Here is a 115,343-nt window from a genome sequence, read left to right on the forward strand (position 1 = left end):
GGCCTGATCAACTTCCTCGGCAACTGGGTATTGAAGGTCGCCTGCATGCAGTTGATCCAGTGGGACGCGCAAGGCATCGAGCTGCAATACGTGGCGGTGAACGTATCGCCGCAGCAGTTCCGCGATCCGCGCTTCAAGGACTCCGTGCGCGAGGCGATCGAGCTGACCGGCATCGATCCGCGCCGCGTCGTGTTCGAGATCACCGAAAGCCTGCTGATGCACGACCCGGCGCACGCCAAGGGTCTGCTCGAAGAACTGACGGCGATGGGCATCCGCTTTGCGGTCGACGATTTCGGCACCGGCTATTCGAGTCTGGCTTACCTGCAACGATTTCCGCTGGCCAAGCTCAAGATCGACCGGAGTTTTGTCGAGAATCTGCTAACCTCGCGAAACGATCAGGCAATCGTTAGCGCGGTCGTCGGACTCGCTCAAACGCTCGATCTCGAACTGGTTGCCGAAGGCGTCGAAACGGAAGCGCAACGCACGCTGCTCACCGAGATGGGATGCGATCACATTCAGGGCTGGCTGGTCTGCAAGGCATTGCCCTCCGACGAACTCGCGCGGCGTTTCGAAGCGCGCACGCTTCACTTGCACTCCGCCTAGCAAATGCAGGCACAGCGCTTAGGCAGTGGAACAAGCCGGCCCGAGGCCGGCGTGGCACTCATTGGAACATGTATGGTTTTTGCGGGACTCACATGGTAAAGGCGGCAGTGCTCGACCGGCTCTGGACGCGAATGAGCGAGCGCGGCGATTTCCCCATGCTGTCGCAGTCGCTGCGCACCACCATGGCGGCGATGAACAATGACGACCTCGATTTCAGCGGCCTCGTGCAAGTGGTGCTGTCGGACTTCGCGTTGACTCAAAAGGTGCTGCGCCTCGCCAACTCGGCCATGTATATGGCGTTCGGCGGCAACATCACGACCGTGTCGCGCGCGCTGATGGTGCTCGGCATGGACGCGGTCGGCCATCTCGTCGTCGGTCTGAAGATCGTCGATCACTTTCATCACAGCGCGCCGCGCCGCATCGACGCGAAACTCGAACTGAACCGCACGCTGCTGTCGGGCTGCGTCGCGCGCAAGCTGACCGAGCGCGGCGATCTGCGCGCCGGCGAAGAAGCGGTGGTCTGCACGCTGATGCGGCAGATCGGCAAGCTGCTGGTGGTGTTCTATCTGGACGCCGAGTGGGACCAGATTCGCCGTCATATCGACGACGGCACGCTCGAAGCCGATGCGTGCGTGCTGGTGCTCGGCGTGACGTTCGACGAGATCGGCGCCGAAGCCGCCGTGCGTTGGCGTCTGCCCGACATGATCCGCTCGGGCATGGGCGAGTTCGATCCGCAGGATGTCGAACAGCCGCGCCAGGTGCAGTGGCTGCGCGCGATCACCAATTACTCGACCGCGGTCGCCGACGTGCTCACCCAGCAGAACACGCCGGACTGGGAGCGTGAAGCACGCATCGCCGAACTGGCGCAGGAATACAGCGGTGCGTTGAATACGGACCCCGAAGTGCTGCTCGAGATGAGCGTCGCGCTCGCCCGCGAAGAAGGCGGCGACGGCGTGATGCGCGAAATCGTCGAGCTGCGCGCGAATGCGGATGCGATCGCGCGCGAGGCGCTCAACCCGGAGGCGCGCATCGCGGTGGGGGTCGAAGATCTGCGCGGCCTGCCCGACGGCAGCCCGCTCGCGCCGGCCCTGGCGATAGCGTCGGAAACCGTGTTGGCGGCCCTCGGCTTTGCGCGCACGGTAGTGTTCGTCAAGCACAGCAACGGCACGTTCAAGGCGCGCCTCGGCCTGGGTCCGAAGACCGACGCGGCGCTGCCGAAGCTGACCTTCAGCACGGCGTTCGAGCCCGACGTGTTTCATCTCGCGATCGCGAATTCGGTGGGCATCTTCATCGAGAATGCGCGCGACCCGAAAATGATCGCGCGCTTGCCCGAGTGGTTCCGCCGCTCGTTCGACGACACCCGCGCGTTCGTGCTGTTACCGGTGGTCGATGACAGCGACCAGACCGTGGCGCTGTTATACGGCGACTGGTCTCATACTCAGGAGCCACGCCGCATCTCGCAGAACGAGATGAGCGTGTTGAACGAGTTGGCGAAGGAGTTGGGACGTTTTTTTGGCCTGGGGCAGATGCGGGAAATGGAGACGATGTGAAGACCTGGCGTGATCGTTGATCACGGTGCTTCACTCTCACCGATTCTGTATTTGCCCTGCTTCAACGCTGTTCAACACTGATTCAGTTTGCCGAGGCCCGCGCACGCGCCACCTGCGCCGCATGCCGTGCCTCGGCTTCGGCTCCGCGCTTTACGCTCGCGCCGCCCCGCGCTCAGTCCTCGATCCTTTCCAACCCTTGCGCGCTGCGATCCGCGACGCCGGCCCATGCGCCCGCCTCGAGACCCATCTGCGCGAGCTCTTCCACCGTCAGCGGCTGCAGGCGCTCGCCTAGCGCGGCAACCCGCTCCCAATCGCCGCGCTCCAGCGCTTCGACCGTCCTCAGCAGCACACCCAGCACGCCCTCGCGACGCAGAATCGCCGCTTGAATCGGACGCGACAGCGTCAGCACGTTCAACGTGCTTTCGAGCGAGCCGCCGAACACCGCGTCGACGAACGAGAACACACCGGTCAGAAACGCCGCATCGGCTTCGTCGCGGCCGGCTTCGGGCAAACGCTCGATCGCCAGTTCCATGAAGCGCGCCCGGGTCGCCGCGAGTTGCAGCAACGGGTCGTCTTCGAGTGCGACCTTGCGGCCGTCGGCATAGAGCAGCAACTGCGTCCAGCGCGCGATGCGGTCGGTGCCGGTCGCGTTGATCGCGTCGCGCAGCGTCGTCACTTTATGGCCGACGGCGAGACCGCTCGAGTTCGCGAGCTTCATCAGGTGCATCACCAGCACCGGGTTCAGCTTCAGTTCGGCTTCGAGCTGCGCGACGGTCGGGTCGCCCGCCAGCAATTGCAGCAGATTCAGCAGCGCGTGGCGCGGCGCGCTCACACGCCGGCTCGCCGAGCTTTGCGGCCGCGCGAAGAAATAGCCCTGAAAGCGATCGAAGCCGAGCGCATGCGTCGTTTCGAAATCGGCCTGCACATCGATCCCGGAAGCGACCAGCAGCTTGCCCGCCGACTTCAGCACGCTCGCGAGCTTGGCCAACAACGCACGCGGGGTGCGCGTGACGTCGATCTTGACGACTTCCGCGTAAGGCAGCAGTTTGGCGAACGTCTCGTCGGGCTGGGCCACCTCGTCGAGCACGAAGCGGTAGCGCCGGCCATGCAGTTGCACGATCCGCGCGATCAGTGCGTCGTCGACTTCGAGCGCCGGCGACAGTTCGAACATGACGCGGTCGGCGGGCAGCCGCAGAATGAAATCGTCCAGCAGCATCTCGCGGCTGACGTCGACGTAGGCCGGATGCCCGGTGAGCGCGCCGCGCACGTCGCCTTGAATCAGGCCGCGGATGATGGCTCGCGCCACGCGTTGCGCCGGCTCGGGCGCGCGGCCCGGCAACGCATCGGGGCTCGCGTGCGCCGCCGCTTCGTCTGTGTTTGCGTCTGTGTTTGCGTCTGCGTCGGCCACCGGCAACGCCGGCGCCCGCACCTTGATCTCGTAACCGCACAGCATGCCGTCCCGGTTCAGGATCGGCTGCCGGGCGAAGCTGGCAAGCAGTTGCGCGTCGTCCGTCGCGCCGGTCTGGCTCAGAGTCTCGATTGCGATGCTGGTCATTCCGGTCCCCCGCTCGGCGCCGTCGGCGCCTCCCGCTGTATTCTGGTTTTAGCCGCCCCATGGCGCGCGTTCGTTGACCTGAGTCAGGCCCGTGGCGCCGACGGTATGCCCGGCGATTTTAGCGCAGGCTATCAACCCCGGACATGTCAACGACGCAATATCTCGAAATAATTGGTGAGCAGTCCGACGACGATCGGGCAAGGAATCGACGATACTCTGATGCAGTGCAGAAGCGTTCCAACCGCGTTTAACCACCAAGGACAAACATGGACGTCAAAAGCGTGCTGTCAAATGCCTTCGCGATGCCGATCACGAGCCCGGCATTTCCGATGGGCCCCTATCGTTTCATCGACCGCGAATTCCTGATCATCACTTACCGCACCGACCCGGACAAACTGCGCGCCGTGGTGCCCGAGCCGCTCGAGATCGGCGAACCGCTGGTGCACTACGAGTTCATCCGCATGCCGGATTCGACCGGTTTCGGCGACTACACCGAAAGCGGCCAGGTGATTCCAGTGTCGTTCAACGGCGTCGCGGGCGGCTACACGCTGGCGATGTATCTGGACGACCACCCGCCGATCGCCGGCGGCCGCGAGTTGTGGGGTTTTCCGAAGAAGCTCGCGAACCCGGTGCTCGCGGTCCACACCGACACGCTGGTCGGCACGCTCGACTACGGCCCGGTGCGCATCGCCACCGGCACGATGGGCTACAAGCACCGGCAACTCGATCTCGCGCAACAGAAGAAGCGCCTCGAAACGCCGAACTTTCTGCTCAAGGTGATTCCGCATGTGGACGGCACGCCGCGCATCTGCGAACTGGTGCGCTACTACCTGCAGGATATCGATCTGAAAGGCGCCTGGACCGGGCCGGCCTCGCTCGAACTGGCGCCGCATGCGCTCGCGCCGGTCGCCGAGTTGCCGGTGCTGGAGATCGTCGAGGCGCGCCATCTGCTTGCCGATCTGACGCTCGGCCTCGGCGAAGTGGCGTTCGACTATCTGGACCAGCCTGAGGCGAACGTGCGCTGACCGGCTGTCAAGGCGCGCGACGTGCGTATCGCATCGTTCGTGGTTTGCCGGAGGCCAAATGCAAACGGCCGCATGTAGCGGCCGTTTGCATCAAAACCAGACTTCTACGCGTAAAGCGAAAAGCGCAAAGCGCTCCACGCAACGCCTTACTTCATCACGACCTTCACATCGAAGTACTTCGCGGCGAGGCGATCGATCGTACCGTCCGCCTTCAGTTCCTTCAGCGCCTCGTTCAGCGCATCCTTCAACGCCTTGTCGCCCTTGCGGATGCCGTAGCCCACGCCCGCGCCGAGCAGCTTCTCGTCGGTGACGGCCGGGCCCGCGAAGTCGAAGCCCGCGCCTTGCGGCTTCTTCAGAAAGCCTTTCGATGCCGCTTCCGCGTCCTGGAACGACGCGTCCAGCCGGCCCGACGCCAGGTCGGCGTAGATCTGATCCTGCGTCTGATACGGCACGACGTCGACGCCGGCCGGCGCCCAGCGCGCCTTCGCGTAGGTTTCCTGAATCGTGCCCTGCAGCACGCCGACGTGCTTGCCCTTCAGCGACGCGGCCGTCGGCAGCAGACCGCTGCCCTTCTTCGCGATCATCTGATTCGGGATCGTGTAGATCGGATCGGTGAAGTCGACCGCCTGGCGGCGTTGCTCGGTGATCGTCATGTCCGAGTTGATCGCGTTGAACTTGCGCGCCGCGAGCGCCGGGATCAGTCCGTCGAACGAGTTCTCGACCCACACGCATTTGGCCTTCAGCTTCGCGCACACGGCGTTGCCGACATCGATGTCGAAACCTTGCAGGTCGCCCGACGGCGACTTCGATTCGAACGGCGCATACGACGCCTCGACGCCGAAGCGCACTTCCTTGATATCCGCGGCCGCCGATGCGGTGCCTGCCGTTATGGTCGCCGTCGCGAACAGCGCGAGCGCAGCCATGTTTCGCCAATTCATCTTCATTACGGGTGTTCCTCTACGGTATTGAATAAAACGGAGCCGAATCCGGGCCAGCATGATTGCCGCGCCAAAAATGCGATTCAAACCCGTGCGGCCGCTGTGGTGCAGCGCAACAGCCGCGCGGCCGCGATTGTACAGGCAACGCCGGGCGCGCTCGCCTAGACGAGCTTCGACAGCGTGTCCGCGGTGGTTTCGATCACCAGCAAACCGGCGCGCAAGCCCGGCTTGACCGTCGCATTCGGAAACACGATGCGCTCTTCGTCGTGGCGCACCGTATAGCGATACTCGCCATCGCGCGCGAGCAAGGTGTCTTTGGCGAACGGCGTGAAATTCGGCACGTCCGCCGCCAGCAGCAATTCGAACGCGTCGCTTTGCTTGGTGAGTTGATCGATCACGGTGAACACGCGCGGCATCGACGCGTCCGCATTGCCGTGCGTTCCGGCCAGCAGATGACGCAACGCCAGGTCCGCACCGGCAAAACGCGTCAGATCGTTCTCGCCGAACGGGCGCACCTTGCCCAGTTCCAGGGTGCACGCATCGGCCCCGCACGCTTGCGCGGTGAAGTGCGAATAGGTGTTGCCTTTGGTGGTATGCAGCAGCACTGCGCTGATGCGTGCGTCGCCGAGCCACTCGAACATCGCGCGCGAAAACGGCTTGCCGGTATGCGGCAGCAACGCGAACTGCTCGAACGCGGACGCGCGGATCGCCGTGTGCATGTCGATATGCCAGCGCGCGCCGGGTGCATCGGACGCCGCCGCGAAGAACTGCGTCGCGGCCCGCTCCAGCGCAGCGGCACGCGGCGCTTCATGGCTATCCGGCACCTGCAGATGACGGCCGCCGAAGAGGCGGTTCAGATCGTCGTCGCGATAACGGCACGCTTCACGCATCGCGTCGACGTTGCCGAAAATCACCAGCACGCGGCAGGTCAGCGCGGCGCTGTCATGCGCGATATCGTGCACCAGTTGCGACAGCAGTTCGATCGGCGCCGTCTCGTCGCCGTGTACGCCGGCCGACACCAGCACGCTGCGCACGCCCGCCGGTTGCGCGGCGGGCTCGACCACCAGCACGCCGTCATCCTGCCACGACCAGCGCACGCCGTTCGCGCACACGCCGTGGGTTTCATTCGCGGCAGGCCGCGTCCCCCCGAGCGTATAGGCGAGGAAATCGTTGAGCATCGGAATCGGAACCTGAACCGGCATCGGGTGCTCAGCGCTGGAAGTCATACAGCGAACCCAGCCCGAGAATCTGCGTCAGTTCGTCGAGCGCGGTGCGCGACTCGGCGAGCAATTGCGGATCGGTCAGATCTGCCGGCGCGAGGCGGTCGCGATAGTGCTTTTCGATCCACGCATCCAGGCGGCCGAACAGCTTGTCGTCGATCCATACGCCCGGCGTCACCGCCGCGCGTTCCGCGTCGTCGAGCACCACGCGCAGACGCAGGCACGCCGGACCGCCGCCATTCTTCATGCTCTCGCGCAGATCGAACACGAGCACATCGTCGATCGGGCCCGAGTGCGCGGCGAGGTCGTCGAGGTAGGCCGCCACGCGCGGGTTTTCGCGGCATTCCTGCGGCACCACCAGCACCTGCTTGCCGTCCGGGCGCGTCAGCAACTGACTGTTGAACAGATATGACGTGACGGCGTCGGCCACGCTCACCTGCGAGTCCGGCACTTCGATCACGTCGAAGCCGGCCTTCAGGCCCGCGAGCTTCGAACGCAGTTCGTCGTACACCGCGTGCTGTTCGACGAACGCAAGTTGATGGCAGAACAGCGTGTTGCGATTGCCGACCGCGATCACGTCGTTATGAAACACGCCCGCATCGATCACGTCGGGGTTCTGCTGCGCGAACACCGTCGCCGCGTCGCCCAGGCCATGACGGTGCGCCACCGCGCGGCTCGCCTCGAACGTCTGACGCGCGGGAAAGCGCTTCGGCTCCAGTCCGCGACGGTATTCGCTGCGGCCGTACACGAAGAATTCGACGCCGCGTGCGCCATAGTCCGCGCAAAAGCGCGTGTGATTCGCCGCGCCTTCGTCGCCGAGCGCCGGCGTGCCGGGCAGCGCCTCGTGCACCACGAAGCGGTCGGTATCACTGAAGATCGCGCGCAACGTGCGGCGCGTCGATTGATGCTCGATCGCGCGATGCAGCTTGCTGCACAGATTGGCCGGCGTGAAATGCACACGGCCGTCATGCGTATCGGCCGACGGGCTCACGGTCGCCGCGTTCGCGGTCCACATCGCCGACGCCGAACTCGCCGCGGCCAGCAACTCGGGCGCGTCTTTCGCGACGCGCGCGATCACCGACGCGTCGTCGCCGGAGAAGCCGAGTTCGCGCAACAGGCGCATCGACGGACGCTCCTGCGGCGGCAACACGCCCTGATGAAAACCGAGGTCGGCGAGCTGCTTCATCTTGCGCAGGCCCTGCCTGGCCGCCGCCTTCGGATTCGCAACCGACTTCTCGTTGTTCTGCGACGCGACGTTGCCGAACGAGAGCCCCGCATAGTTGTGGGTCGGGCCGACCAGGCCGTCGAAATTGGCTTCAGTGGCTTGCATCGTCGATCCTTAGAATTGAAGGCCCGGCGAGACGCTCGCGGGCATTTGCAGTTGCGCGCTTTCGACGGATGCCATCGGATACGCGCAGTAATCGGCGGCGTAGAACGCGCTCGGCCGATGATTGCCCGAGCGGCCCGGACCGCCGAACGGCGCGCCCGACGACGCACCGTTGGTCGGCCGGTTCCAGTTGACGATGCCCGCGCGGATGGTGCGCTGGAAATGCGTCCACAACGCCTCGTCGTCGGCGAGCAGGCCGGCGGAGAGGCCGAACTCGGTGTCGTTGGCTTTTTCCAGCGCTTCGTCGAAGCTGCCGTAGCGGACGATCTGCGCGAGCGGTCCGAAGTGCTCCTCGTCGGGCAGGTTCTTCACGTTGGTCACGTCGAGAATCGCCGGCGTGACGAAGCCGAGCTGCGGATCGCGCTGCTCCATCTTCAACAATGCCTGCGCGCCGTCGGCGAGCAGACGCTCCTGTGCGGCGACGAGCCGTGCAGCCGCGCGCGCCGAAATCACGGCGCCCATGAACGGCTGCGGATCGGCGTTATATTCGCCGACGCCGATGCGCGACGTGACCTCGGTGAGGCGCTCCAGGAAGCGGTCGCCGAACGCGTCGTTCGGCACGAAAATACGGCGCGCGCACGTGCAGCGCTGCCCCGCCGACAGAAACGCCGACTGGATCGTGTGATGCACGGCGGCATCGACATCGGCCACCGGGCCGATCACGAGCGGATTGTTGCCGCCCATCTCCAGCGCCAGCACGATCTCCGGCCGGCCGCCGAACTGCTTGTGCAGCAATGTTCCGGTGTCCGAACTACCGGTGAAGAACAGGCCGTCGATCTGCCGGTGATTCGCCAGCGCAATGCCAGTCTCCTTCTCGCCCTGCACGAGATTCAGCACGCCGGCGGGCAAGCCCGCATCGCGCCAGATCTGCACGGTGACGGCGGCCACGCCCGGCGCGAGCTCGGACGGCTTGAACACGACCGCGTTGCCCGCGATCAGCGCCGGCACGATATGCCCGTTCGGCAGGTGGCCAGGGAAGTTATACGGCCCGAACACGGCCACCACGCCGTGCGGACGATGCCGCAACACCGCGCTGCCGTCGGCCATCGCCGAGCGCTTCTCGCCGGTGCGCTCGTTATAGGCCTGAATCGAGATCTCGACCTTCGCGGCCATCGACGCCGCTTCGGTGCGCGCTTCCCACAGCGGCTTGCCGGTTTCGCGGCCGATCGCTTCGGCGAGCGCTTCCTTGCGTTCGGTCACGAGCGCGGCGAAGCGGCGCACCACGCCGCAACGCTCGTCGAGGCTCAACGCCGACCACGTCGCGAACGCGCGGCGCGCGCTGCGCACGGCGCGATCGACATCGTCCGCCGACGCGCTGTTGCCTTCCCATACCGTCGCGCCCGTACCCGGGTTGCGCGACGCGAATGCGGGTCCTGTGCCGGCGGCCCATTCGCCGTCGATGAAAAGCTCGCTCATGATCATCCTTGTTTGTGTTTCTGCAGTTGCACCCGCACCAGGTCGCCGCTCTTGACGCCGAGTGCGGCGGCCTCGAGCGCGCTCAGACGGAACACGCCGTCTTGCGGCACACCCGCCACCACGCCGACGCGAAAATCGCCCAGCGACGTATTCGACACCATCGACTTCGGCCCATCCTGCGGCGCGCCGGCTGGCGCCTCGGCGATCTCGACCGGCGCCAGCACGCTTTCGCGCACCGTGCGCAAGTCGGCGATATGGCATTCGAGCACCGGACCGGCGTCGAAGATATCGACGTGATTCTCGTAACGCAGCCCTTCCGCTTCGAGCATGCGGCGCGCGGGAATCGTGTCGTTATGCGTGAGGCCGACGCATTGCTGCGCCTCCTCCGGCAACAGTTCGACATACACCGGATAGCGCGGCATCAGCTCGGCGAGAAACGCCTTGCGGCCATGCGAGCTCAGATAGTCCGCTGCGTTGAAATCGATCTGGTAGAAATGCGAGCCGACCGCGCGCCAGAACGGCGAAGTGCCTTGCGCGTCGAAATGGCCGCGCAATTCCGCGCACAAACGCTGCGGAAAGCGCTCGCGAAACTGCGCGAGAAACATGAAGCGCGAACGCGACAGCAGACCGCCGACGCCGCTCGCGCGATAGCGCGGGCTCAGGAACAGCGAGCACACTTCGGCATAACCGGTCAGGTCGTGCGAGATGTTCAGCGCGCGCATGCGCGTCCAGATGCCGAGGTCCTGGCTCGCGTGCACCACCGTGCTCACGCGATAGTTGTAGAACGGCTGTTGCAGGCCGACCGCCGTTTCGATGCCGCAGACGCCGGCCACGTCGCCGGTGTCGGTGTCTTCCATCACGAAGAAGTAGCCCTGCTCATGCGGCTCGGCCTTGTCTTCCATCGTGCGGCGCGCACGTTCGACACGCGCAGCCAGTGCATCACGGTCCGGCTTGAAGGTGGTGAGGCCGGGGCCGGTTTCCTGCGCGAGCCGCATCAGCGCGTCCACATCGCCTCGTTGCACAACGCGAACGACGATCATTGCGCGTCTCCCGATTGTTCATCCTGATGCGGCGCATGCAGCGGCACGCACCGCACCGCATCGCCCTCCTCCACGCCGAGCGCGGCGCGGGCCGCGTACGACAGCGACGCGCCGGCCTCCTTGCTCGCGGCCAGTTCGCCGAGCACGCAGCGGAATTCGCCGTCGGCGCCGTTATGCGCGATCAGATACGTCGAGCCACTCGCCGCAGCCGACTCGCGCACCAGACGCGTTTCGTTGCGCGTGACACAGGCGCTACGATCCACCTGCGCGGTCAGCACCGGACCCGCGTCGAAGATGTCGATGAAACGATCCGTCTCGAAGCCTTCCTCGAGGTGAATCTCATAGGCGAGCAAGGCCTTCGAATCCGGCTCGCCGAGCACGCGCTGCGCCGCTTCCGGCAGTAGCGGCACATAGATGGGGTAGGTCGGCATCACTTCGGCGATAAAGGTGCGGCTGCGGCCGCCCGATTCGATTTCGATGTCGGCGAAGTCGCGGCCGAAGAACTTGCGCCCCACCGCTTCCCAGAACGGCGACACGCCGTTCTCGTCGGTGACGCCGAGCAGCAGCGAGAACACCTCGGGCGTGAAGCGCTTGCGATTGGCTGCGACGTACATCATCCGCGCGCGCGACATCAGCTGCGCGGCGGCGTCGCCGCGCAGCGACGGGTCGATGTAGAAGCCCGCGAGCCGGCTCTTGCCGGTCAGTTCGTGCGACATGGTCAGCGCGTGAATCTTGCGGTTCACGTGCAGTTCGCGCGACGCATGAATCAGCGCGTCGTTGCGAAACGCGTAGAACGGGTCCGCATAACCGGCCGCGGCGACGATGCTCGCGGTGCCCATCAGCTTGCCGCTTGCGCCATCCTCGAGCACGAACAGATAGAACTCCTCACCCGGAAAATCGACATCCGCGCGAAACGAGTCTTCCGACAACGCGACGCGCGCTTCGAGCGCGCGCCGGTCGTGCGGCAACGAATGCAGCACCGGTTGCGCGGTGCGCGCCATATGTTCGAGCGCATCGAGATCGGCAAGGCGCCCTGGACGTACGAAGAGCATCATCGTTCCTGTTGAATGTGACGCATGATTCGGTGCGTGAACCCGGTGGGCTGAATCAATTCGACGCCGCTTGCGCATTCGCGCCGACGATTTCCGCGAAGGCCTTGGTCAAGCGCTCAAAGCCTTCGCTCATGTCGTCGAGCGGCATGATCAGCGACGGCACGAAACGCAGCACGTCCGGACCCGCCATCAGCATGATCACGCCGTGCTGACCCGCCGCGGTGACGAAGTCTTTCGCGCGGCCCTTGAACGCGTCGGTCAGCTCGGCGCCGATCAACAGCCCCTTGCCGCGCACTTCCGTGAAGAGGCCAAAGCGCTCGTGGAGCTTCGCGAGGTGTCCCTTCAGCGCTTCACCGCGCGCGCGCACGCCTTCGAGCACCTTCGGGTCGCTGACCAGCTCGACCACTTTCTCCGCGATCGCCGCGCCCAGCGGATTGCCGCCGTAGGTCGTGCCGTGCACGCCGACCTTGAAATGCGCGGCCAGTTCGGTGGTGGTCAGCATCGCGCCGATCGGGAAACCGTTGCCGAGCGCCTTTGCCGTGGTCAGGATGTCCGGCGTGACGCCCGTGTCCTGATACGCATAGAAGTAACCGCTGCGGCCCACGCCCGTTTGCACCTCGTCGAAAATCAGCAGTGCGCCGTGCTGATCGCAGGCCTCGCGCAGCGCTTTCAGGAACGCCGGATCGGCGGGGATCACGCCGCCCTCGCCCTGGATCGGCTCGACGATCACTGCGCAGGTTTGCGAGCCGATGGCTTTCTTCGCCGCTTCGATGTCGTTGTATGGCAAGTGGGTGATGCCGGCCGGCACCGGGCCGAAGCCCTCCGAATACTTCGGCTGGCCGCCGACGCTCACCGTAAAGAACGTGCGGCCATGAAACGACTGCGTGAACGCGATGATTTCGGCCTTGTGGGCGCCATGACGGTCGAACGCGACGCGGCGCGCCAGCTTCAACGCCGCTTCGTTCGCTTCCGCGCCCGAGTTGGCGAAGAACGCGCGCTCGGCGAAGGTCAGGTCTTCGAGACGTTTGGCGAGGCGCAGCACCGGCTCGTTCGTGTAGCCATTGCCGATGTGCCACAGCTTGCCGCCCTGCTCGTGCAGCACCTTCAGCAACTCGGGATGGCCATGGCCGAGCGCGGTGACGGCAATGCCGCCGGCGAAGTCGATATAGTCGCGGCCTTGGGTATCCCAAACGCGTGAGCCGAGACCGCGATCCGGTACGAAGGCGGCGGGCGAAAACACCGGCACCATGACTTCGTCGAAAGTCTGGCGTGTCACAGTCAGGTCGTTCATGGCAAATCCTCGTTACAGGTGAGAGGTAGTACAGGTAGTGTAGGAAACCGCACGCGATACGTCTTGCGCATACGCGACGCTTTCTATGAGGTTCCGCGCGAGCGGCGGGCCCTGGCGTCCAACCGTGCGGCCGGATTCGCTTCAATCCGCCTTCGATTGGGTTTCAATCGGCCCAGGTTCACTTCAATCCGCCAGGTCCGGCCGCTCGATCAGCGCGGCCGGCCGCGGCTCGCTGGCCGCGGCACCGGTCTGCTTGTCGATCCAGTTGCGACGATCCTCGCGCGGTGTGACGCCAAAGCGTTCCCGGTAAGCATTCGAAAAGTGCGCCGCCGACGAAAAACCGCACGCGAGGCTGATCTGCACCACCGACTTGCTGGTGCGCTGCAATTGCGTGCGCGCTTTCGACAGCCGCAGCCCCAGATAGTATTTGGACGGCATCGAGCCGAGATACTGGCGAAACAGGCGCTCCAACTGCCGCCGCGACACGCCCACGAGACTGGCGATTTCATCGGTGGTGAGCGGGTCTTCGATATTCGCTTCCATCAGCAGCAACGCATCGTTCAGGCGCGGATGACGCTCGCCCGGCGCGGTCACGAACGGAATGCGTTGCCGTTCTTCGCCCGCGCGCAACACGCCGACGCCGAGCGCGTCGGCAATCCGGTCGGCCAGCTCGGGACCGTGCTCGCGGCCGATCATCGCCAGCATGAAGTCGACGCTCGCCTGACCGCCCGCGCAGGTGGCGCGATCGCGGTCGATTTCGAAGATCTGCTGGGTGACGATCGAGCGCTCGAACTGCTCGGAGAACTGCTGATAGGTCTCCCAGTTGACGCTCACGCGATAGCCGGACAACTGCCCGGCCATCGCGAGCCACCACACGCCGTGATGGATGCCGGTGACGAGCGGCGTGCGCTGGCCGACGCGCGACAGGCTGGCGAGAAACAGGCGATAGTCGGCGAATTGCTGAAACCGTTCGCTGACGATGATCAGCCAGTCGCACGCGATCGCGTCGCCGAACGCGGCGTCGGCGGGCCACTGCGCGCCGCCCGCGAGCGGCACCGCGCGGCCGTCCCACGAACACACCTGGACGCGGTACAGCGCGCGGCCGTCGATTTCATTGGCGAGATTGAGCGCGTCGACAATCGGCCCGACGCCCGACATCGACACGGGCGGCAACGCGACGATTGCGACCTGCGTGGTGCGAGCCGGGCTGGACGTACGGGCCATCGCTGATCAGTAAAACGCCAACGTGAGCCGCGCGTTACTTCAGGCTGCCGGACAGGAACTGCTTGAGCCGTTCGCTGCGCGGCGTGGTCAGCACTTCGGCGGGCAAGCCCTCTTCTTCGGTGCGGCCCTGATGCAGGAACATCACGTGGTTCGACACGTTGCGCGCGAAACCCATTTCATGGGTGACGACGATCATCGTGCGGCCTTCTTCGGCGAGCTTCTGCATGACCTTCAGCACTTCGCCGACCAGTTCGGGATCGAGCGCCGAGGTCGGCTCGTCGAACAGCATCACGTCGGGGTTCATCGCCAGTGCGCGCGCGATCGCCACGCGCTGCTGCTGGCCGCCCGACAGATGCGACGGATACTGCTTTTCCAGACGCGGCGCGAGACCGACCTTCTCGAGATATTCGCGCGCGCGCTCCTCGGCTTCGCGACGCGGCACGCCGAGCACATGAATCGGCGCTTCGACGATGTTCTCGATCACGTTCATGTGCGCCCACAGGTTGAAGTGCTGGAACACCATCGCGAGCTTCGTGCGGATGCGTTGCAGCTGCTTGTGATCGGCGACTTCGAGATTGCCGGCGCGGTCGGGTTTCGTCTTCACCGCTTCGCCGTCGACGACGATCTGCCCGCCGTTCGGCCGCTCGAGAAAATTGATGCAGCGCAGGAAGGTGCTCTTGCCCGACCCGCTCGCGCCGATGATGCTGATCACGTCGCCCTTGTTCGCGTTGAGCGACACGCCCTTGAGCACTTCGTTGTCGCCGTAGCGCTTGTGGATGTCCTGTACCGCGAGCTTGCAAGCTTCGGTCTGAGTGGTATGGAGCAAGATGCTCTCCCTTTGAAAATACGGATCAATCTGTGACGGCGCCGCTGCACGGCGCCAGCCGAGGCCAACAGCGCGCGCTCAATGCGTGCGCACCGCCAGGTAAGCCAGCCAATGACGCTCGGCGCGGCGGAACAAGGCCACCAGCGCGAACGACACCACCAGGTAAAGCAGCGCCGCGAGGCCGAACGCATTGAACGACTGGTAAGTGGCCGAGTTCACGTCGCGCGCCACCTTCAGGATGTCCGGCACGGTGGCCGTGAATGCAACCGTGGTGGCGTGCAGCATCAGGATCACTTCGTTACTGTACAACGGCAGCGCCCGGCGCAGCGCGGACGGTATCACAATGCGGCGGTACATCGTGAACCAGCTCATGCCATACGCACGGGCCGCCTCCACTTCGCCGTGCGACGTCGAACGGATCGCGCCGGCGAAAATTTCGGTGGTGTACGCGCAGGTGTTCAGCGCGAACGCGAGAATTGCGCAGTTAAAACCGCTGCGGAAGAACGCGTCGAGCACGCTATGCGAGCGCACGAAGGCGAGGCTGTAGATGCCGGTGTAGATCAGCAGCAACTGCACGTAGAGCGGCGTGCCGCGAAACACGTAGGTGTAGAGGCGCACCGGCGTCGACAGCCAGCGCTTTTTCGACACGCGCGCGACCGCCAGCGGAATCGACACGACGAAGCCGATCCCGATCGACGCCACCAGCAGCCACAGCGTGACCGCGAGACCCGAGATGCGCTGACCGTCCCAGAACAGGAACGCGCGCCAGAATTGATTGAGAATGTCGATCATGGTCGCTCAGAGCTCCGCGTGCCGCACGCCGATCGAATAGCGCCGGCCCAGCCAGATCAGCACGAAATTCGATACCGTGGTGATCGCCAGATAGATCAGCGCGGCGATCAGAATGAAGAAGAACATGTTGAAGGTGCTCTTGCCCGCGTCCTGCGCGGCCTTGACGACGTCGGCGAGACCGATGATCGACACCAGCGCCGTCGCCTTGACCAGCACCTGCCAGTTGTTGCCGATGCCGGGCAGCGCGAAGCGCATCATCTGCGGAAACAGGATGCGCGTGAACACGCGCGCGCCGCTCATCCCGTATGCGCTGCCTGCTTCGAGCTGGCCGCGCGGCACCGCCAGAAACGCGCCGCGGAAGGTCTCGGTGAAATACGCGCCGTAGATGAAGCCGAGCGTCAGCACGCCGGCCACGAACGGATCGATATCGAACTGCTGCAGATTCAGCGCGTCGGTGAGATCGTTGACCGCGATCTGGATGCTGTAGAACAGCAGAAGCATCAGCACGAGGTCGGGCACCGAGCGGATCAGCGTCGTATAGCCGGTCGCGATGGCCCGCAGCGGGCGGTTGAACGAGAGTTTCGCCGCCGCGCCCGCGAGGCCGAGCAGCACGGCGGCCGCCAGCGACAGGACGGACAGCTCGATCGTCTGGATCGTACCGGCCAGCAACACCGGACCAAAGCCGTATAGGAACACGCGTGTCTCCATCCAGGTTTATTGAGGTTGTCACGGACGGCGTCGGCTTGGGACTGCCCGACTCATCCGGCATGGCGCGGAGTCTCGCAAGCGAAAATCAATTTCTCAAATAGAGGGCACCGGCTCTGTTGCAACGCAACATAACGCGCTTTGGCGCGGCGGGCCGCCGGTAGCGCTTGGTTTTGCGGGGGATATGTTTTTGTAATGTGAGGCGCGGGCGGCGGGCGCTGCCGCGATTTAGCAAGTTTCGGGTCGCTTTTTCGATAGGCCGCGCAAGCCTCCCGATGCGTGAATTGCGCGCGGCACAGGCGGCAATGACTCATATATGAGTCATGAAGGCCTCTCGTGACTCATATATGAGTCAAATGTTGTTTTTTCGCCGTCTCGCACCCATAATGATTCACAAACGAGTCACGAAGGCCCTTCGTGACTCATATATGAATCAATCGGCTTTTACATGCCCACCATCGCCACTCGTCCCGCGTCGCGCTACAGTCTGGACGCCGCATTCCTGCTCGGGCAATTGATCCGTCGCGCGCGGCTTGAACGGAAGATCACGATGGCGCAGTTGGCCGAACGCGCCGGTCTGTCCCGCAGTCTCGTTCAGCGGATTGAGAAAGGCGATCCATCCTGTTCGATCGGAGCGGTTTTCGAAGCCGCCGCCGTCGTCGGCGTACGCCTTTTCGATGCCGACTCGTCGACCCTCGCAGCGGTCCTCCAGGCTAACGCGGAGAGACTGACGCTGCTGCCGCGTGCGGTGCGCGCCCCTCGCATTGAAACGAAAGATGATTTCTGACTCCGCCTACCACGAAGCTTTTGTCTGGGTCTGGCTGCCCGGCGCGACCGAGCCCGTGGTTGCCGGCCGGCTGGCCGCCATGGGCGAGCAGATCCTGTTCAACTACGGCCAAAGCTACCTGGCGCGCGACAACGCGATCCCGCTCTATGCGCCCGAACTGCCGCTGCAGCGCGGCACCATCGCGCTGGCCAACGGCCTGTCGATGCCCGGCAGCATCCGCGACGCCGCGCCGGACGCATGGGGCCGGCGCGTCATCATCAATCGCAAGCTTGGCGCGCGGGGAGCCCAGATCGACACGACCGACCTGGACGAGCTGACCTATCTGCTGGAGTCCGGCTCGGATCGCATCGGCGCGCTCGACTTCCAGTTGTCGCCGACCGAATACGTGCCGCGCGAAACCGCCACCGCGTCTTTCAGCGATCTGCTGAATGCGGTCGAGAGCGTCGAGCGGGGGGTGCCGCTGAGTCCCGATCTGGAGCGTGCGCTGTTTCATGGCAGCTCGATTGGCGGCGCGCGCCCCAAAGCGATGATCACCACGCACAACCGCAAATTCATCGCGAAGTTTTCTTCGCAGAGCGACGTCTACAGCGTCGTGAAAGCCGAATACATTGCGATGCGCCTCGCGTCCAAAGTGGGTGTTCATGCCGCGCCGGTGACACTCAAGCACGTCGGCGGCAAGGACGTGCTGCTCATCGAACGGTTCGACCGCGTGCGCGCCACGAAGGGCTGGCAGCGCCGCGCGATGGTGTCCGCGCTGACGCTGTTCGGACTCGACGAAATGATGGCGCGCTATGCGAGCTACGAGGACTTCGCCACGCTGATCCGCCATCGCTTCAGCGATCCGAAAGCCACGCTCAAAGAACTGTTTGCCCGCCTGCTGTTCAACGTGCTGTGCGGCAACACCGACGACCACGCGCGCAATCACGCGGCCTACTGGAACGGCCGCGAGCTGACGCTGACCCCAGCCTACGACATCTGTCCGCAAGCGCGGGCGGGCAACGAAGCCACCCAGGCCATGCTGATCGCCGGCAATCAGCGCTTCAGCCGGATCGACACCTGTTTGAAGGCGGCGCCGCTCTTCCTGCTGTCGAACGACGACGCCATGGCGCTGGCCCAGCACCAGATCGAGGTGATCTGCGATAACTGGAACCCGATCTGCACCGACGCGCAACTGAGCGAGGTCGACAGGAATCTGATGTGGCGCCGCCAGTTTCTCAATCCGTTTGCGTTTGAAGGCGCGCCGCCGGCGCTCGCGGCGCTGCTTCAATAGCGTCGACGGCGGGCTCGCGCGGGGCCGGCCTTAGTCGATCCCCAGCCGCGCGCGAATCGCCGGCAGCATGTGTTCGACCGCCGCGCGCCCTTCCTCGATCGCCGGCGCCGCGCGGTGAAAATCGAAGATCCCCATCCCGCCCAGCCGCGGCTGAATCAGGATGTCCGCCGGCTCCCCTGCGAGGCGGCTGCGCGAAATCCGCACCTGCATGATGTCGATGCTTTGCGCGATCGAGCTCAGCATCGACGGCACGCGGGCACTCGGCGCGGGCGCCACGCGCACGTCGCCGGTGACGCTCGCGTCGGCCGGCGCGAGCCAGCGCGGCCAGGGCTTGCCGTTGCGGCGCAGCGCAACCGGCGGCGGCGCGCCCGGATCGAGCGCGGGCGTTTCTACGACTGCGCCGCCGAAGTCACGGCCGTTCAGAATATCGTTGTTCAGGTCGATCGCGATCACGCAGTCCGCGCGCATGCCGCGCGCCACCGAGACCGGCACCGGATTGCACAGGCCGCCGTCCACCAGCCACATGCCGTTGTGCCACACCGGCGTGAAAATGCCGGGAATCGCAATCGACGCGCGCACCGAGTCGATCGTGCTGCCGTCCTGCAACCAGATTTCGCGGCCGGTATCGAGTTCGGTGGCGACTGCCGCGAACGGCATGTTCAACTGCGCAATCGAGTGGCCGTTGAACCTGTCCGCGAATAGCTGGATCACCTTGCGTCCGCCGAGCAGGCCGCCCGAGATGCGCAGATCGAGCAGACGCACCACCGTCTGCCACGTGAGCCGCGAGACCCACTCTTCGAGCCAGTCGAGGTCGCCATTCGCGTACACCGCGCCCACCAGCGCGCCGATCGACGTGCCGCACACCACATCGGGCTTGATGCCCGCGTCATGCAGCGCGCGAATCGCGCCGATATGCGCCCAACCGCGCGCGGCGCCGCCCCCCAACACCAGCCCGATACGGCTGTACCGACGTCGACGTATCATTGTTACCCCGCTTTCTTCTATCGCCCTCGTATCACGTCCGAACGCGATGTTGTGTAGACCTTCAGATTCTGGTCGAAGTGCACGTTGAAAATACCTTCCTCGGTCACGCCGCGTTCGCGCCACTTCCAGCTCCACACGGTTTCCGGCTTGAGCGGAAACACCGCGATCTCACCGGGCTTGCCGAGCAGCCGGCGCACTTCGTCCTCGCTCATGCCCATGCGGATCTTCGCGAAGTTGGCGGCCGTCAGCACCTGCGTGATGGCTTGCAGTTTGCCGTCACGGTCGATGTCGACCATGTAGGTGTTCAGCCCTTGCGGGCCGCGCGGATATTCGAAGCGCTTCGAGCCATCGGTGAACGTGCGCTCGGTTTCCGGCTTGCCCATCTGGTCGCGGATCTGCGCTTCGGTCGTGACGCCCGGCGTCATGTCCTTGAGTAACAACGCATCCGGCTTGATGGCGTTGAAGAAGTCCTTGAGTTTTTGCACGGCGCGGTCGCTCTGTTGATCGTCGCAGCCGGTGAGCGCGACGCACGCGGCCAGCATCACGACGGTAAGCAGTTTGAGGCTCACAGCGAGTTCCCTGTCTGGATGCGCCGCAAACGCGCGCATTCTGGTGTGTAGTGTGTGCCCTCGAGGGCACTTCCTTCAGTACGTTTCCCAACGGGACTTCCTTCGGGGCGTGCTACAGGATAACCGCGCACGGAGAAAACCGCGAGCGAGGCCGGCACGGCGGCGCGCAGAGCGCGCCGTGCGAGTTGGCTGAGCGAAACACGTGGGGATCGGGAAGGCTGCGCGGCATACGGCGAAGCCGCGGTGAAAAGCGTTGCCACAAGCAAAAAGGCGACGCTGTACAGCAGCGTCGCCAGGTCGGTCGATACAGTCAACCGGAACGTGAAAGCGGCCCTCAAGCCGCCAGCTACGAAGCACCGCGGACGACGCGCAGCGGTCTGGTTCCGGACGAAGCGGTGAGCAACCTTGGCTGCTCACCTTGCGCCATCGCCGGAATGGCAAACCGCTGCTTGTTTGGCCGCCCTGGTCCCTCGATAAGCCTTCCAAGTGCAGATAATCTAATCGCATTGGACGATTTAGACGAGAGCGCGTTTACACCGAATTGGCAGATGATTTGCGTCGTGCGGGAAGCTATCCGAACCGTGCGCGATACGGCCGCGCGTCTGCTCGAACCCCGGCCAGGCTCGCGAGCGGTGGCACCGCCGGGAAGTTGAACCATTCGATCCGGTACGGCAGGTCTTCCAACTGGCCGGACGCTTCGAGAATGCCGCGCGTTTGCAAAGCCTGATCGCCGACCTTCAGCACCGGCAGACCGGCCGCGCGGGCAAGCGCGGCGCACAGCATTGCCGATATCGCCGGCGCAACGGCGCCGAGCGGCCTCGCCCACGCGCGTGGTGAAACAGAGAGGATCGCGAAGGAAAAACGGAAAGTCGTCATGGCGGCGCTTGCCTGATGGCATGAGGTGAATTGCCATCGACGATAAGGTACGCATCTGTATAAGACAAACGCATTATTCTTCCAAGCAAATATGCGAATTTTATTCAGAGGCAATGCGTGCGTGCGCAGCACCGCGGGTATCATCGAACGCATTCTTTGGCGCCCTCACCCCGTCACATTTCATCATGAAGATCGACGAAATCGACGCATACGTCACCGTGATTCGCTGCCAATCGCTGCAACAGGCGGCGCTCGCGCTCGGCCTCACGCAACCGGCGATCACGCGCCGTCTGCAAAATTTCGAAGAGGCGCTCGGCGTCGAACTGCTCGACCGCAATACACGTCCGCTCAAGGCGACGGCTGCGGGCCGCATCGTCTATGAACAATGCCGCGTGATCCAGCGCGAACTCGACGTGCTGCGCGAGATCGTCGCCACCGACACGCCACCGGTCGGCACGCTGCGCGTGGGCGTCGCGCAGACCATTGCCGACATTGCGCTCACTGGCGCGATGCGCGATCTGAAAGCGGCCTACCCCGATCTGCAGGCGCGCGCGTCGACCGGTTGGGGCAGCCAGTTGCTGCAACGGCTCGAACAGGGCGAACTCGACGCCGCCGCGATCCTGCTGCCCAGCAACAAGACCTTCGACGACACGCTGTCGGCACGCTCGCTCGGCCGCATCAAGCTCGCGGTGGTCGCGCAGAAAGGCATGCTGAGAAAGCGCGCGCATACGCTCGCCGAATGCCAGTCGATTGGCTGGGTGTTGAATCCGGATGGCTGCGGCTTTCGCGACGGGCTGCAACGCGCGCTGACCGGTTTTGGGGCTCGCGCTCAAGCTCAATCTGGAAACGCCCGGCACCGGGTTGCAACTGCAACTGGTCGCGGCCGGCAACGGACTCGGTCTCGTGCCATTGCCGCTGCTGCGTGCCAGCGCACACGCCGACGCGCTCGACATCGTCTCGCTCAGCGACTTCAAGCCGCTCATCGATATCTGGCTCGTGCGGCCGCGCGTGCTCGGCAAGCTGCAACAGCCGGTCGAGCGATTCGGCGCGGCGATCGAACGGCAATTCAAGGACACACGCAGGCAGCGCGCCGCGTGAGTTGCACGCTGCCCCTGCCTGCTCAACGGCTCAATGGCTCATCCGCATCTGCCCATCCGCCTCGCCCGGACGAACGGCTCAGATCACGCGAAATCCATGCGTGCCATCGCGTCCAAGCTGCGCGACGAGCCCATACTCCCACTCCAGATACGCGTTCATCGCTTCGCGCGCGTTATCGGTGCCCTCGTACGGACGCCGGTAACGATCGATGCGCGGCGACGCCATCCGCGTCTCGCCGCTCTCGAGCGGCAAGCCCGCTTCGATCCAGGCCGCCGTGCCGCCGCTGAGCACCTGCACCGGCCGCCCGCTCGACGCGGCCAGCTCAGGCGCGGCAAAGCGCGCGAGCTCGCTGCTGCCGCAGGTCACCACATAGCGCCGGGCATCCGGCAACTTGCGCAACGCAGCGTCGAGCTGGCCGCGAATCACGAACCACGCGCCCGGAATGTGCCGCTTCACATAGTTCGCGCTGCTCGTGAAATCGAGCACGACCGTGCCCGGCGATTGCAGCAGCGTGACCAGTTCGGCCGGCGCGATCTCGTCGACGGCGGGCGGCGTGGGCGCATGACGCGCGGGTGGCGCCGCGCCTTTTTCACCGAAGTCCGCGGCCGTCAGACCATCGACCACGTACACCTCGACGTTCATCTGCGCGAGCCACGATGCGCTCATGTTCGCGCGCACGCCGTCGTTGTCCGCGAGGATCACGCGCGCGCCGCGCACCGGCGCGAACATGTCGGTTTCCTGCACCAGCTGGCCGCCCGGCGCGCTGCGAAAACCAGGCACGTGGCCCGCTTCGTATTCCTCCGGCGTGCGCACGTCGAAGCGATACACAGTGCGTACCGCTTCGTTGGCCCAGCGGCGCGCTTCGTCGCGCGACGTGCGGCCCACCTTCGCGCGATCCGCGACCGCGCGGGCGCCGTCCGCGGTTGCGAGACGAAGCGCGTCGTCGACGATCGGCTCGAAGCGGCGCGAACTGCCGTGCGCGAGCGCCTGACCCGCCAGCGTCCAGCCGATCGTGCCGTTGCGCAGCGCCGCGACCGGATTCGGCACGCCCGCATTGATCAGCGACTGCGCGCCGATGATGCTGCGCGTGCGCCCCGCGCAATTGACGATGATCCGCGTGGCCGGGTTCGGCGCCAGCTGCCGCGCGCGCAGCACCAGTTCGGCGCCCGGCACGCTGATGCTGCCGGGAATGTTCATGTTCTGGTATTCGTCGAAGCGGCGCGCGTCGAGCACGACCACGTCGGCTTCGCGATCGAGCAACGCCTGCACCTGCGGCGCGGTGAGCGACGGCGTATGGCGCACGCTGTCCACCAGTTCACCGAACGCCTTGCTCGGCACGTTGACGTCCTGGAACAGCTCGCCGCCGGCCTCGCGCCAACCTTGCAGACCGCCTTCGAGCAACGCGACGTCGGTGTAGCCCAGTTCGGTCAGACGTTGCGCGGCGCGTTGGGCGAGACCTTCGCCGGCGTCGAACACGACAATCGGCACCGCCACGCGCGGCAAGCGTACTGGCGCGTCCAGTTCGAGCCGCGACAACGGCAGATTGGCGGCAAAAAGCGGATGACTGCGAGCGTGCGGATCTTCCTCGCGCACATCGACGAGCGCGATTTCGTCACGTTCGATCAGCGTGAAGCGCACGTCTTCGAATGATCGGGTACGGAATTCGTTATTGACGCTCATGAGATCAGAGACTCCCTCGAAACATCCCGGATATTCGGCAACAGCTCGTTCGAATAGCCTGAGATAAAAGCCTTGCGGCCCGCGCCGCCGGTATGGACCGAGCGCGTCACCGCACCGATGTTTCCACCGTACACGTGAATGCTGATCGACGTACGGTCACCAAAAGCATTGCTCACGCGATGGAGGTCGCCGATACGCGGCGACACCGCGTAGCCAGCGCGCCGTCCCGGTGGACACGGTAAGCCTGTGCAATTTCCGCGCCACGCAGCACGCCGATCAAACCCCACACGGTGTGATCGTGTACCGGCGTCGACTGCCCGGGGCCCCACACGAAACTGACGATTGAAAAACGCTGCCGCGAGTCCGCGTGCAACAGGAACTGTTGATACCGCTCGGGATCGGGCCGCGCGAACGCGTCGGGCAACCAGTCGTCGTGGGCGATCAGTTCGCGTAATGCGGCGGCGCCGGCCTCGAGCAGATGCGCTTCCTTGCGTGTCTCGCTATGTGGGTCGGTATGTGCGTCGTTATGTGCTGCGTCGTTTGCTTCATCATGCGCCGTTTCATCGACGAGCGACGCGATCCGGCTGACGAACGCGCGCAGCCGGTCCGGCCTGAAAACTTTGGTCATGGACGAGGATGCGGTCGAAGCCCGCGGCTTCGTGTGCGGGGGCGAATTGCTCCGCATAGCCGATGTCGATCACGGGATTTTGCGGCGCGTGGGTTTCAGAGACCTTGCGGGTCTGGATCATGCCGATGAATTCGATGGACACGTCGATGTCTCCGTGCATGGTTTCCGCCCGGCGGGGCGGTGGCGTGTTTCGCTGGCTGCATGACGCTGTTCGAGGGGTTTGAGGTAGCAGTGCACCATGCGCCTGTTAAATATTGATCGGCCATATCTATACCGGCTTTGCATGTAACGGCCAGGCGCTGCGGGGCTGCAACTGAAGTGTTTTGCCCGCCGTGTTTGCACGAAGGCAAACAAACCCCCTTCGAAGAACGTGGGCATCCGCTCACCGTCAGCAGAAAAACCAAACCTTTGCCACAATGCCCCATCGCGCGAAAGCGCCGCAAACAGCAAGTAAACAGACAATGATCCCCTTCTCGGTCCTCGACCTCTCGCCAGTCATCGCGGGCGCCACGCCGGCGGACGCATTCAGGAACACGCTCGACCTCGCCCAGCAAGCGGAACGCTGGAACTACCGGCGCTTCTGGCTGGCGGAACATCACAACATGACGGGTATCGCCAGCGCGGCCACGTCGGTGGTGATCGGCCACGTGGCCGGCGGCACGAAGACGATCCGCGTCGGCTCCGGCGGCATCATGCTGCCGAACCACGCGCCGCTCGTCATCGCCGAACAGTTCGGCACGCTCGCGTCGCTGTATCCCGGCCGGATCGATCTCGGCCTCGGCCGCGCGCCGGGCACCGATCAGAGCACCGCCCGCGCGCTGCGCCGCGACCTGCAAAACAGCGCCGATTCGTTCCCCGACGACGTCGTCGAGCTGCAACGCTATTTCGCCGATCCCGTGCCCGGCCAGCGCATTCGCGCGGTGCCGGGCGCGGGGCTGCATGTGCCGCTGTGGCTGCTCGGCTCGTCGCTGTTCAGCGCGCAGTTGGCTGCGGCGCTCGGCCTGCCGTTCGCGTTCGCATCGCACTTCGCGCCCGATTACATGCTCACCGCGTTGCAGGTCTATCGCTCGCAATTCAGGCCGTCTGCGACACTCGACAAACCGTATGCGATGGTCGGCGTCAATCTGTTCGCCGCCGACACCAACGAAGAAGCGCAGCGTCTGTTCACCTCGCTGCAGCAGCAGTTCATCAACTTGCGACGCGGCACGCCGGGTCAATTGCAGCCGCCGGTCGAGCGGCTCGAAGCGTCGGAGATGGAGTTGAACGGCGTCGCGCACTCGCTCGCCTGCACCGTGCTCGGCGATCGTGATGCGGTACGCGCAGGACTGCTGTCGATCATCGACCAGACCGGCGCCGACGAATTGATGCTCACCGCGCAGATCTACGATCACAACGCGCGGCTGCGCTCGTTCGAGATCGGCGCGCAAGTGCGCGAAGAGTTGATGGCCAGCAAGTAACAGCGCGGGCAAACGAAAGAAGGGCGGCCGATGGCCGCCCTTCTTTATTCGTTCGAATCAGTTGCTGACTCAGTCGCTCAGATTCAGTGGCTCGGATTCGGTGGCTCAAACTCAGCGGCTCATTCAGCAGCGAATTCAGTGATTCGCCGACACCGCCGCCATCCCTTCCAGCAGCGCCTGATGAAACGCCTGCGGATCCTGCATCTGCGGCGCGTGCCCCAGCCCCGCGAATTCGACGAGCGTGGCATGCGGGATCGCCTTCGCGGCCGCCTTGCCCAATTCCGGGTAATGGCCGATCTTCGCGCGCACCGCCGCAGGCGCGGCATCCTTGCCGATCGCGGTGACGTCCTTCTGCCCGATCAGCAACAGCGTCGGCATGCTCAACTGACCAAGTTCGTAAACCACCGGCTGCGTGTAAATCATGTCGTACAGCAGCGCCGAATTCCACGCGACAATCTGTTTGCCCGGGCCACGGTACATCCCCGCCAGCATCTGCACCCACGGCTCATAGTCCGCGCGCCACTGGCCCGCGTAATAGGTGGATTGCTCGTAGCGGCGGATGCCGTCGGCGCTCGTCTTCAACTCGCGCTCATACCACTGGTCGACCGACAGCGACGGCACGCCCTTCGCCTTCCAGTCCTCGAGACCGATCGGGTTCACCAGTACCAGTTGCTGCGTCGCGTGCGGATACGTCAGCGCGTAACGGATCGCCAGCATGCCGCCGGTCGAATGGCCGATCATCGTGACGTCGCTCACACCCAGCGATTCGAGCAGCGCATGCGTGTTGCGCGCGAGCTGTTGAAAACTGTACTGATAGTGCTCGGGCTTGCTCGATTTGCAAAAGCCGATCTGGTCCGGTGCGATCACGCGATAACCGGCGTCGCTCAGCCGATGAATGGTGGCGTCCCACGTCGCCCCGCAGAAGTTCTTGCCGTGCAGCAACACCGCCGTGCGGCCGTTCGGATGCGCCGGTTTGACGTCCATGTACGCCATCTGCAGCGGCAGGCCTTGCGACGTGAAGTCGAACCGCTCGACCGGCGCGGGATAGTTGAAGCCCTGCAGTTCGGGACCGTAGGCCGGACCGGCATGGTCGGCGGCGGCGCCGGCGGCGACCGGGCTGGCCTGGCTCGACGCCGCCGCGCCGTTCGCCGGCGTGGCGGCTGTAGCAGAGGAAACGGCGGGCGCAACGACCCACGCGCAGACGCTCAACAGGGCAAGCAGGGTATAGCGGCGAAAACTCATTGATATTTTTTGCAAGAAAGACGCAGCGGAGGACATGCCGGGTTCGGGCGGCGTACGCGCCTGAACCTCCGGCCAGCAGCGCACGATTCTACGACGCGCCGCCCGACCCTGCTGCCGCTCGCGCAGGCCGGCCGCCGTATCGGCCGGTTTGGCATACATATTGCGACGCCTCACCTTGCGCTCTATGTGTCGTGCCGCGCGGATGCCCGCCATGCAAGAGCCGATCGTGCGCAAGATGGGCGCGCGGGCGGCGTCCGCACAATTCACAGTACGCGCTTGCGGCCAATCGGTGTAGAACTAGCGGACGCGTCCGCAAAGACGGAGCGCCTGGCAGGACGAATCATCAGCGCAGAGCAAGCGACCAGATCATCCGGGGCATACTAATCAGGAGACAGACATGGACACTCCGGCACGGCTGAACGACATCCAGCGCTCCACTCTCGCCATCGTCCTCGCGGGCGGACGAGGCACGCGGCTCGGACCCCTCACCAACAAGCGCGTCAAGCCGGCGGTGCATTTCGGCGGTAAATACCGGATCATCGACTTCGCGCTCTCCAACTGTCTGAACTCCGGCATTCGCCGCATCGCCGTGGTCACACAGTACAAGGCGCATTCGCTATTGCGCCATCTGCAGCGCGGCTGGGGCTTCCTGCGCGGCGAGTTCGGCGAATTCATCGACCTGTGGCCGGCGCAACAGCGCGTGGAAGGCGCGCACTGGTATCGCGGCACCGCGGACGCGGTGTTCCAGAACCTCGACATCATCCGCTCGATCCGGCCGAAATACGTGGTGGTGCTGGCGGGCGACCACATCTACAAGATGGACTACACGCGGATGATCGCCGATCACGCGGAAAGCGGCGCGGACTGCACGGTCGGATGCATCGAGGTGCCGCGCATGGACGCCGTCGCGTTCGGCGTGATGGCGGTGGATGAAAACCGCCGCGTGACCGGCTTCGTCGAAAAGCCCGCCGACCCGCCGGCGATGCCCGGCCGCCCGGATACGGCGCTCGCCAGCATGGGCATCTACGTGTTCAGCGCCGACTATCTGTATGCGCTGCTCGAAGAGAACATCTCCAGCATCGATACCGATCACGACTTCGGCAAGGACATCCTGCCGCGCGTCGTCACGCAAGGCTCGGCGATCGCGCATCCGTTCAGCATGTCGTGCGTGTCGTCGGACCCGAACGTGGAGCCGTACTGGCGCGACGTCGGCACGATCGACGCGTACTGGGCCGCCAACCTCGATCTCGCGTCCACCATCCCGACGCTCGACCTGTACGACCGCAACTGGCCGATCTGGACATACCAGGAACAGTTGCCGCCCGCGAAGTTCGTGCGCGACATGAAGGGGTTGCAAGGCACGGGCAACAACCTGATCGTGTGCGGCGGCTGCGTGATCTCGGGCTCGCAGATTTCGCGCTCGGTGCTGTCGTCGAATGTGAAAGTGAGTTCGTTCTGTAATATCAATGAGGCAGTCTTGTTGCCGCAAGTCACCGTCGGCGCGAGTTGCCGGCTGCAGAAAGTGGTGATAGACCGCGGCTGCGCGATACCGGACGGCACGGTGATCGGCGAAGATCCGGTAGCGGATGCCGAACGCTTTTATCGGACCGACGACGGCGTCGTGCTGGTCACGCCCGAGGCGTTGCGGCAGAAGCAGACGATGGAGTAAGGCCGGCCGGCTGCCGCCGCTCGCCGCGCGTGGCCCGGCGCCGACCGTAATAACTAGCCGGAATAACCCACAGGAACGAGACCTGGCCTATGACGATTCGCGCCCTGCACGTCGCAAGCGAGCTGTATCCCCTCCTCAAAACGGGCGGTCTCGCCGACGTCGCGGGCGCGCTGCCGCCCGCGCTGATCGAGCGCGGCGCCGATGTGCGGGTGCTGCTGCCGGGCTTTCCGGCGGTGCTCGCCGGTGTGGCCGACTTGCATCCGGTCGCGCAACTGGGGCGCCGTTTCGACACGCCGGGCGTGACGCTCGAACGGGGCACGCTGCCGTCGAACGGTCTGATCGTCTATGTGATCCGCGCCGATACGCTGTACGACCGGCCCGGCAATCCCTATCTGAACGACGAGCATGTGCCTTACGGCGACAACGCGCAGCGGTTCGCGCTGCTCGGCTGGGTCGCCGCGCAACTGGCACAGCAACTGGACCCGGCGTGGTCGCCGCAGATCGTCCACGCGCACGACTGGCACGCGGGGCTCGCGCCCGCCTACCTGAAAGCGGCCGAACGCCAGCATGGCCGCACGCTCGCGCGCAGCGTGTTCACGGTGCACAACCTCGCTTATCAGGGCGTTTTCCCCGCGCATCAGTTCGGCCAGTTCGCGCTGCCCGACGATTTTTTCAGCGTGTACGGCATCGAGTTTTACGGACAACTGTCGTTTCTCAAGGCGGGGCTCTACTACAGCGACCGCATCACGACCGTCAGTCCCACCTACGCCCGCGAAATCCAGACGCTCGCCCAGGGCGGCGGGCTCGACGGGCTGCTGCGTCAGCGCGCGCATGATCTGAGCGGCATCCTGAACGGCGTCGACTATGCGGTCTGGAATCCCGCCGACGACGCGCTGCTCGACAGCCACTACAACGCCACCCGCCTCGCCGGCAAAGTGGCGTGCAAGGAGGCGCTGCAAAAGCGCTTCGGCCTCGCGCAGAAAAGCGATGCGCTGCTGTTCGGCGTGGTGAGCCGCCTGACCGAACAGAAAGGCCTCGATCTGCTGCTCGGCGCGGTGCCCGAAATCGTCAAGCGCGGCGGGCAGCTGGTGGTGTTCGGCACCGGTGATCCGACGCTCGAGACCGGTTTGAAACGCGTGGCGCACGCGCATCCGGAGTCGGTGGGGGTGGAACTCGGCTTCGACGAAACGCTCGCGCATACGATCGTCGCGGGCAGCGACGTGATCGCGGTGCCGTCGCGCTTCGAGCCGTGCGGGCTCACGCAGCTGTATGCGCTCGCTTATGGCTCGCTGCCGCTCGTGCATTGCGTCGGCGGCCTGGCGGATACGGTGGCGGACGCATCGCTCGAAAATCTCGCCGACGATCTCGCCACCGGGTTTGTGTTCGAACGGTTCGAACCGAAGGGGCTGGCCGCCGCGATTCGGCGCGCGTTCGCTCTTTATGACCGGCACAGCGAGTGGAAAGCGACGCAACGGCGCGCGATGCGCCAGGACTTCGGCTGGGGGGCGTCGGCTGAGCGTTATCTGGCGTTGTATCGGGAGTTGGTTTGAGCGGCTAAAGCGGCTAAAGCGGCTTGCTCGCCGCGCGCCGCGGGAAGTACGCGAACGGCCCGAGCCGCGCTCCCTCGTCGCCGCATCGCCGCATCGCCGCCGCGGCCAGCGGCACTAAAGCCTCCCTCACCGCCCACGCTCCCCGCCGTTTTGATGATTCGGCACAACAACGCGGGGGACGGATCGACTCGCGCGAGGCAAACTCATGTATTGTTTCCTCACAATGCAAAGCGCGCATTTTTCTTGCACTATCTGAAGCAGTCCTGCCGCACGAGGCGACCGGCCACTCTCGGAAACGCCAGCGCGGCGCACCCTTCCGGCTTCCTTTGATCGCGCATCACCGCTTGCGCGGGCCATACCATGACGAAAAACGTTCTGAGCATCCAGTCACATGTCGTCTTCGGACACGCCGGCAACAGCGCGGCCGTGTTTCCGATGCGCCGGCTCGGCGTCAACGTCTGGCCGCTCAATACCGTGCAGTTCTCCAATCACACGCAATACGGCCATTGGACCGGCAGCGCGATCGATTCGTCGCAAATGGAAGACCTGGTCGAAGGCATCGGCGCGATCGGCATGCTGCCGCGTTGCGACGCCGTGCTCTCCGGCTATCTGGGCACGCCCGAGCAAGCGCAGTCGGTGCTGGAGATCGTCAGGGCGGTGAAGGCCGCCAATCCGCGCGCATGGTACTTCTGCGATCCGGTGATGGGCGCCGCGAGCGGCTGCAAGGTCGAGCCGGGCATCCAGGAATTTCTGGTGCGCACCATGCCGGAAGCGGCCGACGCGATGGCGCCGAATCACACCGAATTGCAGCGGCTGGTGGGCCGCGAGATCGAGACGCTCGAAGAAGCCGTGACGGCGTGCCGTGAAGTCATCGCGCGCGGGCCGAAGCTCGTGCTGGTCAAGCATCTGCTCGACCGCAACAGTCCCGCCGACCGCTTCAACATGCTGGTCGTCACCGAGCGCGAGGCATGGATGGGGCAACGCCCGCTCTATCCGTTCGCGCGGCAGCCGGTGGGGGTCGGCGATCTGACGAGCGCGGTGTTCGTCGCGCGCACGCTGCTCGGCGATTCGATTCGCGCGGCCTTCGAGCACACACTGGCCGCCGTGAACGCGGTGGTCAGGGCGACCTGGCAGGCTGGACGTTATGAACTGGAACTGGTCGCCGCGCAGAACGAAATCGCCCAGCCGCGCGAGTGGTTCGATGCGTGGGTGGCGGAGACGGCTTAGGTGGTAGGCATCGCGCACTCCGCCCCACGCCTGCACTCACTGACGGCACCCGGCAATCAATCGCCTTCCACCCGCGCCGCACGCCGCGTCTGTCAGCCAGCCGTCCTATAATGCGTGCCGCGTGGACGAGGCAATCGCCGTCCACATGGCATTTTCCAGGCATCCGCATTCAGCAGACGAGGCATCGATGGACGGTTATATCCGCAGCGAGCGGGAAGAATTTTTTGAGCAGTTGTGCATCAGCGTCGACGCCGACGAAGCGCACGAGCAGGAAGCGATCGAGTACTTCGAGAACCAGTTCGACCAGGCTGACTTCGATCCGGCGCAATGGCTCGACATCGCGCTCTACTACTCGCCGGCCGTCGCGCTCGGCATCGTCGACATGGTGACGGCCGACGACAAGGCGCGCAGCAACATCGCCGAAGTGATCGCCGACAACCTCGACATCTCGTACGGCGAGGACGAATGCCAGCAGTTCGCGCAGACCATCGAATTCGCGCTGAACAACGGCGTGCCGGTGGACCTCGACCTCGTGCTCGACGGCTGCCAGCGCGCGATCGACGATCTCGACAGCTGGGCCGACGACGACACCAAGGCGCCGCTGCTGCGTCTGCGTGAAGAGTTGTTGCGCCAGCAAGGCGAGCATTGAGGGCCCTCAGCCAACCCGAGTGACCGACCCAGGTGACACAGCCGGCGCGCTCGCGCCGGCTTTTTAAGCATGTGCCGCAATCCGCACCCCACGCGCCGGCACTGACGGCCCGCCAGCTGGCGCGCCGCGCGGCCTATGCCGAAATGCTCATTCAAAACGGCTCGAACTGCCAAGACGGCGGCAAATTGGCTTTCTATATTCGCGCCAGATGACCGCGCGTAAACGCTACTGAGCGTATTCCAGCATTGTTTATCGCGACCGATCATTCGTAGTCTCTCGGTGCGCGCGAGGCGAAGCCTCGGCCCGCGTGCCGATCCAGCGTTACTGCCTTGCCGCTTTCACACCCTGAACTGTCGATGGAAGGAGAGACCATGAGTCTTCGCTACACGCTGAAACCGCTTGCCCTGTTCGTTGGCGCCATCTTCGCAATCGCGCCGCCGGCCAGCTTCGCCGACGACCTGCCGGTCAAGATTGGTTTTGCGGCGCCGCTGACCGGCGCCAATGCCGGCTACGGCAAGGATCTGGAGAGCGGGGTCCGGCTCGCGATCGAGGAAGCCAATGCGCAGAAGATCAAGATCGGCGACAAGGTGGCGCAATTCACGCTCGTCTCGCAGGACGACCAGGCCGACCCGCGCATCGGCGTGCAGGCCGCACAGAAACTGGTCGACTCGGGCGTGGCGGTGGTGGTGGGCCACTTCAACTCGGGCACGACGATTCCGGCGTCGCAGGTGTACGAACAGGCCGGCATTCCGGTGATCGACCCGGCCGCTACCAATCCGGTCATCACGGGCCGCGGCTTCGCGAACACCTTCATGGTGATTTCCACCGACGGGCAAAACGCCGGCAACGCGGGCGCCTATGCGGTGGACGTGACCAAGGCCAAACGCATCGCGATTATCGACGACCGCACCGCGTTCGGCCAGGGCGAAGCCGACGAGTTCGAGAAGGCGGTGAAGGCGCACGGCGGCACCATCGTGGCGCGCGAATACACCGACAATCACGCGGTGGACTTCAGCACGCAGATCACCAAGATCAAGGGGACCAATGCGGACCTGGTGTTCTTCGGCGGACTGGACAACCAGGCGGCCGGCTTTGCGAGGCGGATGAAGCAGTTGGGCCTGAACGCGCAACTGGTGGGCGGCGGCGGCGTGATGGACCCGGACTTCATCAAGCTCGCCGGCGAGGCGGCCGATGGCGTGATGGCGTGGGAGTACGGACGCCCGCTCGCGCAGTTGCCCGGCGGCAAGGACTTCTCCGCGAAGTTCAAGAAGCGCTACGGCGAGGACATCCTGTCGTATGCGCCGTTCGGCTACGACGGCGCATGGGCCGCGATCAAGGCGATGCAGCAGGCCAGGTCCAGTGCGCCGACGGCGTATCGGCCGGCGCTGAAGGCGATCGATTTCGAAGGCGTGACCGGAAAGATTTCGTTCGACAGCACGGGCGCGTTGAAGAGCGGCGCATCCACGCTGTATCAGGTGAAGAACGGCGCCTGGGTTCCCATTGTGACGAAGAGCGGGACATAAGCCGCGTCCGGCGCTCGCCAGCTGCAGGTCCGGGCCGGCCCGGACCTGCAGCGGCGCCGCTACTTCGAGTTCACCACCTTGACCACCAGTTCGGCATCGAGATCGCGCGCGATCCGCACGAGGTCGTCCTTCATCCCGGCGAATTCATTAGCGGAACACATCTGATGTCCGAAGGCGGCATGCAGGTGCCGGCTGACCTGCAACATCCTCGTCGCCGGATCGAATACGTAGCGCGATGAAAACGCCAGGAAGCGATCCTGCACCGCCGTATCGGCGGGCAAATCCGTCACGCGGACAAAGCGCGGCAGCGTCATTGCCAGCGTCTCGTCGAACTCTCCGCCGACGCACGCCCACGGCTGGGTCCGCGCCGGCTCGGCGAGCCATGTCTGCACCTGCGAACCCATTCCGCCGGACAGACTGGTGAGCGCCGGCACCGCCGTCGTGCCGTCCTTCCAGACGAAGTGCTCGAGGCTGCCCTGCATCGACGTGGCGAAGGGTCCGCTGGTCGCAGCTACGTCGTCGGTGCTCATCTGCGCCGTGCCGTGCAAGCCCGTCAGCAATAGACGGTTCGCCGCGATCTGTTGCGCGCGCTGCCGCGTCGCGCGGCGAAACGTATTGCGCTCGATCTCCGCGGTGAAGCCGGTATCCTCGACGCGGTACGCGTAATTCGCCGCGCCGCTTTCATCGATGTCGATCTGCAGGCGCACCGTGCGCTCGCGCAATTGCGTGGCCGGCGTGCGCGACAACACCCCTTCGCCGACCAGCAGCACCGGCCGGTCCATCACGCCCAGCGGCAGATAGCCGAAGCTCGTGCCGCCCGCCGTCGTATCCGCGAACAACGACAACTCAGGAATCCAGATAATCGCGTGATTGATCGCGCTCGTGCCGTAGCCCGGCACGTCCGGCAGGCTGTAGTACGGCCCGAGATTGAGCAGCACCGCCTCGCTGCGGATGCCGACCGCCGCCAGCAGCGCGCTGTACAACGCGACGTAATCCTTGCAGTCGCCATAGCGGTTGTGCAGGATGTCGATCGCCTTGTGCGGGATCGCTGCCGTCTCGCCGAGAAACAGCGCGACATAGCGGATGTTCAGGCGCATCCAGTCGTACAGCGTCTGCGCCTTCGCGCGCGCATCGGCGGCCCCGGCCGTCAGACCCTGCGCGAGGCGGACGATCGCGGGATCGTTCATGGTCTCGTCGATGGCCGGCCCGCGATAACGCGCGGCGAAGCCCGCGAAGTCCGGCACCGTCGACACCATCAAACGGTCGCCCCAGTTCGCGTAGCCGACCGCGCCCGCTTCGAGCCGCGCATACGGACCGTGCCGGTAGTCGAACTCGTAGCGGGTCCGGCCATTGGCGGTCACCGGCGGCACGGCCGCGTAGCCGCGCGCGTCGGCATACAGCGGCACGTCGGCCGGCAGATCGAAGATCAGCCGTTGCAGTTCGACGGGCTCGCGCGTCAGCTCGACCAGATACGCGAAGGTGCCCGCCTGCAACGGCTGCGTGCGGGTCTTGCGAAACGCCAGATGCACGCGCGAGCCGGGCTCGACGCCGGGGAAGATGACCGTGCGCAACACGCCGTCCTCGAAACTCGGCGCGCCGGCCGAGCGCGGCTCCTGCACGTCGCGGATCGCCTCGGGGCCGACCGGATGCGCGACACCGTTCGGATCGATCGTTTCCGCGGCCTGCAGTTGCACCTGTTCGATGCCCTTGTTGAACCACACGTAGCGTTGCGCGATATCGTCGACGCCGCTCGTCGTGTTGGCCCGCACGATGGTGTCGTCGTGTTCCTCGATCGAGCCGTCCTTCTGGATCACGAACAGGTGCACGTCGCTCTCCGTAACGGACGGCGCGCGGTCGTCGCTGGCGGTGGCCGGTGCGTTGTCGTCGGCGAAAGCGAAGGCGGCGTATGCGCCCAGCGTCAATGCGGCGGCCAGTCCGATGAACGCGGCCTTCCCTGTCATGAGCGACGCGCCCTGCCCCACGCGCGCCACGCACGCGGGCTCGCGGCAAACTCCGCGCGAAACGCGTGATTGAAATTCGACAGATCGTTGAAGCCGCAATCGAGCGCGATATCGACGATCTTCGCGCCGCCGTCCTGAAGGCGCAGCGCCGCTGCCCGCAAACGCGCCCGCAACAGGTACTGATGCGGCGTCACGCCGGTCACGCGCTGGAACGTGCGCAGGAAGTAGAACTCGCTCAAGCCCGCAGCGGCGGCGAGGCTCGTCAGCGAGTGCGGCTCGCCCGGGCTCTCGTCGATCAGGCGTACGATCTGCGCGACGCGCGAGCTGGCCATCGCGCCGGCCGTGCCGCTGGCGGGCGCTTCGGCGCGCGTCAGCGCGCCGGCCGCAGCCAGCGTCGCGGCAGCCAGTTCGACGGCCAACTCGTCCCATACGGCTTCGTTGGCCCCGCCGGACTCCGCGCTCGCGCCTGCACAGGCCCGCGCAATCAGCGGCGAGAACGCACGCTGCGACGGGATGCGCGCACGCCTGAAGTTCAATTGGCCGCTCGCGACGCCCGCATCCGCGGCGAGCCGCTCGAAGTACGCCGGCGCATAACGAAACGCGACGCAGCGATCGCCGGCCCCGTGCCGATGCCCGCACTCGAAGCACTCGCCCATGTTGCCGAGCAGCAACGCGCCGGGCGTGAGCAATTCGCGGCCAGGAGCCGCGCGGTAGTCGAACGAGCCGGCCACCACCATCGCGATGCACACGCCGGCGTGCCGTTCCTCGAACGGCTGGTCGCCCGGGCCGAAGGTGCAAAGCAGATCCGCGACGTCCCAGCCTGCGCCCTGGGCGAGCGCGCGCGCGGCCATGCCGCCGCGCACGCCGTTCTGTGCGCGCGAGCCGAGCGCCTGCTGCAACGTGACGGCAATTTTCCCCAAGATGCACCTCGGCAGAGTCCGTATCGTGGTTTTAGCACATCGGCGGCCGGTGCGGTTCGGCCGGTTGCGGCGATGTCGGTCCGACTATGAGCCCATGGAGCACCCACGATGAACAGACTGGAGAACGACCTCGGAGGCGGCTTCCTCGCCGCGTTGAGCGCGCCCGCGCGCGCCGCCGACATCGACGCCGCCGACGATCTGTACGGCTGGCTGATCGGCAGTTGGGAGATGGACGTGGTGCATTACCGCGTCGACCTTCGCGATGCGCCGCGGCGCGGCGAGATTCATTTCGGCTGGGTGCTGGAAGGCCGCGCGGTGCAGGACGTGTGGATCATGCCGCCGCGTCGCGAGCGCGACCATGGACTCGCTGCCGGCGATGCGAGCGATGCAGGCGACGCGGACTACACGATGTACGGCACCACGCTGCGCATCTGGGATCCCGCGCTGCGGGTGTGGCGCGTGACCTACGTCAATCCGCGAACCGGCCAGCGCGACGAGTTGACCGGCCGGCGCATCGGCGACGATCTCGTGCAGATCGGCACGCATGCCAACGGCACGCCGATTCGCTGGAATTTCACCGACATCACGCGGGATTCGTTCCGCTGGACCGGCGTCGTGCTCGCGCCGGACGGCGTGACGTGGACGCTCGAAGCCGAGTTTCACGCGCGGCGCAAAAGCTCGTTCGCGGCCCGATAGCGGCGGCCCGATGAGCGTAGCCGAGCGAGCCACTGAACCCACTGAGCCACCGGCTGCGCCCGGCAACGCCCGCTGCGCCGCCGGCCTCAATCGCCGTCGCCGAGTTGCCCGAGTAGCGCCTGCAAGCTCTCCACATGCCTGAGCAGCAAATGGCGATGCTTCTCGATCTGCTCCAGCCGGCCCGCAAGGTCGGCCTGGATCGGGTCGTCGAGATCGGCGGCGGCGATCACCTCCTCCACCTTCGCGCGTACCGACGACAACTCCACCGGCGCGTGACTCAGATGCCGCTCGAAACGCCGCACGTCCTGGATGGCCAGATCGCGGACCTTGCGAAAGTGCGCATGACGCCGATGCGCTTCGGCGTCGAGCGTTTCTTCTTCGACGCGTCTGGCCGGTCCCGGCTGGCCGAAAATCGGCTCCGGCGGCCGCAGCACGGTCTTCTTTCGCACCGGATGCGCGGTGCCGCGAAAGCGCGCAAGCGGCTGTTCGTTGTCGATCGCCTCGCGGGCGTTGGGCGGTATCTCGTGCCCGGTATGCGGCACGTTCATCCAGCCATGCGGCAAACCGGTGACCGCCTCAATGCCGCGCACGAATTCCTCGCTGAATTCGCGCTGACCGGACAGCATCAATTTCAGGTAGCTCGCGGAGAAGGTCATCATGCGCGCGAGGCGGGTCGCCGCGCCGACCTCGCGGGTCAGCAGCACCAGGTTCGCCCGCCAGACCGGGAGCAGCAATTCGTCGGAATCTTCCATCGCTGGGTCTTCCATCTTGTTGCCCGATGTAGCGATGACACGCTCACGCGCGTCATCGCTTTGAAAGGGTAGCCGCTTCACTGCGTCGCGCGCAATCCCGACCCGCGCATTTGCGCAACCCTCGGCCGATATTTCGAAAATACACGCTACCGCGCGTCGCCGCGCGGCTGCAAGCGCTTGCGACGTGCCACCTGTTGCATTGACGCACGTATTCGCGCAGCGTTCCTGCGCGTGACGCGCGCAATGTGGCATGCTTGCGTGCCGATGCGACACGTCCCGTGCTGTATCGGTCGCTCCACAACATTGACTTAAGGGTTTTGTAATGAAGAAAATCGTTCTCGCCATTGCCGCAGCTGTCGTCACCTTGAGCGCGATCGCTCCCGCACAAGCTAATGAGCATCATCACGAATGCCACAAGGTGCGTATCCATCATCACTGGGAAAAACGCTGCCACTAATGGTGGTGATGCTGTGCCCAACGGGCACGGCACGCATCGCAAAGCCCCGCCGAAGCGGGGCTTTTTTGTAGCAAGCCGGGTTTGACGCGGCACGGCGCAGATAGAGGTACGACGCTCTATACGTTCCGCGCGAAAATGGCGGCACGCAATCACGGACACATGCTGTTACACCTTCGCGGTGTGAGCCGACGCGGACACGGTTCCATGCAACCGCGCAGCACCGTGAACCGCGTGGTGAAGAGATGAATTCAATCGCAGCGGCGACGCTGGCTTCATGCCACTTCCAGGTTGCGTCTCAAGCCGCCTTGACGCGCTCCAATGCCATCGTCACGAGGGCTTCCAGCAACGGCTCGACCTTCGCGGCCAGCGTTTCGTCATACGCATACGGCATTCGTTCCTCCATATACGTGATTTGCGACAACTCGAGCTGCATGGCGTGTACGCCTTGCGCCGGCTGCCCGTACTGCCGCGTGATGTAGCCGCCCTTGAAGCGGCCATTGGCGACCGCCGTATAGCCGCCATGCCGCTCGACCATAGCGGCCAATTCCTCGGCCACTCCCGCCACCGCGCTCGCGCCATTCGACGTGCCGAAGTTGAAATCCGGCAGACGTCCTTCGAAGAAGCGCGGCACATGCGAGCGGATCGAGTGCGCTTCCCACAGCAGCACCTTGCCGTGCTTCGACTTGAGCGCGGCGAGCTCGCCGGTCAGCGCGTCGTGATACGGCTGCCAGTATGCGTCGCGGCGGCGCGCGACTTCGGCCTCGTCCGGCAGATGCCCGTCGAGATACAAGGGCTCCTTGTCGAACGTATCGACTGGCAACAGACCGGTCGTGTCCTGCCCCGGATAGAGGTTCGCGCCATCGGGCGCGCGGTTCAGATCGATTACGTAGCGCGCGTACGTCGGCGCGAGAATCGATGCGCCCATCCGTTTGGCGAACGCATAGAGACGGTCCAGATGCCAGTCGCAATCGTCAGTGCGTTGCGCGGCCGGGGTCATCGTCGCGGCGATGTCGGCGGGGATCTGCGTGCCCAGATGCGGGATCGAGATCAGGAATGGCAGGCTTCCCTGATGCAGCGAGAAAACCGGCGGAGTGTTCAATGCAGTCATGTCAGTCCGGAATCGAGGGGGATCGAAGGATCGCTTCAGCAAGTCATTTGCGCAGGTGAGGCGGGCAACCGATGCGCACGGCTCATTGGAGCCGTTCATTGGAGCCGTTCACCTGAACCATTCATTTGAGCAGCTCCGCGAGCGCCGTGCGATAGCGCGCGTAAGCGCCCTCTTCGTCGCGATGCCTGCGGTTGTCGACAACCTTGTCACCGCCCGCGTAGACGTCACGAATCGGCGTCTCGCCGTGCTCACAGAATACAACGCCCGAGAGCCACGCGTCGCGCGCGTGCTCGGCGATGCTCGCGTGATCGGCGTCGAGCACGAGCCAGTCCGCGCGGCGGCCGGCCTGCAACGCGCCGACCGCGCGGCCCGTGGCGTGCGCGCCACCGTCGAGCGCGGCGTCGAACAGACGGTCCGCGACATGCGTGGCTTGCGCCGACGCCAGCACGTTGCGCTGCCGGCGCGTCAGACGCTGGCCGTATTCGAGCAGCCGCAATTCCGCGCGCCAGTCGACGCCGATATGGCTATCCGAGCCCACGCCGATGCGCCCGTGCGCGTCGAGGTATTCCTGTGCCGGGAAAATGCCGTCGCCGAGATTGGCTTCGGTGGTCAGGCACAAACCGGCCACCGCCCCGCTCTTCGCGAGCGCCAGCGTTTCGTTCGCGTCGACATGGGTTGCGTGCACGAGGCACCAGCGGCTGTCGACGTCGAAACGATCCAGCAGCCATTGCACCGGACGCGCGCCTTCGGATTCGACGCACGCGTCGACCTCGGCAGTCTGTTCGGCGATATGGATATGCACGGGCGCGTCGGCATCGATCGCGCCGAGCAGCGCACGCAACGACTCCGCCGACACCGCGCGCAGCGAATGCGGCGCCACGCCGTAACGCAGCGCGGCGCTCTCAGGACGCGCCGCGCGCAACGTGCCGAGCAGATCGAGCAGGCTTTCCGGCGTGTTGATGAAGCGCCGCTGATCGTCACGCGGCGCGCGCGCGCCGAAGCCGCTGTACTGATACAGCACCGGCAGCATCGTCATGCCGATGCCGCTCACCGACGCGGCATCCACCACGCGTTGGGCGAGTTCCGCCTGATTCGCGTAGCGGTTGCCGTCCGGCGTGTGATGCACGTAGTGGAACTCGCACACCGACGTATAGCCCGCCTTCAGCATTTCGATGTACAGCCATTGCGCGACGCTCGCGAGGCCCTCCGGCGTGATGCGCGCGGCGAAGCGATACATCAGGTCGCGCCAGCTCCAGAAGTTGTCGGTGGCGCCTGTGCCAGACGCGGCGCGATACTCGGTGAGGCCGGCCATCGCGCGTTGAAACGCGTGCGAATGAAGGTTCGGCATGCCAGGCAATACCGGGCCAGCGGCTTTGGGTACACCCGCAGGCGCAGCGGACGTATCCGGCGTGACCGCCGTCAGCGTGCCGTGCGCGTCCCATTCCAGCAGCACGTTGCGGCGCCAGCCATCCGGCAGGTACGCGTAGTCGGCGAACAGCGATTGATTCGATTGGGTCATCGGTTAAGTTGTCTCTCAGGTCTTAGCTCAATTCACGCCGCGTATAAACCGTCTCGCCCGCGCGCACGACTCGCGCGCACAACGGACGCCCAATCCAGTAAGCCAGCTCCGCCAGCGAGTCGACCGACCACACCGCGAAATCGGCCGCCCGCCCGGCTTCCAGCGCGCCATGCGTGTCCGCTTTGCCGAGTGCGCGCGCCGCGTGCGCCGTCACGCCTTGCAGCACTTCGGGCACGGTCATGCGGAACAGCGTGGTCGCCATGTTCATCATCAGCAGCAGCGACGTGGCCGGCGACGTACCGGGATTGCTGTCGGTCGAAATCGCGATCGGCACCTGATAGCGCCGCAGCAATTCGAGCGGCGGCAATTGCGTCTCGCGAATGAAGTAGTACGCGCCCGGCAGCAGCACGGCCACCGTGCCCGCCGCTTTCATTGCGGCGACGCCGGCTTCGTCGAGGAATTCGAGGTGATCGGCGGACAGCGCATGATGACGCGCCGCGAGTGCGGTGCCGCCGCCGTTCGACAACTGCTCGGCGTGCATTTTCACCGGCAGCTTGTAGCGTTGCGCGGCGTTGAACACACGCTCGCTTTGCTCGAGCGAAAATCCGATGCGCTCGCAAAACACGTCGACCGCGTCGACCAGGCCTTCGTCGGCGAGCGCGGGCAGCATCGTGTTGCAGACTTCGTCGATATACGCATCCGCGCGGCCGGCGAATTCCGGCGGCAATGCGTGCGCGCCGAGGAATGTCGTATAGACCGTCACCGGATAGCGCTCGCCCAACTGCCGCGCGACACGCAGCATCTTGCGCTCGCTGACGAGATCGAGGCCGTAGCCGGATTTGATTTCGATTGCGCTCACGCCTTCGGCCAGCAATGGTTCGAGCCGCGCGGCGGACTGGCGGAACAGCGAGGCTTCATCCGCGGCGCGCGTGGCGCGCACCGTCGAGACGATCCCGCCGCCCTGCCGCGCGATTTCTTCATAGCTGACGCCCGCGAGACGCTGCGCGAATTCGTCCGCGCGCTGCCCGCCGTACACCAGATGCGTATGGCAATCGACGAGGCCCGGCGTCACCCACGCGCCGTGCAGATCTGCGCGCGGCCATGCGGCGTAGTGAGCGGGTAATTCGGAGGCTGCGCCGAGCCATGCAATGCGGCCGTCTTCGACGGCGATCGCGGCATCGGCGAGCGTGTGCTGAGGGTCGCCCTGCGGGCAAAGTTTCAGGTGATGCCAGACGGTTTGCTTCATCGCGTGCTCGTTGCAGCTCGTTGCGTGTCTGTGGTGGTTCGCGTGCGGCCGCCGTGCAGCGGCTGGGCGGGCACGCGAAACGTCGTCATCGTTGCGTATAGCGGATGCTGATCGCGAGCACCGCGCCCGCGCCTTCGAGCGCGCAGGGCAACGCGTTCGGCGTGTCGATGCGCAGCGTGTCGCCGGCGTCGAGCGGCTGGGGTTCTGTGTCGCCTAGCGTGACCGTGACCGAACCGCTCGCGCAGAACAACAGCACCACGTCGGCCGACAAGGTGCGCTGCGTGCTTTGCTGCGTGCTTTGCTGCGATTGGCCGCGCCACACTTCGACTTCGCCCTGCGCCGCGTCACGCCGCACCATCAGGTTGAAGTCGCGCGTCGCGCCGTCGACCAGACGCGCGTCGATGTGCGCCTCGCCGTCGAAGCGCGCGATGTCGAGCGCTTGCGTCAGCGTATGCGACTTCACCACGTTCAGGGCGTCCACTTCATCGAGCACCATCCCCGCGCCGGACAACAACGCCAGCGTGCGATCGACGCCCGCAAAGCGCGAGAACGGCCCGGCTTGCGCGACATCCGCGATGCTCACGCGCCACACGAAAGCATCGAGCCCCGCGTGCGCGGGACACGCGGCCACTTCGCGCGTGACGCCGCCGCCGTTCTTCCACGGCGCCGCCACGAGGTCGGCGCCGCGAATCAGCGTGAGGGTTGCCATGCTGCCGACCACCGTCACGATCAACGGCCCAGCATCGGCAGCTTGAGGCCCGCCTCGCGCGCGGTTTGCTGCGCGAGTTCATAGCCGGCATCCGCGTGACGCATCACGCCGGTGGCCGGATCGTTGAACAGCACGCGGCCGAGGCGCTCCTTCGCGGCAGCGGTACCGTCCGCGACGATCACGACGCCCGAGTGCTGGCTGAAGCCCATGCCGACCCCGCCGCCGTGATGCAGCGACACCCACGACGCGCCACCCGCCGTATTCAGCAGCGCGTTGAGCAGCGGCCAGTCGCTGACCGCGTCCGAGCCGTCCTTCATCGATTCGGTTTCGCGATTCGGGCTCGCCACCGAACCGGTGTCGAGGTGATCGCGGCCGATCACGATCGGCGCCTTCAGTTCGCCCTTCTTCACCATCTCGTTGAACGCCTGGCCCAGACGATAGCGATCCTTCACGCCGACCCAGCAGATCCGCGCCGGCAGACCCTGAAACGCGATCCGTTCGCGCGCCATGTCGAGCCAGTTGTGCAGATGCGGATCGTCGGGGATCAGTTCCTTGACCTTCGCATCGGTCTTGTAGATGTCTTCCGGATCGCCCGACAGCGCGACCCAGCGGAACGGGCCCTTGCCTTCGCAGAACAGCGGGCGGATATACGCCGGCACGAAGCCCGGGAAATCGAACGCGTTCTCTACGCCCATTTCCAGCGCCATCTGACGGATGTTGTTGCCGTAGTCGAGCGTGGCCGCGCCGCGCTCCTGCAGCGTCAGCATCGCCTGCACCTGCCTGGCCATCGACTGCTTGGCCGGCTTGACGATGCTGTCCGGCACGGTCTTCTGACGCTCGCGCCAGTCTTCCACGCTCCAGCCTTGCGGCAGGTAGCCGTGAATCGGATCGTGCGCGCTGGTCTGGTCGGTCACGCAGTCCGGCGTGATGCCGCGTGCCACGCACTCGGCGAACACGTCGGCGGCATTGCCCAACAGACCGATCGACACCGGCTTGCCGGCCTGCTTCGCCGCGTCGAGCATTGCGAGCGCTTCGTCGAGCGAGGTCGCTTTCTTGTCGACGTAGCGCGTCTTCAGTCGGAAGTCGATGCGAGTCTCATCGCATTCGACCGCGATCATCGAGAAGCCCGCCATCGTGGCCGCCAGCGGCTGCGCGCCGCCCATCCCGCCGAGACCACCGGTCAGAATCCAGCGGCCCTTCGGATCGCCGTTGAAATGCTGGTTCGCCACCGAGAAGAAGGTCTCGTAGGTGCCCTGCACGATGCCCTGGCTGCCGATGTAGATCCAGCTGCCCGCGGTCATCTGACCGTACATCATCAGACCCTTGCGATCGAGTTCGTGGAAGTGTTCCCACGTCGCCCAATGCGGCACCAGGTTCGAATTGGCGAGCAGCACGCGCGGTGCGTCCGCATGCGTGCGGAACACGCCGACCGGCTTGCCCGACTGGATCAGCAGCGTTTCGTCTTCGTTCAGGTCTTTCAGCGACGCGAGAATCTGATCGAAGCAATCCCAGTTACGCGCGGCACGGCCAATGCCGCCGTACACGACCAGTGCGTGCGGATGCTCGGCCACTTCGGGGTCCAGATTGTTCTGGATCATCCGGTACGCGGCTTCCGCGATCCACGTCTTGCAGGTCTTTTCCGAGCCGTGCGGTGCGCGGATCGTGCGGGTCGGGTCGAGTCGCGGGTCGATGTGTTTCGGGTTGTTCATGATGGCCCTCGGAATGCTTGGAGATGTTCGGGAGAGGTTCGAAAATGCGTCGAAAATGCGTCGAAAAAGATTCGGGAAAAGCGAAATCAGAAATGACCGGTGAAGCGGTAACGGCTGCCCGGATGCCACAAATTCGCGATCGACGCGACCTGGCTTTGCGACCACGTGCGTCGATGCAGCACGAGGCAAGGCTCGAGTTCGTCCATCGTCAGCAACTCGCGCGTGTCGGCGTCCGCCGCCAACGCTTCGATCCGGTACTCGACCCGCTGCAACGGCGCCACACGCACGAGATACTGGTTCGGCGTGGTGTTCGTGAAGTCCTGCAGCGCGTACTCGGGCGCGACTGCCGGATTGACCCAGCGCTCTTCGAGTTGCACCGGCTCGTCGTTTTCGAAATGCAGCACGCGCGAACGAAACACCGGGCTGCCCGCGCTCACCTGCATCTCTTCGGCGAGCGCTTCGTCGGCGATGCTCGCGCCGATGTGCAGCACCTTCGCCTGATAGCGATGAGCGCGCGCGACGATTTCGTCGGAGATGCTGCGGATCGCCACCAGCGTCGATTCGTACTTGGGACGCGCCACGAACGTGCCCGAGCCCTGCACGCGCGTGAGCACCTGCTCCGAGGTCAGCTCGCGCAACGCGCGGTTGACCGTCATGCGCGCGACGTTGAATTCGCGTGCGAGCTCGTTTTCGGAGGGCACCTGGTCGCCTTCGGCCCACTCGCCCGCGTGAATGCGCGCGAGGATGAAGTCCTTGATGCCCTGATAGGCCGGTGCGTTCATGGCTGGGTCCGCGTGCGCAAAAACTTACTGTTCAGACACGAACGAGAACGGGCTCAGCTTCGCGATCGTGCCGTTCTGCACGAGCTGCGTGACCGCCGCGATATCCGGCGCGAAGTAATGATCGAGTTCGTAATGCGCGACGTCCTTGCGTACCGTGTCCATTGCCTTCTGCAGGCTCGGGCTGGTCTTGTGCGGCGCGCGCAGATCGACGCCTTGTGCGGCGGCGAGCAGTTCGATCGACAGAATGTTCGCGGTGTTCTCGGCGATGTCGCCGAGCTTGCGCGCGGCGAACGTCGCCATCGACACGTGGTCTTCCTGGTTCGCGGAGGTCGGCAGCGAATCGACCGAGGCCGGATGCGCGAGCGTCTTGTTTTCCGACGCGAGCGCGGCCGCCGTCACGTGAGCGATCATGAAGCCGGAGTTCACTCCGCCATCACGCACGAGGAACGGCGGCAGGCCCGACAGCGTCGCGTCGATCAAGAGCGCGATGCGGCGCTCGGCCAGCGCGCCGATTTCGGCAGCGGCCAGCGCGAGGTTGTCGGCGGCGAACGCGACCGGCTCGGCGTGGAAATTGCCGCCCGACAGCACTTCGCCGGTGTCCGGGAAAATCAGCGGATTGTCGGAGACCGCGTTGGCTTCCAGCAGCAGCACGTCGGCGGCGTGGCGCATCTGGTCCAGGCACGCGCCCATCACTTGCGGCTGGCAGCGCAGGCTATATGGGTCCTGCACCTTGTCGCAATCGGCGTGCGAAACGTTGATGCCCGAGCCTTGCAGCAGCGAGCGGTAAGCCGCGGCGGCGTCGATCTGGCCTTGATGGCCGCGCAGTTCGTGAATGCGCGCGTCGAACGGCTTGACCGAGCCCATTGCCGCATCCACCGACAACGCGCCGGCCACCAGCGCGGTGCGGTACAGGTCTTCGATCGCGAACATGTTGTAGAGCGCGAGCGCGGTCGATGCCTGGGTGCCGTTCAGCAGCGCCAGACCTTCCTTCGCTTGCAGCGTGAGCGGCTTCAGGCCGACCAGCGCGAGGCCTTCGGTGGCGGGCATGCGCTCGCCCTTCGCGAACACTTCGCCGACGCCGAGCAGCGTCGCCGACATATGCGCGAGCGGCGCGAGGTCGCCCGATGCGCCGACCGAACCCTTGACCGGGATCACCGGCAGCACGTCGGCGTTGAACAGCGTGATCAGCGCTTCCATCACTTCGCGGCGGATGCCCGAGTGGCCGCGGCCGAGGCTCGACAGCTTCAGCGCGATCAACAGACGCACGACCGGACGCGACATCGGCTCACCCACGCCGACCGCGTGCGACAGCACCAGATTGCGTTGCAGCAGTTCGAGCTGGTCGCGCGGGATATGCGTGCTGGCGAGCCGCCCGAAGCCGGTGTTGATGCCGTAGGCCGGCTCGCCCTTCGCGGCGATGTCGGCGACGGCTTGCGCGCAGGCGTCGATGGCGGCGTGGCTGGCGGGATCGAGTTGCAGCGTGACGTGGTCGCGCGCGATCTTGCGCAGTTGCGGGAGAGTCAGAAAACCGGGCTTCAGAATCATGATGTCGTCCTGTCTATACAAGTTCAGTGAAGTCTAGCTGTGCGGCCTTGTATATACAACTTGTTTTTAATTCTTTTGGCCTAGGGACTTTCCATTAGATAGGGGCTTTCATGCCAGGCTCGTGACCCTGCCCGGGCCGTTGGATGGCAACTCGATTGACATCGCTTACCGCGTTTTGGCGCCGAACTTGTATATACACGCCCAAATAGCACGCGTGCTCACACAGGCAGCGGACTCATCCTAAGCGTGCCGCTAGAGCTTCACGCGCGCCGCGATGAAATCCAGAAAGCACTGCACGCGCCCGGCCAGCGACGCGCTCTGGTAATACACCGCGTTCACCGGCTGCCGCTCGTCCACCAGCACGCCGCCGAGAATCGGCACGAGGCGCTGGTCGCGCACGTCGGCCGCGGTCATGAAGTCGGCGAGACAGGCGATGCCCCATCCCGACAGCGCCAGTTGCCGCAGCGCCTCGCCGCTCGACGCGGTGATCGCCGGCTCGATCTTCAACGACCCGGCGCGGCCCTTGCGCCTTTCCCGCACCCGCCAGCGGTTCAGGTGCTCCGGCGCCGTGAAGCCGATCAGCCTGTGGGCGCGCAACGCTTCCACCGTTCTGGGCTCGCCATATTCGGCCAAATACGCCGGGCTCGCGAGCACCCGCAGCTTGCTGCTGCCCAACGCGCGCGCGTGCAGCGTCGAGTCCTGCAACGCGCCGATCCGGATCGCACGTTCTACTTCGTCGAAAGCGGCGAAGCGTCGTTCCGCGACATGAGCGCCGCGATCGCGCGCGTGATGAAACTCGGCGCGCCGCAAGACTGGCCGCTCGCGTAAGCGCAGGAAGAATGGGGTTACGAAATGGCCTCGTATGGGCTCGGCTCGAATAGCCGTGTGCGTGGCGAGCGCGCGCGCAAGCTGCCTGGATGGCAACCGAAGCGTACATCCGTGATCGACTGGATCGAGCACGACATGCTGGCGCCAGAGGGGGTTTCCTTCGGGGCGTGATCCGAGGGACTTCCTTCAGGGCGCCCCCCAAAGGTGGCCTCCCTCGGGCGTAATCCGTGTAAGCCCGGCCGTTGCGAATCCGTAAGCTCTTCTCGATAAAATCGCACTCACCTGACCGTGCGATTCGTTCATCCGAGTCGCCCATGAGCCCGGATTTGATCGATGACCTTCGCGCTGAACTTCGAATGGCTGACCAACCTGCTGGCGATTCTATTCGTCGTAGCGTGCCTGTACGACTCACGCTACGACGAATATGGCGTGTTGACGCTGGCCGCGGCCGCGATGGGCCTCGCCGTGATGGCGATGGAATTTTTCCTCAAGCCCGCTTTCGATATGGCGCTTTGATGCGCCCGATGCGCCCGATGCGCCGCACCGTATCGCTCAGGAACCGCACGCCGCTCAACCGCCGCGCGTCTCGTCTTCATACCGGTCGTGATGCCTGACCCAGTCGGTCAGATTGCTGGCCTCATTGCGTCCTTTCGGCGTCACGTCCAGATGCGCGTACGTGTTGATGAACCGTTCGTCGCCGCGTCCGTAGCAGGAATACGTGTGATACACGTCGCCTTTGTCGTCCTTGTAGAACACGCTGTGGCCGTGTTGCTCGTCGATGCCGACGTCCTGCTCGGTGAAGTTGTAGAAAGCCTTTTTGCTGGCTAGCTCCTCGGGCGTGAACGACACGTGATAGTCGAAATTGAAATCGCTGCCGCTCGACGACACCCACGGAAAGGTCCACCCCATGCGCTTTTTGAAAGCCTCGATCTTCGCGAGCGGCGCGTACGATACCGTCACGTACGACACATCGTGATGCTCCAGATGCGTCACGATCCCGGTCATGTGATCCGACAGGAACGAGCAGCCGACACAGCCCTCTTGCCAATCCGGGCCCATCATGAAGTGATACACGATCAGCTGGCTGCGGCCGTCGAACAGATCGGCGAGCGTCTTGCGGCCCTGCGGCGTATCGAACGAATAAGCCTTGTCGACCTTGACCCACGGCAGCGCGCGGCGTTTGCGGGCGAGCTCGTCGCCGGCGCGCATATGCGCTTTCTCTTCGGCCAGCAGCGCCCTGCTCGCGGCCAGCCATTCCTGTCTCGTGCCAATGCTGTGTTGCAGTTCCATCTGCGTCTCCTTCCCTGCGTCAGGCAGGCTAGTCAGGCACACTCAAACGAATCCAGAGCGAATCCCAAGCAGTTCGAACGGATTCAGCCGACATAGCGTTCCAGCGAATCGAGCCCATCGGTCCAGCCGCGGCGATGGTCTTCGCACTGCGCGTCGTCGGCGAAACGTTCGTGCGTGAGCGTCAGCCACGTGCCGTCGCCCGTCGGCTCCAGCAACAGTGTGACCTGCGATTCCGGTTCCGGGCGATGACGCCACTTCCACGTGAAGACCAGCTTGCGCTCGGACACCACCTCCAGATACTGGCCGCCGACTTCGACCTCGCTGCCGTCCGGCTTGCGATACAGAACCGTGTAGCGCCCGTCGATCCGCACATCCAGTTGCGCGCGGACCACGTCGGCGCCGCCCGGATGCATCCACGTCATGAATTGCGCCGGTTCCGTCCACGCGCGGAAGACTTTGGCGGGCGTGGCGTTGAGTCGCCGCTGGAGGGTGAGGCTGGGCTGGGCGGACATGGAGCGGGCTCCTCTTCGACGAAAGCGGCAAGACGGTCGAGCGACTCGGACCAGAAGCGCTGATAGCGGCCGAGCCACTCCATGGCTTCCTCCATCGGCCCGGCACGCAGACGGCACGCGACCGTGCGGCCGGTTTTGCTGCGCGTGATAAGACCGGCCCCGGACAGCACGTCGAGGTGTTTCATCACCGCGGGCAACGACATCGCAAACGGCTCGGCGAGTTCGCTGATCGACAGATCGTGTTCCGACAGACGCGCGAGCAACGCACGCCGCGTCGGGTCCGACAGCGCGGCGAAGGTGCGATCGAGTAAGGCTTCATAAAACTTAACCATGAGGTTAAGTATAGAAACGGGTGCGTCAATGTCAAGGACAGGTACGCACTTTCTCGAAGGGCGCGGAAACAGCGGCGCAGCGGGACGGCCCAAAAAGATACGCGGCACGCAGCAGATAAAACCCTGCAACGCGCCGCGTCAAGGAGGAGAACAACCGACTACATGTCCAGGCGAAGCGGCCAACATTCGATCGCCCCGCCCTCGCATTCCAGCAAAGATGCAGCAGACTTCGGGCAAGACCCGGGCAAGCCCAGGCGAGGCCAACCCCGCTCAGATCGCCCAGCCGCCGAGATAAAACCCGACCAGCACGACAGCGATGACGACCGTGCCCACGTTCAGCTTGCGATACTCGCCGCTCACCACGCGGCCGATCACGAGCGTCGCGAAGCCGAGCATGATGCCCGTCACGATGTTCGCGGTCAGCACGATGAACACCGCGCACATCAGCCCCGCCATCGAGTCGACCATATCGTCCATATGCAGCTTGCTGACGTTCGACAGCATCAGGAGCCCCACGTACATCAGCGCCGGCGCCGTCGCATACGAAGGCACGAGACCGGCCAGCGGCGAGAAGAACATCACCACCAGGAACAGCAGGCCGACCACCGCCGCGGCCATCCCCGTCTTCGCGCCGGCCGCCACACCGACCGTCGATTCGATGTACGCCGCCGCCGGCGCGCCGCCGAGCAGGCCCGAGAAAACCGAGCTCAGCGAATCGGCCGTCAACGCGCGTCCGCCGTTGATGATGCGGCCGTTCTCATCGAGCTGGCCCGCCTGTCCCGCGACCGCGCGAATCGTGCCGGTGGCGTCGAACACGGCAGTCATCACGAGCGCGAGCACGCTGGGCAGCACGGCCATCGACAGCGCGCCCTTGATGTCCATCGCACCGATCAGCGACGCATGGCCCGGCGCACTGAGCGACGGCACCGCGAACACGCCATGGAACGACACGGCCGGATCGATCGCGAGCGCAAGCGCCGAAATCGCGACGATCACGATCAGGATCGAGCCCGGCACGCGGCGGCGCACCAGACCGAAAATCGCCGCCAGCCCCGCCACCGACATCAGCGCCGGCAGCGCCGTGATATGGCCGAGCGACACCGGCAGACCGGCGCCCGGATTCTTCACGACCAGACCCACGTCGTTCGCGGCGATCAGCAGCAGGAACAGGCCAATGCCGATGCCCGTGCCGTGCGCGATGCCGGTCGGCAGATTGCGCAGAATCCACGAACGCACGCCCGTCACCGAGATCGCGGTGAACACCACGCCCATCAGGAACACCGCGCCGAGCGCGACGTTCGGCTGCAGCCCCTTGCCGAGCACGAGGCCGAACGCGGTGAACGCCGTCAGCGAAATGGCGCAGCCGATGGCGATCGGCAGACGCGCCCACACGCCCATCAGCAGCGAACCGAACGCGGTGGTCAGACACACGGCGACAAACACCGCGCTGGTGTCGAAGCCCGCTTTGCCGAACATGCCCGGCACGACGAACACGGAATAGACCATCGCGAGGAAGGTCGTGATGCCCGCGACGATCTCCCGACGCTGCGTGCTGCCGCGCGACGCGATTTCGAAATAGCGGTCGAGAAAGCCCTTTCCGTCGAATGATTCGGTCGCGACTTCGGAAATCGCCTGGGCGTGGGGTTCCATCATGATGAGTGTCTCCTTTATCAGCGTGCTGAAGCGGCCGTCGATACGGCCGCCGTCAGGTTCGTCTCGTAGCGTTGGTTTAATGTGGGACGTCGTCTCGTTTGCTGTCTCGAAATGTAGGACAACACAAATATATCTCCCATCGCATGGATGGCATGCCGGTCATGTCGCGCTGCTTATATCGTTTAAGGGACGGCAAACCCGCCGACGCGGCGCGCGTTTACACCTACGGTTTGTCATCAAGGTGTGAAAGGGTTCTGATGGTTTCGCGGGCTGCGCCCCTTTGCCGGAATCGCCTGCAAAATCGGGGCCGCCCGACGTCGCGGGTTAAACTCTGGCCCGTACCTGTGATAACCGCGGCGGCCCACTGCGCCCGTCCGCACCGGCCCATGGAGTTGTTCCTGATGACTGGCGGCTTTTCGCGTCCTGCCTGGCGCGTGCTGATTCTCGCTGTGTTCGCGCTCTTCGCGCTGTCCGGTTGCAGCCTGTTATGGGGCCCGCAGCAGGCGCCGATCGTCGATGCGACGGTCATGCCCGTCGAGCCGGCCAGCGCGCCGGTGGCGGCCTCCGCGCCCGAACCGGTCGAGACCGAGGCGAACGAACCCGAGCAGCCGCACAAGCCGAAGAAGCCGGTCGTCAAACCGCACAAGGTCGAGCCGCCGCCGCCCGTCGCCACGCCCGCGCCGCCGCCTCCTCCCGCGCCGGCGCCGCTGATCGTGTTGCGCACGATCGAGCGCAACGAGGCGCGCACGCTGCTCGACAGCGAAGTGCAGAAGCCCGACGGCAAAGTGGTCGGACGCGCGGTCGACATGATCGCCGACGCGCTCGGCAAGCCGCGCGAGATGGTCGTCAATCTGCAGGGCTTCCTCGGCGTCGGCGACCGCAAGGTGAACTTCCCGTGGGGCGCGTTCCGCTTCACGCCGACCGCGAAGGCCGCGCCGATCACGCTGAACGCGGCGGCCGTACCGGCCAGCGCGGCCAAAACCACCGTCGTCCAAGTGCCGCTGATCGACGCCACCGTCGAGCGTTCGAACGGCGCCAAGGTCGGCCGCGTGATCGACGTGCTGATCGACGGCAATGCGCAACCGCAGGCCGTCGTGCTCGACGTCAACGGCATGGTCAGCACCGAGCGGCGCACGATCGCCGCGAACTGGTCGGCACTGCGCTTCGTCACGCGAGACAAGGAACTGCATCCGCAACTCGAACTGAGCGACGCGCAGATCAACGCGACGCCGCCCTACGCCAGCGACAAACCGATCCGCGCGGTGTCGCCGGCGCCGCCGCCCGCTCCCGCCGCCGCTTCGGCGCCTGCCGCCGCCTCCACGGCCATCGCGGTTTCCAACGCACGGGCGGCCCGATGATCGGCCGCACTCTCGTCACGGCGCGCAGTCTGCGGGCGCTCGATTGGCTGAATTTTTTCGTCGCCAACGTGCAGACAGGTTTCGGGCCGTTCATCGCGTCGTATCTCGCGTCGCACAAGTGGACCCAGGGAGAAATCGGCATGGCGCTGTCGGTCGGCACTATCAGCGCGATGGTGAGCCAGGTGCCGGGCGGCGCCGCGGTCGACGCGCTGCGCAACAAGAAAGCCGCGGCCGCGTGGGCGATCATCGCGATCATCCTGAGCGCGGTGCTGCTGGCGGTCAGTCCGACCGTGCTGCCGGTGATCGCCGCCGAGGTCTTCCACGGCTTCGCCAGCTGCATGCTGACGCCGGCGCTCGCCGCAATTTCGTTCGCGCTGGTGGGGCGCGCGAATCTCGGCGACCGGCTGGGGCGCAATGCGCGCTGGGCGTCGATCGGCAGCGCGGTGGCGGCCGGCCTGATGGGCGTGTTCGGCGAGTACTATTCGCCGCGCGCCGTGTTCTGGCTGACCGCCGCGCTCGCGGTGCCCGCGCTGATCGCGCTGTCGATGATCCAGCGCACCGATACCGTCGCTCTGCCGAAGGCCGCGCCGACGCCGCAGCAAATCGAACGGCGCGAGAGCTTGCGCGAGTTGCTGCGCGACAAGCGGATGCTGCTGTTCGCGGCGTGCATCGTGCTGTTCCATTTGTCGAATGCGGCGATGCTGAACCTGGCCGCGGGCGAAGTAACGGCCGGCATGGGCGACAACGTTCAACTGGTGATCGCGGCGTGCATCATCGTGCCGCAAGCGATCGTCGCGATGATGTCGCCGTGGGTCGGACGCTCCGCCGAGCGTTGGGGGCGCAGGCCGATTCTGCTGCTGGGGTTTTCGGCGCTGCCGATCCGGGCGTTGCTGTTTGCCGGGATCAGCAGCCCGTATCTGCTGGTGCCGGTGCAGATGCTGGACGGTTTGAGCGCCGCGGTGTTCGGCGTGATGCTGCCGCTGATTGCCGCCGACGTGGCCGGCGACAAGGGGCGCTATAACCTGTGTATCGGGCTGTTCGGGTTGGCGGCGGGGATCGGAGCGACGTTGAGTACGACGGCCGCCGGGTTCGTGGCGGATCATTTTGGCAATGCGGCCAGCTTCTTCGGTTTGGCTGCCGCGGGTGCGCTGGCGGTGCTGCTGGTGTGGGCGGCAATGCCCGAAACGCGCGATGCGGCGGCTGCCGGGAATGGCGCGCCGGTGGAGGATGGGGGAAAGTCGGCGGTCAGGTGATGAGAGGCCGTTGACAGGCGAACCCGGGAGCAGAGCAGGTTGGTCACTGTTACGCACTAAACCGGCACGGCGACTCGCCGTACATTGAAAGAGGCGCGATGATTTTTCATCGCGCCTCTTTTTCTTTTCGGCGGGCGATTCGGCACTGCAATTCGGAAACGTTCGGAAAATACTTTGCGGCGCTGTTGCATAACCCTACGAATTCGCTACTACCTCCGGCAAACAAACAGAGCCTCTCTACACTCGAATCAGATTTTTCAGGCTTTTTCATTAGCGTTGGTTACAAGAAGATAAGCGCTGCCAATCTCAGAGTTCGCACGTCGGCCATCGTCGATAAAGAAGTCCGCCCGCCGTCCGCACCCTCTTCAACCGGCCGCCACAGACCGGCTACGGCACAGCGGTCGCTAACAAAAAAATCTGCTGTAGAAACTCGCCATGCCCCTCATGAATGACGACCGAGCGAACGTGGACGCTCTTGTGATGCACGCCGATACGCATTTTTCCGCGCGGCGCATGGCCGAGGCGGCGGCCTGTTACCGTCAGGTTCTGTCGATGCGTCCACGCGACGCGCACGCGTTGCACCGCATGAGCCTCGTCAGTGTTCATCTGGACGAGCTTGAACAGGCTCGCGCCTATGCGACGCAAGCGCTGCAAGTCGCGCCTCAGCGCGCCGATTGGTGGGAAATCGCGGGGCTGCTCGCATCGTTGAAACGAGACTATGAGTCCGCTGAAGCGTTCTATCGTCAGGCGATCATCATGGCCGGCCACACCGCCAGCCTGCACAGGAACCTGGCCGACTGCCTGCGCGCGTCCGGACGTGTCGGTGAGGCAATCGGCCATTACGAACAGTCGCTCAGAATCGAGCCGCAGTCGCAGCATGCCAATCGGGCGCTGGCGCGGATCAATGCCGAACTGGGCCATATCGATCAAGCGGTGGACTTCTGGATGCGCGCGTGGATGCTCCAGCCGGCGGGATCGCAGGAAGACCTCGACGAGATTGTTGCGATCACGGCAACGGGTCACGCCGCGTCGCTCGACGAAGCCATCCATTGGATCAGAACACATTTTGCTGCCGATACAGCGGCCTTGAAAGCAGTCACGTATGTCCTGAACAGACATCATCGTTATGAGGACGCGGTCGCAGTGGCCCGGCAAGCGCTGGCTATCGACCCGCACGACGCGATCCTGTGTCACAACGCGGCATGGGCGCTCAGGAAGCTGGGGCGAGTCGCCGAATGCCGACCATACAGCGAGAAGGCGGCGCGAATGGCGCCTGACGATCCGACATTGCAATATCACTTCGCAGGCGTGCTTCTTTGTCTCGGCGAATTTGAAGAAGGCTGGAAACGCAACAAGTCGTTCTATGAAGTCCCCGCGAACCGGGCGCTGATGGCCTGGCCCGACTTCCCCGCGTGGCATGGCGAACCGGTTCGCGGTCGTCAGTTCCTGCTCATCGGCGAACAGGGACTCGGCGATCAGATACAGTTCCTTCGGTTTGCGACGTGGCTTCACCAGCAAGGGGCGAGCGTCGACGTTCTGGTGGACATGCCGATCGCGGTGCTTGCGGCAACCATGACCGGCGTGCGAGCCGTCTTCACCACCATGCCGCCCGGCCCTTACGACTACTGGTGTCATATGTTCAGTGTGCCCGAGCCTATGAAACTCGATTTGCCGATGCTTCCCGTCGCGATGCCGTATCTCGCCGCCGCGCCGGAGAAGGTGCGCTACTGGCGGGCTCGCATCGACACCGTCTCGGTGAAGCGCAAGTCCTCAAGGAACCGGCGTATCGGCATCGTGTATGCGGGCAGCCCTACCCAGTATCTCGACCGCTTCCGCTCCGTCCAGCTCGATACATTGCAAGCGTTGTTCGCTATACCGGACATCAGCTGGTATTCGGTCCAGAAAGGCGCCAGGGAACGTGAACCCGAAGCGCTGGCGCAGCAGTTCGACATCCACACACTGGGACCAGCCATTCATGACTTCACCGATACCCTCGCGATACTCGACTCGCTCGACCTGTTGATCACTGTCGATACGTCGGTTGCGCATCTGGCCGGAGCGGCGGGCTTGCCGGTGTGGGCTCTCATCCCCGCCTACACGGACTGGCGATGGATGATCGAAAGAACGGACAGCCCCTGGTATCCGTCGATGCGGTTGTTCCGCCAGCGCGAGTTAGGTGAATGGGGCCCGGTTATCGATCAAGTGCGGGACGCGTTACGCGTACCCATGCACGCCTTTAACAGCACAAACAATTAACCCGAGCAAACAGACCTGTGTCAGATTCCCGCCTATCCGTCGCCGAGATCGCTGCTGCGCATATCGCGCGCGCCGATGCCTGTTTCGACAAGAACCTCCTGCCGGACGCCATCGAAAACTACCGGCGCGCATTAGACCTGATGCCGCGCAATGCCCATGCTCTGCATCGTTTGGGGCTGGCGTGTTTTCGTAACGACCAGATGGAACTGGCGCGCGTGTTCCTGAACCAGGCATTGCACGCGGCCCCCGAACGGGCCGACATTGGCGAGCACTGCGGGTTGACGGCCGCATTGGCGGGCGACCTGGTTGCGGCCGAGGCTTTTTATCGTCGTGCAATCACGCTGGCCGACGGCACCGCTACGCTGCATCGCAATCTTGCCGATTGTCTGCGCCTGTCCAGACGCTTGGACGAGGCGATGATTCACTACGCGAAGGCGCTGGAGCTCGATCCAACCCTGCATCACGCGGCGTATGCGCTAGCCGGGATCAGCACGGAGTGCGGCCGATTCTCAGACGCCGCGGACCACTGGCAACGTGCATGGTCGCTCGATCGCACACAACTGCGCAGCGGCCTCGGCCTGATATCGGCGTTAAACAAAGCGAAGCGCGATAGCGAGATCGACGCCGTCGTCGCGCAGATGCGCTCCGACTTTGCCGCCGACGCGATAGCGCTCAAAGAACTCTCGTATGCACTGAACTGCATCGACCGCTTTCGGGAAGCAATCAGTATTGTCGAACAGGGCTTGGCCATCGACCCGAACAATGCGTGGCTGCATCACAACGCGGCGTACGGGTTTAGCATGCTGGGCGAATTTCCAGCATTCAAGGCGCACAGCATCGAAGCTGCGCGCCTGATGCCGGACGATGCGGTCATGCAGTCCAACCTGGCGAATGCGCACCTTCTTTTCGGTGAATTCGAACAGGGTTGGGCGAAAGACAGATGGCGCGAAAAAATGCCGATGAACCAGACTCTGGTGCGTCCGAACTTCCCTGAGTGGCAAGGCGAGCCGCTCTCGGGAAAAAGGTTTCTACTACTCGGTGAACAAGGGCTGGGCGATCAGATTCAGTTTCTGCGCATGGCCGCGTGGCTGCATCGGCAAGGAGCGACTGTCGACGTGTGGGTCGACGTTCCGTTGGGTGAACTGGCGCGTGGCGCACATGGCGTCAACGCAGCATGGGTCACGCTGCCTGCCGGTCCTTACGACTACTGGAGCCGCATGCTGCGCATGCCCGAATATGCAAAGCTCGATTTCGCGATGCTTCCCGTCGCGATGCCCTATCTCACCGTCACGCCTGAAAAGCGGCATCAATGGCAAACATACCTCGACGGCATTTCACGAGCCGGGCACGAGGAGAACCAACGCATCGGCCTGGTATGGGCAGGCAACCCGGATTACGCAAATGACCGCTACCGGTCAATCAAACTGGACGCGCTGCAATCGGTGTTGGCGCAACCCGGCGTCACCTGGTATTCGGTGCAAAAAGGCGCCGGGGAGCGTGACACCGAACCACTCGCGCAACAGTTCGAGATGCACACGCTCGGGCCCATCATCCGCGACTTCACCGACACCCTCGCGATACTCCACTCGCTCGATCTGCTGATCACGATCGATTCATCGGTCGCGCATCTCGCCGGCGCGGCCGGTTTGCCGGTGTGGGTGCTGATCCCCGCCTACGCGAACTGGCGGTGGCTGACCGACGGCACGCACAGTCCGTGGTATCCGTCGATGCGGCTGTTCCGCCAGCGCGAACTAGGTGAATGGGGTCCGCTTATCGAAGAAGTGCGGGACGCGTTGCGCGAATGGTGCGCCACGCACGCCAGCCCGCACGTCAATCAATCGGCCTGCCCGCCGTCTCGCGCATGAACGGCAACGGCAGCAACGACACCAGACCACAGCCGATCAGATACCAGGCCGGCGCGAGATTGTTGCCGGACAGCTGGATCAACCAGGTCGCGAAGAACTGCGCAAACCCGCCGAAAATAGATACCCCGAGGCAATAGACAATCGACATCCCGGTCGCACGAATCGCGCGCGGAAACATTTCCGGCAGCATGACGATGTTGGGCACGGCGGAAAACGCAACCAGCACCGCGAGCCCCGCCACCACCGACAACAACACCGGCACTGTCGGCGCGGCGTTGATCATCATGAATGCCGGATATACCGCGACGATCAGCAACACGCGCGACACCCACAACACGCGCTTACGGCCGACACCCGCTCCCTGGGGCTCTCGCCGGCCGCCGTGACCAAGGCGATGCGCGAACTGGAAGCCGATCTGCACGCTCCGCTGGTGGTGCGCAGCGCGAGCGGCGTCGCGTTCACCGAGTTCGGCCGCGCGCTGGTCGTGCACGCGCGGCGCTTGCGATAAACGTCGAGAATCACCTGCAACAGATCGATGCGCTGTTCGATCGTGGTCTCGCTGTACGCGGCAAACGCGCGCTTCGCGGCGGCGACCGCGCGATCGACATCGGCTGCGCTGCCGAGCGAAATTTTCGCGAACGCGTTGGCGGTCGACGGATCGATCACGTCGAGCGTCGCGGGTTGCGTCTGGTCAGCCGGAGCGACAGGGTCAACCCACTGGCCGTCGATATAAAACTGTGTGGCGTGCTGCATGGCCTTGTCCTCAACATGAAACGTTTCAGGTCAGATGCGGGGCGGTCCATCGCACCCGTTGCGGCGTCGCGCGTCGCGGCTTCACCGCTTCAAGCTTAGTCGCCGGCACCACCGGATGCACGGTCACATTACGCCGCGATCCGCTGCGCAGCCAGCGGCGGCCGCGCGGTCCCTACACGTGGCGAGATCGAAGAAGAACGGGGGCCTGCTGCAATACGCTACCCGCGAGGCCCGCGCCGCCCGCACGGCCCGCACCCGCGCGCGTCAAGCGCGTCAATCGAGAAACTCCGCCGCCCGCTTGCGCAGCTCCGCGCCGAAGTCGTCGAGCCAGCCGATCGACAGACGCCAGCTCTGCCAGTACAGATCGACATCGATCGGCTTGCCCGGCGCCATCTCCACCAGCTCGCCGCTCGCCAGATGCGCGGCGATCATCCGCTCCGGGCACATGCCCCAGCCGAGCCCCGTCACGCAGGCCCGCAAAAAGCCGGCGACGTGCGGAATCCAGTGCAACGGCGGGTCGAGTTCCGCGCGCGTGATGCGGCGCATGAAGCGCTTTTGCAACTGGTCCTTCGGATTGAAATCGACGCACGGCGTGCGCCGCAGACTTTCGCGCGTGACGCCGGCGGCAAAGTAGCGCGCGAGAAATGCCGGCGAGCAGACCGCCAGATAGCGCATCCGCCCGAGCCGCGTCGAGCGGCAGCCCTGCACCGGCTCGGCCTGCGTGGTGAGCGCGCCTTGCACACTGCCGTCGCGAATCCGCTCGGCGGTGTGGTCCTGATCGTCGATCACCAGATCGAGCAGCATCTCCCGCTCGACGCAGAACGGCGCCACCGCGTCGATGAACCACGTGCCGACGCTGTCGTCGTTGACGGCCACGCGCAGCGCCGGCCACGGCTCCACCAGCGCGCCGGGCAGCGCCGGCAGGCGGCCGTTGAGCTCCGCTTCGAGCAATTGCACGCGTTCGGTATGGCGGCACAGCAGCGCGCCCGAGGTGGTCGCGACGCACGGCTGGCCGCGCTTTACGAGCACGCTGCCGACCCGCTCCTCCAGCAGCTTGACCCGCTGCGACACCGCCGACGGCGTGACATTCAGTTCGCCGGCCGCGCGATCGAACGAGCCGTGGCGCACCACGGCGGCCAGTGCATCGAGCAACGCATAGTCGAGCATTAGCGCTCCTTAATTGGCATTAAATTTATTAGCTTCTCTTATGAGACGCAAAACCGCAGACTAGCGCCTTTCGCTTGCCTCCGTCTACTGGATCGTTTATGAACTGGCTGTCTTTCTCCCACGGCGCCGCCCTGTGCGCATCGCTGATCGTGACGATCGGCGCGCAGAACGCCTTCGTGCTGCGTCAGGGCATCATGCGCTCGCATGTCGGCAAGATCATCGCGCTGTGCGCGCTGTCGGACTTCATTCTGATCGGAGCGGGCGTCGGTGGCGCATCGGTGCTGGTGCAACGCTACCCGGTGTTCGTCCATACGATGCTGTATGTCGGGCTCGCCTATCTCGTGTGGTTCGGCATCAACGCGCTGCGCCGCGCGGTGCGGCCGGAGAATGCGGTGCTGGACACCAATGCGAGCGGCGCGGCGCCCACGCAACGCGCGATGCCGATCATCCTGATGACGCTCGCCCTCACCTGGCTCAACCCGCACGTGTATCTCGACACGTTCCTGCTGATCGGCACGGCCGGCGCGCGTGAGCCGGAAGGCGCACGGGTCGCGTTCGCGCTCGGGGCGATGGTGGTCAGCGGGATCTGGTTTATCGGCCTCGGTTACGGCGCGCGCGCGCTGGCGCCGCTGTTTCGCCGAGCCACTGCGTGGCGCGTGCTGGATGGCGCGATCGGCAGCATGGTGTTGCTGCTCGCGGTCACGCAGTTGCGCTGAATGCGGCGTTGCATGAAGGCGCGCGTGAGACCGCCGCCTTCGTCAAACAGCCGTCATTCGACTTCGAGCACCCGTGCCGGGTTGTGCCCAGCAGGCGCGATGGTGTGATCGCCCGGCACGAGGTTCATCAGCCGTGCGAACACCGGCCATTTGACCAGCGACTGCTGATACGACTCCTTCGCCTGCCCATCGAAATAGTTGGCCGGATCGACTTCGGGCAATCGACGCGCGAGGCCCGTGATGTCGTCCACCGGCCAGCCTCCGGCGTTTGCATCAGCATTCGCGACAGCTTTCACACCCACCCCCGTCATTTGCCATCCACCCATACGCCGTCCGGCGTCTTCACCACGTAACCGGACGCCGTCTTCATCGTCACCGTCCCTTCGTTTTCGCCGATCATCTGCGTTTGCGGCAGATTCGCCGCGTACTGCGACAAGGTCACGCCCGGCTTGAACGGACTGTTCGACACGAGGTTCGACAATAGTTGCGCAAGCGCGAGGAAACTCGTCGGATTGTCGATCACGGTGGTCGCCCCATGATTGCCCTGGAAGCCGACCAGGCGCACGCCCGCGGGTCCGTGCACGACGCGCGGCGTCGGAATTTCACGCAAGCCGGCCACCTGGTTCGCGTCGCCACGCAGTGCCGCGCCGTGTTCCGGCACGAACACGATCACCGCACGCCGGCCCGACGCCGCGATCAGATCCGCGAAGCGGTCGAAATCGCTCATCAGTTTGTTCACACGCTGCGGGTACGAATCGATGCTCGACAGACTGCTGTTCGGCAGCCGGTTGCCGTCGTGCAGACTGATCGTGTTGTAGTACAGCGCGACCGGCCCCGGCGTGCTGGCGCGCTGCGCGTACCAGTTGGCGAGCGTCGCATAATCGTCGCGAATCGGCGAGCCGTCGAACGCATGCATCGCGACCGGCACACTGGTATTCGAAATCATCGGCACGTTCGGCACGCCGGCGTTGTCGTGCACCAGTTGCAGGAAGTTATCGAAGTGGCCGTCGTGATTCAGCATCGTCTGCGGCGTGTAGCCCGCTTGCGCGAGATCGGCCAGCAGATGGCACTGTTGCGGCGCGTCCTTGTAGAGGTCCGCGTGCGCCTGCTGGCCGCAGCTCGCGCGCAGCACACGAATCGCCGCCGGTCCGCTATAGCTCGCCGCCGTGCTGAAGTTCGTGAACAGATAGTCGAAGTGGCTCAGCATCGGATGATTGCGCGCCTTCACGGCGTCGAGATCGTCCCACGACAGCGAACAGATATGCAGCACGATCACGTCGAACTGCGTGCTCACGTCGGCGCCGAGATGGCCGAATGTCACCTGCCGCTGCGACTCCTGCGTGCGGAACGCGGCCAGCGCCGCGTTATGGTCGAGCGGCTGCGCGGCCAACGCATTGCTTGATGCGGCCACCGCCGGCGCGCTGCGCCATTGCGCGAGCACCGTGCTGCCCTCCTGCCATAGCGGAATCGCGACCAGCGCGATCAGCACGAACGTCGCGACGCGCAGCCAGCGGTTCACGATCAGATAACCGATCAATCCGCCGACGGCGGCAAGCAGCAGCATCGGCGGCAGGAAACGCTGCGCGAGTTCGAGCCAGTAGCCGAAGCTGAACGTCGTGAGGTTGCCGAACTCCTCGGTCAGACGCGAGAACGGCGGCACGTTCGCCTCGTGATACATCAGCGGCACGCCGATCGCGAGTCCGAGCAGGTTGCGCAACACGCGCAGCCCGCGATGCCGCAGCGTCGCGCTCGCGGCAAGCACCAGCGCGAAGCCGATATTGGCGAGCCACAGCGGCTGCAGATGCCCGCCGGTGAACAGGTACAGCTTGATGATGAAATACAGGTTCCACAGAGTCATGAACAGGTTTCTCTTATTGGCCGGGCGCGCACGCCAGCGGCATTAATAGCGTGTACGGTCCAGCGCGAGCAGCGACTGGCACGCGCGCAGCACGCCGGCCAGCAGCCTCGAATAGCCTTCGATCCCCATCGTCAGAACGTCCTTCAGGCCGCGCAGCGGCGTGTCCTCGACGGTTTGCTCGTCCCAGTCGAGCCACGCGTCGGCGCGGCCGAACGTGCATTGCACCATCTGCCGTTCCTGTTCGAGCGTCAGTCCGTCGAAGCGCACGCCCAGGTTGCCGCCGACAAACCGGCTCACATACACCGGGAAATGGAATTGCCGGTCGCCGCGGCTAAGGCACACGCCAAGGCTGTCGCCAGGCGCGAGTTGCAGAGCCGGATCGACCTCCAGACCGAGGCCGCCGGTCGAATAGTCGCTGGTAGTGCACGCCACCGTCGTGCCGTCCGCGAGCAGCAACGTGGCGGCCGCGCGCATCGCGATGCGATGGGTGACGCGCACCTGCTTCGCCTCGCGCGCCACGCTCGCCGCCGCGCCGAGCATCACGAGGTTGTAGAGCGTCCAGAACACGTTCATCAGGATCGTCGGGGTCTCGCCGCCCTGCCCGAACATCAGCCGGTACACGCCGGCCAGCAGCGCGCATGCGTTCAATCCGAGCAGCACCAGATACGGCTTCGACACGGCCCAGTCGAAGTAGCCTTCGTCGATCCGGCCGCCCTTGTCGGTCACGTTGAACTTGCCGTGCTTCGGGCTGAAGAAGGCGATGGTGGTCGGCAGCGCGATGTACCACGCGAGCACTGACTCATACACTTCGGCCCAGAACGAGTGGCGGAATTTGCCCTGCATCCGCGAGTTCGCGAGGTTGGCGAGCACGATGTACGGCAGCACGAATCCCGCAATGGTGGTCGCCGACGCGTTGATGAAGTACATCTGGAAGAACAGGTACGCCATCGGCATGGTCAGGAAGATGAGCCGTGGCACGCCGTAGAAGAAATGCAGCATCGCGTTGCCGTAGCACAGCCGCTGGAAGAAGCTCAGGCCGCGGCCGAGAAACGGATTGTCGATGCGGAAAATCTGCGCCATGCCGCGCGCCCAGCGCGTGCGCTGCTTGATGTGGCTCGCGAGACTTTCGGTGGCGAGACCGGCGGCCTGCACGGTCGGCAGATAGGCGGTCGTGTAGCCGCGCCGGTGCAGCTTGAGCGCGGTGTGCGCGTCCTCCGTGACGGTCTCCACCGCGACGCCGCCCACTTCCTCGAGCGCCGTGCGCTTGATGACCGCGCACGATCCGCAGAAGAACGACGCGTTCCACAGATCGTTGCCGGACTGCACGAGTCCGTAAAACAGGTTGCCTTCGTTCGGCACGCGGCGGAACGTGCCGAGGTTGCGCTCGAACGGATCGGGCGAGAAGAAGTGATGCGGGGTCTGCACCATCGCGCAGCGGGCGTCGCGCAGAAAGGTGCCCATCGTGGTTTGCAGGAACGAGCGCGTTGGCACGTGATCGCAATCGAAGATCGCGATGTACTCGCCGTGCGTCTTCTCCAGCGCCCGGTTGATGTTGCCGGCCTTCGCGTGACGATTGTCGTCGCGCGTGAGATAGCCGATGCCGCTGTCGCGCGCGAATCTCCTGAATTCTTCGCGATGGCCGTCGTCGAGCAGATACACGCGCAGCTTGTCGGCCGGCCAGTCGATGCCTTGCGCGGCGAACACGGTCGGCCGCACCACCGACAGCGGCTCGTTATAGGTCGGAATGTAAATATCGACGCTCGGCCAACGGGTGGTGTCGGCGGGCAGTTCGGCGACCGCGCGGTCCAGCGGCCACGCGGTCTGCACGAAGCCGAGCAGCAGAATGATCCACGTATAGGCTTCGGCGCCAAACAGCAGATAGCCGAGGATCGCCTCGCCCGGCGTCTGGAACGACAGCGTCTGCGTCACGCGCCACCAGACGTAGCGCACCATCGCGAGCAGCGCGAGCGTCGTGAGGATCAGCACCGGCATGCGGCCAGGGAAGCGGCGCAAGATCAGCGCGACGATCACCAGCACCGCGAAGAACTCGAACTCCCCGCCCGACGACAACGGTGACGTGCCGATCAGGGTCCACAAGCCCGCGCCCGCCAGCACGATGAGCGGCAGTAGCCAGCGAATGTGGCCGATGCGCTGCGTGCCGGCTTCGAGTTGCTCGCCCCAGCGCTGCCACGGCAGGCTCGGCAGCATCGCTTCGAGACGGCGGCGCAGGCGGCGCCAGCGCAGCAACACCGGCACCAGCCAGCGATCGATCCAGTCGAGCGCGGCGCGCACTTTTGCCGCGCCGCTCTGCTCGGGCAATCGCGGCGCGCGCACGAAAGCGCGCCACAGCCATGCGCGCAGACGATGCGGTTCGAGCACGCCCCATTGCAGCGCCAGATGCAGCACGGCGGTTCTGATCCAGCGGCGCGCGTAGTCAGGCTTGCCCGGCGCCGGCGGCTGGAAGAACAGGCGCACGAACCAGTCGAGCGGCGTGCGGCCGGCGGGTACGCCGAGGCCGCGCGCGAGCCAGTCGAGCATGCGTTGGCGCCGCGTGCGCGGCGGGCGGCCAGCGTTGATGGGCTCGCCAATGGGTTCGATTGCGGGCGCTTCGCCAGGCTCGCTGCCAGGGCTGCTCATTGGCCTGTTGATCGGCCCGTTCTTCGGTCCGCTCATACCCGCTCACCGTGACCGCGTGCGGCCGTCGCCGGTGTGCCGGCGACCCACGCGTCGAGCCAGTTGGCCAGACCATGTAGATCGTGCGATGCCTGCGAATGCGGGGCGTCGTCGAAGAGCCACGTGCCGCGCGCGAACGACTCGGGCAACGCCACGTCTAGATGCACGCGCTGCGCGAGCGGCAGACCGTTGCCGAGCGCTGCCGCGAGCATCGCGAGCACATCGCGCTGCATGTCGCGCGCCGGATTCAGCCGGTTCACGATGATCCTGAGATTCGCGCCGTCGCGCCGCAGTGCATCGAGCTGCGCGACCAGCGTCGCGCAGGCAGCCGGTTCGGGCGGCGTCACGCATAACACGAGGTCGGCGCAACGCACGGCCTGATCGGCTTGCTGCGACGGATAACGGGCGGTGTCGATCAGCACGACGCCGTCGCGCGGCAGAACAAGTTGCGCGAGCGCGTTCGCGAGCCATTGCGGCTCGGCGGCAAGCCGCGCATCGCAGCGCGCGCTGTGCGCGAGCGATACCGCGCCGTACGGCACGAACAGCACGCCCTCGGCGTTGCGCCACGTATGCGTATGCCACGCGCCGGCCTCGTCGAGCAACGCTTGCGCGATGCCGGCCGGCGCAAAACCGTCGATCCCGAGATGCGCGCCGAGCATGTTCTGCGGATCGAAGTCGAGCGCGACCACCTGGCGGCCGCGCCGCGCGAGCAACACCGCAAGTGCGGCGCTCAGCGTCGTGCGGCCCGTGCCGCCTGCGGTCGAAACGACGGCGATCGTTTTCATCGGGTGGCCTCGTCGACGCTCTGTGAGTCCGGCAACAGCCTGGCGCGCAACGCGACCGGTTCGATGTCGCAATGCACCGCGTCGCGCGGATCGAAGCCCCGCATTGCCGCGAGCCCCCGGCGCGCACTGCCGCGCTGCCAGACGATCCACACCGGGACCGCGAGGATCAGACCGGCGGCGAAACAGGTCAGTAGAAATTCCATCACTCGCTCTCCTTGTTGCGCACCGGCATGACGCAGGGTTCGGCGCGGCGGCGTGGCGGTGTCGCGCGTGAGGTGGCCGGGCGTAGCGCGGCTTGAGCTTGCTGCGGCGTCAAGCCCTTGAGCGTTTCGTTGCGCGGCATCGCTTCGGTGGTATTAGCGGCTTCGGTATTAGCGGCGTCGTCGGCTGCGAGCGCTTCGTCAGCTTCAGCACGCGCGTGACTCAGCGCCTCCTCCACCATCGCGAGTTGCTCAGCCGCCGCCAGCGCCCCCTCTCGCGACCTCTCCCCTTGAACGCCCGCAGCCTGCGTCTGCGCATCGGGCTGCTCATCCCGCCGCGGCGGCGCAAACAGATCGCTGTAGTCAGCAATCCGCGCGCGCCGGTTCGCCGCGTCCAGCGCGTTCAGTTCATCGCCGATGCTCTGCTCCGCCAGATGCAGCAGCGCGTCCGCGAGCCGTTCGACCGGCACGTCGAAGATTCGCGCGAGCGCGGCATCCGCATCGGCCAGTCGGCAGGCGAACAGGAACACGTACAGATGCGACGCGTCGGCCGTGAAAACATCGCCCGCGCGACGCGGCACGCAATGCCTCAGCGCGTCGACATGCGCGCACTGCGGCAGCAGCGTCAATTTGACGAGCACATGCGGCAAGTGCAAAACCGCGCTGCGATCGAGCACGGTCCGCACCCGCTCGCAGAACGCGCCTGGCGGCAGATAGCCGAGCACGGCGTCGCTCAGCGCGGCGCTGAGCGCGCTTCGATAATCGGCCGCAACCGGACGCGTGTGGAGCTGCCCTTGCATCGATTGCAGCAGCGACTGCATCCGCGAGAACGGCAGGTCGCGGCCCAGCACGAGGTTGGCGCCGAGCGTCAGCACCAGCAGTTCGTATTGATGGCGCAGCACTTCCCCGCGTTCGACGATCACGATCTTCAGCGCGCGGCCCGCCTGACGGCGCAGCGCATGGACCGCCGCGCACAGCGCGTCGAGCTGCGCGCCGCCCGCATAGTCGAGCACCACGGTCGCCGCCTGGGCATCGGCGCAGGCGGCCAGCACCGCCGCCTGATCGGCCAGCACTTCCCAGTGCGGCGGCACCCACGCTTCATGGCCGCGCACCACCGCGCGGCTGACCACGACCCGCTGTTCATCGCGCGCGAGCAGCCCGTCGCCGCGCGCCATCACGCCGCCGCCTGGCGCATCCGGCGCGACGCTCAGGCGGCCGTTTTCGGTGAAACGCAGCGCGCGGACTTCGCCGGTCACGAGCGAGCGGTTCGAGCGCCAGAAGTCGACATGCCACAACAACTCACCGTGCGTGCGCTCCATTCGCGCGACGCCCGAGCACGCAGCATGGAATTCATTGCGGCCGGCCTGCGCACCTGCGTTTTCCGCCGGGATCCCGGCGTCAAGCCAACCAGCGTCCTCGAGCTCGGCCGCGCTCGACGGCGAACCTAGCAGCAACACCAGCGTGATGTTGCGTGCCGCGCACCAGTTCGCCAGCATCCGGCCTTCGCGCGCGAGCGCGGCGGCGTCGACCCAGTTGAACCAGCGCTCGGCGCCTTCGACGAAATACAACGAACGCGAGCGAAACCCGAAGCGCTTGAGCGCGCGCAGACCGCCGAACACTTTGCCGAGCACGACCGGCGCGGCCGCCGGCGCCGCTGCCGCCGCTGCATCGGCTGCGCGGCTGACGGCCGGCGGCATCGCCAGCACGCTCAGGTTGCGCGGCCAGCCCGAGGCCGGCGCGTTGGCGTTGAAACCAAGTTCGCGCAGACGCTGCGCAACGTCGGCGCGCTCGCGCGCGAGCACGACCGTGACGTCGCGCGTTTGTGCGTCGCGCGCGCTCTCCCAGATCAGCGCATCGACGCCCGGCGCATCGGCGCCCGACGCATCGGCGCCCGGTGTGCGTGGCGCCGCATAGATCGCGTAGAGCTTGCCGGTTTCAAGCGCGGCCCATTCGTCGGGCAACGCGTCGACGGCGAGCCGCCCGAGCCGTCGCGCATGCGCCTGCGAGCCCGTCCGGCCGAACGCTTGCAGCCAGCGTCGCACGAAGCTGCCGGCCGCCGCCGGCTTGGGTGGATTCGAATCGGTGCTCACGCGTGGTTTCCCTGATCTCGTTGCATCGCCGTTCAATAGCTGGAGTAAAGACGCACAGGTCTCGGCGACAGACTGTTGTCCTGCTTGCGTGCGTCGAACGTATAGCGCAGATAAACCAGCGCGGAACTCGGTGCGTAGTCATGCGAACGATCGATGCTCAGTTGCGCGCCCGCCAGCAGATACGGATTGAACCGGTATTGCACGATGCCGGCGAGCCCGTATGAAAACGCGACGCCGCGCGTCGAGCTGCCTGTATTCACCAGGGCATCGAGCCCCGGCGCCGCACCGAGTCCGGCGGGCAAACCGTTCGGGTAGTACGGCGAATTCTTCTCGTACGAATTCGACACGCCGACCGTCGCGGTCAGGTCCCAGTTCAGCGCGTCATGCCGGCCGGCCCATTCGATCGGCACGCCGAGCGACAGATAGCGTTGCGGGCTGTAGTAGCCGCCCTGGCCGAACGAGTAGAAGCGCTGGTTGTTCGTGTAGTGCCACGCGTTGCCGACCAGCCCGGTGCTCACGAGCGTATTGATGCGCTGATAGACCGGCACCGTGAAGCCGGTGCGCAACGTGATCTCCTGGTTGCTCGCGACATTGCGTCCGGTCAGCATGCCCGCGCCGAGATCGGCGAACAGGCTCGTCCTGCCGACGTCGAGCGACGAATGCAGATCGATCCCGTCGCGCCGCACGCCGCCCCACACGGTGCCGGTCACGGGGTCGTGCATGCCGGCATACGAAAGCTGGCTGCTGGTCTCGGGACGACGCGATCCGCTGACCGAAAAGCTCGCCGGTCCGGCATCGAACTGATAGCGCGCGCCGCCGACCAGGTAGTGCACGGGGAACCCGAGCGGCGTCGTGCCGATGTCGAAGCGCCACGCGTCGGAGGTATAGCCCGCGCCGAGCGCAACGCCGGTCACCGGCTGATGCAGATACGGCAAGCGCGCGAACTGCGCGGCGATCGTCTGCGCCGGAACGCCGAGCGACGTCGCGAGGTTGTCCGCGGCGCCCAGCGTGCCGAACGTATTGCGCGTGAACGCGTTGCCTTCGCTGACGTCGAGCGTGCCGGCATCGAGATGCACGGTGTCGACATGCGCAAAAAAATGGCCGTTGTAGCGATACGGAATCTGCACGTACACCGGCGCCTGCCATGCGTGAAACTGCGAGATACCCGCATCGCCCGATTTATACGCGGGCAGCCAGCCGGTCTCGATCTCCGGATTGCGGCGCTGCCCGAGATCGGCCAGTGCCGCTTGCGCAGGCGTGCCGTCGGGACCGGCACTCACGCCCGCCGCGCGCTCCTGCGCGAGCGACAGCCGATACAACGACGCGGCCTGCTCGTACTGCCCCAGGTCCTGCGCGACGCGGCCGCTTTGCACGGTCACGTCCGGCCGCGCCGGGTACGCGACCCGCAACGCCGACGTGATCTGTTGCGCTTCCTGCGGGTGGCGCAACGCGGCAAGGCGGCGCGCCGCCGAGAGCCGCGTATCGATGTCGTCGGGCGCGGCGCCGTCGAGCACGCTGCGCACGAGATCGAGCGCGCTCCGGCGCTCGCCGCTCTGCTCCAGCACACGGGCTAAGGCCAGTTGCGCGTCCGGGTCGCCAGGCGCCGCCGCCAGCACCGGACTCAGCGCGGCGCGCGCGGCCGCGTAGTGCCCTTGCAGCCGTTCGAGATCGGCGACTTCGAGCGCATAGCGTTTGTCGCGCCGGCCCGCCGGACTCACACCGGCGAGCAACCGCCGCGCCTGTTCGTCATCCTGACGATCGAGCGCTTCATCGGTTTGCCGCAGCGCGAGGCGCAGCGCCTGGTCTTCGAGACGCGCGCTTTGCGCGGTGCTCAGTTTGATCTGCGGGTCGTGGCGCAACTGGGTCAGCCACGCATCGAGTTCGGCATTACGTCTCGCGCTGCCGAGCAAATCGCCGTAGCGCAGACGCACATCGGCGTCGGTCTGCTGCGCATGCGCGTCCATCCAGTCCTGCAGCAACGCGAGGCCGCGCTCCGGCTCACCCTGCTCGATCCACGTCGCGCCGACCGCCGCGAGCAGATTCGGATCGTCGGCGGCCAGCGTGCGGGCTTCGTCGAGCGCCCGCGTGGCACCCGCCCGGTCATCGAGCGCGAATGCGGCGCGCGCTTTGGCCAGCCACTGCTGTGCTTGCAGATTGCGTTCGAGCGCGCGCATGCCGTCGGTGCGGTCGCGTTCGGCAATCGGCGCGAGCACGGCTTGCGCGCCGCTGACGTCGTCGAGCGAGTTGCGGTACAGCGCGCTCGCGTAGCGCATTTCGGGCGACGCGGCGACCGCGAGGCCGTCGTCCATCACGATGCGGCCCAATTGCGGCAAGCCCAGATCGCGATACAGACGCGCCAGCGCAAAACGTGTCCACGGCGCGTCGGGCGCGGCGCGCAAGGCCGCTTCGTAGCGTTGCGCGGCGGGACCGCGCTGGCCCGCGGCCAGCAGCTGGTCGGCCTGTCCCGTGAGCAGGTCGGCGCGCAGTTGCGCGAGGCTCTGGCGATCGTCGGCGGCGGTGAAGCGGCTCTGCAATGCGTCGAGCAACGGCTCGACTTGCGCCGCGCGCCCGGTGTTCTCGAATAGCGTCTGCGTGCTGCGCAGCGCCGCGACACTCGGCGCGCGCGCCGCCAGCAAGTCGCGCAGCAGCGGTTCGGCGGCGCGCCAGTCGTGTTGCGCGAGCAGTGCGTCGGCGAGCATCAGCTGCGCGTCCGCGTTGCCGGGCTCCATCGCGAGCGCGGCGCGCGCGAACCGCTCGGCGTCTTGCGGCCGGCCGGCCGCGGCGGCCTCACGGCTTTGCGCCAGCGTCCCCCAGAACTGCGCGGTGCGCGCGAGGCTCTCCCACTTCGCGCGATTGTCCGGCGCCAGCGCCGCCGCGCGCAGAAACAGCGCGTGCGCTTCGTCGTGCCGCCCTGCCCGCATGCGTGCCAGACCCAGGCCGCCGAGCGCTTCGGCATCATCCGGCCGCGCCTGCGCGGCACGCGCGAGCAGCGGTTCGGCGGTCGTCAGATCGTTGCGCGCGAGCGCCTGCAAGCCGCGTTGCTGAGCGATGTAGTCGGGGTTGCGTGCGAGTTGCCGCTGCGCGTCGAGTTGGGCTTCGATCGCGGCGACGCGCTCGTTGAATTCGGTGTCGTCCGGGACGAGTTGCAGATAGGCGCGCAACGCGGCGAGATACGCCGGGTCCGCGCCCGCCGATTGCAGCACGTGACGCCAGGCGTCGAGCGACGCCGCGCGATCCGAGTCGGGTCGCGTCGCCAGATTCCACGCGATGCGATTGGCCTCGGCGCGCGTATCGCCGCGCTCGTTCAGCAGATTCGCGAGCACCAATGCCGAATCCACATCGGACGGATCGGCGGCGACCCGCTGACGCAACGCACCGATGGCCTGCGCACGGCCCTCGGGTGTGCCGGCGATGATCTGGTAGTACTCCGCGCCCAGCGAGCCCGACGGCGCGCCATGTGGAAACAGCGCCCGCAGGCGGCGCGCCGCCTCGGCGGACTGGCCGCTGCGCGCGAGCAGACGCACCGTCGCGAGTTCCTGGCGGCCGTTGGTGGCGACGCGGAATTCATCTTCGATCTGCTGCGTCGCCGCTGCGCCCGGCGCGTTCGACCGCAGACGCGTCAGCGTGGTTTGCGCGGCTTGCGCCTGACCAAGACGCAACTGGATACGCACCTGCTCGGCGAGCAAGGCCGGATCGCCGGGCGCGATCAGCAGCGCTTTCTGGATCGCCTGCAAGGCCAGATCGTCGCGATGCTTGGTCGACCACATGCGGGCCGTTGCGAAGAGACGCTGCGCGGCGGCGTCCTGGGGTGTGGCGGCGGTGTGGGGTGCCACGGCGCGCGCCAGCGCCGGCTCGGCGAAATGCGCCCACGCGCTGCCCGCCACGCCCGTCCACGCGAGAACGAGGAGCCGCACCGCGCGGCTTATTGAAGCGAGGCGCGACACGGCGAACTCCAGTGCGGATCGAGGGTGCCGTCGGCGGCGAAACGATAGCGTCCGTCATGCCAGCCCAACGCAAACAGGCTCAGCACACTGGTGTAGTAGCCAGCGGCCGTCTCGCGATTCAGTTGTTCCGCGCGCGCGATCTGCGCATCGGCGAGCGCGTGCTCGCCGCGCGCGTCGAGAAGCGGCACGGCCGCCGCGGAGAAGCCGGCGTTGCCCATGTTCACGCCCGCGTTGCCGTTCGTCGTGTCGACTTTTTCGGGCGGTGCGCCATGCGCGGCGATGAAGTTCGCGAACGGCGCGAAGCGCGCGAGCAGCGTCGGCGCAAGCGGATCGCGCGGATCAAGCATGCCGGCCCACAGATACACGCGAATCGCGTTATACGCGCTCTCGGCCTGGGTCTGCGGGTCCGGCGCGAAACCCTGCTTCGCGCGATACAGCGCCCAGTCCGGCGCAAAGCCGTGCGGCGCGGTGTCGGTCAATACCTGACCGGTGCTGGCGAGAAGACGCGGCCAGCGCGCATCATCCTGCAGCCGCGTGGCGATGCCACGAATCACTTGCGGCGGCGCATAGCTCGGATTGACGCGCCACACATCCGCCGCCGGATGAAAGCCGGCCGGACCCGGCAGCAGCGTCAGGCCGAGCCCCGGAACGCTGGCCGTTTCCTCATCGAGCACGCGCTTCGCGAGCACCGCGCCGCGCGCCGTGTAGCTGCGCTCCCGCCACGCGTGGCCGGCTTCGAGCAGCGCATAGGCGATCCACAGATCGGCGTCCGACGACGCGTTCGCGTCGAGCACCTGCCACTGCCCGTCGTCCGAGCGGCCCCACAGCCAGGCCGGCAGATGCGCGGTCAGGTCGCCCTGCGCGAGATGCTGTTCGGTCCATTGCAGGATCGTGTCGAAGGCCGCGCGATCGTTCGCGACCAGCGCGAAAAAGAGCGCGTACGACTGACCTTCGGAGACGGTGCGCGAATCGGTTGAGCCGACGTCGATCACGCGACCGTCGGCGGAAATGAAATCGCGCTTGAACTGCTGCCAGCGCGGCCATGCGGGTAGCGCACAGTGTGCGGCGGAAGCGGCGGCGTCTACGGACGCGGGTGTGTTGGCCGTGTTGGCCGTGTTGGCCGTGTTGGCCGTGTTGGCCGTGTTGGCCGTGTTGGCTGTGCTGGCTGTGTTGGCTGTGCTGGCTGTGCTACCCGTGTTGGCCGTCCGCGGCACCCCGGCCGCGAACGCCCGTTGCGTCATCACGCCCATCACCATCGACGCGCACGCCACGGCCACCGCAATGCCAACCGCCCGCGCGACAATCGCTGCCACCTTGAGGCCCACACTCAAGCCCGCATCCCTCCGCGCGTTACCCCGCCCCCACCTCAGCGGCGCCTTGCACTCCACCGGCGTCATCGATCAGACTCCCCGGCGGCGCGCGGCCAGTTCCTGCAACGCGGTGAACGCGCCGATCGCCAGCAGCAGCCCAGCCACCGCGCCGAGCACGCCGAGCAGCACCGGATGCTGGATCGCCTTGCTCCACAGTCGCGCATACCACGGCACATAGCCGACCAGATACGGTTCGCCGACGCGCATGCTGTCCACTTCCCCGCCACGCAGCAACGCGACGTCGCCTTGCAGTTGCGCGACGCGGTCCGGCTTTTCGAGCATGTCGAGCAACTGCGACAGCTGCTGCTGATCGGTGGCCGTCAGCGCGACGACGCTGCGTCCCTTGCTGCCCGGCAGTTCGAAACCGATCAGCGCGGCGAGCGGACCATCGCGCTCGAGCCGCGCGCTGCCGTCCGGCAGATGCGCGCCGTTGCGCCACTGCTCTTTCACCGAGAACGACGCGCGCGTGATCGCGCTGTCAGCAGCGCCATCGCTCGAAGCCGCGCCGATGCTCAACGGCAGCGCCTGACGCCAGCGCGCGAGCAACGGCGCCGAACCGTTGCCGCCGATCACCAGCAGATCCTTGCCGGTCAGTTGCGTGAGCTCGCGAGACCGCGCGATCTGCACGCGCAGCGCCGGATAGCCGGTCCATTGCCCCATGTGGCCGAGCATCGTCAGCATGCTTTCCAGCTCTTGAGGCGCGGGATGATCGGGAATCACCACCGCCGTCTGTGCGAGATCGGCATAGCGCGTGAACGGGAAGCCGCTGTTCGCGAAGTACGCGAGATTCGGCATCTGCGCGTAGTGGACGAAGCCCGAGAAGTCGATCGTCGAATCGGGATCGACCGCCGCCTGCACCGGATTCGAAGCCACCGACTGGCACAGCCCGGTCTTCTGCGAATCCAGATTGAAGCGCAGCTGCAACTGGTTCGAGCTGCCGACCCGGAACGCCGGAATGTCGAGCGCGCTGCTCGAACTGTTGCCGCCAGTCGACAGCACCGGCAGTTGCAGACGGCCTTGCGCGTCGTCGGCGCTGGCCGGCGCGAGCCGGTACGACTTGACGAGCTGGTCATTGATCTGCACCGCGAGCGCCGAGTTGTTCTGCACCGTCGGCGCCGTGTAGCGGTACTTCAGATTGAGCGGCACGCCCGCGCCGTTCCACGAGAACAGGTCGGCGGGCACGCGCAGGTTCAGACGGATCGCGTCGGGCGCACTGCCGTGCACCTGCAACTGGTTCGGATCGTCGATCAGCTCCTTGAACGCGACCGGACGATCCACCGGCAGCCAGCGCGGCGCGTCGTACGGTTTGCGCGGCGCGCCGATGTCGATCTGGCCGATCTGCACGGCCGGTCCCGCCATCGCCGTCTTGCCGAGCACGAGCGCGGCGCTGGCCTGGTCGACTTCCGCCGCGGTGCGGCCCGTCACGATCAGCAGCTTCTTGCCGGCCGCGGCGGGATTGTCGGCGACGATCAGCATCGGGCCGTTGACCGGCGGCAGCTTCAGATCGGCGGGCAGTTGCGTGCTACGCGCGACCACCACCGCGTGCGTGTCGGACGGCAGCGCGGACAACGCCGGAAAGCGCGCCTGACGATAATCGGCCTGCGCGCCGAACCACGATGCCAGCACGCCGGCGCTGCGCAGCGTCGCGTCGTCGGCGGCGGCCGGCAGCACGAACGGCAGGCGCAGCCGGCTCCCGTCGCGCCGGTCGAAAAACGGTGCGGGCAGCAACGCGAGATCGTTCGGCAAGCGAATCGGCGCGGTGTCGAGAATCAGCTCGCTGGTCGGACTCACGTCGGCCCACAGCGACGAGTTTTCCGGATCCTCGCAATGATCGAGCGTGTAATGCGCGATCAGACGCAGACCGAGCTGGTTGTAGTCGGTGAGAAAACGCGGGTCGAGCGCGATCTCCTGCGTGACGATCTGCCCGGCGTGCTCGCGATCGAACGGCACGGTCGCGACCACTTCGTTGTTGATCGACACCTTCAGATGCGAGAGCGGAAACACCAGCGCCGGCGAGTACGTGTAGCGCAAACGCAGCCGTGCCGCGGTAACCACGCGGTCGAGCCGCACGCCGACGCTGACGCTGCGCGCATCGTCGACCCCGCGCAGATTCAGCGGCTGATAAGCGCCCAACGCGGCGAACGACAGGTGCGTGGCGGTCGAGCCGGGCGTGCTTGTCGCGGTGCTGGCCGCGTTGATCGCGCTGGCTGCGTTGATCGCATGCGCCGCGTTCGCGCCATTGGCGGCGGCCACGCTGACAGCCGTCGATGTCGAAGGCGACGCGCCAACAGCAAGCGCCGACGCCGCGAGCGCTGACGATGCAGCAGGCAGGGACGGTGCAGCGGCCGATTCAGCGGCATGCAGGGCGCCGAGCGCGGCGGTCAGCGAAAGGCACAACGGCACGACAGGTTTCATGAACAGATCAGCTTGTTAGACCTCGGCCGTCCGCCCTTGACTGCGTCGGGCACTGTGCGAATTCGGTCTGCCGCACGAGCGCGCGGAAATGGAAACGGTTTGCTAGCGACCGCGACGCGGTCCTCTGCCCTTGTATACGGAAGATTTGGAGAAACCTTGAATGACGAGCGAGGCGACGGGCGTGGCCAACACATGGAGCGGTCCGGCCCTGCGTGCCGGTGGGCTCGTTCTGCTAATGTTCGGTCGCCTGTCGGTCAGGCGTACCTGCGCCGTAGGGCGGCGGAAAGATAGCACAAATCCGTGACAATTTGTGACATTTGACGCATGCTGCCATCTTCCCGAAACTACCCAGATCATGAGCAATCCGACCGAATCTTCACCGGCCTGTCCACCGGCCAAACGCAGTGGGCCTCTGCGCGCACTATTCGCGCTGCGCCACTCGTGCGACGGCATCATCGCAACGTTGCGCGAGGAGAGCGCGTTTCGTCAGGAAGCCGCGCTCGCGGCGGTCCTGCTGCCGGGCGCTTTGCTGATGCCGGTCAGCGCGATCGAGCGGGTGTTGCTGATCGTGTCGGTGCTGCTGGTGCTGCTGGTGGAGTTGCTGAATTCGAGCATCGAGGCCGCCATCGACCGGATTTCGCTCGACCGGCACGAGCTGTCGAAACGCGCGAAAGATTGCGGCAGCGCGGCCGTGATGATCGCGTTGCTGATCTGCGCGGTGACGTGGGGCGTGTTGTGCGGACCGATTGTCTATCACTGGCTGCGTGGATAACGCGGCGGAGATTCGACGTTATCCATACGATTTCGCTCTCGGCGTGACGGATTCGCATGCTCGCGAACGTTAGCGGACGTACGGACCGCAATTTCGCTGATCTGCACCGCGCGTTGCTGTGCGTGACTTGATCGGCCAGCAACTCGCCAGAATGGCCTGCACCATCTGTTGCACTGCCCGCAGCCTTGGGCACACCTATTGCTCCATTCCGCTCACCGGCAAAAACCCGTCAAAGCACGCAGTGCCCACAACGAGTCGCCGCTTTTGACTTCAATCCAGCCATCCATCGGTGGGAGGCCCCATGCTTCGATACGCTGTAATCTTCTTCATTATCGCCATCATCGCCGCGGTGTTCGGCTTTGGCGGCATCGCCGCAGGCGCAACGGAAATCGCCAAGGTCCTGTTCTTCATCTTCCTGGTGATCTTCCTCGTCACACTGCTGATGGGCGTAATACGACGTTGACCGCCACATTCCCCACATAGCAGCAGACATACTCGCCCCGATGCGAACAGCAGCGCTTCGATGCAATACTTGCCAGATGGTATTGCAATAGTTGCCGCCCGCATCGGGGTTCACTACTTCGCCACGCCCGATTCTCCGCCGTGCGTTGATACCCGCAGTCAACGCACCGCAGCACCTCTTCATCGCAACCCATTCAAGCCGCGTACGCAATCGGTGTCGTCACGCTCAGACGATGCGACCAGCTGGCGAGCGTGCGCGTCGCCACCGGCGGCTTGCTCAGAATCGCGCTGTCGTAGTGCTTGCCATCAAAGCGCGTGAAGTCGACGATGCGAAACCCCTGGCCGCGATAGAACGCAATCAGATCTGCAGCCGGTTGCGGCGTATCGAGCGCGAGCTCCGCATAGCCTCGCGTCGCGGCCCAGTGCTCGGCGAATGCGATCAGCAGCGTACCGATGCCGCGTGCCTGCCACACCGGTTCCACCGCGAACTGCCGCAAGCTGGCGATATCGTCGCGCCGGTATAGCTCGCACGGCGATTCGCGGTCCGCAGCGTAAAGCGTCATCGTGCCGACAATGCGCCCCTCGCAGACCGCCACATAGCAATCGCCGCGCGTGGCGCGCAAGCGCGTCGTCTCGACGGTCTGATCCACACACGTGCAGTTCAGACCCATCGCGCCGAGCGGCGTGAAAGCCCGATGCAGCAATGCGGTCAATGCGACGAACGAATCGCGCGCCGGATCGAAGCGGCGCAACTCGACATGGCCGATGCCATGACAGACGTAGTCGATACGAACGGTTTGCTGCTGTCTTGCGCGTCGCTTCACGTTGAGCACCTCATACAATCAGGATGCTCGGAGTGTAGATTTCGCCCGTGAGTGTCTCAAGAAAAAATGTCGTAAAAACTCACAGGGAAATCAGGCGATGTTTTCCGCTTCATAAAGACGCCGGCCCGCGGCATCCTTCGTGCCGAGGATTGGCTCGAAATCGATCGGCCACTCGATGCCGATGTCGGGGTCGCGCCACAAGATGCAGCGCTCGAGTTCGGGGAACCAGTACTCGGTGGTCTTCCATACGCATTCGGCCACGTCGGACAGCACCACGAAGCCGTGCGCGAAGCCCGGCGGCACCCAGACCTGGCGCTGATTGTCCGCGCTCAGATGTGCGCCGCTCCATTTGCCGAAGTTCGGCGAATTGAGCCGCACGTCCACGGCGACGTCGAACACTTCTCCCCGCACCACCCGTACCAGCCGGCCCTGCGGACGTTGCACCTGATAGTGCAATCCGCGCAACACGCCGTGCACCGCGCGCAAATGACGGTCCTGCACGAAATTGAAACCTTGCGAGACGTCCTCGCTAAACTCGTCCGCGCTGAAGCTCTCGAAGCAGAAGCCGAATTCGTCGCAAAACACTTCGGGTTCGATCAGTTTCACCTCCGGCAATGCCGTCGCCGTTACCTTGTTGCCCATTGCCACTATGCTCGTAAAAAGGCTGGCCGGCGAGGATACGGCCGCGATTGCGGCCGCGTTCAACGGTGCTGAGGCGCACCCGTCGGCACGGGCGCCTGCCTGGATACTATGCCTTGTTCGCGACCCGGCTGCGCGCGCGATATTCCGTGGGCGATAACGCCATGCGCTTGCGGAATATCTTCGCGAGACGATCGCCGTTGCCGGTGCCGCTGCGCCGCGCAATCTTGTCGACCGGCAATTCGGTCTCGGTGAGGAAATTGCACGCGATGCGCAGCCGCACTTGCAACAGATAGTCCGAAGGCGTGACCTGCATTTCGTGCTTGAAGCGCCGCAGAAAATTGCGCTCGCTCATCGCGGCCACCTGGGCGGCATCGGCCACCGACACCGCGCGATCGCAGTTCGCCTCCATCCAGCGTGCCGCGGCGCGGATTTTCTCGGCCACGCTGAGCGTGCCGCCTTCGGCCGGCAGCGGCACCCACGTTGCGGCCATGCCGGGCATCACGCGGTCGGCGACGCTGCGCGCGATGTCGGCGCCGAGGTCGCGTTTGATGAACATCAGCGCGCTGCGCGCGCAATCGTGACGATCATTGGCGGCGCTGAGCGTGGCCTCGCTCGCGACACCGCCGGGATAGCGGTTCATCTGCAATCGGTCATGGCCGGTCGGACAGGCGGCTTCGAGCACCAGTCGGCCCTCGCCGATCGTTTCGATCGCCCGGGTCCGCGCTTGCACCGAGCGCAGCCAGCCGAGCAGCCGCTCGTCGCGCGCGGCCGCATGCGCGCCGTAACCGCCTGCGATGAACAGCACGTCGAAACCGCTGCCGAAACGCACGTCGATGCGATCGGTCCAGATACGGGCCGATGAAGAACTGGCGACACTGCCGCCGTCCATTGACAGAAATTGCACTTCGTACGGCGGCTCTTCGCCGGTTCGTGAACTCGAGAGCTCATTGGCGCTCTGGAACATTTCGACCACCATACCCGGCCCCAGCAGCCAGAAACCGTCGAACAGCAACACGCCGATTCGCCGCGCTGCAGTACGGACACTCAAAGTCGGCGTGTGCAGCCACGTAATTCTCGCAGTATCAAGATGTATTTGCGGCATGACCTTTCCCCAAACGGTCTTACGTTGTGGACCCCGATGCCCCGTTAGCCGACCGAGACGAGCAAATGAATTATTACGGCTGAAACCGCCAGCGACGCCGCTTAACGGATTAAGCGTGATGGTAGCGGAACGGATCGCTATAGTAAATTTAAAAACAAACCGCCATCACGAAAGAGAATGTATGAAGAAACGCATTATCATGCGTTTCATATGACAACCCGTTGATGCCGCGCCGGCGCAGCGGCGCACACCGCAGCCATTTGCGACGCCAAACGCACAACCAGACACAGTCTTGCTTTCACGGCAGATTCAGCGAATCTTTCAGATTCTGTGAAGAAGCGGCTTTGCAACATTCATGCGATCTTGCCCGAGTTCAAAAATGTTTCAAAGCTGAACTCGACAGCTTTCGGATAATGACCATTCAATCCTGTTTTTATTCGCAAATTGGGAATTTATCGACTTGATAGACGGACCCGGTCGCCGATATTCGAATCCAGCCCAATTGATATTTCAAAGCGGATTTCGGCGGGCGTCAAAAAATGTTTCTATATTGAAACATCGAGATCATTTACGTATGATTTAAGCCTTTATACATCAGATGATTAAAGGCAGCGCAGCAATCGGCACTGCGACGCGACGCGCAGAACGCTTCACCAGATTCAAGCGCAGGTTCAACTGCCAACGCAGCGGCGCAACCAGATTGCGCCGCCGCGCTGCCTCAACCGTTCGTGCCCTCGCCCGCCACCACGGCGGCACTACGCTGCGTTCTCGCGAGTACGGACCGCAACGCCGCTCCGGTGTGGCTGGCCGCGACGCGAGACAATTCTTCCGGATCCGTAGCAGCGACAATCGTCCCACCGCCCACGCCGCCTTCCGGACCGAGATCGATGATCCAGTCCGCCTCGGCAATCACATCGAGATCGTGCTCGATGACGACGACGCTATGCCCGCCATCCGCGAGACGATGCAGCACGCGAATCAGCTTCGCGACGTCCGCCATATGCAGGCCGACGGTCGGCTCGTCCAGCACATACAACGTATGCGGCGGCTTCTGACCGCGCCGCGTGATATCGTCGCGCACCTTGCTCAACTCGGTGACGAGCTTGATCCGCTGCGCCTCGCCACCCGACAGCGTAGGCGACGGCTGACCGAGCGTGAGATAGCCGAGCCCGACGTCCTTCATCAATTGCAACGGATGGGCGATGTTCGAGATAGGCGCGAAGAACTCGACGGCTTCGTCGATTTCCATCGTCAGCACGTCGCCGATATTCTTGCCGCGCCACGTGACCGCAAGCGTCTCGGGATTGAAGCGCTGCCCGTGACACACATCACAAGGCACTTTCACGTCCGGCAGGAAGCTCATGCCGATAGTGCGCACACCCTGCCCCTCGCAGGCCGGACAACGGCCTTCGCCGGTGTTGAACGAGAACCGCGACGCCGTATAGCCACGCGCACGCGCTTCGAGCGTGCCCGCGAACAGCTTGCGGATCGCATCCCACACGCCGATGTACGTGGCGGGGCACGAACGCGGCGTTTTGCCGATCGGCGTTTGATCGACTTCGAGCACGCGGTCGATGCTCTCCCAGCCGGTGACCGACTCGCACCCTTGCCACGCATGCGTGACGTTCAGCGGCGCGCGCGGCGCCGAGCGCGCCAACACGCTGGAACGCCGGTTCGCGGCCGGCTTCTCTTCGGCGGCCGCACGCGCACGCCGCGTGGCCGGCGACGACAGCACCGAGCGCCCGACTGCATCGAGCAGATTGGCCATCAGCACATCGCGCGCCAGCGTCGACTTGCCGGAACCGCTGACGCCGGTGACCGCCACCAGCCGCGACAGCGGAATGCCGACCGTGACGTTACGCAGGTTGTGCAGCTTGCCGCCGTGCACGGTCAGCCAGTTCTCCGGCACCGCGGCCGCGCGCTTGCCCGGCGCGACCACTTCGCGGCGCGGCTGCAACGGGTGCACGATGGGCTGCGCGAGAAACTGTCCGGTCAGTGAATCGGGCTGCGCCGACAGGTCGGCCACACTGCCCTGCGCGATCAGCGTGCCGCCGCGCTTGCCGGCGCCCGGCCCGATATCGATGATGTGATCGGCGCGCCGAATCGTGTCTTCGTCATGCTCGACCACCACCAGCGTATTGCCCTTCTCGCCGAGCTTGCGCAACGCGCTCAGCAAAATCTGATTGTCGCGCGGATGCAGGCCGATGGTCGGTTCGTCGAGTACGTAGCACACGCCTTGCAGGTTGCTGCCGAGTTGCGCGGCGAGCCGGATGCGCTGCGCTTCGCCACCGGAAAGGCTCGGCGCTGCTCGATCGAGACTCAGATAGCCGAGCCCGACTTCCTCCAGAAATTGCAGGCGGCTGCCGATTTCGCTGATCACGTCACGCGCGATTTCCGCGTCGCGGCCGGTCATCTCCAATGTGTCGATCCACGCGCGCGTGTCGGACACGGTCCATTGCGCGACATCGACGATCGCGTGCGCGTCGAACGTGACCGCGCGCGCGGTCGGGTTCAGGCGCGTGCCCGCGCAATCCGGACACGGTTCGTCGACGAGGCCTTCGGGTTCCTGTTCCTCCGACGGCAAGCTCTGCTCGCGGCCGCGATTGTCGTCGACGATGATCGTGTCGTCGTACGCGGCGCGTTGCTCGCGCGTGAGCGACAGACCCGTGCCCACGCAGGTCGTACACCAGCCATGCTTGCTGTTGTACGAGAACATGCGCGGATCGAGTTCGGGATAGCTCGTGCCGCACACCGGACACGCGCGCCTGGTGGACAACACCTTCACCGCGCCGAGCTTCGCCGTGGGATGGCCGCCGTTGATCGCGTCGTGCAGACCGTCGAGCGGCGCCAGCAGATGCATCACGCCCTTGCCGACTTCCAGCGTCTGATCGAGCGCGTCGCGCAATTCGGCTTCATGGTCCGCCGACACGACGAGGTCGGCCACCGGCAATTCGATCGTATGTTCACGGAAGCGATCGAGCTTCGGCCACGGATCCACCGGCACGAACTCGCCGTCCACGCGCAGATGGGTATTACCGCGCGCTTTTGCCCACTTCGCGAGGTCCGTATAGACGCCCTTGCGGTTCACGACCAGCGGCGCAAGGAAGCCGACATGCTGCCCCTTGTGATCGCGCAGCAACTGCGCTGCGATCGATTCGACGCTTTGCGATGTGACCGGCGTACCGTCGTGAATGCAGTGCTGCAAACCGAGCTTCACATACAGTAGACGCAGGAAATGCCACACCTCTGACGTGGTCGCCACCGTGCTCTTGCGGCCGCCGCGCGAGAGCCGCTGTTCGATTGCGACGGTCGGCGGAATGCCGTACACCGCATCGACCTCGGGCCGCCCCGCCGGCTGCACGATGGAGCGCGCGTACGCATTCAGCGATTCGAGGTAACGGCGCTGGCCTTCGTGGAACAGAATGTCGAACGCAAGTGTGGACTTGCCCGACCCGGATACCCCGGTAATCACGTTGAACTTGCCGTGCGGGATGTCCACGTCCAGCGCTTTCAGGTTGTGCTCACGCGCATTGACGATGCGCACCACGTCCTCGCCTTCGATCGCCCGGCGCGCGCGTGCAGCGCTCAGCGCCTTTTGCAGCGGGATGCCTTGCGACTCCGGTTCGGCCGCCGCGCCCATCGCGCGGTCGTACTGCAATAGCGCCTCGCCGGTATGCGACTGCGCACACTGCTTGACGTCGTCCGGCGTACCGGCGCACAGCACGCGGCCACCGCCGTCGCCGCCTTCGGGGCCGAGGTCGATCAGCCAGTCGGCCGCGCGAATCACGTCGAGATTGTGTTCGATCACGATCAGCGAATGACCGCTTGCGAGCAGTTTGCCGAACGCCTGCATCAGCTTGGCGATGTCGTCGAAATGAAGGCCTGTGGTCGGCTCGTCGAACATGAACAGGCGCTTCGCGACCGGCTGCTTCGCGCTGCGCGCACTGCGCGCCTGGGCCGATTCGGCGAGAAAGCCCGCGAGCTTGAGCCGTTGCGCCTCGCCGCCGGACAGCGTAGGCACCGGCTGACCGAGTTTCACGTATTCGAGGCCGACGTCGACGATCGGCTGCAGAACGCGCAATACTTCGGCGTCCTGCGCGAAGTAGGCGGTGGCTTCACTGACGGTCAATTCCAGCACGTCGGCAATGCTCAGCGCGCGCGCCGGCTCGCCGCGCTCGATCTTCACTTCGAGCAGTTCCGCGCGATAACGGCGCCCATCGCAATCCGGGCAGCGCAGGTACACGTCGCTCAGGAACTGCATTTCGATGTGTTCGAAACCCGAGCCGCCGCAGGTCGGGCAACGGCCGTCGCCCGAGTTGAAGCTGAACATGCCTGGGCCGTAGCCGCGTTGTTGCGCGAGCGGCGCCTTCGCGAACAGCTTGCGGATTTCGTCGAAGGCGCCGACGTAGCTGGCCGGATTCGAGCGCGCGGTCTTGCCGATCGGCGACTGGTCGACGAACACCACGTCGGTGACCTGGTCGGCGCCGGTGAGATTCCTGAACGCGCCCGGCGCTTCGGTGGCGAGCCCGAAGTGCCGCGCCATGGCCGGATAGAGCACGTCCTGCAGCAGCGTGGACTTGCCGGAGCCCGACACGCCCGTCACGCAAACGAGCCGCTGCAACGGAATCTCGACCGTGACATCGCGCAGATTGTGCTGCGTCGCGCCTTCGAGCACGACACGCGGCGTGTTTGCGTCCACCGGACGCTGCGACCAGTGCGCCGCGTCGGCCACGTGCCGCCGTCCGCCCAGGTACTCGCCGGTGAGCGTGCCGGACGCACGGATCGCCTCGGGCGCGCCGTCGAAAATGATCGAGCCGCCGCGCTCGCCCGGCCCCGGACCCATGTCGATCAAACGATCCGCCGCGAGCATCACCGACGGGTCGTGCTCGACCACCACCAGCGTATTGCCCGCGTCGCGCAGCCGGTGCATCGCTTCGACGATCCGGTTCAGATCGCGCGGATGCAGGCCGATGCTCGGCTCGTCGAGCACGAACAGCGTCTTGGTCAGCGACGTGCCGAGCGCCGTGGTCAGGTTGATCCGCTGCACCTCGCCGCCCGACAGTGTGCGGCTTTGGCGGTCGAGCGTCAGATAACCGAGGCCGACGTCGCACAGATATTTGAGGCGCGTGCGCACTTCGGCGAGCAGCAGTTTCAGCGCGTCGTCGAGCAACGCGCTCGGCAGGCTGATCTCGTCAAAGAAGCGGCGGATGCGCTCGATCGGCATCAGCATCAGGTCGTGCACGGTCAGACCCGGCAACGCTTCGAGCTGCGCGCGCGACCACTCGACGCCGCGCGGCAGGAAGCGCCGCCCGGCCTGCAAGACGTCGTCCGCATTCGCTTTGCTGCCCAGACGCCACAGCAGCGATTCCGTTTTCAGACGCGCGCCGCCGCAGGTTTCGCACGGCGTGTAGCTGCGGTATTTCGACAGCAGCACACGAATATGCATCTTGTACGCCTTCGATTCGAGATACTCGAAGAAGCGTTTGACGCCGTACCAATGGCTCTGCCACTTGCCGTTCCAGTCCGGCGAGCCGTTGATGACCCAGTCGCGCTCGGCGTCCGTCAGCTCGCCCCACGGCGTGCCACGGCGGATGTCGGCTTGCGCCGCGTAGCGCATCAGGTCGTCCTGGCATTCCTTCCACGCGGGCGTTTGCATCGGCTTGATCGCGCCATCGCGCAGCGTCTTGCGCGCATCGGGAATCACCAGCCCGAGGTCGACGCCGATCACGCGGCCGAAGCCGCGGCAGACTTCGCACGCGCCGTAGGCCGAGTTGAACGAGAACAGCGCCGGTTGCGGATCGGCATAGCGCAGGTCGCTTTCCGGGCTGTGCAAGCCGGTGGAGAAACGCCAGATTTGCGGTTCGGCGTCCTGACTCTGCGGCTCATCCGACGTGGCCGGCAGCACGTAAATATTGACGCGCCCGCCGCCGCGCTTGAGTGACGCCTCGATCGCCTCGACCACCCGCTGCTTGTCGACCGAACGCAGACGGAAGCGGTCGGCCACCACGTCGAGCAGCTTGCGCTTGCCGGTGGGCGAATCGACTTCGCGCTGCGCCTGCACACGCGTGTAGCCGCTGGCCGACAGCCACTGCTCGACTTCCTGTTCGGACGCGGACTCCGGCAACTCGACCGGGAACGTGACGACCAGCCGCGGTTCGTGCTGCGCGGTGCGCTCGAGCAACTCGGCGTAGATCGTCTCCGGCGTGTCGTGGCGCACCTGCTGGGCGGTCTTGCGGTCGAACAGTTCGGCCGCGCGCGCGTACAGCAGCTTCAGGTGATCGTTGAGTTCCGTCATGGTGCCGACGGTGGAGCGCGAACTGCGCACCGGATTGGTCTGGTCGATCGCGATGGCGGGCGGCACGCCGTCCACCCGGTCGACTTGCGGCCGGTCCATGCGGTCGAGAAACTGCCGCGCGTACGCGCTGAAGGTTTCGACGTAGCGCCGCTGCCCTTCCGCGTACAGCGTGTCGAATACAAGGCTCGACTTGCCGGAGCCGGACGGCCCGGTGACGACCGTCATTTCGCCGGTTCGCACGTCGAGGTCGACGTTCTTGAGGTTGTGCTGGCGCGCGCCGCGAATCTTGATAGTGCCGTTAGATGACAATTTTTCCGACCGTCTGAATGAGTGGGCCACCTCTCACGGACGCCTCGCGACCGCGCAAGTTCGGTGCAACCGGGGGCGGCGGCGCGCACACGCGGTGAACGCGCCGCACGCGCCGAAGCTCAGCTTGCAACGGGATACTATACTGTATATTTATACAGTTTTCCATGACACGGCACGGGTGCGCTTTCGAGGCGCTGCAAGCCTTGACCGGCGGCAAAAACCGCGCGCCGTTCAACCGGGCAGCAACCGTTGTGCCGATTTGGAAAAGACATTGAGAAGCCGCGCGAAGCGGCAAGCGAGAGGAAGAACGACCGGGCGGCGACGATCCGACCAGGACGGCGAACCGTCACGAACCATGACCGGCCCGCGACACGTGGCATGCCGCACACCGACACCACATCGTATGCGGCGCCAACCAGCCACAACCTAGCCGTATGCGCTTTCCACGCTAACGCGACCCGCAACCGGCGTCGCCGATCCGGCCACGGCGGCCTCCTGCTGTACACCACTCGCGCCGAGCGCATGCGCGACGCAGCGTCTTGCCAGCACCTCGGTCGGATCGACGAGCCGCACCACCCGCCCGCCCGGACACGCCAGCACCGCGTCACGCAGCAACAGCGGCAACTCGGTGCACGCCAGCACGATCACTTGCACGCCTTGAGCCACCAGGTCGTCGACCGCTGCCGCGAGGTCGTCGCCGCACTCGCCCGACGTGTAGCCTGCCTTGGCGCCGCACGGTCCGTAGATGGCGTTCATCAGATGCCCTTGCGCGAGCGCGGCCGGCGTGATCTGCACAAAGCCGCGCGCTGCGAGCGCCTGCTCGTAGACGCGGCTCGCCAGTGTGCCCGAGGTCGCCAGCACGCCGACTTCGCGCAAGCCCGGACAAGTCTCGCGCAGATAATCGGCGGTACAGGTCAGCATATTGACGATCGGAATGCCCAACGCCGGCTGGATCTGCTCGACGAACGCGTGCGCGGTATTGCATGGAATCGCGATCAGATCCGCGCCGCCCTCCTCGAGCGTCTTGCATGAGGCGTACAGCGCGAGCGTCGGATCGTCGCCGTTGCCGAGCAGCGCGTCGGTGCGGTCCGGAATCTGCGGGTTCTGCTCGACCATCACCTTGATATGATCCTGATCGCGCGCGGCTGGCGTATTGCGCACCAGCTTGGCCATGAAATCGACGGTTGCCGCGGGGCCGACGCCGCCCACCACGCCCAGCTTGAAACGCCGTTCCCGCGGCGCATAGTGAGCCGCCGCGACATAGCTCGCATAGGCCTGATTGGCATCGACCAGCGGCACCACTTGCGGGCCAAGTGCGTGCGCGAGGAGGCCGATTTCGGCCAGCCCCGGCAGGATGATCTCCGCGCCCTGCGCGATCAGGTCCGCGCAAGCCGCGCGCAGCAACTCGACCGGCCGGCCATACAGACGGCCGTTCGTGATGCCCTCGTCGCCATACACGGCGCTCGTCACGCAGTCGATGCCCGTGTCGTCACGCGGATGCAGCACGTCGAACTGGCCGGCGTCGAAATAGCGCTCAAAAAGGCCATTTTCGCGGATGGCGCCGGAGGTCAGCACGCCGATCCGGCGCACCGACGCAAACGTACGCCGCACGTGCGCCACCAGCGCCGTCATGATGTTGGCGACCGGCACGGCCAGGTTCGCCGTGAGTTCGTCGATGAAGGTATGACTGAGGAAGCACGGCAGGACGATCGCATCGACACCGCGCTTTTCGAACCCGCGCATCGTGTCGAACATGTGGATCTTGAACTGGGCGTTCGGCCCGTCCGGCTCAGCCGGCCCTTGCCAGCAGCGCGGCTCGAGAACCAGATCGAAGCGCCGCGCCGCGCCGGGCCGGCGCGACGCGGCGCTGATCCTGCTCAGGATGTCGGCGCTGGCGAGCTGGGCCGCGCCAGCCGCCACACCCAGCGAACGAATGCGATTCATGATGACCCCCGTCGTTTTTGTCCGTCCGCCTTGATGGCAGGCGGCTTGGCGCGCTTGAGGATGACATCATGTCGGCCGCGCATGACGTGGGGTTAACCACGAAATAATGATTTCTTTCCGTTTCCCGAGGGGCCGCCCGACGGCAAAACCACCTAAGCCACCTAAGCCACCTAAGCCGCTTCGACCACGCCGTGCGCCGCGCCCCGCTTGCGGCGTTCGAGCGTGCCGATGCACACCAGCGAGACGCCCGCGAGACAGCTATAGAACACCGCAAGCGGCCACCACGCGCCCGGATACCGATGGGCGAGCACCGTGCCAATCAACGGCGTCAGGCCGCCGGCCAGCGCGGCGCATACCTGATACGACAGCGAAATCGCCGAATAGCGGACCCGCACCGCGAACGCCGTCGACATGAAGCCGGCCATCACCGCATACGAGCTCGACATGCACATCACCGCCAGCGCAATGCCGATCACGATCGCCACCGGCCGCCCGGTCGAGACCAGCGCGAACATCGGATAAGGCGACAGCATCGCCAGCGCCGCCGCGCCCTTCAGGAAGCGTCCGGTGCCGATGCGTTGCGCGAACCAGCCGGAACCCAGCTGCGTGAACAACTGGATGAACGCGACCACGAACAGGCAATCGAGAATCAGCGAGCGATCGAGGCCGAGCGTCTGCGTCGTGTAATTGAGCATGAACGTGTTGACGAACCACGCGCCGGCCACGCCGATCACATTCGCGCCGAGGCACAGCAGCACGGTGCGCCACGCGTCGCGCAGCACGTCGGCGACCGGCAGCGCGGCCACGCGACGTTGCGCCTTCAGCGCATTGAATTCGGGCGATTCGCTGACACCCGAACGGATCAGCAGCCCGCCACCAGCAGCACCGCGCTGGCGAGAAACGGCAAGCGCCAGCCCCATGCGAGAAACACGTCCTTGTCCATCGACGCCACCGCGCGAAACGCGAGCAGCGACAGGATCAGACCCGCCGGACTGCCGAGCTGCGCGAACGACGCGAAGAACGTGCGCTTGCCTTTGGGCGCATGTTCGCTCGCCATCAGCACCGCGCCGCCCCACTCGCCGCCGATCGCGATGCCCTGCGCGACGCGCAGCAGCACCAGCAACACCGGCGCCCAGATGCCGGCGCTCGCATAGGTCGGCAGGAAGCCGATGCCGACCGTGCCGACGCCCATGATCGCGAGCGTCGCCACCAGCGCTTTCTTGCGGCCGATGCGGTCGCCCAGGTGGCCGAACACCAGGCCGCCGAAGGGTCGCGCGAAGAAGCCGACCGCGAAGGTGCCGAACGAAGCCAGCGTCGCGAAGAACGGATCGCTGCCGGGAAAGAACAGCTTGCCGAATATCAGCGCGGAGGCGGTGGCGTAGATGTAAAAGTCGTACCACTCGATGGTGGTGCCGACAAACGCGGCAGCCGCCGCGCGCGTGGGTTGCCGGGTTGCGGCGTGAGCGTCTGGCTCGCAATTCATGTGCATGTCTCCAGGATCGTGCTTTTCTGAAAGGCGCGGCTTCTGCGTGCCGTCGCCGGAAAACCGCGGGCGCTAGGTGGTGACCAGCTCGGCCCTGAGCACGCCCGCTTCGAACAGACGCTGCTGGGTGGCCGCGTCGATACCCAATGCGTCGAGCACGTCGCGCGTGTCGGCGCCGAGCGCCGGCGGCGCGCTGCGATAGGTCGCCGGCGTGCGCGACAACTTGATCGGCGATGCGGTGCCGCGATACTCGCCCATCTCGATCACCATGCCGCGATGCAAAGTGTGCGGATGGCTGGCAACCACATCGACTGTTTGCACCGGGCCGCACGGCACGCCTGCGTTGATCAGCGCGTGCGCGAGCGGTTCGCAGTCGTGCGTGGCGAGCAGGCTTTCGAGCGCGGCCTTCAGCGGCTCGCGATGCGCGCAGCGGCTGCGGTTGTCGGCGTAGCGCGGATCGTCGGCGAGTGCGGGTGCGCCGAGATGCGCGCACAGCTTCGCGAACTGCCGGTCGTTACCGACCGCGAGAAAGATCGGCGCGGTCGCGGTGCGATAGCTGTCGTACGGCGTGATGTTCGGGTGCGCGTTGCCGCTCCTCTGCGGCGTGCGGCCCGAGCCGAAATAGTTCGGCAGATGCGGATGCAGCAGCGACACGCCGCGCCGCGTGCAATGGCGCAGTTGCGGCGGGTTCTTATCGGCGGACGAGGCCCACACGTCGAGTTCGTCGGACGCGCGCTGGCCCAGCGAAACGAGTTGACTTTCGAGCTCACGGTACAGTTCGTCGCCGAGATGCAGCCTGATGAGCCGCGCGAAGTCCGGATCGCTCGTGAAGAAGTTGATGCCCCGGCTATCGGGAATGTTGGACGAACCGTGTGCCGGCTGCGCGGTGATTTCGCTCGTGCTTGTCTCCTGTGTCGACCGGAGTTGGCGCTTCAGCGCTTACTCCGGTCCCATGCAAAGCTGTCGACCGGAGTTGGCGCTTCAGCGCTTACTCCGGTCCCATGCAAAGCTGTCGACCGGAGTTGGCGCTTCAGCGCTTACTCCGGTCCCATGCAAAGCTGTCGACCGGAGTTGGCGCTTCAGCGCTTACTCCGGTCCCATGCAAGATAGTTGCTTGTGGACAAAGCATAAAAGCGGCTTCGATAATCGTCTAATACAACTTATATCCAGTACGATAGACGCAGCTTATCGATAAAAAACGGAGACTGCCGTGGACCTGAAGCAATTGCGCTATTTCGTGGCGGTCGCCGAGGAGCTGCATTTCGGCCGCGCGGCCAAGCGGCTGTTCATTTCACAACCGGCCCTCAGCTTCGACATCCGCAAATTCGAGGAACAGCTCGGCGTGCAACTGCTCGCGCGCAGCAACAAGTCGGTCGCGCTGACCAACGCCGGCCAGGTGCTGCTCGGCGAAGCGCGCCGCCTGTTGTTGCAGGCGAGCGAAGCCGAGCGCATCACGGTGCGCTCCGCGCACGGCCTCGCCGGCCGCTTGCGGATCGGCTTCGTGAATTCGATGCTGTACCGTGGGATGCCGCGGGCGGTGAGCTGCTTCGAGGCCGACCATCCGGGCGTCGAAATCGTGCTCAAGGAGATGAATACCAGCGAGCAGGTGCATGCGATCCAGCGGATGCAGCTCGACATGGGCTGCGCGCATTGGGGCAATTTCCCGTCCGACGTGATTTCCACGCCGGTCTGTTCCGAGCCGTTCCTGTGCTGTCCGCCGGCCGATCATCGGCTCGCGCGCAAGCGCCGGGTCGATCTGCGCGCGCTCGCGCAGGAGCCGTTCATTCTGTTTCCGCGCACGGTGTCGCCGCATTATCACGATCTGATCATCGCGCAGTGCGTGGGTGCAGGCTTCAGTCCATTGATTCGCCATGAGGCGCGCTTGTGGCAGACCGTCGTCACGATGGTCGGCTTCGGCATGGGGGTCGCGCTGGTGCCGTATACATTGCGGCAGGTGCAGGACCCGCGGGTCTGCTTTTTGCCGCTGCTCGGCGAGACGCTGCTATCGCAGGTGCTGCTGTTGCGCAGGAGCGGTGACGCGGAGCCGGTCGCCGACCGCTTCGTCGAGTATCTCGTCGACGCCGCCGGCAAGTCCGGGAAAATGCCTCATTCGCCGCCGTCGCGGCGGCCGTCGTAGGCCGTCAGAAGCTTGTGGGCGATCATGTCCACCGCGGGCTTGACCAGCCCGTTCTTGTCGGTCCAGACCTTGGGCGTCAAGGTGCCGCTCAGCGCGACGCTGTCGGCGTCGCTCAATGCGAGCAGCGCGGTTTGCACGTCGTCGTCGAACGCAATCACGTTGACGAAGATCGTGTCGCCGTCGTTGGTGCCCGCCCGCACCTTGCAGGTCACGAAGCGCCTGCCGTTCTGCCCGGTGCGGATCTGCGCCTCGCCATACAACCGCCCGCCCACCAGTCCATCGATCATCGTGTTGCTCCTGTTATTGCGTCCCCAAGGGGATGTCCTTCAGGGCGTTCCGTGCAAAAAGCAGGATCGCCCAGCACGGTGCGCATGATCCCACGAGAAGGCGCGCGGTCCGCACAAAAAAACCGGTCACGCGTGAATCGGCCAGGTGGCGCTGGCTTATCGCTTGCGAATCAGCGGCTCATTACACGCCAATCACAACGCCCGTTACGCGCCAATCGTCAGGTCCACGCCGCGCACGAGACGCTTCGCCAGCCGGGGTTGCCGCAACTGTTCGAGCCACCATTGCAACGCGCGGCCCTCATGGTCGCCGCGCCACGCGACGTACAACACGTTCGGCTCGCGCGGATCGGCGGTCGTCTTCTCAACCAGTTCGCCCTGCTTCAGCAGCGATGCCACCCGCTGACGCGGCAGCCACCCCACACCCAGACCATCGCGCTGCGCGAGGATTTTTGCCCGCATGCCCGGCACGGCCAGCGACGCCTGTCCGCCGATCACGCCATAAGCGCGCCCTGCTGTCGTGCGCGACGAATCGGCGACCACCACCGCGCGATGTTCGAGTATCCGTTCGCGGCCGAGCGGCCCTTCGACACCTGCCAGCGGATGACGCGGCGACACCGCGAACACCCAGTCCATTACGCCGAGCTCGAACCAGCGCAGGCCGGGAATTGCCGGCGGCTCGTTGGTCGCGCCGACGATCAGATCCGCGCGGCCGTCGCGCAACGCCTCCCACGTGCCGCTCAGCACTTCGTGCGTGAAGCGCAGCTTGACGCCGGAGTTCAGCGCATCGAAGGCGCGCACCACCGGCATCAGCAGTTCGAATTCGAGGATCTCGTCCGTGACCACCCATAGCCGGTCCTCCCAGCCGCTCGCGATCTGCCGCACACGCTGCGTCATGCGCGCCATGTCGAGCATCAGACGCGCGGCTTCGTCGGCGAGGAGCTGGCCGGCAGGCGTCAGTTGCAGCCGGTAGCGGCGCCGGTCGAACAGCAACGCGTCGAAGCGCGTCTCGAGCTGCCGCGCGGCGTGCGAAACTGTGGACGGCGCCTTGCCGACGCGCGCCGCCGCGCGCGACAGGCTACCGGTTTCGCGAATCGCATCGAGTAAGGCCAGTTCGTCTTCCGACAACATGTTCCATTCCTTCGAACGAGTTCGACGAAAAGATGGTACGGCAAAGCGCCGGCATGAGTCCACTATAGCGATATCGCGGCGACGACCAGCCGTAAAGACAGCACGCCGCGCATTCGGAAAAGCCGCATGATCTTCATCAGGCACAGCCGGCCGGCTTGAACCCGCAGCGGGAACATTCATTGCGCCGCCGTCGCATGATCCGGCATGATCCGGCATGACACGACATGGCACGACGGCGCACGCACCAGGGAGCAACGACATGGGACTTCTAGTGGACGGTCAATGGCAGGACCGCTGGTACGACACGAAGTCGACCGGCGGGCGCTTCGTGCGCAAGGACGCGGCGTTTCGCAACTGGGTGACGCCGGACGGCGCGGCAGGTCCGAGCGGCGTCGGCGGCTTCGCGGCGCAAGCCGGGCGTTATCACCTGTATGTGAGCCTCGCGTGCCCGTGGGCGCATCGCACGCTGATCGTGCGGGCGCTCAAGGGTCTCGAAGCGATGATCGATGTGTCGGTCGTGCACTGGCTGATGCTGGAGAACGGCTGGACCTTCGCGGACGGCCCCGGCGTCGTGCCCGACAGCGTCAATCACGCAACGCTGCTGCACCAGCTCTACACGGGCGCCGATCCCCACTACAGCGGCCGCGTCACGGTGCCGATCCTGTGGGACAAGCAGCGCGCGACCATCGTCAACAACGAGTCGTCGGAAATCATCCGGATGCTGAACTCGGCGTTCGACGGCCTCGGCGCGAAGCCCGGCGATTTCTATCCGGCGCCGCTGCGCGCGCGGATCGATGCGATCAACGCGCGGGTCTACGACACGTTGAACAACGGCGTGTATAAAGCGGGCTTCGCCACCACCCAGCAGGCGTATGAGGAAGCCGTCACGCCGTTGTTCGAGACGCTCGACTGGCTCGACGCGCAACTCGCGACGCAGCGCTACCTGACCGGCGCGCAACTGACCGAAGCCGACATCCGGCTGTTCACCACGCTGATCCGTTTCGACGCGGTGTATGTCGGGCACTTCAAGTGCAATCTGCGCCGCATCGCCGATTATCCGAACCTGGCCGCTTACACGCGCGACATCTATCAACTGCCGGGCATCGCGCAGACGGTCGATTTCATGCACATCAAGCGGCATTACTACGAGAGCCATCGCAGCATCAATCCGACCGGCATCGTACCGCTCGGGCCGGTTCAGGATTTCTCCGCACCGCATGCTCGGGCGCGGCTTGGTGCGCCAGCGGTGGCGACGGCCGTTCGCTCGCAAGCGCAATTGCAGGTGGTGAAGGAGTGACGCTCATGCAGACAGCTTCTGTCGATCATCCGCCCGTGCTGGGTCTGCGCGTCAGCAACGTGGCGCTCGCCACCGGCGATCTGGAGGCGACGATCGCGGTCACGACAAGCCCTACGCCTTCTCCCCAGCCGCTTCAAAAATATCCCGCAGCCACTGCGCAAACACCCGCACCCGCGACGACAATTGACGGTTCTGCGGATACAACACCGAAACCGGCATCGGCGGTGGCGGAAAATCCGCGAGAATGATTTTCAGCCGCCCCGCCGCCAGTTCTCCCGCGACCCGGTACTGCGGCACCTGCACGATGCCGAGTCCTGCCAGCGCCGAACCGGCATAGAGATCGGCGCCGGTCACCGATACCGCGGATGGCAGAACCATCGCCGTGTCACGGCCATCGATGCGGAATTCGAGCGGCACCGGCTTGCCGGTTGCGCTCGACACGTAATTCACCGCCCGATGCCCGGACAACGCCGACGGATCGGCCGGCTCGCCATAGGCCGCGAGATACGCCGGACTCGCCACCGTGACTTGCGGCAGTTGCGCGACGCGCCGCCCCACCATCGACGAATCCTGCAGCGTCCCCGCGCGCAGCACGCAGTCGATCCCCTCCCGCACCAGATCGACGAGGCGGTCGTCCTCGCCGATCATCAGCTCGATCTCGGGAAACCGCGCGAGAAACGCCGGCAACGCCGGCACGACGAAGTGCCGCGCCAGCGTGCCCTGCAAATTCACCCGTAGCAGTCCCTTCGGCGCGAGGTTCGAAAACGAGCCCTCGGCCTCTTCCAGGTCGGCTATCAGCCGCACGCAGCGGCGGTAATACGCCTCGCCGTCGTGCGTGAGCCGCACCGTGCGCGTGGTGCGCTCCAGCAGCCGCGCGCCGAGTCGCTGCTCCATGCGCTTCATCAGGTTGGTGACGGTGGCGCGCGGAATCTGCAGGTCGTCGGACGCGCGCGTGAAACTCTGCCGCTCGGCGATTCGCACGAACACCCGCATTTCCTCGAAACGATCCATGGTCGACGCCTGGCGGCGGCTTACCCGCCCATTGTTAAAACAAATGGAATGATGATGGTCAGTCTAACCCGATTATCTAAGCGCGGAAAGCGTCCATGATTCGTCTCACCCACCCATCACACCGAAGGAAACGAATCATGAACATGCTCAACAACACACAAGTCGCTATCGTGACCGGCGCATCCCGTGGCATCGGCGCGGCAATCGCGCAACGTCTCGCGAAGGACGGCTTCGCGGTCGCCATCAACTATGCGTCCAGCTCGGCCGAAGCCGATGCGCTCGTCGCCGGACTCAAGGCCGCCGGCGCGAAAGCGATCGCGGTGAAAGCGGACGTGTCGAACGCCGACGACGTGCGCCGCATGTTCGAGAGCACCGAACAGCAACTCGGCAAGGTGGACGTGCTGGTCAACAACGCCGGCGTGCTCAAGACCGTGCCGCTCGCCGACACCAGCGACGCGCTGTACGACCAGACCTTCGACATCAACGTGCGCGGCACCTTCAACACGTTGCGCGAAGCGGCCACGCGGATGAACGACGGCGGACGCATCGTCAACTTTTCGAGCACCACGCTCGCGCTGAACCTGCCGGGCTACGCGATCTACAACGCGACCAAGGCGGCCGTCGAAGCGTTCACGCATGTATTCGCCAAGGAACTGCGCGGCCGCAACATCACCGTCAACGCGGTGGCGCCGGGCCCGATCGCAACGTCGCTGTTCCTCGACGGCAAGACCGAAGAGCAGATCCAGGCGTTCGCGAAGATGCCGCCGCTGCAACGCCTCGGCCAGCCGGACGATATCGCATCGGTGGTGGCGTTCCTCGCCGGCGCAGATGCGGGCTGGCTCAACGGTCAGATCCTGCGCGCGAACGGCGGCCTCGCTTAACGCGGCTCACGCGCTTCACGCCCTCAAGGTCATATCACTGTCATCGAATCGATTCGAATCGGAGCAAAAAATGCGCAAGAACGTCATCCTGGTCACCGGCGCCGGCACAGGCATCGGCAAACTCACCGCCCAAGCGTTGGCCGAAGCCGGCCACATCGTCTACGCGACGATGCGCGATGTCGAAGGACGCAACCAGCCGCGCGCCGACGCCATGCGCGCGCTCGCCGAATCAAAGGGCATCCAGCTGCACCCGCTCGAACTCGACGTGCTGTCGCAAGAGTCGGCCGACGCCGCCGCCGCGACGATCGTCCGCGAGCAGGGACGACTCGACGTGGTGATGCAGAACGCCGGGCATCTGGTAGTCGGCCCGACCGAAGCGTTCACGCCCGAAGAAATGATGAAGGTGTTCGACACCAACCTGCTCGGCGCTCAGCGCGTGAACCGTGCAGTGCTGCCCTACCTGCGCCAGCAGGAAGCCGGCTTGATGCTGTGGATCAGCAGCTCGACGACCAAAGGCGGCTTCCCGCCGTTCCTCGGCCCGTACGTCGCCGCAAAGGCCGCGATGGATTCGCTGGCGGTCACGCTGGCGTATGAGATCGCGCGCTTCGGCATCGAAACCTCGATCGTGGTGCCGGGCGCGTTCACGCGCGGCACCGAACACTTCCCGAACGCCGGCAAGCCCGCCGACACCGAACGCGTCGCTGCGTACGCACGCTATGACGGCGTGATGGATCGAATCGGCGAGCGCCTGTCCGGACTCACGCCGGAGGACGCCGATCCGCAAGCCGTCGCCGATGAAATCGTGCGGATCGTCACGCTGCCGCCGGGCGAACGGCCGATGCGCTCGGTGATCGACTTCGTCGGCGATGGCGCGCGTGAAGTGCTCGACGTTTCGGAGCGCGTGCGGATCGAATTCGCGAAGCGGATCGGCATCGGCGATTTGCTGGAAGCGCGAGTCAAACGTCACTCGTTGCGGGCAGCCGCGCACGTTCGACGTTCAACGTTCGACGCTTGAAGCGGGCACGCGCGCCTCGCTGCGTCCTTGGCGTTTGTATTTGGCCGGACCGTCTGGATCCGCATGTCATGAAACGACCGACTCTGATCGCTTGCGCGGCGCTGCTGCCGTTGCTCGCCGCCTGCGATACCCGGCAGCCGCCGCTCGACGCTTCGATCACCACGCGGAGCACGACCATGGAACCCACAGTCACCTACCTTCATCTGTTGAAGCACACGCCGTTCTTCACGAGCCTCACGACCGCGCAGTTGCGCTGGGTGATCGGCCACTCGCATGAATGGGAAGCCCGCGCCGGCACCGCAGTCGCGCAATGTGACGACGGCGCGACAGACAGGCAGGATCAAGCCATGTGGATTCTGCTGGACGGCGGCTGGCAAATCGAAGCCGCCGGCCACGCGTATCCGTCGGATCATGCGAGCGCGGGCAAGTGGTTCAGCGCGGCAGTGACAGAGCGGTCATGCCGCGTCGTCACCACCGAACACAGCTATGTGATGAAGATCGAACGCGCCGACTTCGACGCGATGCTCGCGCAAGGTTTTGCGTTCGGCCCGCATGTCGACGCAGGCCGCCGCTACTACAACGAGCTTTTCACCGCTGCGGCCGAACTCGCGAAATAACGTCCAGCCGGAGCGTGGCGCTTCGACGTAAAAAGCAGCGCGGCTTATACCACCTTCGGATTACGCTCCCCGAAAACTTCCTGATGCCAGTACGGATAAGCGGGACGCACGGCGCTCGCCGCGTCGAGTTTGGCAACCTGCTCGGGCGTCAGATTCCAGCCCACCGCGCCGAGGTTCTGCCGCAGTTGCTCCTCGTTGCGCGCGCCGATCAGCACCGTCGACACCGTCGGCCGTTGCAGCAGCCAGTTCAAGGCGATTTGCGGCACCGTCTTGCCGGTTTCGGCGGCGACCTCGTCGATCGCATCGAGCACGCGGAACAGATACTCGTCCGGCACCGGCGGGCCCATGTCGGCGGTCTTGTGCAGGCGGCTCGAATCGGGCAACGGCTGGCCGCGTTTGAGCTTGCCGGTCAGACGCCCCCAGCCGAGCGGACTCCACACCACCGCGCCGACACCCTGGTCGATGCCGAGCGGCATCAGCTCCCACTCGTAGTCGCGGCCGACCAGCGAGTAGTAGGTCTGATTTGCGACATAACGCGGATAGCCGTAGCGGTCCGCGACGTCCTGCGACTTCATTAGATGCCAGCCGGAGAAATTCGACACGCCGGTGTAGCGGATCTTGCCGGCGCGCACGAGATCGTCGAGTGTCGACATCACTTCGGCGATCGGCGTTCTGGCATCGAAGCCGTGCAACTGGAACAGGTCGATGTAATCGGTCTGCAAGCGCTTGAGCGCCGCGTCCACCGCCTGGGTCAGATGGAAGCGCGACGAGCCGACGCTGTTCGGGCCGTCGTCGAAACGGAAGGTCGCCTTGGTCGAGATGATCGCTTTGTCGCGCTTGCCCTTGAGCGCTTCACCGAGCACCGACTCGGACGCACCGCTCGAATAGATGTCCGCGCTGTCGAACATGGTGACGCCCGCATCGAAGCAGATGTCGAGCAGGCGGCGCGCTTCGGCGACGTCGGTGGCGCCCCACGCCTGGAAAAACTCGCCCTTGCCGCCAAACGTGCCCGTGCCGAAACTCAGCACCGGCACCTTGAAACCGGATGCACCCAGATGTCTGTATTCCATTGATGAATCTCCGTGGCCTAGCCGTCGATAAACGGACGTTCAGTCTACGCGCGTCTGGGCAAGCGCGTCGGCGGGCGTGTCGGGGATTGTCGCGGGCGGTTGGGTTGGTGAGCGGCGTGCGCTGCGTAGGGACAGCCGGCGAATCATCGCCGGAGCGCCTTCTCGAGCACAAACGGCATGTTTCTACGCGCTAGCCGCCGATCACGCGCTCAACGCGGCCAGCGCCTCGCGCGTGGCCTGCATCACGCTCTCCCAGTCGCCCAGCGCGGGCTGCCTGAACAACCTCGCGCTCGGATACCAGGGCGTGTCGCTGCGCTCCAGCAACCAGCGCCAGCAACTGTCGAAGCGGTTCAGAATCCAGACCGGCTTGTCCAGCGCGCCGGCCAGATGCGCGGTGGATGTGTCCACCGAAATCACCAGATCCAGGTTGGCGACCAGCGCCGCGGTGTCGGCAAAATCGTGCAGCTCTTCCGTGTAGTCGACGACGCGCCCGCGCAGCTCGCTACCCGGCAGTTGCGACGCCGCCGCGCCCTTTTGCAGGCTGAAGAAGCGCACGTTCGGCACATCGAGAAGCGGCGCGAACCGCTCGAACGCGATCGAGCGGCGCCCATCGATCTTGCGCAGTTCCGCGACGTGCGAGCGGTTTTCTCCCGCCCACACCAGGCCTACTTTGAGGCGGCGATCCGCTTGCGCGTGCGCTGGCGTCTGCGCCGGTGCGTCGATACGCTCGCGCCATCCGCGCGCGGCCTCGGCGTCCGCGAAAAGATAGGGCGTCACCGATGGAATACTGGCCTCGTCGGTTCTGAACGCGAGCGGCAGACTCATCAGCGGACAGTGGCAATCGAACGGCGGCAACGGTTGCCCCGCTTCGATCAACTGGTCGACGCCGTCGAGCGTGGCCATCAGCCGCAGCAACGGCGACGGCACTTCGAACACGACCTTCGCGCCCAGCTTCGACAGCAGCGCGGCATAGCGGCAAAACTGCAGCGTGTCGCCGAGACCCTGCTCCACGTGCAGCAGAATCGTCTTGCCTTCGATCGAAACATCGCCGAGCCAGAGCGGCTGCGCGAAACTGCGCTTGCCCGCCTTGATCCGGGCACGCTCCCACCGCCGTTCGTATTGCTGCCAGCCGGCTTCGAACTGACCCGTTTGCAGCAGACACAGCGACTGGTTCCAGTGCGTTTCCACCGACGCGGGATTGATTGCCAATGCGCGCTCGTAACTCGACAGCGCTTGCGTGTGCTGATTGAGGTCGATCTGCGTGAGGCCGAGATTGCTCCAGGCCTCGGCGAACGCCGGGGCCAATTCCAGTGCGCGCCGGTAGCTGCGCTCGGCATCCTGCGGCTGGTTCATGTCGCTGAGCACATTGCCGCGATTGCTCCACGCAGCGGCATAGTTCGGCTGCAACGCGAGCGCGTGATCGAAGCTCGCGAGCGCCTCGTCGGCGCGGCCCATGTCGCGCAGCAAGCAGCCGCGATTGTTCCAGCACGTCGCGAACTCCGGCACTAGCACGATGGCGCGATCGAAACAGGCGAGCGCATCGAGCGGCCGGTGCAGATTAGCAAGCGAATTGCCGCGATTGTTCAGCGCGTCGGGGAAGTTCGGCTGCAGCGCGAGCGCACGATCGGCGCTCGCGAGGCCTTCACCGTAGCGCTGCAACTCGTTGAGCGCGCTGGCCAGGTTCGAATGAACCGGCGCCTGTTTCGCGTTGACGGTCAGCGCCTTCCTGAGCAGATCGACGCCTTCTTGCAGACGGCCCGTTTGCAGCGCGAGCTCGCCGAGCAATTTCAACGCGTCGAAATGGCGGGGCTTGAGTTCGAGAATCTCGCGATAGAGTTCTTCGGCCTCGACGATCGCGCCGTTCTGCTGAAGCGCGATGGCTTGCCGAAGCATGTAGTCCAACTGTTGCGGCAGATTGCCGGGCTTGCTCATACGGTCAGCTTTGATGGAATGCGCGAGAAATCGCCGGTGCGCTTTTGACACGCATGCGTCGTGCGGGACGCCGCGCGGTGAGCGCGAAAAGAAAACCGCGATTATCGCCGAAAAGCACCGATTCGAACGACTGCCGGCCTGCGCGTGAAGGCGGTGTGGGTTGCTGCCCACCTTGGCGCGCGCCGGGCATTCAAGCTGCCCGGCGCCGCGCATCAGGCATCACGCATGACGCATGACGCGTCACGCCGCAACGTGACACGCGTAAAACGCCTTACTGCGACAGATGCTTGCGCCTGGCAAGATCCTGCGCCATCGCATAGTGCTCCTGGATGGTCGGCAAGGCCTTCTTTGCCGCGTCCTTCAACTGCTCGTCGCGGCCCGACGCGATTTCCGCCTGGAATGCCGACAACGCCTTCTGTTCACCGGCGAGCGCAACCTGTTCGATATACGTCTTGTCGAACTCGGCACCGCGCAGATTGTTGATGCTCGCGAGCACCGCGGTGTCCGGATCGTTCTTCGGCACGTCGACACCACGCGGGCTCGCCGCGCGCAGCGCGTCCGAGATTTTCGCGTTATCGCTCGACACGCGTTCGGCAAACGCCTTCACGTCGCGATCGGTGGAACGCGACGTGGCGATGCGCGCGGCGTCGCGTTGCGTCGCGACGGCCTTGGTGCCGTCCGCGATGAACGCCTGGTCGGCGGCATGCAGCCGGCCGGCGGCCGGTGCGGCTGGGGTGGTCTGAGCGCTGGCCGCGGTGGCGACAACCAGAAGACCGGTCAGGCAGGCACTGGTGAGGGTGGCGAGAGGCAAGCGGATCATACGTTCTCCTTGAGGTGGAAACGAAACAACAGCGATGCGTGTGCGCGTCGAACATCGCGCTGCGCAAAACCTTGCAGCCGGCTTGCGCGCCGCTGACGGGGCCACGCTTTTATCGCTGTCGATTCTAGGAGGCGCATTACGGACCATGTGAAACGGTACTGTCGCTTGTGTAACCTTAGGTAAGCTTCATATCAATGCCTTGACATGGTGGTATTGCGGAGGTTCTCCCGCAAGTTGCATAAGCACCCGGCAGTGCGAGCGCACTGAATCGTCGGCGGCGCGAGCGATTCTACGTTCGTTTCGCCGCTCGAACCAGGCCGCCGTCCGTCGTTACGCTGCATCGAGCGCATCGTGAAGATGCTCGGCCAGGTAGTCGATCAACGCCCTCACCTTCGGCGGCAAAAAACGGTTCGGCGGATACAGCAGCCACACCGACCCCTCGTACGCGCGCGCCGCGAGGCGCCAGTCCGGCAGCACCTGCACCAGTTCGCCGCTCTGCAACGCGTGAGCGGCGGCAAACTCCGGCACGCTCGCGATGCCGAAATCCTGCTGCGCGGCTTCGAGCCGCGCGTCCGCATGATTGGCGATGTAGCGCCCTTTCACGTCGACGCTTTGCGTCTCCGCGCCGCGGCGAAAGCGCCAGCGGTTGTCGTCGGCGGTTTCGCCGAGATAAATGCACGCGTGCTTCAGCAGATCGCGCGGCGTTGCCGGCGTGCCGCGCTCGCGCAAATACGCCGGCGACGCCACCAGCAGCCAGCGCACCGCGCCGAGCCGGCGGCCCGCCAGACCTTGCGGCGGATGCTCGGTCAAGCGGATCACCAGATCGACGTCGTCGGCGAGCGGATCGACGTCGTGGTCGGTGAACAGGAGTTGCAGGTCCACTTCGTCATAAGCGCGCAGGAAGCCGGCGATCAGCGGATGAATCACGGTCTTCGCGAACTGGGTCGGCGCGCTCACGCTCACCTTGCCTTGCGGCCGCGCCGCCAGTTGCCCGGCGGCGTCGACCGCGCCCGACGCGGCGCTCACCATGTCGCGACAGAATCGCGCCACCTGGGCACCCGATTCGGTGACCCGCACCGCGCGGGTGGACCGTTCGAGCAGACGGGTTGCGAGCGCGTCTTCGAGCCGCTTGATCTGCCGGCTGACCGTGGACGGCGTGCTGCCCAGTTGACGCGCGGCCAGCGAAAAATTGCCGGCATCGACGACGCGCGCGAACACCGCCATGTCCGGCAACAGCGCGAAAAGCTCGGTTGGGGTCATCGTGGCAGGCTCGCGGGCAGGTGGTCAATTAATGCAAACGCGACATAAAAGCTGTGCGCGGCGACCCGATTATCTTCTCCCGCGCAAAGTTCGACAATACGCGCTCCACTGCTCGAGGTCCGCCATGTCGAAACAAGAACGTCTGCTTCTGCTGTCCGATCTGATGCTGCTCGCGGTCGCGGTCGTGTGGGGTACCAGTTACGGCGTCGTCAAGAGCGCGCTGGTGTTCTATCCGGTGCTGGGTTTGCTGGCGCTGCGCTTCGGCGTCACGTTCGTGATCCTGTCGCCCGCATTGCGCCACCTGCGCGCCGCCGACGCCCGCACGCTGCGCGGCGTGCTGAGCGCCGGCATGCTGCTGCTGGGCATCTTCCTGTGCGAAACCTTCGGCATCCTGATGACGCGCGCGGCCAACGCCGCGTTTCTGATCAGCCTGTGCGTGGTGTTGACGCCGCTCGTCGAATGGCTGCTGCTCCAGCGCAGGCCGAGCCGCGTCGAATCGGCGGCGGTGGCGCTGTCGCTGCTGGGCGCGTGGCTGCTGGCCGGCGACGGCGCGCTGAGCTTCAATCCCGGCGATGCGCTGATCCTGCTCGCGGCTTTGCTGCGCGCGTTGACCGTGTGCGTGACCAAACGCGTGATGCGCGATTCGGCGCTGCCGCCGTTGTCGGTGACCGCGGTTCAGTCGGGTGTGGTGGCGTTCGGCAGCGCGGCGGCGGCGTGGCTGTTTGCGCCGCAACAGTGGCAAGCGCTGCCGACGCTGACCGGCCACGCGACGTTCTGGGTCTACGTCGCGTATCTGGTGCTGGCGTGCACGCTGTTCGCGTTCTTCGCGCAGAACTTCGCGATCAAACGCAGCAGCCCGACGCGCGTGTCGCTGCTGATGGGCAGCGAGCCGGCGTTCGGCGCGCTGTTCGCCTGCCTCTGGCTAGGCGAACGGATTTCGGCGACCGCGTGGGTCGGCGGCGCGCTGATCGTCGCCGCGTCGATTCTGGCGACGGTGCGCTGGACCGCATGGCGAACCAGCGCTGCGCGGGCTTGAAGCACAGCCCGCACGAACGCCACACATCGGTCGATCAACGGCGCGCGACGACGCGCCGCCGGCACGCCCGACTCGAATTCGCCGAGTTGATTCGATGTCCCGATGAAAAGCGAATTGACCGCACTGACGCGCCCCAGCATGTCATCCGGCTTGCGCAGTTGCACGAGCGACAGACGCACCACCACGTTGATGGTGTCCGATGCGCCCAGCACCATCAAAGCGAACAGCAACACGAGGAACTGATGTGACAGACCGAACACCACCGTGGCCAGGCCGAACGCGATCACGCCGCCGAACATCGCCGCGCCGGGCCGGTTGCGCAACGGGAAATGCGCAAGCCAGATGGTGCCCGCGAGCGCGCCGATCGCGGTGCCCGAGCGCAACAGGCCGAGACCGAGCGGACCGGCGTGCAGCACGTCGCGCGCAAAGCGTTGGAATGGGAAGTGTTTCGGCAGGCTGAAGGTTGGGGAGTCGGTGGGATCGGCGGGATCTGGGGACATCGGTGTGTTGTTCGCCATACATGGCTGGCTTGGGCGGCAGGTAGTTTAGAGCAGGATGACCGGGCTCGCTTGTGGTCAGTATGGCGGCGCTCGCCCGTAGCTCGCAAGTGCGTCTAAGATGGGACATATCTGGTCACCGACCTTCGTGAAAGATAATGCCGCGCGCCGACGGCTGTCGCTACCGTTTGCGATCGGACCATCCAGCGGTTACCCGACTCTGCGGCGGCTTCGCGCTTGTGAACGAACCTTGTCATGCTCCTGATTCGAGGTCATTCATGAATATCGGTGTATACGGAACGCTAGTTGCAGCGTCTCTCGTCCTGCTCCTCGGCGAAAAACTCATCGAACGGGTTGGCTTCCTGCGAACCTACTCGATTCCCGCTCCGGTAGTGGGCGGATTGATCGTCGCTGTAGCCGTCCTGATAGTGCGAGCGGCATCACATGTCGAAGTGAGGTTCGATTCCGCGCTACAGGTCCCTCTCATGCTCGCGTTCTTCTCGACGATCGGTCTTAACGCGGATATGGCCAGCCTGAAATCGGGTGGTCCCGTGCTGATCAAATTTCTCGCCTTGGTCAGCGGGCTACTGATATCGCAGAACGTGGTGGGTATTCTGCTGGCTTTTGCGCTCGGCGTCGATCCGCTGTATGGACTATTGGTCGGGTCGATCACGTTGGCAGGCGGGCACGGTACGGGCGCGGCCTGGAGCCAGGTCTTCACGGAACATCATGGACTGCAGTCTGCAACTGAGATCGCCATCGGTTGCGCGACGTTCGGCCTGGTGATGGGCGGCGTCCTCGGGGGGCCAATCGCACGCCTGCTCATGCGCAAAATTGGCGATGATGAAAGACAGCGAATCAAGGATCAGGAAGAACAGACGCTCGTTTTCGAAGAGCCCAAGGCCGAACAGCCGACCACGCCGGCCGCCTTCATCACCACGCTCGCGCTGATCTCGGTTTGCCTGACCGCGGGCGAGATAGTCGCCGACGGGCTGGCCGGAACGCCCATTGAATTGCCCACTTTTGTTTGTGTGCTGTTCGTCGGCGTGGTCCTGAACAATGGGCTGGCGCTCATGGGCGTACGGCTCGAGCAGCATGCAGTCGCGCTCCTGGGCAATGTCAGCCTGGCGTTATTTCTGGCGATGGCGCTCATGAGACTCGACCTTTGGGAGCTCGCCGAGCTTGCGCCTCCTGTCGCCGCGATCCTCGCGGCACAGACCGCCCTCATGGCGGTCTATGCAGTTTTCGTGACCTTCCCGACGATGGGCCGCAACTACGATGCAGTCGTCTTGAGCGCTGCCCACTGTGGACTGGGGCTTGGCGCGACGCCGACCGCAATCGCCAACATGCAGGCTGTGACCAACCGCTTCGGCCCCTCCCATATAGCGTTCCTGATCGTGCCGATGATCGGCGCATTCTTCATGGATATCATCAACGCCATCGTTATAAAGCTGTTTCTCGCGCTGCCGATTTTTCATTGAGGGAGCATCTGAATGCGGAATGGAGATTACCTGCAGCGTTCCGATGCCCGCGAAGCATCCTGCGTCGGCACGCCCCGGCAAGCTCATCCGTCTCAACAAGCGGCTGAAAGGTAATCCGCCAAACGAGCCAGCATGGCATCGCAGTCGCTCAATTGCTCGACGGTGACGAATTCATCCGGCTTATGCCCCTGGTCCATGCTGCCCGGTCCGCAGACCACCGCAGGAATGCCCGCGTGCTCGAAGAGTCCGCCTTCCGTGCCGAACGCTACCGTGCCGAACTCATTGGAACCGCTGAGCGACGCCAACAGACGCGCCGCTTCGCTGTGGGGCGACGTAGCCAGTCCCGGATAAGCGCAGAGCGACTGAAAGCGGATGTCGGCGTTGGATTTCACGGCGCGCATCTTCGGCAGCAACTCAGCTTCGGCGTAGGTCTGCAATTCGTCGGCTACCCGGCGGGCGTCAAAACCCGGCAGCGCGCGCACTTCGAAGTCGAATTCGCATTCCGCCGGCACGATGTTCAGCGCGCGGCCGCCTTTGATCACACCGGTCTGGACAGTCGAGAACGGCGGATCGAATCGCGCGTCGTGATGCTCGGGCTGCGCCAGTCGCTCGCCGATCGCTTCCAGACGGCCGATCATCCGCGCCGCGTACTGAATGGCGTTGACGCCATACGGCGCATAGGCCGAATGGCAAGGCGCGCCTTTCACCTGACAGCGCATCGCCAGCTTGCCCTTGTGGCCCAACACCGGCTTGAGCTCAGTCGGTTCGCCGATCAAACACAGCACTGGCCTATGCGGACGCCGCTCGAGTTCCGCCAGCATCGGCCGCACGCCGAGGCAGCCGACTTCCTCGTCGTACGAAAAGGCGAGATGCACCGGCAGCTTCAACTCCCGCGCGAGGAACCTCGGCACGGCCGCCAGCACCGATGCGATGAAGCCCTTCATGTCGGCCGTGCCGCGGCCATACAGTCGCCCATTGCGTTCGGTGAGACGGAATGCCTCGACGGTCCACGCCTGGCCTTCGACCGGCACCACATCCGTATGACCGGACAGCACGATGCCGCCTCGCTCACGCGGACCGATGGTCGCAAACAGATTCGCCTTGGTGCGCTCGGCGTTGTAGAACAGCTCGCTCTCGACACCGAGTTCTTCGAGGTAGTGTCGAATGAACTCGATCATGTCCAGGTTCGAATCGCGGCTGACCGTGGCGAACCCGATCAAGCTTTCGAGCAGCGCACGGCTGGATCTGTCATTCATTGCCCGGCACTCCATAGCTGGGCGCGGCGCTCGGATTCAATGCCCGGGTCAGGTAGTCCTGCATCTGCGGCCGATACGCGTGCCACAAACCGTCGAGCTGGCCGATGGGATCGTCATCCGCCCAATCGACCCGCAAATCGACGATCGGCCAGCTAAGCTCGCCTGCGATGCTGAGCGCCGCCGAATGCACGGGCCCCGCCTCCCCGCCGGCGGCCATCGCCGCATGCATGGCCGCAAGCAGTCGATCAGCAAGCGCGCCGGATGCCTGTTCGAACGCCGGCACCATCGCCTCGATCACATCGACGCCGGCGAGCATGTTGCCCGCGGCTACGCATTGCTTGCCGGCGACGGCGTGATACGTGCCCAACGCTTCCTTGCCGCTGAAGAATGCCGTGCGGCCCTGGCTATCGACCACCGTCACCTGCCGATATTCGCTCCACTCGCTCGCGCCGAGCGCACGGTCCAATGCGGCAGCGGGATCGACATGCCCGCTCTCGAGAAGATCGAGAACCTGCGGGCCAAGTGCGGGCAGCGTGACGTTCTGGGTCGCCACTGCGCCAACGCCTGCCCGCACCCACGGGCATCGAGCGCCCACCGCGATGCTCGAAGAACTGATCGCGATACCGAGCTGCCCCGATTGTGGACAACGTCCGACGATAGAGAATGTCATGTCCCGCTCCTTAGGCTCCCGGCCGCGTCCATCCATCCGGAATGACGGCGATAACATCGATCTCCATCAGCCATTGCGGCTGCCCCAACGCGACCACCACCAGGCCGGTGGAAATGGGAAATACGCCTCTCAGCCACTTTCCGACTTCCTGATAGACCGGCTCGCGGTAACGGATGTCGGTCAGGTAAGTGGTCGTCTTGACGACGTGAGACAAATCGCTGCCCGCCTCCTCGAGCAATTGCTTGAGGTTCTTCATCGCTTGCTCGGCCTGGGCTCGCGGATCGCCGAGGCCGACCAGACGGCCCTCGAAATCCGTACCCACCTGGCCGCGTACATAGACCGTGTTGCCGGCGCGCACGGCCTGACAAAGATCGTTGTCGAGCGTCTGGTTCGGATAGGTATCCTTCGTGTTGAACATGCGGATACGGGTATGCGTAGGTTGGCTCATCAATGCACCTCAATGCTGGGAAGAAATAGATCGCGGACTAGAGAGGCGTTTGGATCAATTCACGCCCATCTCGCTGACTCGATGGACGCGTGAACCGGCGGATGCGCCATTGGCACATTCAGCGCTTTCCTCGCCGCGGCCCGGCGCATGGTGTTGCGATCGATCGTAATACGCCAGATATTTGCGTTGCGTAACGATGTGATCGGCGATGTGCTTCGCGTCGTGCCACACGCCCCAGATAAATGCCGAGCCACGACGCGACAGCCAAGGCAGACCGAGAAAATAGACGCCCGGCTCATTTGATACGCCGCGCTGATGTTTCGGCTTACCCTTTTCATCGAAGGCGTCGACATTCAACCAGCTGAAATCGACTGCATAGCCGGTCGCCCAGACAATCGACGTCACGCCGGCTTTCGCCAGGTCGAGATCGTGCAACGGATGAGTAACGCACTCCGGATCGGCGGGAATCACGCGCGCTTCGGGCTCTCGCGGAAGATCGAGACCGTTGCGCTCGGCGTACGCGTCGGCCGCGTCCAGCAGCGACAGATAGTTCTCGTCGCCGCGCGCGATGTTCGCCGCGAGATCGGCCTCGAAAGTCGCCACGCCATTGCCGAAAGACTTCGTGAGACCAACGAGCGTGATGCCCTGCTGCGCGAGACGCCGGAAGTCCACCGTATGACCGCCGCGCGAGCCGCTCACCGCAATGGTGACGTGCTCCCTGCCGGGTTTCATGACCTCCGCGTCCCATTCGCCGAGCACGCCCAGCCACCAGCAGAAATCGCGGCCGCGATAGGCGCGCGGCGGACGATCATGCGCGCCAACCGACAGATAGACGCGTTTGCCCGCACGTTGCAACTCGTCCGCGATTTGCACGCCGGACGATCCTGCACCGACCACCAGCACGCCCCCTTCGGGCAATTGCGCGGGATTGTGATAGTCGGCGGAATGAATCTGCGTGAGACTCGAATCTTGCGGCGCAATCGGCGGAACGACCGGGCGCTGGAAAGGTCCCGTCGCGACGACCACGCGATGGGCCTCGATCGTGCCCTCCGACGTTTCGATGGTGAAGCCCTGCCGCACCGCATTGCGCACGATCTGCTTCACTTCCACGCCGGTGCGGATCGGCGCGTCGAACTTCTGCGCATAAGCGACGAAATAGTCCGCCACCTGCTCCTTTGAAGCGAATCCGTCCGGGTCGACGTCCGTGAACTCGAGATTGGGGAAACGATCGTGCCATGCGGGACCGTTGGCAACCAGCGAATCCCAGCGCCCCGTGCGCCAGCGCTCGGCGATACGCGCGCGCTCCAGCACGAGATGCGGCACGCCGAGCCTGCTCAAATGTTCGCTCATGGCGATGCCGGCCTGACCGGCGCCGACCACCAGCGTATCGATTGAGGTTCTTTCCACTGTCATGACCATGTCCTTCTGAAGAGGCAGATTATTTCGATTCGATCGCGGCCTCGCGGCCCCGCCGCCTGGGCCGTTCGTCTGCGTGAAAATCTACCCGCCCGGTCAGAATCTGAAAAATATATTTAAAAAATGCACAGCATCGGATTTCCCTATGCAAGGCTTTTTGACCGCTTCACAATGCCGCCCATTGAGGACCCTGAAGATGGAGCGTCGTCGATGGAGAATCACCCGTTGCGCTATTCGTTGCGCCAGTTGCGCTATTTCGTGGTCACGGCGGAAGCGCTGTCCTTCACTGCTGCCGCGAAGCGTCTGCACATCTCGCAGCCGTCGATCTCGACGGCGCTTGCGGATCTGGAAGTGTCGTTCGGCGTGCAACTCTTCATACGGCATCACGCGAGCGGTCTCTCGCTCACGCAAGCGGGACGCGATCTGCTCGGGCAAGCACGCAATCTGCTGAAGATCGCCGAGGAATTGCAGACCACCGCCAAGGAAATGGATGGCGGCATGACGGGCGCCATCGCGCTCGGCTGTCTCGTCTCGCTCGCGCCGCCGCTGATGCCGGGGCTGATCAGCCGTTTCACGAGCGAGCACGCGGGCATTTCGTTTCGCACTGTCGAGGCGCATCAGGACGGCCTGTTGCGGGGCCTGCACGATGGTTCGCTCGATATCGCCCTCACCTACAGCCTCGACCTGACAGAGGACATCGCCTTCACGCCGCTGCTCTCGCTGCCGCCTTATGCGATCCTGCCGAGGACGCATCGGCTCGCGCGCGCGCGCAAGGTATCGCTCGCGGACCTCCTGCCCGAACCCTATGTGATGCTCGATCTGCCGCACAGCCGCGAGTATTTCGCCGCGCTCTTCGATGCGGTGGGCAACCGTCCTGTGCCCGCATTCCGTTCGTCGCAGCCGGAAGTCGTGCGCGGCTTGGTGGCCAACGGTCTCGGCTACAGCCTGCTCAACTTTCCGCTCAAGTCGAATCGCACCGTGGATGGCGAAGAGTTCGTGATTAAACGCTTCAAAGACAACGTCAATGCAACGATGCTCGGCATCGCGCAATCGCGCACGATGAAGCCGCGCCAGGTTGTGCATCGCTTTGCGTCGTTCTGCGAGAACTATATCCGGCGACTGCACATCAACGCATGAGTCACAACGTTCAATCGTCGGCTTCAAGCCTGTACACGCTGCATAGGTAAAAGCTTTGCTCTGTATCTAAAAACAATATTTTGGCTTGCAATTTGGCTTGATAGATTGATGTCCATGTTGAGCGCCACGCCGCAAAGCCTCGCGACGGCACGCTCTTACCGTGATGAATCAAGGGAGACACCCATGGCCAACCCGGCAAGGACGATCGCAGTGCAAGCGCCGCTCGCGAAGCCCGGCCACCTGAGCCATCTCGAACGCCCCAACTATGACTTCGCGCGCTATGTTGCCAGCAAAGTCGTCGCAGCGAAGCTCGGCACACATTGATTACGACGCACCATCGACAGGACGCGATCACGATGTCAAACCCTTCCTTCATTTCGTTCTCGCGCGTGAGCAAATCGTATGACGGCGCCCAATACGTCGTTGAAGACTTGAATCTCGACGTGCGCAAGGGAGAATTCCTGTCGCTGCTCGGCCCCTCGGGCTCGGGCAAGACGACCACGCTGATGATGCTCGCGGGATTCGAATCGCCCACCCAGGGCGAGATACGCCTCGATGGCCGCCGGCTCGACGACAAGCCGCCGCATCAGCGCGACATCGGCATGGTGTTCCAGAACTACGCGCTCTTCCCGCATCTGACGATTGCGGAGAACATCGCGTTTCCGCTCTCCGTGCGGCACGTGAGCCGCGCCGAGCAGAAGGCGCGCGTGAAGCGCGCGCTCGAGATGATCGAGCTGCCGCACCTGGCGAACCGGCGTCCCGCCCAACTTTCCGGCGGACAGCAGCAGCGCGTGGCGCTTGCGCGAGCGCTCGTGTTCGAGCCGAGCGTCGTGCTGATGGATGAGCCGCTCGGCGCGCTAGACAAGCGCCTGCGCGAAACCATGCAATACGAAATCATGCGCCTGCATCGCGAGCTGTCGCTCACGATCGTCTATGTGACCCACGATCAGGCCGAAGCGCTGACGATGTCGGACCGCGTCGCCGTGTTCTCGGACGGCCGTATCCAGCAGGCCGCCGCACCGAGCGAACTGTATGAGAACGCGCAGAACGCGTTCGTCGCCAACTTCGTCGGCGAGAACAACGGCTTGACCGGGCGCGTCGTCAAGGCGGGCGAAGGCTGGGCGACGCTCGCGCTGTCGGACGGCAGCGTCATTCGCGGCCGCAGCGACCACGGCCTGCGCGCAGGCGACGAAGCAATGCTCGCCTTGCGCCCCGAACGCGCGCATATCCCGAGCGCGGAAGGCGCACACGCCGACGAACACAACAACGTCGTGCGTGCGCGCGTCGACGAACTGGTGTATTGCGGCGATCATCATCGTGTGCATCTGACGCTCGGCTCGCGCGATTCGATCGTCGTGAAAGTGCCCAACACGCAGCGCCACGCACTGCCCTCGGCCGGCAACGCGATCGAGGTCGCATGGCGCCACGACGACTGCAAGATTCTTGCGATGAGTGCGCCGCGAAGCGCGCCCGCGATTCACGTATCCACACCGCCGTCACCTTCCCTTATCACGACCGCACCAGCAGGAGCCAACTGACATGCGCACTCTCATCAAAGCACAATGCGCTGTACTTGCCGTACTCGCATTCGCCACCATGACCACCCAGGCAGCGGAGACGCTCTCCGTCGTGACGTTCGGCGGCGCGTATGAAGCGGCAGCCAAAAAGGCCTATTTCGAACCGTTCACGCAGGCCACGGGAATCGGCTTCTCGACCGAATCGTATGACGGCGGCCTCGCGAAACTCTCCGCGATGGAGCAGGCGAAGAACACCACGTGGGACCTGATCGACCTCGAAACCAACGATGCGATCACCGCCTGCGACGAAGGCCTGCTGCAGAAGTTCGACAAGAAGACGATCGGCAAGACGAGTGATTTCATCGCTGGCTCGATCAGCGATTGCGCGGTCGCGAGCATGGTCTGGTCCACGGTCTACGCGTACGACGCGAGCAAGCTCAAGACCGCCCCGACCACCGTCAACGACTTCTTCGATCTGCAGAAATTCCCGGGCAAGCGCGGGCTGCGCAAGTCGCCGAAGGTATCGATGGAATGGGCGTTGATTGCGGACGGCGTCGATCCGAAGGATGTCTACAAGGTGCTCGCTACGCCCGCTGGCGTGGATCGCGCGTTCAAGAAGCTCGACACGATCAAGCACAGCATCGTGTGGTGGGAGTCGGGTGCGCAGGCGCCGCAGTTGCTCGCGGACGGCGCGGTCGTGATGACGCAGGCCTACAACGGCCGCATTTCCGATGCCGCGAAGAAGGATAACAAGCCATTCAAGGCCGTCTGGGACGCGCAAGTCTACGACTTCGACTGGTGGGGCGTGCCGGCGGGCGCGAAGCACGCCGACGCCGCCGCGAAATTCATCGTCTCCGCCTCGCAGCCGAAGGCCTATGCGGACTTGTCGAAGTACATCGCGTATGCACCGCCGCGCAAGGACGCGATCGCGCTGGTCGACAAGCAGCGCCTCGCCGACCTGCCAACCGCACCCGAGAACTTCAGGCGCGCATTGCAGATCAACGCGAACTTCTGGGCCGACAACGCGGACCAGATCAACAAGCGCTTCCAGGTGTGGCTGACGCAGTAACACCATCGCCCGACGAGAGCTCAACGTGACTACCAGCATGCCCGCTTCCGCCCAACGCACGGCCCCGGGCTCTCCGACGAGAGCCGACGGCCGCGCGTCGTTTCAGAAGGCGCGCCGCCGCGCATCGATGCAGGCGCTGTTGCTTGCGCTGCCATTGCTCGTGTTTCTGCTTGCGACGTTCATTGCGCCGATCATGCTGTTGCTCGCGCGCAGCGTCGAGAATCGTGAAATGCCCGACAGCATGCCCGCGCTCACACGCGCGCTCGATGCGTGGGACGGTCGCGGCGTGCCGGACGAACACACGTTCGCCCTGCTCGCTGCGGGGCTCAGAGAGGCGCAGCAGAGCGGCCAACTCGGTACCGTGGCGCGGCGGCTCAACTTCGCTCAGCCCGAGTTTCGTAGCCTGTTGATGCGCACCGCGCGCCAGTTGCCCGCCGCTGCGCCGCCGGCGTGGAAACCGGCGCTCGTCGGACTCGACGAACGCTGGAATGCGCCGGAGACCTGGCGGTTGCTGAAGCGCGCCGCCGCGTCGCCGACGCCGGACTATCTGCTCGCCGCAGTTGATGCGCAAGCGACGCCGCAAGGCGCGGTCGCGTTCGTCCCGGACAACGCTTCCGTCTATCGGCAGGCGTTCGTGCGCACGATCTCGATCAGCGCCACGGTCACGCTGCTGTGCCTCGTGCTCGGTTATCCCGTCGCATGGCTGCTCGCGAACTTGCCCGCGAAAAGCAGCAACCGCCTGATGCTGCTGGTGATCGTGCCGTTCTGGACCTCGCTGCTGGTGCGCACGACCGCGTGGTACGTGTTGCTGCAACCGGGCGGCGTCATCAATAGCCTGCTGATGGGTCTCGGTCTCGCCACGCATCCGCTGCCGCTCATCTTCAACCGCGCGGGCGTGCTGATCGGCATGACACACGTGCTCCTGCCTTACATGATTCTCGCGATCTACTCGGTGATGAAGAGCGTGTCGCCG

Annotated in this window: 92 protein-coding genes and 11 pseudogenes (2 of these 103 cut by a window edge); 38 read left to right on the forward strand and 65 right to left on the reverse strand. The window is 65.1% G+C overall.

All coding sequences use genetic code 11. The annotated features are described in order from the left end of the window. Both HV744_RS13475 and HV744_RS13480 read left to right on the forward strand, forming a co-directional pair. Positions 1-603, forward strand: the 3' portion of a protein-coding gene (locus HV744_RS13475) for a putative bifunctional diguanylate cyclase/phosphodiesterase (protein ID WP_175149999.1). The gene continues 1,212 nt to the left of window position 1, outside the view; 603 of the gene's 1,815 nt are visible here — the last part of the coding sequence; the start codon falls outside the window, past its left edge; it ends in the stop codon at positions 601-603. Positions 604-695: 92 nt separating this feature from the next. Further along, a complete protein-coding gene (locus HV744_RS13480) occupies positions 696-2,153 on the forward strand; it encodes an HDOD domain-containing protein (RefSeq protein WP_175150000.1) in 1,458 nt (485 codons plus the stop codon). Between the two features lie 172 nt (positions 2,154-2,325). On the opposite strand, the gene HV744_RS13485 is transcribed toward HV744_RS13480, so the two are convergent. Then, complete coding sequence (locus tag HV744_RS13485) at positions 2,326-3,708, reverse strand: EAL and HDOD domain-containing protein (RefSeq protein ID WP_175150001.1); 1,383 nt, start codon at positions 3,706-3,708, stop codon at positions 2,326-2,328. A 266-nt stretch (positions 3,709-3,974) separates the two neighbouring features. Here HV744_RS13485 and HV744_RS13490 point away from each other — a divergent pair, with 266 nt between their 5' ends. After that, a complete protein-coding gene (locus HV744_RS13490; protein WP_175150002.1) occupies positions 3,975-4,733 on the forward strand; it encodes an acetoacetate decarboxylase in 759 nt (252 codons plus the stop codon). A gap of 146 nt (positions 4,734-4,879) precedes the next feature. On the opposite strand, the gene HV744_RS13495 is transcribed toward HV744_RS13490, so the two are convergent. The 11 genes from HV744_RS13495 to HV744_RS13545 form a co-directional block, all read right to left on the reverse strand. Continuing rightward, positions 4,880-5,677, reverse strand: coding sequence for an ABC transporter substrate-binding protein (locus HV744_RS13495; protein ID WP_175150003.1), 798 nt, complete (start codon positions 5,675-5,677; stop codon positions 4,880-4,882). A gap of 155 nt (positions 5,678-5,832) precedes the next feature. Next, positions 5,833-6,897, reverse strand: coding sequence for a succinylglutamate desuccinylase (gene astE, locus HV744_RS13500; RefSeq protein WP_175150004.1), 1,065 nt, complete (start codon positions 6,895-6,897; stop codon positions 5,833-5,835). After that, complete coding sequence (gene astB / locus HV744_RS13505) at positions 6,881-8,221, reverse strand: N-succinylarginine dihydrolase (protein WP_175150005.1); 1,341 nt, start codon at positions 8,219-8,221, stop codon at positions 6,881-6,883. Before astB ends, astE begins: the two co-directional genes overlap by 17 nt. Positions 8,222-8,230: 9 nt before the next feature. After that, positions 8,231-9,694, reverse strand: coding sequence for a succinylglutamate-semialdehyde dehydrogenase (gene astD, locus HV744_RS13510; RefSeq protein WP_175150006.1), 1,464 nt, complete (start codon positions 9,692-9,694; stop codon positions 8,231-8,233). A 2-nt stretch (positions 9,695-9,696) separates the two neighbouring features. Further along, on the reverse strand, positions 9,697-10,734 hold the full coding sequence (gene astA / locus HV744_RS13515; RefSeq protein WP_175150007.1) for an arginine N-succinyltransferase: 1,038 nt from the start codon (positions 10,732-10,734) through the stop codon (positions 9,697-9,699). Beyond that, positions 10,731-11,786, reverse strand: coding sequence for an arginine/ornithine succinyltransferase subunit alpha (gene aruF / locus HV744_RS13520; protein ID WP_175150108.1), 1,056 nt, complete (start codon positions 11,784-11,786; stop codon positions 10,731-10,733). The genes astA and aruF overlap by 4 nt, the downstream gene beginning before the upstream one ends. A 55-nt stretch (positions 11,787-11,841) precedes the next feature. Then, positions 11,842-13,077, reverse strand: a complete 1,236-nt coding sequence (locus HV744_RS13525; RefSeq protein WP_175150008.1) for an aspartate aminotransferase family protein — start codon at positions 13,075-13,077, stop codon at positions 11,842-11,844. A gap of 183 nt (positions 13,078-13,260) precedes the next feature. Next, positions 13,261-14,301 (reverse strand): GlxA family transcriptional regulator, encoded by a 1,041-nt coding sequence (locus HV744_RS13530; RefSeq protein ID WP_175150009.1) that lies wholly within the window; start codon positions 14,299-14,301, stop codon positions 13,261-13,263. A gap of 34 nt (positions 14,302-14,335) precedes the next feature. Continuing rightward, complete coding sequence (locus HV744_RS13535; RefSeq protein WP_175150010.1) at positions 14,336-15,127, reverse strand: ABC transporter ATP-binding protein; 792 nt, start codon at positions 15,125-15,127, stop codon at positions 14,336-14,338. A 78-nt stretch (positions 15,128-15,205) separates the two neighbouring features. Continuing rightward, positions 15,206-15,919, reverse strand: a complete 714-nt coding sequence (locus tag HV744_RS13540; RefSeq protein WP_175150011.1) for an ABC transporter permease — start codon at positions 15,917-15,919, stop codon at positions 15,206-15,208. 6 nt (positions 15,920-15,925) lie between these two features. Beyond that, a complete protein-coding gene (locus HV744_RS13545) occupies positions 15,926-16,615 on the reverse strand; it encodes an ABC transporter permease (protein WP_175150012.1) in 690 nt (229 codons plus the stop codon). A 457-nt stretch (positions 16,616-17,072) separates the two neighbouring features. On the opposite strand from HV744_RS13545, the gene HV744_RS13550 reads away from it, so the two are divergent. Together HV744_RS13550 and HV744_RS13555 are read left to right on the forward strand one after the other, a co-directional pair. Further along, entirely contained in the window at positions 17,073-17,411 is a 339-nt protein-coding gene (locus HV744_RS13550; RefSeq protein WP_175150013.1) for a helix-turn-helix transcriptional regulator, read from the forward strand. Further along, positions 17,401-18,681 carry a type II toxin-antitoxin system HipA family toxin gene (locus tag HV744_RS13555; protein WP_175150014.1) on the forward strand — a complete coding sequence of 427 codons (1,281 nt, stop codon included), beginning with the start codon at positions 17,401-17,403 and terminating at the stop codon, positions 18,679-18,681. Before HV744_RS13550 ends, HV744_RS13555 begins: the two co-directional genes overlap by 11 nt. A 30-nt stretch (positions 18,682-18,711) precedes the next feature. On the opposite strand, the gene HV744_RS13560 is transcribed toward HV744_RS13555, so the two are convergent. The 3 genes and pseudogenes from HV744_RS13560 to HV744_RS13570 form a co-directional block, all read right to left on the reverse strand. Continuing rightward, entirely contained in the window at positions 18,712-19,665 is a 954-nt protein-coding gene (locus HV744_RS13560; RefSeq protein WP_175150015.1) for a patatin-like phospholipase family protein, read from the reverse strand. A 17-nt stretch (positions 19,666-19,682) separates the two neighbouring features. Beyond that, entirely contained in the window at positions 19,683-20,234 is a 552-nt protein-coding gene (locus HV744_RS13565; RefSeq protein ID WP_175150016.1) for a hypothetical protein, read from the reverse strand. Positions 20,235-20,861: 627 nt separating this feature from the next. Beyond that, positions 20,862-21,017 (reverse strand): annotated as a pseudogene (locus HV744_RS13570) (aliphatic sulfonates ABC transporter substrate-binding protein); the annotation flags it as partial. A 278-nt stretch (positions 21,018-21,295) separates the two neighbouring features. Between HV744_RS13570 and HV744_RS37255 the strand changes: the two are divergent. Continuing rightward, a pseudogene (locus tag HV744_RS37255) lies at positions 21,296-21,886 on the forward strand (LysR family transcriptional regulator); the annotation flags it as partial. 40 nt (positions 21,887-21,926) lie between these two features. Beyond that, positions 21,927-22,208 (forward strand): hypothetical protein, encoded by a 282-nt coding sequence (locus HV744_RS37260; protein ID WP_246279040.1) that lies wholly within the window; start codon positions 21,927-21,929, stop codon positions 22,206-22,208. Positions 22,209-22,286: 78 nt separating this feature from the next. Here HV744_RS37260 and HV744_RS13580 read toward each other — a convergent pair whose 3' ends face one another. From HV744_RS13580 to HV744_RS13590, 3 genes and pseudogenes are all read right to left on the reverse strand, one after another. Next, entirely contained in the window at positions 22,287-23,888 is a 1,602-nt protein-coding gene (locus tag HV744_RS13580) for a rhodanese-related sulfurtransferase (protein WP_175150017.1), read from the reverse strand. Then, positions 23,885-24,516 (reverse strand): annotated as a pseudogene (locus HV744_RS13585) (cysteine dioxygenase family protein). Before HV744_RS13585 ends, HV744_RS13580 begins: the two are co-directional and overlap by 4 nt. Continuing rightward, entirely contained in the window at positions 24,449-24,658 is a 210-nt protein-coding gene (locus tag HV744_RS13590; protein WP_425497708.1) for a hypothetical protein, read from the reverse strand. The pseudogene HV744_RS13585 and the gene HV744_RS13590 overlap by 68 nt, the downstream one beginning before the upstream one ends. Positions 24,659-24,977: 319 nt before the next feature. Here HV744_RS13590 and HV744_RS13595 point away from each other — a divergent pair, with 319 nt between their 5' ends. After that, positions 24,978-25,973 (forward strand): LLM class flavin-dependent oxidoreductase, encoded by a 996-nt coding sequence (locus HV744_RS13595; protein ID WP_175150018.1) that lies wholly within the window; start codon positions 24,978-24,980, stop codon positions 25,971-25,973. A 135-nt stretch (positions 25,974-26,108) separates the two neighbouring features. Here the strand turns inward: HV744_RS13595 and HV744_RS13600 are convergent, their stop codons facing one another. Next, positions 26,109-27,215, reverse strand: coding sequence for an alpha/beta fold hydrolase (locus HV744_RS13600; protein ID WP_175150019.1), 1,107 nt, complete (start codon positions 27,213-27,215; stop codon positions 26,109-26,111). 397 nt (positions 27,216-27,612) lie between these two features. Here HV744_RS13600 and glgC point away from each other — a divergent pair, with 397 nt between their 5' ends. The 5 genes from glgC (at position 27,613) to HV744_RS13625 (ending at position 33,833) form a co-directional block, all read left to right on the forward strand. Continuing rightward, entirely contained in the window at positions 27,613-28,884 is a 1,272-nt protein-coding gene (glgC, locus tag HV744_RS13605) for a glucose-1-phosphate adenylyltransferase (protein ID WP_175150020.1), read from the forward strand. Positions 28,885-28,973: 89 nt separating this feature from the next. Further along, entirely contained in the window at positions 28,974-30,434 is a 1,461-nt protein-coding gene (gene glgA / locus HV744_RS13610; RefSeq protein WP_175150021.1) for a glycogen synthase GlgA, read from the forward strand. Between the two features lie 360 nt (positions 30,435-30,794). Then, positions 30,795-31,661, forward strand: a complete 867-nt coding sequence (pdxY, locus tag HV744_RS13615) for a pyridoxal kinase PdxY (RefSeq protein ID WP_175150022.1) — start codon at positions 30,795-30,797, stop codon at positions 31,659-31,661. Between the two features lie 187 nt (positions 31,662-31,848). Then, positions 31,849-32,310 carry a hypothetical protein gene (locus HV744_RS13620; RefSeq protein ID WP_175150023.1) on the forward strand — a complete coding sequence of 154 codons (462 nt, stop codon included), beginning with the start codon at positions 31,849-31,851 and terminating at the stop codon, positions 32,308-32,310. 371 nt (positions 32,311-32,681) lie between these two features. After that, entirely contained in the window at positions 32,682-33,833 is a 1,152-nt protein-coding gene (locus HV744_RS13625; RefSeq protein WP_175150024.1) for a branched-chain amino acid ABC transporter substrate-binding protein, read from the forward strand. 59 nt (positions 33,834-33,892) lie between these two features. On the opposite strand, the gene HV744_RS13630 is transcribed toward HV744_RS13625, so the two are convergent. Together HV744_RS13630 and HV744_RS13635 are read right to left on the reverse strand one after the other, a co-directional pair. Next, entirely contained in the window at positions 33,893-35,794 is a 1,902-nt protein-coding gene (locus HV744_RS13630; RefSeq protein ID WP_175150025.1) for a DUF3857 domain-containing transglutaminase family protein, read from the reverse strand. Continuing rightward, a complete protein-coding gene (locus HV744_RS13635; protein WP_175150026.1) occupies positions 35,791-36,714 on the reverse strand; it encodes a helix-turn-helix domain-containing protein in 924 nt (307 codons plus the stop codon). Before HV744_RS13635 ends, HV744_RS13630 begins: the two co-directional genes overlap by 4 nt. A gap of 108 nt (positions 36,715-36,822) precedes the next feature. On the opposite strand from HV744_RS13635, the gene HV744_RS13640 reads away from it, so the two are divergent. Further along, positions 36,823-37,410 carry a hypothetical protein gene (locus HV744_RS13640; protein ID WP_175150027.1) on the forward strand — a complete coding sequence of 196 codons (588 nt, stop codon included), beginning with the start codon at positions 36,823-36,825 and terminating at the stop codon, positions 37,408-37,410. Positions 37,411-37,496: 86 nt separating this feature from the next. Here the strand turns inward: HV744_RS13640 and HV744_RS13645 are convergent, their stop codons facing one another. After that, positions 37,497-38,162 (reverse strand): hypothetical protein, encoded by a 666-nt coding sequence (locus tag HV744_RS13645; RefSeq protein WP_175150028.1) that lies wholly within the window; start codon positions 38,160-38,162, stop codon positions 37,497-37,499. Positions 38,163-38,484: 322 nt separating this feature from the next. On the opposite strand from HV744_RS13645, the gene HV744_RS37985 reads away from it, so the two are divergent. Beyond that, positions 38,485-38,619: a hypothetical protein gene (locus HV744_RS37985; RefSeq protein WP_281363642.1), complete on the forward strand. Its 135-nt coding sequence runs from the start codon at positions 38,485-38,487 to the stop codon at positions 38,617-38,619. 295 nt (positions 38,620-38,914) lie between these two features. On the opposite strand, the gene hutG is transcribed toward HV744_RS37985, so the two are convergent. From hutG to HV744_RS13685, 8 genes and pseudogenes are all read right to left on the reverse strand, one after another. Continuing rightward, positions 38,915-39,727, reverse strand: coding sequence for an N-formylglutamate deformylase (gene hutG, locus HV744_RS13650; protein WP_175150029.1), 813 nt, complete (start codon positions 39,725-39,727; stop codon positions 38,915-38,917). Positions 39,728-39,848: 121 nt separating this feature from the next. Next, entirely contained in the window at positions 39,849-41,246 is a 1,398-nt protein-coding gene (locus HV744_RS13655; RefSeq protein ID WP_175150030.1) for a formimidoylglutamate deiminase, read from the reverse strand. 22 nt (positions 41,247-41,268) lie between these two features. Continuing rightward, a complete protein-coding gene (gene hutI / locus HV744_RS13660) occupies positions 41,269-42,492 on the reverse strand; it encodes an imidazolonepropionase (protein WP_175150031.1) in 1,224 nt (407 codons plus the stop codon). Positions 42,493-42,577: 85 nt separating this feature from the next. Beyond that, positions 42,578-43,201, reverse strand: coding sequence for a HutD/Ves family protein (locus tag HV744_RS13665; RefSeq protein ID WP_175150032.1), 624 nt, complete (start codon positions 43,199-43,201; stop codon positions 42,578-42,580). Between the two features lie 20 nt (positions 43,202-43,221). Then, positions 43,222-44,910, reverse strand: coding sequence for a urocanate hydratase (gene hutU, locus HV744_RS13670; protein ID WP_175150033.1), 1,689 nt, complete (start codon positions 44,908-44,910; stop codon positions 43,222-43,224). Between the two features lie 86 nt (positions 44,911-44,996). Next, a complete protein-coding gene (gene hutC / locus HV744_RS13675) occupies positions 44,997-45,692 on the reverse strand; it encodes a histidine utilization transcriptional repressor HutC (protein ID WP_175150034.1) in 696 nt (231 codons plus the stop codon). A 24-nt stretch (positions 45,693-45,716) separates the two neighbouring features. Next, positions 45,717-47,237 (reverse strand): histidine ammonia-lyase, encoded by a 1,521-nt coding sequence (gene hutH, locus HV744_RS13680; RefSeq protein ID WP_175150035.1) that lies wholly within the window; start codon positions 47,235-47,237, stop codon positions 45,717-45,719. A gap of 252 nt (positions 47,238-47,489) precedes the next feature. Continuing rightward, positions 47,490-47,972 (reverse strand): annotated as a pseudogene (locus HV744_RS13685) (LysR substrate-binding domain-containing protein); the annotation flags it as partial. On the opposite strand from HV744_RS13685, the pseudogene HV744_RS13690 reads away from it, so the two are divergent. Beyond that, positions 47,952-48,236: pseudogene (locus HV744_RS13690) on the forward strand (NAD-dependent epimerase/dehydratase family protein); the annotation flags it as partial. The pseudogenes HV744_RS13685 and HV744_RS13690 overlap by 21 nt on opposite strands. Positions 48,237-48,398: 162 nt before the next feature. After that, positions 48,399-48,581 (forward strand): hypothetical protein, encoded by a 183-nt coding sequence (locus HV744_RS13695; RefSeq protein WP_175150036.1) that lies wholly within the window; start codon positions 48,399-48,401, stop codon positions 48,579-48,581. A 54-nt stretch (positions 48,582-48,635) separates the two neighbouring features. Here HV744_RS13695 and HV744_RS13700 read toward each other — a convergent pair whose 3' ends face one another. The 4 genes from HV744_RS13700 to HV744_RS13715 form a co-directional block, all read right to left on the reverse strand. Further along, a complete protein-coding gene (locus tag HV744_RS13700; protein WP_175150037.1) occupies positions 48,636-49,355 on the reverse strand; it encodes a DUF899 domain-containing protein in 720 nt (239 codons plus the stop codon). A gap of 83 nt (positions 49,356-49,438) precedes the next feature. After that, the gene (locus HV744_RS13705; protein ID WP_246279027.1) at positions 49,439-49,777 is read right to left on the reverse strand and encodes an SRPBCC family protein; all 339 of its coding nucleotides are present in this window, start codon (positions 49,775-49,777) and stop codon (positions 49,439-49,441) included. Continuing rightward, positions 49,774-50,199 carry an ArsR/SmtB family transcription factor gene (locus HV744_RS13710; protein WP_175150039.1) on the reverse strand — a complete coding sequence of 142 codons (426 nt, stop codon included), beginning with the start codon at positions 50,197-50,199 and terminating at the stop codon, positions 49,774-49,776. The genes HV744_RS13705 and HV744_RS13710 overlap by 4 nt, the downstream gene beginning before the upstream one ends. A 270-nt stretch (positions 50,200-50,469) precedes the next feature. After that, positions 50,470-51,852 carry an NCS2 family permease gene (locus tag HV744_RS13715; RefSeq protein ID WP_175150040.1) on the reverse strand — a complete coding sequence of 461 codons (1,383 nt, stop codon included), beginning with the start codon at positions 51,850-51,852 and terminating at the stop codon, positions 50,470-50,472. A gap of 401 nt (positions 51,853-52,253) precedes the next feature. Here HV744_RS13715 and HV744_RS13720 point away from each other — a divergent pair, with 401 nt between their 5' ends. The 5 genes from HV744_RS13720 to HV744_RS13740 all read left to right on the forward strand — a co-directional run bounded on the left by HV744_RS13720 (position 52,254) and on the right by HV744_RS13740 (position 58,584). Beyond that, complete coding sequence (locus HV744_RS13720) at positions 52,254-53,210, forward strand: PRC-barrel domain-containing protein (protein ID WP_175150041.1); 957 nt, start codon at positions 52,254-52,256, stop codon at positions 53,208-53,210. Further along, on the forward strand, positions 53,207-54,463 hold the full coding sequence (locus HV744_RS13725) for an MFS transporter (protein ID WP_175150042.1): 1,257 nt from the start codon (positions 53,207-53,209) through the stop codon (positions 54,461-54,463). The genes HV744_RS13720 and HV744_RS13725 overlap by 4 nt, the downstream gene beginning before the upstream one ends. Positions 54,464-54,561: 98 nt before the next feature. After that, entirely contained in the window at positions 54,562-54,915 is a 354-nt protein-coding gene (locus tag HV744_RS38255; RefSeq protein WP_175150043.1) for a hypothetical protein, read from the forward strand. Between the two features lie 133 nt (positions 54,916-55,048). After that, positions 55,049-56,719: a tetratricopeptide repeat protein gene (locus HV744_RS37270; protein WP_425497713.1), complete on the forward strand. Its 1,671-nt coding sequence runs from the start codon at positions 55,049-55,051 to the stop codon at positions 56,717-56,719. A gap of 17 nt (positions 56,720-56,736) precedes the next feature. After that, entirely contained in the window at positions 56,737-58,584 is a 1,848-nt protein-coding gene (locus HV744_RS13740; RefSeq protein WP_175150045.1) for a tetratricopeptide repeat protein, read from the forward strand. On the opposite strand, the pseudogene HV744_RS13745 reads toward HV744_RS13740, so the two are convergent. Beyond that, positions 58,550-58,936, reverse strand: a pseudogene (locus tag HV744_RS13745) (MFS transporter); the annotation flags it as partial. The gene HV744_RS13740 and the pseudogene HV744_RS13745 sit on opposite strands and share 35 nt — an antisense overlap. On the opposite strand from HV744_RS13745, the pseudogene HV744_RS38260 reads away from it, so the two are divergent. Continuing rightward, positions 58,880-59,080, forward strand: a pseudogene (locus HV744_RS38260) (LysR family transcriptional regulator); the annotation flags it as partial. The pseudogenes HV744_RS13745 and HV744_RS38260 sit on opposite strands and share 57 nt — an antisense overlap. Before the next feature lie 56 nt (positions 59,081-59,136). Here the strand turns inward: HV744_RS38260 and HV744_RS13755 are convergent. Both HV744_RS13755 and HV744_RS13760 read right to left on the reverse strand, forming a co-directional pair. Next, positions 59,137-59,337: pseudogene (locus HV744_RS13755) on the reverse strand (aldehyde dehydrogenase family protein); the annotation flags it as partial. 273 nt (positions 59,338-59,610) lie between these two features. Beyond that, positions 59,611-60,504 carry a LysR family transcriptional regulator ArgP gene (locus HV744_RS13760; protein WP_175150046.1) on the reverse strand — a complete coding sequence of 298 codons (894 nt, stop codon included), beginning with the start codon at positions 60,502-60,504 and terminating at the stop codon, positions 59,611-59,613. Between the two features lie 98 nt (positions 60,505-60,602). On the opposite strand from HV744_RS13760, the gene HV744_RS13765 reads away from it, so the two are divergent. Beyond that, complete coding sequence (locus HV744_RS13765) at positions 60,603-61,220, forward strand: LysE/ArgO family amino acid transporter (protein WP_175150047.1); 618 nt, start codon at positions 60,603-60,605, stop codon at positions 61,218-61,220. 53 nt (positions 61,221-61,273) lie between these two features. Here the strand turns inward: HV744_RS13765 and HV744_RS13770 are convergent, their stop codons facing one another. From HV744_RS13770 to bcsB, 9 genes are all read right to left on the reverse strand, one after another. Then, complete coding sequence (locus HV744_RS13770) at positions 61,274-61,471, reverse strand: hypothetical protein (protein WP_246279030.1); 198 nt, start codon at positions 61,469-61,471, stop codon at positions 61,274-61,276. A 56-nt stretch (positions 61,472-61,527) separates the two neighbouring features. Further along, positions 61,528-63,078, reverse strand: a complete 1,551-nt coding sequence (gene bcsG, locus HV744_RS13775; protein WP_175150049.1) for a cellulose biosynthesis protein BcsG — start codon at positions 63,076-63,078, stop codon at positions 61,528-61,530. A 42-nt stretch (positions 63,079-63,120) separates the two neighbouring features. Further along, positions 63,121-65,616, reverse strand: coding sequence for a UDP-forming cellulose synthase catalytic subunit (gene bcsA, locus HV744_RS13780; RefSeq protein ID WP_175150109.1), 2,496 nt, complete (start codon positions 65,614-65,616; stop codon positions 63,121-63,123). Positions 65,617-65,747: 131 nt separating this feature from the next. Next, the gene (bcsQ, locus tag HV744_RS13785; RefSeq protein WP_175150050.1) at positions 65,748-66,536 is read right to left on the reverse strand and encodes a cellulose biosynthesis protein BcsQ; all 789 of its coding nucleotides are present in this window, start codon (positions 66,534-66,536) and stop codon (positions 65,748-65,750) included. Further along, on the reverse strand, positions 66,533-66,739 hold the full coding sequence (locus tag HV744_RS13790; protein ID WP_246279031.1) for a hypothetical protein: 207 nt from the start codon (positions 66,737-66,739) through the stop codon (positions 66,533-66,535). The genes bcsQ and HV744_RS13790 overlap by 4 nt, the downstream gene beginning before the upstream one ends. Continuing rightward, positions 66,739-68,826, reverse strand: a complete 2,088-nt coding sequence (gene bcsE, locus HV744_RS13795; RefSeq protein ID WP_246279032.1) for a cellulose biosynthesis protein BcsE — start codon at positions 68,824-68,826, stop codon at positions 66,739-66,741. The genes HV744_RS13790 and bcsE overlap by 1 nt, the downstream gene beginning before the upstream one ends. A 32-nt stretch (positions 68,827-68,858) precedes the next feature. Then, positions 68,859-72,770: a cellulose synthase subunit BcsC-related outer membrane protein gene (locus tag HV744_RS13800; protein ID WP_175150052.1), complete on the reverse strand. Its 3,912-nt coding sequence runs from the start codon at positions 72,768-72,770 to the stop codon at positions 68,859-68,861. Next, positions 72,749-74,011, reverse strand: coding sequence for a cellulose synthase complex periplasmic endoglucanase BcsZ (gene bcsZ, locus HV744_RS13805; protein ID WP_425497714.1), 1,263 nt, complete (start codon positions 74,009-74,011; stop codon positions 72,749-72,751). Before bcsZ ends, HV744_RS13800 begins: the two co-directional genes overlap by 22 nt. 159 nt (positions 74,012-74,170) lie before the next feature. After that, positions 74,171-76,555, reverse strand: coding sequence for a cellulose biosynthesis cyclic di-GMP-binding regulatory protein BcsB (gene bcsB, locus HV744_RS13810; RefSeq protein ID WP_175150053.1), 2,385 nt, complete (start codon positions 76,553-76,555; stop codon positions 74,171-74,173). 355 nt (positions 76,556-76,910) lie between these two features. On the opposite strand from bcsB, the gene HV744_RS13815 reads away from it, so the two are divergent. Continuing rightward, on the forward strand, positions 76,911-77,327 hold the full coding sequence (locus HV744_RS13815) for a diacylglycerol kinase (RefSeq protein ID WP_175150054.1): 417 nt from the start codon (positions 76,911-76,913) through the stop codon (positions 77,325-77,327). A 301-nt stretch (positions 77,328-77,628) separates the two neighbouring features. Then, positions 77,629-77,790: a DUF1328 domain-containing protein gene (locus tag HV744_RS13820; protein WP_013089029.1), complete on the forward strand. Its 162-nt coding sequence runs from the start codon at positions 77,629-77,631 to the stop codon at positions 77,788-77,790. A gap of 193 nt (positions 77,791-77,983) precedes the next feature. Here the strand turns inward: HV744_RS13820 and HV744_RS13825 are convergent, their stop codons facing one another. The 7 genes and pseudogenes from HV744_RS13825 to HV744_RS13855 all read right to left on the reverse strand — a co-directional run. Further along, positions 77,984-78,613 carry a GNAT family N-acetyltransferase gene (locus HV744_RS13825; RefSeq protein WP_175150055.1) on the reverse strand — a complete coding sequence of 210 codons (630 nt, stop codon included), beginning with the start codon at positions 78,611-78,613 and terminating at the stop codon, positions 77,984-77,986. Positions 78,614-78,703: 90 nt separating this feature from the next. Further along, entirely contained in the window at positions 78,704-79,255 is a 552-nt protein-coding gene (gene rfbC, locus HV744_RS13830) for a dTDP-4-dehydrorhamnose 3,5-epimerase (RefSeq protein ID WP_175150056.1), read from the reverse strand. A 106-nt stretch (positions 79,256-79,361) separates the two neighbouring features. After that, entirely contained in the window at positions 79,362-80,357 is a 996-nt protein-coding gene (locus HV744_RS13835) for a GlxA family transcriptional regulator (RefSeq protein WP_175150057.1), read from the reverse strand. Positions 80,358-81,075: 718 nt separating this feature from the next. Beyond that, a complete protein-coding gene (gene uvrA, locus HV744_RS13840; RefSeq protein ID WP_175150058.1) occupies positions 81,076-86,961 on the reverse strand; it encodes an excinuclease ABC subunit UvrA in 5,886 nt (1,961 codons plus the stop codon). A gap of 426 nt (positions 86,962-87,387) precedes the next feature. Next, a complete protein-coding gene (gene cuyB, locus HV744_RS13845) occupies positions 87,388-88,905 on the reverse strand; it encodes a cysteate racemase (RefSeq protein ID WP_175150059.1) in 1,518 nt (505 codons plus the stop codon). 170 nt (positions 88,906-89,075) lie between these two features. Next, a pseudogene (locus HV744_RS13850) lies at positions 89,076-90,388 on the reverse strand (MFS transporter). A gap of 72 nt (positions 90,389-90,460) precedes the next feature. Then, a pseudogene (locus tag HV744_RS13855) lies at positions 90,461-91,045 on the reverse strand (CoA transferase); the annotation flags it as partial. 553 nt (positions 91,046-91,598) lie between these two features. Between HV744_RS13855 and HV744_RS13865 the strand changes: the two are divergent. Then, complete coding sequence (locus HV744_RS13865) at positions 91,599-92,525, forward strand: LysR family transcriptional regulator (RefSeq protein ID WP_175150060.1); 927 nt, start codon at positions 91,599-91,601, stop codon at positions 92,523-92,525. Here the strand turns inward: HV744_RS13865 and HV744_RS13870 are convergent. Continuing rightward, a complete protein-coding gene (locus HV744_RS13870) occupies positions 92,495-92,812 on the reverse strand; it encodes a single-stranded DNA-binding protein (protein ID WP_175150061.1) in 318 nt (105 codons plus the stop codon). The two genes, HV744_RS13865 and HV744_RS13870, sit on opposite strands and share 31 nt — an antisense overlap. A 204-nt stretch (positions 92,813-93,016) precedes the next feature. Continuing rightward, positions 93,017-93,940, reverse strand: coding sequence for a LysR family transcriptional regulator (locus tag HV744_RS13875; RefSeq protein ID WP_175150062.1), 924 nt, complete (start codon positions 93,938-93,940; stop codon positions 93,017-93,019). Positions 93,941-94,199: 259 nt separating this feature from the next. Between HV744_RS13875 and HV744_RS13880 the strand changes: the two genes are divergently transcribed. Continuing rightward, positions 94,200-95,237 (forward strand): glutathione S-transferase family protein, encoded by a 1,038-nt coding sequence (locus HV744_RS13880; RefSeq protein WP_175150063.1) that lies wholly within the window; start codon positions 94,200-94,202, stop codon positions 95,235-95,237. A 111-nt stretch (positions 95,238-95,348) separates the two neighbouring features. Here HV744_RS13880 and HV744_RS13885 read toward each other — a convergent pair whose 3' ends face one another. Beyond that, on the reverse strand, positions 95,349-96,248 hold the full coding sequence (locus HV744_RS13885; RefSeq protein WP_175150064.1) for a LysR family transcriptional regulator: 900 nt from the start codon (positions 96,246-96,248) through the stop codon (positions 95,349-95,351). Positions 96,249-96,385: 137 nt separating this feature from the next. Between HV744_RS13885 and HV744_RS13890 the strand changes: the two genes are divergently transcribed. The 3 genes from HV744_RS13890 to HV744_RS13900 all read left to right on the forward strand — a co-directional run bounded on the left by HV744_RS13890 (position 96,386) and on the right by HV744_RS13900 (position 98,761). Further along, the gene (locus HV744_RS13890) at positions 96,386-97,129 is read left to right on the forward strand and encodes an SDR family oxidoreductase (protein WP_175150065.1); all 744 of its coding nucleotides are present in this window, start codon (positions 96,386-96,388) and stop codon (positions 97,127-97,129) included. 70 nt (positions 97,130-97,199) lie between these two features. Next, positions 97,200-98,144 (forward strand): SDR family oxidoreductase, encoded by a 945-nt coding sequence (locus HV744_RS13895; RefSeq protein ID WP_175150066.1) that lies wholly within the window; start codon positions 97,200-97,202, stop codon positions 98,142-98,144. Positions 98,145-98,212: 68 nt separating this feature from the next. Next, the gene (locus HV744_RS13900; RefSeq protein WP_175150067.1) at positions 98,213-98,761 is read left to right on the forward strand and encodes a cyclic nucleotide-binding domain-containing protein; all 549 of its coding nucleotides are present in this window, start codon (positions 98,213-98,215) and stop codon (positions 98,759-98,761) included. 44 nt (positions 98,762-98,805) lie between these two features. Here HV744_RS13900 and HV744_RS13905 read toward each other — a convergent pair whose 3' ends face one another. From HV744_RS13905 to HV744_RS13920, 4 genes are all read right to left on the reverse strand, one after another. Next, positions 98,806-99,831 (reverse strand): aldo/keto reductase, encoded by a 1,026-nt coding sequence (locus HV744_RS13905; protein ID WP_175150068.1) that lies wholly within the window; start codon positions 99,829-99,831, stop codon positions 98,806-98,808. 201 nt (positions 99,832-100,032) lie between these two features. Next, the gene (locus tag HV744_RS13910) at positions 100,033-101,763 is read right to left on the reverse strand and encodes a tetratricopeptide repeat protein (protein WP_175150069.1); all 1,731 of its coding nucleotides are present in this window, start codon (positions 101,761-101,763) and stop codon (positions 100,033-100,035) included. 271 nt (positions 101,764-102,034) lie between these two features. Continuing rightward, a complete protein-coding gene (locus tag HV744_RS13915) occupies positions 102,035-102,583 on the reverse strand; it encodes a DUF4142 domain-containing protein (RefSeq protein WP_175150070.1) in 549 nt (182 codons plus the stop codon). A gap of 330 nt (positions 102,584-102,913) precedes the next feature. Further along, complete coding sequence (locus HV744_RS13920; protein ID WP_175150071.1) at positions 102,914-103,843, reverse strand: LysR family transcriptional regulator; 930 nt, start codon at positions 103,841-103,843, stop codon at positions 102,914-102,916. 124 nt (positions 103,844-103,967) lie between these two features. Between HV744_RS13920 and HV744_RS13925 the strand changes: the two genes are divergently transcribed. Then, a complete protein-coding gene (locus HV744_RS13925; protein ID WP_175150072.1) occupies positions 103,968-104,879 on the forward strand; it encodes a DMT family transporter in 912 nt (303 codons plus the stop codon). 56 nt (positions 104,880-104,935) lie between these two features. On the opposite strand, the pseudogene HV744_RS13930 reads toward HV744_RS13925, so the two are convergent. After that, positions 104,936-105,307, reverse strand: a pseudogene (locus tag HV744_RS13930) (MFS transporter); the annotation flags it as partial. Positions 105,308-105,654: 347 nt separating this feature from the next. Here HV744_RS13930 and gltS point away from each other — a divergent pair. Continuing rightward, positions 105,655-106,857 (forward strand): sodium/glutamate symporter, encoded by a 1,203-nt coding sequence (gene gltS, locus HV744_RS13935; RefSeq protein ID WP_175150073.1) that lies wholly within the window; start codon positions 105,655-105,657, stop codon positions 106,855-106,857. 92 nt (positions 106,858-106,949) lie between these two features. Here the strand turns inward: gltS and argE are convergent, their stop codons facing one another. From argE to HV744_RS13955, 4 genes are read right to left on the reverse strand one after another with little or no spacing between them, the layout of a single operon-like run. Then, the gene (gene argE, locus HV744_RS13940) at positions 106,950-108,113 is read right to left on the reverse strand and encodes an acetylornithine deacetylase (RefSeq protein WP_175150074.1); all 1,164 of its coding nucleotides are present in this window, start codon (positions 108,111-108,113) and stop codon (positions 106,950-106,952) included. Beyond that, a complete protein-coding gene (locus tag HV744_RS13945) occupies positions 108,106-108,783 on the reverse strand; it encodes a DUF1028 domain-containing protein (protein ID WP_175150075.1) in 678 nt (225 codons plus the stop codon). The genes argE and HV744_RS13945 overlap by 8 nt, the downstream gene beginning before the upstream one ends. A 10-nt stretch (positions 108,784-108,793) precedes the next feature. Then, entirely contained in the window at positions 108,794-109,231 is a 438-nt protein-coding gene (locus HV744_RS13950) for a RidA family protein (RefSeq protein WP_175150076.1), read from the reverse strand. Positions 109,232-109,285: 54 nt separating this feature from the next. After that, a complete protein-coding gene (locus tag HV744_RS13955; RefSeq protein ID WP_175150077.1) occupies positions 109,286-110,644 on the reverse strand; it encodes a flavin-containing monooxygenase in 1,359 nt (452 codons plus the stop codon). A 213-nt stretch (positions 110,645-110,857) separates the two neighbouring features. Between HV744_RS13955 and HV744_RS13960 the strand changes: the two genes are divergently transcribed. From HV744_RS13960 to HV744_RS13980, 5 genes are all read left to right on the forward strand, one after another. Further along, positions 110,858-111,784, forward strand: a complete 927-nt coding sequence (locus HV744_RS13960) for a LysR family transcriptional regulator (protein WP_175150078.1) — start codon at positions 110,858-110,860, stop codon at positions 111,782-111,784. 183 nt (positions 111,785-111,967) lie between these two features. Next, positions 111,968-112,108, forward strand: a complete 141-nt coding sequence (locus HV744_RS13965; protein WP_175149960.1) for a hypothetical protein — start codon at positions 111,968-111,970, stop codon at positions 112,106-112,108. Between the two features lie 32 nt (positions 112,109-112,140). Further along, positions 112,141-113,322 carry an ABC transporter ATP-binding protein gene (locus HV744_RS13970; protein ID WP_175150079.1) on the forward strand — a complete coding sequence of 394 codons (1,182 nt, stop codon included), beginning with the start codon at positions 112,141-112,143 and terminating at the stop codon, positions 113,320-113,322. Position 113,323: 1 nt separating this feature from the next. Next, positions 113,324-114,370: an extracellular solute-binding protein gene (locus HV744_RS13975; protein ID WP_175150080.1), complete on the forward strand. Its 1,047-nt coding sequence runs from the start codon at positions 113,324-113,326 to the stop codon at positions 114,368-114,370. A gap of 37 nt (positions 114,371-114,407) precedes the next feature. Then, a protein-coding gene (locus HV744_RS13980; RefSeq protein WP_175150112.1) for an ABC transporter permease crosses the window boundary here: on the forward strand, positions 114,408-115,343 show its 5' portion. It continues 318 nt past the right edge of the window; 936 of the gene's 1,254 nt are visible here — the first part of the coding sequence; the start codon lies at positions 114,408-114,410; the stop codon falls past the right edge of the window.

The sequence above is a fragment of the Paraburkholderia ultramafica genome (genome assembly GCF_902859915.1).
GTDB classification, from domain to species: Bacteria; Pseudomonadota; Gammaproteobacteria; order Burkholderiales; family Burkholderiaceae; genus Paraburkholderia; species Paraburkholderia ultramafica.

Excerpts from the sequence above, each read along its gene's own strand:
- HV744_RS13890 (WP_175150065.1), top strand. The coding sequence starts at position 96,386 with ATGAACATGCTCAACAACACACAAGTCGCTATCGTGACCGGCGCATCC.
- pdxY (WP_175150022.1), top strand. The coding sequence starts at position 30,795 with ATGACGAAAAACGTTCTGAGCATCCAGTCACATGTCGTCTTCGGACAC.
- HV744_RS13975 (WP_175150080.1), top strand. The coding sequence starts at position 113,324 with ATGCGCACTCTCATCAAAGCACAATGCGCTGTACTTGCCGTACTCGCA.
- HV744_RS13630 (WP_175150025.1), bottom strand. The coding sequence starts at position 35,794 with ATGACAGGGAAGGCCGCGTTCATCGGACTGGCCGCCGCATTGACGCTG.
- HV744_RS13595 (WP_175150018.1), top strand. The coding sequence starts at position 24,978 with ATGATCCCCTTCTCGGTCCTCGACCTCTCGCCAGTCATCGCGGGCGCC.
- HV744_RS13965 (WP_175149960.1), top strand. The coding sequence starts at position 111,968 with ATGGCCAACCCGGCAAGGACGATCGCAGTGCAAGCGCCGCTCGCGAAG.
- HV744_RS13960 (WP_175150078.1), top strand. The coding sequence starts at position 110,858 with ATGGAGAATCACCCGTTGCGCTATTCGTTGCGCCAGTTGCGCTATTTC.
- HV744_RS13625 (WP_175150024.1), top strand. The coding sequence starts at position 32,682 with ATGAGTCTTCGCTACACGCTGAAACCGCTTGCCCTGTTCGTTGGCGCC.
- HV744_RS13905 (WP_175150068.1), bottom strand. The coding sequence starts at position 99,831 with ATGGAATACAGACATCTGGGTGCATCCGGTTTCAAGGTGCCGGTGCTG.
- hutG (WP_175150029.1), bottom strand. The coding sequence starts at position 39,727 with ATGACTGCATTGAACACTCCGCCGGTTTTCTCGCTGCATCAGGGAAGC.
- HV744_RS13725 (WP_175150042.1), top strand. The coding sequence starts at position 53,207 with ATGATCGGCCGCACTCTCGTCACGGCGCGCAGTCTGCGGGCGCTCGAT.
- astA (WP_175150007.1), bottom strand. The coding sequence starts at position 10,734 with ATGATCGTCGTTCGCGTTGTGCAACGAGGCGATGTGGACGCGCTGATG.
- HV744_RS13880 (WP_175150063.1), top strand. The coding sequence starts at position 94,200 with ATGGGACTTCTAGTGGACGGTCAATGGCAGGACCGCTGGTACGACACG.
- HV744_RS13835 (WP_175150057.1), bottom strand. The coding sequence starts at position 80,357 with ATGCCGCAAATACATCTTGATACTGCGAGAATTACGTGGCTGCACACG.
- HV744_RS13720 (WP_175150041.1), top strand. The coding sequence starts at position 52,254 with ATGACTGGCGGCTTTTCGCGTCCTGCCTGGCGCGTGCTGATTCTCGCT.
- HV744_RS13955 (WP_175150077.1), bottom strand. The coding sequence starts at position 110,644 with ATGACAGTGGAAAGAACCTCAATCGATACGCTGGTGGTCGGCGCCGGT.
- HV744_RS13580 (WP_175150017.1), bottom strand. The coding sequence starts at position 23,888 with ATGAGCGTCAATAACGAATTCCGTACCCGATCATTCGAAGACGTGCGC.
- HV744_RS13885 (WP_175150064.1), bottom strand. The coding sequence starts at position 96,248 with ATGGATCGTTTCGAGGAAATGCGGGTGTTCGTGCGAATCGCCGAGCGG.
- HV744_RS13490 (WP_175150002.1), top strand. The coding sequence starts at position 3,975 with ATGGACGTCAAAAGCGTGCTGTCAAATGCCTTCGCGATGCCGATCACG.
- HV744_RS13550 (WP_175150013.1), top strand. The coding sequence starts at position 17,073 with ATGCCCACCATCGCCACTCGTCCCGCGTCGCGCTACAGTCTGGACGCC.
- HV744_RS13790 (WP_246279031.1), bottom strand. The coding sequence starts at position 66,739 with ATGGAATTTCTACTGACCTGTTTCGCCGCCGGTCTGATCCTCGCGGTC.
- HV744_RS38255 (WP_175150043.1), top strand. The coding sequence starts at position 54,562 with ATGATTTTTCATCGCGCCTCTTTTTCTTTTCGGCGGGCGATTCGGCAC.
- HV744_RS13900 (WP_175150067.1), top strand. The coding sequence starts at position 98,213 with ATGAAACGACCGACTCTGATCGCTTGCGCGGCGCTGCTGCCGTTGCTC.
- HV744_RS13875 (WP_175150062.1), bottom strand. The coding sequence starts at position 93,940 with ATGTTGTCGGAAGACGAACTGGCCTTACTCGATGCGATTCGCGAAACC.
- bcsB (WP_175150053.1), bottom strand. The coding sequence starts at position 76,555 with ATGAAACCTGTCGTGCCGTTGTGCCTTTCGCTGACCGCCGCGCTCGGC.
- HV744_RS37270 (WP_425497713.1), top strand. The coding sequence starts at position 55,049 with ATGAGCCTCGTCAGTGTTCATCTGGACGAGCTTGAACAGGCTCGCGCC.
- HV744_RS13765 (WP_175150047.1), top strand. The coding sequence starts at position 60,603 with ATGAACTGGCTGTCTTTCTCCCACGGCGCCGCCCTGTGCGCATCGCTG.
- astD (WP_175150006.1), bottom strand. The coding sequence starts at position 9,694 with ATGAGCGAGCTTTTCATCGACGGCGAATGGGCCGCCGGCACAGGACCC.
- HV744_RS13950 (WP_175150076.1), bottom strand. The coding sequence starts at position 109,231 with ATGAGCCAACCTACGCATACCCGTATCCGCATGTTCAACACGAAGGAT.
- HV744_RS13560 (WP_175150015.1), bottom strand. The coding sequence starts at position 19,665 with ATGATACGTCGACGTCGGTACAGCCGTATCGGGCTGGTGTTGGGGGGC.
- HV744_RS13715 (WP_175150040.1), bottom strand. The coding sequence starts at position 51,852 with ATGATGGAACCCCACGCCCAGGCGATTTCCGAAGTCGCGACCGAATCA.
- HV744_RS13555 (WP_175150014.1), top strand. The coding sequence starts at position 17,401 with ATGATTTCTGACTCCGCCTACCACGAAGCTTTTGTCTGGGTCTGGCTG.
- HV744_RS13970 (WP_175150079.1), top strand. The coding sequence starts at position 112,141 with ATGTCAAACCCTTCCTTCATTTCGTTCTCGCGCGTGAGCAAATCGTAT.
- rfbC (WP_175150056.1), bottom strand. The coding sequence starts at position 79,255 with ATGGGCAACAAGGTAACGGCGACGGCATTGCCGGAGGTGAAACTGATC.
- HV744_RS13495 (WP_175150003.1), bottom strand. The coding sequence starts at position 5,677 with ATGAAGATGAATTGGCGAAACATGGCTGCGCTCGCGCTGTTCGCGACG.
- bcsG (WP_175150049.1), bottom strand. The coding sequence starts at position 63,078 with ATGACTCTGTGGAACCTGTATTTCATCATCAAGCTGTACCTGTTCACC.
- HV744_RS13665 (WP_175150032.1), bottom strand. The coding sequence starts at position 43,201 with ATGGCAACCCTCACGCTGATTCGCGGCGCCGACCTCGTGGCGGCGCCG.
- hutC (WP_175150034.1), bottom strand. The coding sequence starts at position 45,692 with ATGAACGCACCGGCCTATCAGGGCATCAAGGACTTCATCCTCGCGCGC.
- HV744_RS13485 (WP_175150001.1), bottom strand. The coding sequence starts at position 3,708 with ATGACCAGCATCGCAATCGAGACTCTGAGCCAGACCGGCGCGACGGAC.
- astB (WP_175150005.1), bottom strand. The coding sequence starts at position 8,221 with ATGCAAGCCACTGAAGCCAATTTCGACGGCCTGGTCGGCCCGACCCAC.
- HV744_RS13815 (WP_175150054.1), top strand. The coding sequence starts at position 76,911 with ATGAGCAATCCGACCGAATCTTCACCGGCCTGTCCACCGGCCAAACGC.
- hutU (WP_175150033.1), bottom strand. The coding sequence starts at position 44,910 with ATGAACAACCCGAAACACATCGACCCGCGACTCGACCCGACCCGCACG.
- glgC (WP_175150020.1), top strand. The coding sequence starts at position 27,613 with ATGGACACTCCGGCACGGCTGAACGACATCCAGCGCTCCACTCTCGCC.
- HV744_RS13530 (WP_175150009.1), bottom strand. The coding sequence starts at position 14,301 with ATGGCCCGTACGTCCAGCCCGGCTCGCACCACGCAGGTCGCAATCGTC.
- bcsQ (WP_175150050.1), bottom strand. The coding sequence starts at position 66,536 with ATGAAAACGATCGCCGTCGTTTCGACCGCAGGCGGCACGGGCCGCACG.
- HV744_RS13760 (WP_175150046.1), bottom strand. The coding sequence starts at position 60,504 with ATGCTCGACTATGCGTTGCTCGATGCACTGGCCGCCGTGGTGCGCCAC.
- HV744_RS13915 (WP_175150070.1), bottom strand. The coding sequence starts at position 102,583 with ATGATCCGCTTGCCTCTCGCCACCCTCACCAGTGCCTGCCTGACCGGT.
- argE (WP_175150074.1), bottom strand. The coding sequence starts at position 108,113 with ATGAATGACAGATCCAGCCGTGCGCTGCTCGAAAGCTTGATCGGGTTC.
- HV744_RS13925 (WP_175150072.1), top strand. The coding sequence starts at position 103,968 with ATGTCGAAACAAGAACGTCTGCTTCTGCTGTCCGATCTGATGCTGCTC.
- HV744_RS13820 (WP_013089029.1), top strand. The coding sequence starts at position 77,629 with ATGCTTCGATACGCTGTAATCTTCTTCATTATCGCCATCATCGCCGCG.
- hutH (WP_175150035.1), bottom strand. The coding sequence starts at position 47,237 with ATGATTCTGAAGCCCGGTTTTCTGACTCTCCCGCAACTGCGCAAGATC.
- HV744_RS13895 (WP_175150066.1), top strand. The coding sequence starts at position 97,200 with ATGCGCAAGAACGTCATCCTGGTCACCGGCGCCGGCACAGGCATCGGC.
- HV744_RS13645 (WP_175150028.1), bottom strand. The coding sequence starts at position 38,162 with ATGGAAGATTCCGACGAATTGCTGCTCCCGGTCTGGCGGGCGAACCTG.
- HV744_RS13700 (WP_175150037.1), bottom strand. The coding sequence starts at position 49,355 with ATGGAACTGCAACACAGCATTGGCACGAGACAGGAATGGCTGGCCGCG.
- HV744_RS13945 (WP_175150075.1), bottom strand. The coding sequence starts at position 108,783 with ATGACATTCTCTATCGTCGGACGTTGTCCACAATCGGGGCAGCTCGGT.
- HV744_RS13920 (WP_175150071.1), bottom strand. The coding sequence starts at position 103,843 with ATGACCCCAACCGAGCTTTTCGCGCTGTTGCCGGACATGGCGGTGTTC.
- HV744_RS13600 (WP_175150019.1), bottom strand. The coding sequence starts at position 27,215 with ATGAGTTTTCGCCGCTATACCCTGCTTGCCCTGTTGAGCGTCTGCGCG.
- HV744_RS13540 (WP_175150011.1), bottom strand. The coding sequence starts at position 15,919 with ATGATCGACATTCTCAATCAATTCTGGCGCGCGTTCCTGTTCTGGGAC.
- HV744_RS13525 (WP_175150008.1), bottom strand. The coding sequence starts at position 13,077 with ATGAACGACCTGACTGTGACACGCCAGACTTTCGACGAAGTCATGGTG.
- HV744_RS13870 (WP_175150061.1), bottom strand. The coding sequence starts at position 92,812 with ATGATCGATGGACTGGTGGGCGGGCGGTTGTATGGCGAGGCGCAGATC.
- HV744_RS13910 (WP_175150069.1), bottom strand. The coding sequence starts at position 101,763 with ATGAGCAAGCCCGGCAATCTGCCGCAACAGTTGGACTACATGCTTCGG.
- HV744_RS13695 (WP_175150036.1), top strand. The coding sequence starts at position 48,399 with ATGACCTTCGCGCTGAACTTCGAATGGCTGACCAACCTGCTGGCGATT.
- HV744_RS13655 (WP_175150030.1), bottom strand. The coding sequence starts at position 41,246 with ATGACCCAATCGAATCAATCGCTGTTCGCCGACTACGCGTACCTGCCG.
- HV744_RS13640 (WP_175150027.1), top strand. The coding sequence starts at position 36,823 with ATGAACAGACTGGAGAACGACCTCGGAGGCGGCTTCCTCGCCGCGTTG.
- bcsZ (WP_425497714.1), bottom strand. The coding sequence starts at position 74,011 with ATGACGCAACGGGCGTTCGCGGCCGGGGTGCCGCGGACGGCCAACACG.
- cuyB (WP_175150059.1), bottom strand. The coding sequence starts at position 88,905 with ATGAATCGCATTCGTTCGCTGGGTGTGGCGGCTGGCGCGGCCCAGCTC.
- bcsA (WP_175150109.1), bottom strand. The coding sequence starts at position 65,616 with ATGCTCGACTGGCTCGCGCGCGGCCTCGGCGTACCCGCCGGCCGCACG.
- HV744_RS13480 (WP_175150000.1), top strand. The coding sequence starts at position 696 with ATGGTAAAGGCGGCAGTGCTCGACCGGCTCTGGACGCGAATGAGCGAG.
- gltS (WP_175150073.1), top strand. The coding sequence starts at position 105,655 with ATGAATATCGGTGTATACGGAACGCTAGTTGCAGCGTCTCTCGTCCTG.
- HV744_RS13620 (WP_175150023.1), top strand. The coding sequence starts at position 31,849 with ATGGACGGTTATATCCGCAGCGAGCGGGAAGAATTTTTTGAGCAGTTG.
- astE (WP_175150004.1), bottom strand. The coding sequence starts at position 6,897 with ATGACTTCCAGCGCTGAGCACCCGATGCCGGTTCAGGTTCCGATTCCG.
- HV744_RS13705 (WP_246279027.1), bottom strand. The coding sequence starts at position 49,777 with ATGACGTGGATGCATCCGGGCGGCGCCGACGTGGTCCGCGCGCAACTG.
- hutI (WP_175150031.1), bottom strand. The coding sequence starts at position 42,492 with ATGAAGCAAACCGTCTGGCATCACCTGAAACTTTGCCCGCAGGGCGAC.
- glgA (WP_175150021.1), top strand. The coding sequence starts at position 28,974 with ATGACGATTCGCGCCCTGCACGTCGCAAGCGAGCTGTATCCCCTCCTC.
- aruF (WP_175150108.1), bottom strand. The coding sequence starts at position 11,786 with ATGCTCTTCGTACGTCCAGGGCGCCTTGCCGATCTCGATGCGCTCGAA.
- HV744_RS37985 (WP_281363642.1), top strand. The coding sequence starts at position 38,485 with ATGAAGAAAATCGTTCTCGCCATTGCCGCAGCTGTCGTCACCTTGAGC.
- HV744_RS13710 (WP_175150039.1), bottom strand. The coding sequence starts at position 50,199 with ATGGTTAAGTTTTATGAAGCCTTACTCGATCGCACCTTCGCCGCGCTG.